Origin of the sequence: Sphingobium fontiphilum, from assembly GCF_014196635.1 — a bacterium.
Taxonomy (GTDB): domain Bacteria; phylum Pseudomonadota; class Alphaproteobacteria; order Sphingomonadales; family Sphingomonadaceae; genus Sphingobium; species Sphingobium fontiphilum.
Map to the genome: position 1 here is coordinate 400,869 of NZ_JACIEB010000001.1, position 112,454 is coordinate 513,322.

112 protein-coding genes and 2 tRNA genes (2 of these 114 cut by a window edge) are annotated in these 112,454 nt (G+C 64.8%); 72 read left to right on the forward strand and 42 right to left on the reverse strand.

What is annotated here, in order from left to right:
* The 3 genes from GGR44_RS01795 to GGR44_RS01805 all read left to right on the forward strand — a co-directional run.
* Positions 1-134: the end of a replication-associated recombination protein A gene (locus GGR44_RS01795; RefSeq protein ID WP_183954209.1), read on the forward strand. The gene continues 1,183 nt to the left of window position 1, outside the view; the window shows 134 of its 1,317 coding nt (coding positions 1,184-1,317); the start codon falls outside the window, past its left edge; its stop codon occupies positions 132-134.
* Positions 131-991, forward strand: coding sequence for a hypothetical protein (locus GGR44_RS01800; protein ID WP_183953714.1), 861 nt, complete (start codon positions 131-133; stop codon positions 989-991). The genes GGR44_RS01795 and GGR44_RS01800 overlap by 4 nt, the downstream gene beginning before the upstream one ends.
* Positions 992-1,021: 30 nt before the next feature.
* A tRNA-Thr gene (locus GGR44_RS01805) sits at positions 1,022-1,096 on the forward strand.
* Between the two features lie 17 nt (positions 1,097-1,113).
* On the opposite strand, the gene GGR44_RS01810 is transcribed toward GGR44_RS01805, so the two are convergent.
* Positions 1,114-2,418, reverse strand: coding sequence for a patatin-like phospholipase family protein (locus GGR44_RS01810; RefSeq protein WP_183953715.1), 1,305 nt, complete (start codon positions 2,416-2,418; stop codon positions 1,114-1,116).
* Between the two features lie 85 nt (positions 2,419-2,503).
* Entirely contained in the window at positions 2,504-3,436 is a 933-nt protein-coding gene (locus GGR44_RS01815; protein ID WP_183953716.1) for a glutaminase, read from the reverse strand.
* Positions 3,437-3,738: 302 nt separating this feature from the next.
* On the opposite strand from GGR44_RS01815, the gene GGR44_RS01820 reads away from it, so the two are divergent.
* Positions 3,739-4,071, forward strand: coding sequence for a YnfA family protein (locus GGR44_RS01820; RefSeq protein ID WP_183953717.1), 333 nt, complete (start codon positions 3,739-3,741; stop codon positions 4,069-4,071).
* A gap of 61 nt (positions 4,072-4,132) precedes the next feature.
* Entirely contained in the window at positions 4,133-4,927 is a 795-nt protein-coding gene (locus tag GGR44_RS01825; RefSeq protein WP_183953718.1) for a nucleotidyltransferase domain-containing protein, read from the forward strand.
* A gap of 16 nt (positions 4,928-4,943) precedes the next feature.
* Here the strand turns inward: GGR44_RS01825 and GGR44_RS01830 are convergent, their stop codons facing one another.
* From GGR44_RS01830 to GGR44_RS01840, 3 genes are all read right to left on the reverse strand, one after another.
* Positions 4,944-5,432, reverse strand: a complete 489-nt coding sequence (locus GGR44_RS01830; RefSeq protein ID WP_183953719.1) for a hypothetical protein — start codon at positions 5,430-5,432, stop codon at positions 4,944-4,946.
* A 47-nt stretch (positions 5,433-5,479) separates the two neighbouring features.
* Complete coding sequence (gene alaS / locus GGR44_RS01835; protein ID WP_183953720.1) at positions 5,480-8,137, reverse strand: alanine--tRNA ligase; 2,658 nt, start codon at positions 8,135-8,137, stop codon at positions 5,480-5,482.
* Positions 8,138-8,363: 226 nt separating this feature from the next.
* A complete protein-coding gene (locus GGR44_RS01840; protein WP_183953721.1) occupies positions 8,364-10,463 on the reverse strand; it encodes a malate synthase G in 2,100 nt (699 codons plus the stop codon).
* 98 nt (positions 10,464-10,561) lie between these two features.
* On the opposite strand from GGR44_RS01840, the gene GGR44_RS01845 reads away from it, so the two are divergent.
* From GGR44_RS01845 to GGR44_RS01860, 4 genes are all read left to right on the forward strand, one after another.
* Positions 10,562-11,482, forward strand: coding sequence for a LysR family transcriptional regulator (locus GGR44_RS01845; protein WP_183953722.1), 921 nt, complete (start codon positions 10,562-10,564; stop codon positions 11,480-11,482).
* A gap of 9 nt (positions 11,483-11,491) precedes the next feature.
* On the forward strand, positions 11,492-13,765 hold the full coding sequence (locus tag GGR44_RS01850) for an NADP-dependent malic enzyme (protein ID WP_183953723.1): 2,274 nt from the start codon (positions 11,492-11,494) through the stop codon (positions 13,763-13,765).
* 44 nt (positions 13,766-13,809) lie between these two features.
* On the forward strand, positions 13,810-14,487 hold the full coding sequence (locus GGR44_RS01855) for a L,D-transpeptidase family protein (RefSeq protein WP_183953724.1): 678 nt from the start codon (positions 13,810-13,812) through the stop codon (positions 14,485-14,487).
* A 113-nt stretch (positions 14,488-14,600) separates the two neighbouring features.
* Positions 14,601-15,227, forward strand: coding sequence for a YitT family protein (locus GGR44_RS01860; RefSeq protein WP_183953725.1), 627 nt, complete (start codon positions 14,601-14,603; stop codon positions 15,225-15,227).
* On the opposite strand, the gene GGR44_RS01865 is transcribed toward GGR44_RS01860, so the two are convergent.
* The 4 genes from GGR44_RS01865 to GGR44_RS01880 all read right to left on the reverse strand — a co-directional run bounded on the left by GGR44_RS01865 (position 15,221) and on the right by GGR44_RS01880 (position 18,646).
* A complete protein-coding gene (locus tag GGR44_RS01865) occupies positions 15,221-15,751 on the reverse strand; it encodes a hypothetical protein (protein WP_183953726.1) in 531 nt (176 codons plus the stop codon). The genes GGR44_RS01860 and GGR44_RS01865 overlap by 7 nt on opposite strands.
* The gene (gene hisI / locus GGR44_RS01870; RefSeq protein ID WP_183953727.1) at positions 15,738-16,109 is read right to left on the reverse strand and encodes a phosphoribosyl-AMP cyclohydrolase; all 372 of its coding nucleotides are present in this window, start codon (positions 16,107-16,109) and stop codon (positions 15,738-15,740) included. Before hisI ends, GGR44_RS01865 begins: the two co-directional genes overlap by 14 nt.
* Positions 16,110-16,156: 47 nt before the next feature.
* Positions 16,157-17,203, reverse strand: a complete 1,047-nt coding sequence (locus GGR44_RS01875; protein ID WP_183953728.1) for a Glu/Leu/Phe/Val family dehydrogenase — start codon at positions 17,201-17,203, stop codon at positions 16,157-16,159.
* A gap of 66 nt (positions 17,204-17,269) precedes the next feature.
* Positions 17,270-18,646 carry a cryptochrome/photolyase family protein gene (locus GGR44_RS01880; RefSeq protein WP_183953729.1) on the reverse strand — a complete coding sequence of 459 codons (1,377 nt, stop codon included), beginning with the start codon at positions 18,644-18,646 and terminating at the stop codon, positions 17,270-17,272.
* 171 nt (positions 18,647-18,817) lie between these two features.
* On the opposite strand from GGR44_RS01880, the gene GGR44_RS01885 reads away from it, so the two are divergent.
* The 8 genes from GGR44_RS01885 to GGR44_RS01920 all read left to right on the forward strand — a co-directional run bounded on the left by GGR44_RS01885 (position 18,818) and on the right by GGR44_RS01920 (position 26,273).
* On the forward strand, positions 18,818-19,294 hold the full coding sequence (locus tag GGR44_RS01885; protein ID WP_183953730.1) for an RNA pyrophosphohydrolase: 477 nt from the start codon (positions 18,818-18,820) through the stop codon (positions 19,292-19,294).
* Between the two features lie 64 nt (positions 19,295-19,358).
* Entirely contained in the window at positions 19,359-20,258 is a 900-nt protein-coding gene (locus GGR44_RS01890) for a DUF481 domain-containing protein (protein WP_183953731.1), read from the forward strand.
* A gap of 45 nt (positions 20,259-20,303) precedes the next feature.
* Positions 20,304-21,539 carry a hydrolase gene (locus tag GGR44_RS01895; protein ID WP_183953732.1) on the forward strand — a complete coding sequence of 412 codons (1,236 nt, stop codon included), beginning with the start codon at positions 20,304-20,306 and terminating at the stop codon, positions 21,537-21,539.
* Entirely contained in the window at positions 21,536-22,552 is a 1,017-nt protein-coding gene (locus GGR44_RS01900) for an arginine N-succinyltransferase (protein WP_183953733.1), read from the forward strand. The genes GGR44_RS01895 and GGR44_RS01900 overlap by 4 nt, the downstream gene beginning before the upstream one ends.
* Positions 22,549-23,808 (forward strand): N-succinylarginine dihydrolase, encoded by a 1,260-nt coding sequence (locus GGR44_RS01905; protein WP_183953734.1) that lies wholly within the window; start codon positions 22,549-22,551, stop codon positions 23,806-23,808. The genes GGR44_RS01900 and GGR44_RS01905 overlap by 4 nt, the downstream gene beginning before the upstream one ends.
* 41 nt (positions 23,809-23,849) lie before the next feature.
* The gene (locus GGR44_RS01910; protein WP_183953735.1) at positions 23,850-24,071 is read left to right on the forward strand and encodes a hypothetical protein; all 222 of its coding nucleotides are present in this window, start codon (positions 23,850-23,852) and stop codon (positions 24,069-24,071) included.
* Between the two features lie 120 nt (positions 24,072-24,191).
* Positions 24,192-24,635, forward strand: a complete 444-nt coding sequence (locus tag GGR44_RS01915; RefSeq protein ID WP_183953736.1) for a TadE/TadG family type IV pilus assembly protein — start codon at positions 24,192-24,194, stop codon at positions 24,633-24,635.
* 27 nt (positions 24,636-24,662) lie between these two features.
* Entirely contained in the window at positions 24,663-26,273 is a 1,611-nt protein-coding gene (locus GGR44_RS01920; protein ID WP_246344268.1) for a pilus assembly protein TadG-related protein, read from the forward strand.
* On the opposite strand, the gene GGR44_RS01925 is transcribed toward GGR44_RS01920, so the two are convergent.
* Together GGR44_RS01925 and GGR44_RS01930 are read right to left on the reverse strand one after the other, a co-directional pair.
* On the reverse strand, positions 26,256-26,720 hold the full coding sequence (locus GGR44_RS01925) for a DoxX family protein (RefSeq protein WP_183953738.1): 465 nt from the start codon (positions 26,718-26,720) through the stop codon (positions 26,256-26,258). The genes GGR44_RS01920 and GGR44_RS01925 overlap by 18 nt on opposite strands.
* 67 nt (positions 26,721-26,787) lie before the next feature.
* Positions 26,788-27,054: a BufA1 family periplasmic bufferin-type metallophore gene (locus GGR44_RS01930; protein ID WP_183953739.1), complete on the reverse strand. Its 267-nt coding sequence runs from the start codon at positions 27,052-27,054 to the stop codon at positions 26,788-26,790.
* Positions 27,055-27,225: 171 nt separating this feature from the next.
* On the opposite strand from GGR44_RS01930, the gene GGR44_RS01935 reads away from it, so the two are divergent.
* From GGR44_RS01935 to GGR44_RS01955, 5 genes are all read left to right on the forward strand, one after another.
* On the forward strand, positions 27,226-27,762 hold the full coding sequence (locus tag GGR44_RS01935; protein ID WP_183953740.1) for a sigma-70 family RNA polymerase sigma factor: 537 nt from the start codon (positions 27,226-27,228) through the stop codon (positions 27,760-27,762).
* A complete protein-coding gene (locus tag GGR44_RS01940; RefSeq protein WP_183953741.1) occupies positions 27,759-28,400 on the forward strand; it encodes a DUF1109 domain-containing protein in 642 nt (213 codons plus the stop codon). The genes GGR44_RS01935 and GGR44_RS01940 overlap by 4 nt, the downstream gene beginning before the upstream one ends.
* A gap of 76 nt (positions 28,401-28,476) precedes the next feature.
* On the forward strand, positions 28,477-28,746 hold the full coding sequence (bufA2, locus tag GGR44_RS01945) for a BufA2 family periplasmic bufferin-type metallophore (protein ID WP_183953742.1): 270 nt from the start codon (positions 28,477-28,479) through the stop codon (positions 28,744-28,746).
* Positions 28,747-28,808: 62 nt separating this feature from the next.
* Complete coding sequence (bufB, locus tag GGR44_RS01950; RefSeq protein ID WP_183953743.1) at positions 28,809-29,633, forward strand: MNIO family bufferin maturase; 825 nt, start codon at positions 28,809-28,811, stop codon at positions 29,631-29,633.
* Entirely contained in the window at positions 29,630-30,367 is a 738-nt protein-coding gene (locus GGR44_RS01955) for an HvfC/BufC N-terminal domain-containing protein (protein ID WP_183953744.1), read from the forward strand. The genes bufB and GGR44_RS01955 overlap by 4 nt, the downstream gene beginning before the upstream one ends.
* Before the next feature lie 75 nt (positions 30,368-30,442).
* Here GGR44_RS01955 and GGR44_RS01960 read toward each other — a convergent pair.
* From GGR44_RS01960 to moaA, 3 genes are all read right to left on the reverse strand, one after another.
* Positions 30,443-30,517, reverse strand: a tRNA-Asn gene (locus GGR44_RS01960).
* A gap of 80 nt (positions 30,518-30,597) precedes the next feature.
* Positions 30,598-31,374 carry an NAD kinase gene (locus GGR44_RS01965; RefSeq protein ID WP_183953745.1) on the reverse strand — a complete coding sequence of 259 codons (777 nt, stop codon included), beginning with the start codon at positions 31,372-31,374 and terminating at the stop codon, positions 30,598-30,600.
* The gene (gene moaA / locus GGR44_RS01970; protein ID WP_183953746.1) at positions 31,371-32,357 is read right to left on the reverse strand and encodes a GTP 3',8-cyclase MoaA; all 987 of its coding nucleotides are present in this window, start codon (positions 32,355-32,357) and stop codon (positions 31,371-31,373) included. Before moaA ends, GGR44_RS01965 begins: the two co-directional genes overlap by 4 nt.
* Positions 32,358-32,517: 160 nt before the next feature.
* Between moaA and GGR44_RS01975 the strand changes: the two genes are divergently transcribed.
* Both GGR44_RS01975 and GGR44_RS01980 read left to right on the forward strand, forming a co-directional pair.
* The gene (locus GGR44_RS01975; RefSeq protein ID WP_183953747.1) at positions 32,518-34,536 is read left to right on the forward strand and encodes an EAL domain-containing protein; all 2,019 of its coding nucleotides are present in this window, start codon (positions 32,518-32,520) and stop codon (positions 34,534-34,536) included.
* Positions 34,537-34,586: 50 nt separating this feature from the next.
* On the forward strand, positions 34,587-34,934 hold the full coding sequence (locus tag GGR44_RS01980) for a DUF952 domain-containing protein (RefSeq protein WP_183953748.1): 348 nt from the start codon (positions 34,587-34,589) through the stop codon (positions 34,932-34,934).
* Here the strand turns inward: GGR44_RS01980 and GGR44_RS01985 are convergent.
* Complete coding sequence (locus GGR44_RS01985; RefSeq protein ID WP_183954210.1) at positions 34,913-36,052, reverse strand: glycosyltransferase; 1,140 nt, start codon at positions 36,050-36,052, stop codon at positions 34,913-34,915. The genes GGR44_RS01980 and GGR44_RS01985 overlap by 22 nt on opposite strands.
* 65 nt (positions 36,053-36,117) lie before the next feature.
* On the opposite strand from GGR44_RS01985, the gene GGR44_RS01990 reads away from it, so the two are divergent.
* The 8 genes from GGR44_RS01990 to GGR44_RS02025 all read left to right on the forward strand — a co-directional run bounded on the left by GGR44_RS01990 (position 36,118) and on the right by GGR44_RS02025 (position 42,860).
* Complete coding sequence (locus tag GGR44_RS01990; RefSeq protein WP_183953749.1) at positions 36,118-36,969, forward strand: lysophospholipid acyltransferase family protein; 852 nt, start codon at positions 36,118-36,120, stop codon at positions 36,967-36,969.
* A 37-nt stretch (positions 36,970-37,006) separates the two neighbouring features.
* The gene (locus GGR44_RS01995) at positions 37,007-37,651 is read left to right on the forward strand and encodes a phosphoribosylanthranilate isomerase (RefSeq protein ID WP_183953750.1); all 645 of its coding nucleotides are present in this window, start codon (positions 37,007-37,009) and stop codon (positions 37,649-37,651) included.
* A 96-nt stretch (positions 37,652-37,747) separates the two neighbouring features.
* Positions 37,748-38,989, forward strand: a complete 1,242-nt coding sequence (gene trpB / locus GGR44_RS02000) for a tryptophan synthase subunit beta (protein ID WP_183953751.1) — start codon at positions 37,748-37,750, stop codon at positions 38,987-38,989.
* Positions 38,986-39,357, forward strand: coding sequence for a hypothetical protein (locus GGR44_RS02005; RefSeq protein WP_183953752.1), 372 nt, complete (start codon positions 38,986-38,988; stop codon positions 39,355-39,357). The genes trpB and GGR44_RS02005 overlap by 4 nt, the downstream gene beginning before the upstream one ends.
* A complete protein-coding gene (gene trpA / locus GGR44_RS02010; RefSeq protein WP_183953753.1) occupies positions 39,354-40,172 on the forward strand; it encodes a tryptophan synthase subunit alpha in 819 nt (272 codons plus the stop codon). The genes GGR44_RS02005 and trpA overlap by 4 nt, the downstream gene beginning before the upstream one ends.
* On the forward strand, positions 40,169-41,020 hold the full coding sequence (accD, locus tag GGR44_RS02015) for an acetyl-CoA carboxylase, carboxyltransferase subunit beta (RefSeq protein ID WP_183953754.1): 852 nt from the start codon (positions 40,169-40,171) through the stop codon (positions 41,018-41,020). The genes trpA and accD overlap by 4 nt, the downstream gene beginning before the upstream one ends.
* A 25-nt stretch (positions 41,021-41,045) precedes the next feature.
* Positions 41,046-42,368 (forward strand): bifunctional folylpolyglutamate synthase/dihydrofolate synthase, encoded by a 1,323-nt coding sequence (locus tag GGR44_RS02020; protein ID WP_183953755.1) that lies wholly within the window; start codon positions 41,046-41,048, stop codon positions 42,366-42,368.
* A gap of 75 nt (positions 42,369-42,443) precedes the next feature.
* The gene (locus GGR44_RS02025) at positions 42,444-42,860 is read left to right on the forward strand and encodes a DUF6628 family protein (protein ID WP_425511289.1); all 417 of its coding nucleotides are present in this window, start codon (positions 42,444-42,446) and stop codon (positions 42,858-42,860) included.
* A 42-nt stretch (positions 42,861-42,902) separates the two neighbouring features.
* Here the strand turns inward: GGR44_RS02025 and GGR44_RS02030 are convergent, their stop codons facing one another.
* The 3 genes from GGR44_RS02030 to GGR44_RS02040 all read right to left on the reverse strand — a co-directional run bounded on the left by GGR44_RS02030 (position 42,903) and on the right by GGR44_RS02040 (position 45,535).
* Positions 42,903-43,652 (reverse strand): hypothetical protein, encoded by a 750-nt coding sequence (locus GGR44_RS02030; protein WP_183953756.1) that lies wholly within the window; start codon positions 43,650-43,652, stop codon positions 42,903-42,905.
* Positions 43,649-44,974, reverse strand: coding sequence for an AmpG family muropeptide MFS transporter (locus GGR44_RS02035; protein WP_183953757.1), 1,326 nt, complete (start codon positions 44,972-44,974; stop codon positions 43,649-43,651). Before GGR44_RS02035 ends, GGR44_RS02030 begins: the two co-directional genes overlap by 4 nt.
* A gap of 102 nt (positions 44,975-45,076) precedes the next feature.
* Positions 45,077-45,535 carry a response regulator gene (locus tag GGR44_RS02040; protein ID WP_183953758.1) on the reverse strand — a complete coding sequence of 153 codons (459 nt, stop codon included), beginning with the start codon at positions 45,533-45,535 and terminating at the stop codon, positions 45,077-45,079.
* A gap of 173 nt (positions 45,536-45,708) precedes the next feature.
* On the opposite strand from GGR44_RS02040, the gene GGR44_RS02045 reads away from it, so the two are divergent.
* Both GGR44_RS02045 and rsmD read left to right on the forward strand, forming a co-directional pair.
* Entirely contained in the window at positions 45,709-46,632 is a 924-nt protein-coding gene (locus GGR44_RS02045; protein WP_183954212.1) for a pseudouridine synthase, read from the forward strand.
* Positions 46,629-47,168 carry a 16S rRNA (guanine(966)-N(2))-methyltransferase RsmD gene (rsmD, locus tag GGR44_RS02050; protein WP_183953759.1) on the forward strand — a complete coding sequence of 180 codons (540 nt, stop codon included), beginning with the start codon at positions 46,629-46,631 and terminating at the stop codon, positions 47,166-47,168. The genes GGR44_RS02045 and rsmD overlap by 4 nt, the downstream gene beginning before the upstream one ends.
* 69 nt (positions 47,169-47,237) lie before the next feature.
* On the opposite strand, the gene GGR44_RS02055 is transcribed toward rsmD, so the two are convergent.
* A complete protein-coding gene (locus tag GGR44_RS02055) occupies positions 47,238-47,681 on the reverse strand; it encodes a globin domain-containing protein (RefSeq protein WP_183953760.1) in 444 nt (147 codons plus the stop codon).
* Positions 47,682-47,788: 107 nt separating this feature from the next.
* Here GGR44_RS02055 and GGR44_RS02060 point away from each other — a divergent pair, with 107 nt between their 5' ends.
* On the forward strand, positions 47,789-48,247 hold the full coding sequence (locus GGR44_RS02060; RefSeq protein ID WP_183953761.1) for an RrF2 family transcriptional regulator: 459 nt from the start codon (positions 47,789-47,791) through the stop codon (positions 48,245-48,247).
* A gap of 125 nt (positions 48,248-48,372) precedes the next feature.
* On the opposite strand, the gene GGR44_RS02065 is transcribed toward GGR44_RS02060, so the two are convergent.
* Positions 48,373-48,768, reverse strand: a complete 396-nt coding sequence (locus tag GGR44_RS02065) for a GFA family protein (protein WP_183954213.1) — start codon at positions 48,766-48,768, stop codon at positions 48,373-48,375.
* Between the two features lie 103 nt (positions 48,769-48,871).
* Between GGR44_RS02065 and GGR44_RS02070 the strand changes: the two genes are divergently transcribed.
* Positions 48,872-51,148 (forward strand): ATP-dependent helicase, encoded by a 2,277-nt coding sequence (locus GGR44_RS02070; protein WP_183953762.1) that lies wholly within the window; start codon positions 48,872-48,874, stop codon positions 51,146-51,148.
* Positions 51,149-51,331: 183 nt separating this feature from the next.
* Here GGR44_RS02070 and ettA read toward each other — a convergent pair whose 3' ends face one another.
* On the reverse strand, positions 51,332-53,017 hold the full coding sequence (gene ettA / locus GGR44_RS02075; RefSeq protein ID WP_183953763.1) for an energy-dependent translational throttle protein EttA: 1,686 nt from the start codon (positions 53,015-53,017) through the stop codon (positions 51,332-51,334).
* A gap of 105 nt (positions 53,018-53,122) precedes the next feature.
* On the opposite strand from ettA, the gene GGR44_RS02080 reads away from it, so the two are divergent.
* Positions 53,123-54,496 (forward strand): M28 family peptidase, encoded by a 1,374-nt coding sequence (locus GGR44_RS02080; RefSeq protein WP_183953764.1) that lies wholly within the window; start codon positions 53,123-53,125, stop codon positions 54,494-54,496.
* Positions 54,497-54,654: 158 nt separating this feature from the next.
* Positions 54,655-54,855 carry a hypothetical protein gene (locus GGR44_RS02085; RefSeq protein WP_183953765.1) on the forward strand — a complete coding sequence of 67 codons (201 nt, stop codon included), beginning with the start codon at positions 54,655-54,657 and terminating at the stop codon, positions 54,853-54,855.
* Positions 54,856-55,019: 164 nt separating this feature from the next.
* Here the strand turns inward: GGR44_RS02085 and GGR44_RS02090 are convergent, their stop codons facing one another.
* Both GGR44_RS02090 and phaR read right to left on the reverse strand, forming a co-directional pair.
* The gene (locus GGR44_RS02090; RefSeq protein ID WP_183953766.1) at positions 55,020-56,546 is read right to left on the reverse strand and encodes an aminoacyl--tRNA ligase-related protein; all 1,527 of its coding nucleotides are present in this window, start codon (positions 56,544-56,546) and stop codon (positions 55,020-55,022) included.
* A gap of 99 nt (positions 56,547-56,645) precedes the next feature.
* Positions 56,646-57,218 carry a polyhydroxyalkanoate synthesis repressor PhaR gene (gene phaR, locus GGR44_RS02095; protein ID WP_183953767.1) on the reverse strand — a complete coding sequence of 191 codons (573 nt, stop codon included), beginning with the start codon at positions 57,216-57,218 and terminating at the stop codon, positions 56,646-56,648.
* On the opposite strand from phaR, the gene GGR44_RS02100 reads away from it, so the two are divergent.
* The gene (locus tag GGR44_RS02100; RefSeq protein WP_246344269.1) at positions 57,217-58,308 is read left to right on the forward strand and encodes an alpha/beta hydrolase; all 1,092 of its coding nucleotides are present in this window, start codon (positions 57,217-57,219) and stop codon (positions 58,306-58,308) included. The two genes, phaR and GGR44_RS02100, sit on opposite strands and share 2 nt — an antisense overlap.
* Positions 58,309-58,360: 52 nt before the next feature.
* On the forward strand, positions 58,361-59,533 hold the full coding sequence (locus GGR44_RS02105; protein WP_183953769.1) for an acetyl-CoA C-acetyltransferase: 1,173 nt from the start codon (positions 58,361-58,363) through the stop codon (positions 59,531-59,533).
* Between the two features lie 61 nt (positions 59,534-59,594).
* Here the strand turns inward: GGR44_RS02105 and alr are convergent, their stop codons facing one another.
* The 11 genes from alr to GGR44_RS02160 form a co-directional block, all read right to left on the reverse strand.
* Positions 59,595-60,641 (reverse strand): alanine racemase, encoded by a 1,047-nt coding sequence (alr, locus tag GGR44_RS02110; RefSeq protein ID WP_183953770.1) that lies wholly within the window; start codon positions 60,639-60,641, stop codon positions 59,595-59,597.
* Between the two features lie 25 nt (positions 60,642-60,666).
* A complete protein-coding gene (locus GGR44_RS02115; protein ID WP_183953771.1) occupies positions 60,667-62,259 on the reverse strand; it encodes an MFS transporter in 1,593 nt (530 codons plus the stop codon).
* 93 nt (positions 62,260-62,352) lie between these two features.
* Positions 62,353-63,069, reverse strand: a complete 717-nt coding sequence (gene aqpZ / locus GGR44_RS02120) for an aquaporin Z (protein WP_183953772.1) — start codon at positions 63,067-63,069, stop codon at positions 62,353-62,355.
* A 124-nt stretch (positions 63,070-63,193) separates the two neighbouring features.
* The gene (locus tag GGR44_RS02125; protein WP_183953773.1) at positions 63,194-63,565 is read right to left on the reverse strand and encodes a tRNA-binding protein; all 372 of its coding nucleotides are present in this window, start codon (positions 63,563-63,565) and stop codon (positions 63,194-63,196) included.
* A 48-nt stretch (positions 63,566-63,613) separates the two neighbouring features.
* Entirely contained in the window at positions 63,614-64,474 is an 861-nt protein-coding gene (locus GGR44_RS02130; RefSeq protein WP_183953774.1) for a class I SAM-dependent methyltransferase, read from the reverse strand.
* A 60-nt stretch (positions 64,475-64,534) separates the two neighbouring features.
* Positions 64,535-66,535 (reverse strand): acetyl-CoA carboxylase biotin carboxylase subunit, encoded by a 2,001-nt coding sequence (locus GGR44_RS02135; RefSeq protein WP_183953775.1) that lies wholly within the window; start codon positions 66,533-66,535, stop codon positions 64,535-64,537.
* A gap of 473 nt (positions 66,536-67,008) precedes the next feature.
* Positions 67,009-68,022 (reverse strand): biotin synthase BioB, encoded by a 1,014-nt coding sequence (gene bioB, locus GGR44_RS02140; protein WP_221214260.1) that lies wholly within the window; start codon positions 68,020-68,022, stop codon positions 67,009-67,011.
* 77 nt (positions 68,023-68,099) lie between these two features.
* Positions 68,100-70,268 (reverse strand): methylmalonyl-CoA mutase, encoded by a 2,169-nt coding sequence (scpA, locus tag GGR44_RS02145; protein WP_183953777.1) that lies wholly within the window; start codon positions 70,266-70,268, stop codon positions 68,100-68,102.
* 149 nt (positions 70,269-70,417) lie between these two features.
* A complete protein-coding gene (mce, locus tag GGR44_RS02150) occupies positions 70,418-70,861 on the reverse strand; it encodes a methylmalonyl-CoA epimerase (protein ID WP_183953778.1) in 444 nt (147 codons plus the stop codon).
* A complete protein-coding gene (bktB, locus tag GGR44_RS02155) occupies positions 70,858-72,039 on the reverse strand; it encodes a beta-ketothiolase BktB (protein WP_183953779.1) in 1,182 nt (393 codons plus the stop codon). The genes mce and bktB overlap by 4 nt, the downstream gene beginning before the upstream one ends.
* A gap of 38 nt (positions 72,040-72,077) precedes the next feature.
* The gene (locus tag GGR44_RS02160; protein ID WP_183953780.1) at positions 72,078-73,610 is read right to left on the reverse strand and encodes an acyl-CoA carboxylase subunit beta; all 1,533 of its coding nucleotides are present in this window, start codon (positions 73,608-73,610) and stop codon (positions 72,078-72,080) included.
* A gap of 125 nt (positions 73,611-73,735) precedes the next feature.
* Between GGR44_RS02160 and GGR44_RS02165 the strand changes: the two genes are divergently transcribed.
* Positions 73,736-75,151 carry a helix-turn-helix domain-containing protein gene (locus tag GGR44_RS02165; protein WP_183953781.1) on the forward strand — a complete coding sequence of 472 codons (1,416 nt, stop codon included), beginning with the start codon at positions 73,736-73,738 and terminating at the stop codon, positions 75,149-75,151.
* Positions 75,152-75,212: 61 nt separating this feature from the next.
* The gene (locus tag GGR44_RS02170; RefSeq protein WP_183953782.1) at positions 75,213-75,938 is read left to right on the forward strand and encodes a 2OG-Fe dioxygenase family protein; all 726 of its coding nucleotides are present in this window, start codon (positions 75,213-75,215) and stop codon (positions 75,936-75,938) included.
* A 4-nt stretch (positions 75,939-75,942) separates the two neighbouring features.
* On the opposite strand, the gene gor is transcribed toward GGR44_RS02170, so the two are convergent.
* Complete coding sequence (gene gor, locus GGR44_RS02175; protein ID WP_183953783.1) at positions 75,943-77,289, reverse strand: glutathione-disulfide reductase; 1,347 nt, start codon at positions 77,287-77,289, stop codon at positions 75,943-75,945.
* 85 nt (positions 77,290-77,374) lie between these two features.
* Entirely contained in the window at positions 77,375-78,880 is a 1,506-nt protein-coding gene (gene pgi, locus GGR44_RS02180; protein WP_183953784.1) for a glucose-6-phosphate isomerase, read from the reverse strand.
* 180 nt (positions 78,881-79,060) lie between these two features.
* Between pgi and lepB the strand changes: the two genes are divergently transcribed.
* The 3 genes from lepB (at position 79,061) to era (ending at position 81,611) form a co-directional block, all read left to right on the forward strand.
* Positions 79,061-79,885 (forward strand): signal peptidase I, encoded by an 825-nt coding sequence (lepB, locus tag GGR44_RS02185; RefSeq protein WP_183953785.1) that lies wholly within the window; start codon positions 79,061-79,063, stop codon positions 79,883-79,885.
* The gene (rnc, locus tag GGR44_RS02190; protein WP_183953786.1) at positions 79,834-80,553 is read left to right on the forward strand and encodes a ribonuclease III; all 720 of its coding nucleotides are present in this window, start codon (positions 79,834-79,836) and stop codon (positions 80,551-80,553) included. Before lepB ends, rnc begins: the two co-directional genes overlap by 52 nt.
* Positions 80,554-80,702: 149 nt before the next feature.
* Complete coding sequence (gene era / locus GGR44_RS02195) at positions 80,703-81,611, forward strand: GTPase Era (RefSeq protein WP_183953787.1); 909 nt, start codon at positions 80,703-80,705, stop codon at positions 81,609-81,611.
* A 4-nt stretch (positions 81,612-81,615) separates the two neighbouring features.
* On the opposite strand, the gene GGR44_RS02200 is transcribed toward era, so the two are convergent.
* Positions 81,616-82,434, reverse strand: a complete 819-nt coding sequence (locus tag GGR44_RS02200; RefSeq protein ID WP_183953788.1) for an ATP-binding protein — start codon at positions 82,432-82,434, stop codon at positions 81,616-81,618.
* A 117-nt stretch (positions 82,435-82,551) separates the two neighbouring features.
* Between GGR44_RS02200 and GGR44_RS02205 the strand changes: the two genes are divergently transcribed.
* From GGR44_RS02205 to GGR44_RS02225, 5 genes are all read left to right on the forward strand, one after another.
* Positions 82,552-83,508, forward strand: a complete 957-nt coding sequence (locus GGR44_RS02205; RefSeq protein ID WP_183953789.1) for an L-threonylcarbamoyladenylate synthase — start codon at positions 82,552-82,554, stop codon at positions 83,506-83,508.
* Positions 83,509-83,600: 92 nt separating this feature from the next.
* The gene (locus tag GGR44_RS02210; protein ID WP_183953790.1) at positions 83,601-83,948 is read left to right on the forward strand and encodes a hypothetical protein; all 348 of its coding nucleotides are present in this window, start codon (positions 83,601-83,603) and stop codon (positions 83,946-83,948) included.
* The gene (locus GGR44_RS02215) at positions 83,945-84,193 is read left to right on the forward strand and encodes a hypothetical protein (protein WP_246344270.1); all 249 of its coding nucleotides are present in this window, start codon (positions 83,945-83,947) and stop codon (positions 84,191-84,193) included. Before GGR44_RS02210 ends, GGR44_RS02215 begins: the two co-directional genes overlap by 4 nt.
* Positions 84,194-84,294: 101 nt before the next feature.
* Positions 84,295-85,224 (forward strand): DUF808 domain-containing protein, encoded by a 930-nt coding sequence (locus GGR44_RS02220; protein WP_183953791.1) that lies wholly within the window; start codon positions 84,295-84,297, stop codon positions 85,222-85,224.
* Positions 85,225-85,227: 3 nt separating this feature from the next.
* Entirely contained in the window at positions 85,228-86,598 is a 1,371-nt protein-coding gene (locus tag GGR44_RS02225) for an MATE family efflux transporter (RefSeq protein WP_183953792.1), read from the forward strand.
* A 9-nt stretch (positions 86,599-86,607) separates the two neighbouring features.
* Here the strand turns inward: GGR44_RS02225 and GGR44_RS02230 are convergent, their stop codons facing one another.
* The 3 genes from GGR44_RS02230 to gcvA all read right to left on the reverse strand — a co-directional run bounded on the left by GGR44_RS02230 (position 86,608) and on the right by gcvA (position 89,866).
* On the reverse strand, positions 86,608-86,985 hold the full coding sequence (locus GGR44_RS02230) for a MerC domain-containing protein (RefSeq protein ID WP_183953793.1): 378 nt from the start codon (positions 86,983-86,985) through the stop codon (positions 86,608-86,610).
* An 82-nt stretch (positions 86,986-87,067) separates the two neighbouring features.
* Complete coding sequence (locus GGR44_RS02235; RefSeq protein WP_183953794.1) at positions 87,068-88,843, reverse strand: sensor domain-containing diguanylate cyclase; 1,776 nt, start codon at positions 88,841-88,843, stop codon at positions 87,068-87,070.
* Positions 88,844-88,927: 84 nt separating this feature from the next.
* Positions 88,928-89,866: a transcriptional regulator GcvA gene (gene gcvA / locus GGR44_RS02240; protein WP_183953795.1), complete on the reverse strand. Its 939-nt coding sequence runs from the start codon at positions 89,864-89,866 to the stop codon at positions 88,928-88,930.
* A 363-nt stretch (positions 89,867-90,229) separates the two neighbouring features.
* Between gcvA and otsB the strand changes: the two genes are divergently transcribed.
* From otsB to purC, 5 genes are all read left to right on the forward strand, one after another.
* Positions 90,230-90,994, forward strand: coding sequence for a trehalose-phosphatase (otsB, locus tag GGR44_RS02245; protein ID WP_183953796.1), 765 nt, complete (start codon positions 90,230-90,232; stop codon positions 90,992-90,994).
* Positions 90,995-91,135: 141 nt separating this feature from the next.
* On the forward strand, positions 91,136-92,905 hold the full coding sequence (locus tag GGR44_RS02250) for a glycoside hydrolase family 15 protein (RefSeq protein WP_343052292.1): 1,770 nt from the start codon (positions 91,136-91,138) through the stop codon (positions 92,903-92,905).
* Positions 92,902-94,308 carry an alpha,alpha-trehalose-phosphate synthase (UDP-forming) gene (locus GGR44_RS02255; protein ID WP_183953798.1) on the forward strand — a complete coding sequence of 469 codons (1,407 nt, stop codon included), beginning with the start codon at positions 92,902-92,904 and terminating at the stop codon, positions 94,306-94,308. Before GGR44_RS02250 ends, GGR44_RS02255 begins: the two co-directional genes overlap by 4 nt.
* An 11-nt stretch (positions 94,309-94,319) precedes the next feature.
* The gene (locus GGR44_RS17040) at positions 94,320-94,451 is read left to right on the forward strand and encodes a hypothetical protein (protein WP_281374171.1); all 132 of its coding nucleotides are present in this window, start codon (positions 94,320-94,322) and stop codon (positions 94,449-94,451) included.
* Positions 94,452-94,680: 229 nt separating this feature from the next.
* A complete protein-coding gene (gene purC / locus GGR44_RS02260) occupies positions 94,681-95,463 on the forward strand; it encodes a phosphoribosylaminoimidazolesuccinocarboxamide synthase (RefSeq protein ID WP_183953799.1) in 783 nt (260 codons plus the stop codon).
* Positions 95,464-95,503: 40 nt separating this feature from the next.
* Here the strand turns inward: purC and GGR44_RS02265 are convergent, their stop codons facing one another.
* Positions 95,504-95,653 carry a hypothetical protein gene (locus GGR44_RS02265; RefSeq protein WP_183953800.1) on the reverse strand — a complete coding sequence of 50 codons (150 nt, stop codon included), beginning with the start codon at positions 95,651-95,653 and terminating at the stop codon, positions 95,504-95,506.
* A 128-nt stretch (positions 95,654-95,781) separates the two neighbouring features.
* Here GGR44_RS02265 and purS point away from each other — a divergent pair, with 128 nt between their 5' ends.
* The 4 genes from purS (at position 95,782) to GGR44_RS02285 (ending at position 100,256) form a co-directional block, all read left to right on the forward strand.
* Positions 95,782-96,015 (forward strand): phosphoribosylformylglycinamidine synthase subunit PurS, encoded by a 234-nt coding sequence (gene purS / locus GGR44_RS02270; protein WP_183953801.1) that lies wholly within the window; start codon positions 95,782-95,784, stop codon positions 96,013-96,015.
* A gap of 3 nt (positions 96,016-96,018) precedes the next feature.
* Complete coding sequence (purQ, locus tag GGR44_RS02275; RefSeq protein WP_183953802.1) at positions 96,019-96,693, forward strand: phosphoribosylformylglycinamidine synthase subunit PurQ; 675 nt, start codon at positions 96,019-96,021, stop codon at positions 96,691-96,693.
* A 41-nt stretch (positions 96,694-96,734) separates the two neighbouring features.
* On the forward strand, positions 96,735-97,328 hold the full coding sequence (locus GGR44_RS02280; RefSeq protein WP_183953803.1) for an anthranilate synthase component II: 594 nt from the start codon (positions 96,735-96,737) through the stop codon (positions 97,326-97,328).
* Between the two features lie 141 nt (positions 97,329-97,469).
* Complete coding sequence (locus tag GGR44_RS02285) at positions 97,470-100,256, forward strand: bifunctional diguanylate cyclase/phosphodiesterase (RefSeq protein WP_183953804.1); 2,787 nt, start codon at positions 97,470-97,472, stop codon at positions 100,254-100,256.
* A 76-nt stretch (positions 100,257-100,332) separates the two neighbouring features.
* On the opposite strand, the gene GGR44_RS17140 is transcribed toward GGR44_RS02285, so the two are convergent.
* Positions 100,333-100,797 (reverse strand): cytochrome d ubiquinol oxidase subunit II, encoded by a 465-nt coding sequence (locus GGR44_RS17140; RefSeq protein WP_183953805.1) that lies wholly within the window; start codon positions 100,795-100,797, stop codon positions 100,333-100,335.
* 75 nt (positions 100,798-100,872) lie between these two features.
* Between GGR44_RS17140 and trpD the strand changes: the two genes are divergently transcribed.
* The 13 genes from trpD to peaB all read left to right on the forward strand — a co-directional run.
* Positions 100,873-101,862, forward strand: a complete 990-nt coding sequence (gene trpD / locus GGR44_RS02295; protein ID WP_183953806.1) for an anthranilate phosphoribosyltransferase — start codon at positions 100,873-100,875, stop codon at positions 101,860-101,862.
* On the forward strand, positions 101,862-102,653 hold the full coding sequence (trpC, locus tag GGR44_RS02300; protein WP_183953807.1) for an indole-3-glycerol phosphate synthase TrpC: 792 nt from the start codon (positions 101,862-101,864) through the stop codon (positions 102,651-102,653). The genes trpD and trpC overlap by 1 nt, the downstream gene beginning before the upstream one ends.
* On the forward strand, positions 102,650-103,120 hold the full coding sequence (gene moaC / locus GGR44_RS02305; protein ID WP_183953808.1) for a cyclic pyranopterin monophosphate synthase MoaC: 471 nt from the start codon (positions 102,650-102,652) through the stop codon (positions 103,118-103,120). Before trpC ends, moaC begins: the two co-directional genes overlap by 4 nt.
* 7 nt (positions 103,121-103,127) lie before the next feature.
* Positions 103,128-104,312, forward strand: coding sequence for a molybdopterin molybdotransferase MoeA (locus tag GGR44_RS02310; protein WP_183953809.1), 1,185 nt, complete (start codon positions 103,128-103,130; stop codon positions 104,310-104,312).
* Between the two features lie 142 nt (positions 104,313-104,454).
* Positions 104,455-105,117, forward strand: coding sequence for a TetR/AcrR family transcriptional regulator (locus GGR44_RS02315; RefSeq protein ID WP_183953810.1), 663 nt, complete (start codon positions 104,455-104,457; stop codon positions 105,115-105,117).
* A gap of 69 nt (positions 105,118-105,186) precedes the next feature.
* Positions 105,187-106,377, forward strand: a complete 1,191-nt coding sequence (locus tag GGR44_RS02320) for an MFS transporter (protein ID WP_183953811.1) — start codon at positions 105,187-105,189, stop codon at positions 106,375-106,377.
* Between the two features lie 62 nt (positions 106,378-106,439).
* The gene (locus GGR44_RS02325; protein ID WP_246344271.1) at positions 106,440-107,612 is read left to right on the forward strand and encodes an amine dehydrogenase large subunit; all 1,173 of its coding nucleotides are present in this window, start codon (positions 106,440-106,442) and stop codon (positions 107,610-107,612) included.
* Positions 107,609-108,172 carry a MauE/DoxX family redox-associated membrane protein gene (locus tag GGR44_RS02330; protein ID WP_343052283.1) on the forward strand — a complete coding sequence of 188 codons (564 nt, stop codon included), beginning with the start codon at positions 107,609-107,611 and terminating at the stop codon, positions 108,170-108,172. Before GGR44_RS02325 ends, GGR44_RS02330 begins: the two co-directional genes overlap by 4 nt.
* A gap of 3 nt (positions 108,173-108,175) precedes the next feature.
* Positions 108,176-108,778 (forward strand): thioredoxin domain-containing protein, encoded by a 603-nt coding sequence (locus GGR44_RS02335; RefSeq protein ID WP_183953812.1) that lies wholly within the window; start codon positions 108,176-108,178, stop codon positions 108,776-108,778.
* A 24-nt stretch (positions 108,779-108,802) separates the two neighbouring features.
* The gene (locus tag GGR44_RS02340) at positions 108,803-109,348 is read left to right on the forward strand and encodes a methylamine dehydrogenase light chain (RefSeq protein ID WP_183953813.1); all 546 of its coding nucleotides are present in this window, start codon (positions 108,803-108,805) and stop codon (positions 109,346-109,348) included.
* Between the two features lie 40 nt (positions 109,349-109,388).
* Positions 109,389-109,880 carry a cytochrome C gene (locus GGR44_RS02345; protein ID WP_246344272.1) on the forward strand — a complete coding sequence of 164 codons (492 nt, stop codon included), beginning with the start codon at positions 109,389-109,391 and terminating at the stop codon, positions 109,878-109,880.
* 203 nt (positions 109,881-110,083) lie between these two features.
* The gene (gene peaA / locus GGR44_RS02350; protein ID WP_183953815.1) at positions 110,084-111,901 is read left to right on the forward strand and encodes a quinohemoprotein amine dehydrogenase subunit alpha; all 1,818 of its coding nucleotides are present in this window, start codon (positions 110,084-110,086) and stop codon (positions 111,899-111,901) included.
* A protein-coding gene (gene peaB / locus GGR44_RS02355; RefSeq protein WP_246344273.1) for a quinohemoprotein amine dehydrogenase maturation protein crosses the window boundary here: on the forward strand, positions 111,898-112,454 show its 5' end (the start). It continues 910 nt past the right edge of the window; the window shows 557 of its 1,467 coding nt (coding positions 1-557); the start codon lies at positions 111,898-111,900; its stop codon lies beyond the right edge, outside the window. The genes peaA and peaB overlap by 4 nt, the downstream gene beginning before the upstream one ends.

A 112,454-nucleotide genomic window follows, 5' to 3' on the forward strand; every position in this document is an offset into this window, starting at 1 on the left:
CGGGCGCCGATTACTGGCCGCGGGACATGACCCCGCAGACCTTCTACACGCCCGGCGAACGCGGGTTCGAGGCGCGAATTGCGGAGCGCATGGCGTGGTGGAGCAAATTGCGCGCCGAACGCGGCGGCGCATGACGCCGCGCTTCGAGCGATTCGTCGCCATCGACTGGTCGGGCGCAAAGGGCGATCGGCACAAGGGGATAGCGGTCGCCTCGTGCGAGCCGGGCAAGGCGGCGCCCGCGCTTGTCGCCTCTCCATCCGGCCGCCACTGGTCGCGCACCGAAGTCGCCGACTGGCTGGTGGCGACCGCAAGATCGAGACCGACGCTGTTCGGATTCGATTTCAGTTTCGCGCCGCCCTTGATCGAGAGGGGCGGCTATCTGCCCGGCGACGATGTGCCGGATGACGCCCCGGCCTTCTGGGCCTATGTCGACGCGCGCTGCGACGATGCGGATCTGGGCGCGGCCAGTTTTCTGGAAACTGCCCATCGCCGTCATTTCTATTTCGGCAAGGCGGATGGCGTGAAATCCGACTTCATGCACCTGCGGCGATGCGAAGCCCGATACAACGCGCAAGGCGGCGGCAAGCCGTCCACGGTCTACGACGCCATCGGCGCAGCGCAGGTGGCCAAGGCCAGCTTTGCCGGAATGCGCCTGCTCCATCGGGCGCGCGCCCATGTTCCGGTCTGGCCATTCGATCCAGCGCCCGAGGACGGATCGCTGATCGTCGAGATCTATACCAGCATCGCGGCGCGCGACGCCGGACGGCCAAAGGGACGCAGCAAGATGCGCGATGCGACAGCGCTCAACGATGCGCTGTCGTCCTTAGGAGCCATGCCCCATTTCGGCCCCATGCCCGACGACCACGGCGCCGACGCGATCCTGACCGCCGCATGGATGCGCCATCGGTCGGGGGAAGCGTCGCTCTGGTCGCCTGATGCGCTCAATCCGCTCATCGCCCGCACAGAGGGCTGGACGTTCGGCGTCATCTGACTATATGGGCTGCCTTCATCCCGATGGATGGCCGGCTTAGCACAGCGGTAGTGCAGCGGTTTTGTAAACCGAAGGTCGGGGGTTCGATCCCCTCAGCCGGCACCATTGTCCCCATCCGCCAATCAACCTGGCCCACCGTTGATCGGGCTGAGCGTGCGCCATGGTTCGGTGCGTTCCGCCTTCCGCTTCCCCCACGCCCGCAGACAGCCCATGAAGCCGGGGTCGAACATGATGTCCTCCGGCTTGGTGCATCCGCCACCTTCAGGCGCGGCCGCATCATGGCCGTCGGCCGTGACGAAATGGATCGGCCCGACGGGATGCTCCAGCCGCAACGCCGCGATGGAGCCGACTTCCAACTGGTTGACGACAATGGCCTCCGCCCGGATGGCGTTGGTCAGCGCGTCCGAATTGACGTCGGGCTTGGTAAGCGGATCGCCAGGCACGCGGCTTTTCGCGCGCGCCAGCGTCGTCGGCCCGTTCCGCACGATATAGATCGCCGGCTCGCGCGCAGCGTCATGCTTGGCATCGCCCGTCGATCTGTGGAAGGCGCGCTCCACGTCAGCGCTGATCCGGGCGGCAAAGACCGACTGGCGCACGCCGCCGTCATAATAGCTTTTATCGCCAACCCGCACCTGCTGGAAAAAGACCGGCATAGCGGCCGACGCCAGCGCCGCCCCCGCCAGGCATTGCTGGGCCGTGCGGGGATCGCGCCGGTAGCGCCGGGCGATTTCCACCGCGTCGACATAGAAGAAATCGCCGCTGTCCGCCTCGACGAAACCGATCAGCACGACCTTGTCCAGGTCGGCCAGCGCCGCGATCAGCGGGCAGCCCGCCTCGGCGCCATCGGGGCACAAAGCCGCCTCGATCTTGCGGCGCAGCGGTTTGAGCCCCGCCATCGACCCGCGAATGGCCGCCTGCCATTGCGGGTGCCGGTCAACGACATCGCTTTCGCGAGCCGGGCTGTAATTGCGCTCCATCGCCGCCATCGCCTCTGGCGTGCCCAGCGCTACGAACAGCGATTGCAACCCGCCGGTGCTGACGCCGGTCACGGCGTCGAAATCGGGCAGTTGGCCCTTGTCGGCCAGCGTCTTCAAATAGGTCGCGCCAAAAGCGCCCCATTGCCCGCCGCCCGACAACAGAAGGACCGACAGGCGGCGCTCGTCGCGACGATCCGGCGTCAGCTTGCGATTCAGCAGGGATTGCAGCGGCGTCGGCGGCGCGGTGATCTCGGCGGCTGCGGCGACCATGGCCGCGCTGTCGTCGCCATGGATCTCGGCCTCCAGCGGCGATGGCGGCAGGCGGTGGCGCAGCGCCGCGCCGGTGGCGCCGGCCTTGTCAAATTCCGCGCAGGCAATGCGGATCGGCCCGGATGTCGAACAGGCGGCCAGCATCATCAGCGCCAGCGCCGCAAAAACGCGCTTCGTCATTCCCGATTTCCTCCCTGTCGTTGCCGAACCTGATGACAGTGCAACGCCAGGTGAACTATGACCCCGGTCACAATGGTGGAAATGGTCAGGGGTCGGGGGGACTGAACACCGACCATCCTGTGCGCCGCGCCAGCTCCTCCAGCGCCAGCGTGCCAAGATAACTATTGCCATTGTCGTTCAGCCCCGGCGACCACACCGCGACGGCGGCGACGCCCGGCACGATCGCCAATATGCCCCCGCCCACCCCCGATTTGCCCGGAATGCCGACGCGAAAGGCGAAATCGCCCGAGGCGTCATAATGGCCGCAGGTCAGCATCAGCGCATTGATGCGCCGTGCGCGGCGGGGCGACACCACCCGCCCGCCATCAGGATGCCGCCCGTCGAGCATCAGATAGCGGCCCGCCAGGGCGAGCTGGCGGCAACTCATCTCGATGGCGCACTGATGGAAATAGCTGCCCAGCACCAGATCGACGGGATGCCGGACATTGCCAAAGGCGCGCATATAATGGGCCAGCGCCATGTTGCGATGGCCGGTCGCGGTTTCCGACGCGGCCACCGCTTCGTTGATCGCAATGGCGTCATCGCCCGCCAGATAGCGAACGAAACGCAGCATCTCGCCAATGGCGACGCGCGGCTGGTGCCCGCCCAGATTGACGTCGGCCACCACGATGGCCCCCGCGTTGATGAACGGATTGCGCGGAATGCCCTGTTCATGCTCGAGCTGGGTGATGGAGTTGAAGGCGTTGCCCGAAGGTTCCCGGCCGACCCGGTCCCACAACTGGTCGCCGACCTTGCCGAGCGCCAGCGTCAGCGCGAATACCTTGGAAATGGACTGGATCGAAAATGGCTCGTCCGCATCGCCCGCCGTTATCATCCTGCCGTCGACCGTGACGACTGCGATGCCGAACCGGGCGGGATCGACCTTGGCCAGTTCGGGAATATAGTTCGCCACCCTGCCCCGATGGTCGCGCGTGCCCATATGCGCGGCGATTTCGGCAATGATGGTGACAAGGTCCATGCGCCCGCTATTCTCCTGACGAAGCACGCTGCGTCAGTGCGCCGCCGCCCCGGTCTCGACGCCCGCCTTATCATGCAGGGCGATCACCGTGTCGAGGGCGCTGCCGGCGGAAATGTCGCGCAGACACTCCGCGATCAGGCCGATCCTCAAATGGACAGGGAAGATTCTGCCAACAAGGGCTGCCCGGTAGACGGAGTGGGGCTCCTGGTTGTCGCCATCAGCATGAACCCATGGCCTCATCACAGGTCGCCCGGTCCAGCCTGCGATTGCCGGCGCGAATTTCTCATGCGATAGCAGGGGGCATGAGCGCGTTTGCTTTCCTTGGCGCCGCATTCGCCGAAATCGCCGGATGCTTCGCCTTCTGGGCTTGGATTCGGCTGGGCAAGTCCCCCTGGTGGATCGCACCCGGCATCCTCTCGCTCTGCCTGTTCGCCTATCTTCTCACCCTGCCTGCATTGGATCAGGCCGGACGGTCATACGCTGCCTATGGCGGCGTCTATATCATGTCCGCCCTATGCTGGCTCTGGCTTGTCGAGGGAACGAAGCCGGATCGCTGGGATGTGCTGGGCGCTGCCGTCTGCCTCATTGGCGCGGCGATCATCTACCTCGGTCCGCGCGGTCAGACCGCCGGATAGACTTCTGCTTGCAACCGTCGCCAACTCAGCCTTATCCTGAACTGCTGCTCAGGAGAACAGCATGTCCGTCAGCATCCCGCCTGTCCACGCCGCCTTCATCGATACCATCTGCGCCGCCATAGCCGCCGATGATCGCTTCATCGCGCTCCTTGCTGGCGGCTCCTTCATCCATGGCGGCATGGATAGTCATTCCGATCTCGATCTGGTGCTGGTGGCCCGCGACGATGCGCTGGCCGACGTCATGGCGTCGCGCACAGCTTTTGCCCGATCATTGGGGCCGGTCATGAGCGCCTTTACCGGCGAGCATGTCGGTGAACCGCGCCTGCTCATCTGCCTTTATGGCCCGCCCCTGCTGCACGTGGACTTGAAATTCGTCGGTACGGATGACCTTGACCGGCGGATCGAGCGGCCCGCCATTCTGTTCGCGCGCGAGGAATCCCGCATTGCCGAGCGGCTGGACCGCGTGGCCATCGCCTGGCCCGACCATGATGCGCAATGGTTCGAGGACCGCATCTGGGTTTGGCTTCACTATGCCGCGACCAAGGTGGCGCGCGGCGAACTATATGAGGCGTTGGGGATGCTCGGCTGGCTGCGCGAGCATGTGATTGGCCCGATGCTCTATCGACGCGCGGGTCAGCCGCAGCGCGGCGTCCGGCGAATCGAACAGGCCGGCGTCGATCCGGATGGCCTGCTTGCCGCGACGCTGGCGGGCCATGACGCCGCCGAAATCCGCACAGCTTTATTGGCCGTTGTCGATATCTATCTGTCTTTGCGGGAGGACCACCTGCCCGCCATGCCGAGCACCAATATGCCGATGGTGCTGTTGGCATGGATGGAGAATATGGGACGCAGCTGAACCGTCCGGCCTCACATCATTTGCGTTGTTCGCGCGACAAAGTGAGACGCAAGCCGCCGTCTCCGTCCAGCACGGCTTCACCATCGGTGAGCACGAGTTGTTGCTGGATCGAAATTTGCCTTGTGCCGCGTGGACAGGCTTTGTCGTCGGCAGGCCTTGAGTAGCGCGCAGAGACGGACAGGCGGTCAACCTGGTATCGGCCGATCGTGATTTCGATACTGCGCGTCTCGCTGCCGGATGTTTCACCGTCACATGATGCCGGGTTGTCGGCCGCTTCCTGGATCGACACACGCGCGGATGCGCGGCCGACCAACAGATTACCCGACCACAAAATGTCCGGCCCCATGGAAAGCGTGACGCGAACCGGGATCGTCGCCACCATTATCGGCGATGTCATCGTGCGCGGCATGGCAACGACCTGCGGCGGAGGCGCTGGCTGGGCCAAGATCGGCGTCGGAAAAACCGCGATCATGCAGAATATCGCAATGCGGAACATAGTCGCCACGGATTTCCTCCTTCCTTCCGCCCCCGATGCCGATCAGGGGCGACAGATCATGCCGCGACCTTCGCCAGCGCGGCCCTGACCGCTTCGACCGCCGCCTGCGCCCTGTCGCCTTCGGGGCCGCCGCCCTGCGCCATGTCGGGACGGCCGCCGCCGCCCTTGCCGCCCAGCGCCTCTACGCCCGCGCGGACCAGGTCGACGGCGCTCACCGTGGCGGTCAGGTCGTCGGTCACGCCCACCGCGATGGTGGCGCGGCCATCGACGACCGCCAGCACGGCGGAAATACCGCTGCCCAGCGTCTTCTTGTTACCATCGACGATGCCGCGCAGTTCCTTCGGGTCGAGGCCGTCGATCACCTGCGCGAGGAAGCTGAAACCCGCCACCTGTTCCGGCCCGGCCGGGGCCGCGCCCCCCGCGCCGCCGCCCAGCGCCAGCGCTTTCTTCGCTTCGGCGAGTTCACGCTCCAGCTTGCGGCTCTGTTCCACCAGCGCGGCGATGCGCGCAGGCACGTCGTCGGGCGTGGTCTTGAGCGTCGCAGCCGTCTGGCGCAGCTTGTCGTCGCGCTCGGTCAGCCACAGGCGCGCGGCCTCTCCGGTCAGCGCCTCGATACGGCGCACGCCGCTGGAAACGGCGCTTTCCGACACGATCTTGAACAGGGCGATGTCCCCCGTCGCCCGGACATGGGTGCCGCCGCACAATTCGACCGAATAGCTCAGCCCGTCGCCCTTCCCCATGGAAAGCACGCGGACCTCGTCACCATATTTTTCGCCGAACAGCGCCATGGCGCCCGCACTGATCGCGTCGTCCGGGGTCATCAGGCGGGTCGTGACTTCCTCATTATGGCGGACCTGCGCGTTCACATCCGCCTCGATCGCGGCGATCTGCTGGCTCGTCAGCGCCTCAGGATGCGAGAAGTCGAAGCGCAGGCGATCGGGCGCGACAAGGCTGCCCTTCTGCGTCACATGCGCGCCCAACTGGTTGCGCAGCGCGGCGTGAAGCAGATGGGTGGCGCTGTGGTTGGCGCGGATGCGGTCGCGCCGGTCGGTGTCGACCGCCAGATGGACGGTGTCGCCCACCTTGACGCCGCCTGCTGCGATCCGCGCCTTGTGCGCGTGCAGGCGGCCTAGCGGCTTGGACGTATCCTCGACCACGGCTTTCAACCCGGCCTGCGTGGAAATCACGCCGGCGTCGCCCATCTGGCCGCCGCTTTCGCCATAGAAGGGCGTCTGGTTGGTGATGACGACCACTTCATCGCCAGCCGCCGCGCTGTCAACGCGCGCGCCGTCCTTCACCAGCGCCAGCACCTCGCCTTCGCCCTGCGTGGCCGTGTAGCCGACAAATTCGGTGCTGCCGGTGGTTTCGGCAATGTCGAACCAGATGTCGTCCGACGCCTTTTCGCCCGACCCCTTCCACGCGGCGCGGGCGGCGGCCTTCTGTTCGGCCATGGCGGCGTCGAAGCCGGCGCGGTCGACGGTCAGGCCGCGCGAGCGCAGCGCGTCCTCGGTCAGGTCATAGGGGAAGCCATAGGTGTCATAGAGCTTGAACGCCGTCTCACCCGGCAATGTGCCGCCTTCGGCCATATCCCCGGTCGCTTCGTCCAGCAGGCGCAGGCCGTTTTCCAACGTCTTGCGAAAGCGGGTTTCCTCGCGCAGCAAGGTTTCCTCGATCAGCGACTGGGCGCGGACCAGTTCGGGATAGGCGCCGCCCATTTCCGACACGAGGCTGGAGACGAGGCGATACATCAGCGGCTCCTTCGCGCCGATGATGTGGGCATGGCGCATGGCCCGGCGCATGATCCGGCGCAGGACATAGCCCCGGCCTTCGTTCGCGGGCAGCACGCCGTCGGCGATCAGGAAGCTGGTCGAGCGCAGATGGTCGGCGATGACGCGATGGCTGGCCTTATGCTCGCCATCCGTCGCGGTTTTCGACAGCGCCCCGCTCTCGGCGATCAGCGCCTTGAACGTGTCGGTATCATAATTGTCATGCACGCCCTGAAGCACGGCGGCGATGCGCTCCAGCCCCATGCCGGTGTCGATGCTGGGCCTGGGCAGTTCGCTGACGATCTCGTTGGCTTCCTGCTCATATTGCATGAAGACGAGGTTCCAGATTTCGACGAAGCGGTCGCCATCCTCTTCCGGGCTACCCGGAGGGCCGCCCCAGATATGGTCGCCATGGTCGTAGAAGATTTCCGAACAGGGTCCGCAGGGGCCGCTATCGCCCATCGCCCAGAAATTATCCTTGGTCGGAATGCGGATGATGCGCTCTTCGGGAAGGCCCGCAATCTTCTTCCACAGGTCGAACGCCTCGTCGTCCGTGTGGTAGACGGTTGCGGTCAGCTTCTCGGCGGGAAGGCCCCATTCCCTGGTCAGCAGCGTCCAGGCATGAGTGATCGCCTGTTCCTTGAAATAATCGCCGAAGCTGAAATTGCCCAGCATTTCAAAGAAAGTATGGTGCCGCGCCGTGTAACCGACATTGTCGAGGTCGTTATGCTTGCCGCCCGCGCGGACCGACTTCTGGCTCGACGTCGCGGTCTTGTAGGGGCGGGTTTCCAGGCCCGTAAAGACATTCTTGAACGGCACCATCCCTGCGTTGACGAACATCAGCGTCGGGTCGTTGTGCGGCACCAGCGGGGCCGAGGGAACGATGGTGTGGCCGTTGGCCCCGAAATAATCGAGGAAAGAGCGGCGAATGTCGTTGGTCGAGGTCATGGGGGCGATTTAGTGGGAAGCGCCTCGCCGCACAAGCGGGGGATTTGGTCGTAATGCAGCATCCGTCCAGCCAGCGAAGGCTGGCAGCGACCGTCATCCCGGCCTTGAGCCGGGACCCAGCTTCTTCCAATCTACCCATAGAAGCTGGACCCCGGCTCAAGGCCGGGATGACGGGTAGGAGTCTACCAATCGGCCCCGGTCGCAACCGACGGCGGCCCTCTCCCCGTCAGGCGGCGGCTTTCGCCTCCAGGCGGAATTTGTGCAGCAGCGGTTCGGTATAGCCGCTGGGCTGCTCCACGCCTTCGAACACCAGCGCCCGCGCCGCCTTCCACGCAAAGCTGCTCTCTTCGTTGCCCGACATCGGCCGGTAGAGCGGATCGGCCGCATTTTGCGCGTCGACCTTCCTAGCCATGCGGGCGAAGGCGGCGTCGACCTGATCCGCCGTGCACACGCCGTGCAGCAGCCAGTTGGCCATATGCTGGGAGGAAATGCGCAGCGTCGCGCGGTCTTCCATCAGGCCGACGTCATGGATGTCGGGCACCTTCGAACAACCAATGCCCTGATCGATCCAGCGGACGACATAGCCAAGGATGCCCTGGGCGTTGTTGTCCAGTTCCTCGGCGACTTCCTCGGCCGACCAGTTATGCCCGGCGGGCGCGACCGGAATGGTCAGCAGCCGGTCGAGCGGGGCGATCCCTTCCGCCTTGCGCTCTTCCTGCCGCGCGAACACGTCGATACGGTGATAATGGGTCGCGTGCAGCGTCGCCGCCGTGGGCGAAGGCACCCAGGCGGTGTTCGCGCCGCTCTTCGGGTGGCCGACCTTCTGGTCCAGCATGTCGGCCATCTTGTCCGGCGCCGCCCACATGCCCTTGCCGATCTGCGCCCGGCCCGACAGGCCGCAGGCAAGGCCGATCTGGACGTTGCGATCCTCATAGGCGGCGATCCAGTCGCTGCTCTTCATCGCGCCCTTGCGGATCATCGGCCCGGCCTGCATCGACGTGTGCATCTCGTCGCCGGTGCGGTCGAGGAAGCCGGTGTTGATGAAGACGATGCGGTCCTTCACCGCGTGGATGCAGGCGGCAAGGTTGGCGGAGGTGCGGCGTTCCTCATCCATCACGCCGACCTTCAGCGTATAACGGGCAAGACCCAGCACATCCTCGATCGCGTCGAACAATGCGTTGGTGAACGCCGCTTCCTCCGGCCCGTGCATCTTGGGCTTGACGATATAGACGCTGCCCGCGCGGCTGTTGCCACCTTCCCGCTTCAGGTCATGAAGCGCGATCAGGCTGGTGACGATGCCGTCCAATATGCCTTCGGGCGCTTCATTGCCATTGGCCAAGCGAATAGCAGGCGTGGTCATCAGATGCCCGACATTGCGGACGAACAACAGGCTGCGGCCCGGCAGGGTGAAGGCGCTACCGTCGGGCGCGGTATAGGCGCGGTCGGGGTTGAGCGCGCGGGTCATCATCGCCCCGCCCTTTTCGAACGTGTCGGTCAGGTCGCCCTGCATCAGGCCCAGCCAGTTGGCATAGGCGGCAACCTTGTCCTGCGCATCGACGGCCGCGACCGAATCTTCCAGATCGCAGATGGTGGTCAGCGCGGATTCCAGGATGACGTCGGCTATGCCCGCCGGATCGTCCTTGCCGATGGGATGGTCCTTGTCGAAGACGACTTCGATATGCAGGCCATTATGGCGGAAAAGCTTGCCCTTGGCGCTGGCGCCGACGAGCTGCGTCGGGTCGGCCAGCACGATGTCTTCGCTCGTCAGGTCGGCCCAGCTTCCCGACGCAAGCGGGATGGCGTCGTCCAGAAACGCCCTGGCCCAGGCGATGACCTGCGCGCCGCGCGCGGCGTCAAAGCCCTTGCCCTCTGGCGTGCCGGGAATGGCGTCGGTGCCATAGAGCGCGTCATAGAGGCTGCCCCAGCGGGCGTTGGCGGCGTTCAGCAGGAAACGGGCGTTGAGGATGGGGACGACCAGTTGCGGCCCGGCCATGCACGCGACTTCGTCATCGACGTTTTCGCTGCCGATGGCGAAGGGCGCGGGTTCCGGGACGAGATAGCCGATTTCCCGCAGGAATCCCTGATATTCGGCCTGATCGATAGGTTGGCCGAACCGCGCCTTGTGCCAGGCGTCGATCTTCGCCTGAAGATCGTCCCGCTTGGCGAGCAGCGCGGCGTTGCGGGGCGCGAGGGTGGCAAAAATCCCGGCCGCACCGGTCCAGAATGCGGCAGTATCGACGCCCGTGCCAGGCAATGCGCGATTTTCGATGAAATCGACCAACTCGGACGCGACCTGCAGGCCGGCGCGATCAACAAACAATCCCATGGTTCAGGCTCCCATATTTCCGGGCCTGAATAGACCTTCACGATTATATGCGATAGACGCCATTATATGAATTAAGAATTTCACCTAAGGAAATAATCATGGACCCCGATTATGCCCTGTTCGCGACCATCGTTGCGGAAGGCGGCATGGCTGCGGCGGGAAGACGCCTGCATATCTCCCCGGCCATGGTGTCGAAGCGGCTGATGCGGCTGGAGCAGCGGCTGTCCGCGCGCCTGATCCAGCGCACGACCCGACGGTTGGCGCTGACCCCCGCGGGCGCACGGCTCCATGCCGACCTGTTGCCGATCATGGCGGCGCTGGATGCGGCGGAGCGCCGCGTGGCGGGGTTGAGCGAGGCCGTATCCGGCCCCCTGTGCATCAGCGCCCCCACATCCTTCGGACGAATGCACGTCGCCCCCCATCTGGGCCGGTTCCTGATGCTGCACCCGCATGTGGACCTGCGCCTTGATCTGTCAGACGATTATGTCGATCTGCTCGGCGCCCGGACGGACATGGCCATCCGCATCACCGCCGATCCCGGATCGGGCATGGCCGCACGGCGACTGGCCACCAACCGCCGTCTCCTGTGCGCCACGCCCGCCTATCTCGACGCCTTTGGCGCGCCGGAGCGGATCGGCGACCTCAAACATCATCGCCTGCTCGCCGCCGACGGGCAATTGCCCTGGCGGCTGATCGGCCCGCGCGGCGCGGCCACGGTCGACGGGCAGAGCCATGTCCGCACCAACAGCAGCGAGGTCGTGCGCGAGTTGATGCTGGGCGGCGTGGGCATAGCATTGCGTTCGCTGTGGGATGTCAGCGACGCGCTGGCCGATGGCCGTGTGCGCCAGATTTTGTCGGGCCATGAGGGTTCTTCCGATGTCGGCCTGTTCGCCGTCTATCCCCATCAACCGCATCCCCCGCTGGCGTTGTCGGCCTTCATCGACTTTCTGGCCGAAATCTATGCGCCGACGCCGCCCTGGAGCCATCGTGGCATTGCCCCCGCCCTGCCAGCGGCCTAAGGCGTCGGCATGGACGAAAACACCCGCCGCGCCGCCCTCGATTATCATCGCTATCCCCAGCCCGGTAAGCTCCGCATAGAGCCGACCAAGCGGATGGTGAACCAGCGCGATCTGGCGCTGGCCTATTCTCCCGGCGTGGCGGCCCCCTGTGTCGAGATCGCCGCCGATCCCGACAAGGCGCTGGATTACACCGCGCGCGGCAATCTGGTCGCGGTCATTTCCAACGGCACCGCCGTCCTTGGCCTGGGGGCCATCGGCGCGCTCGCGTCCAAGCCGGTGATGGAGGGCAAGGCCGTCCTGTTCAAGAAGTTCGCCGACATCGACGTGTTCGACATCGAAGTCGACACCACCGACCCCGACAAGTTCGTCGAAGCCGTGGCGCTGCTGGAGCCGACATTCGGCGGCATCAATCTGGAAGACATCAAGGCGCCCGAATGTTTCGCCATAGAGGCGCGCCTGAAGGAACGGATGAACATTCCGGTCTTTCACGACGATCAGCATGGCACAGCCATCGTCGTCGCGGCGGCGGTGACCAATGCGCTGGTGCTTCAGGGCAAGACTCTGGCCGACGCGCGGTTGGTGACGTCGGGCGCGGGCGCGGCGGCGCTGGCCTGCGTCGACCTGCTGGTCGCCATGGGCCTGCCCGTCGACCATGTGACGCTGACCGACAAGGACGGCGTCATCCATTCGGGCCGCGAGGGCATGTTGCCCAATATGGCGCGTTATGCCCGCGACACCAATGCCCGCACCCTGCCCGAAGTGCTGCCGGGGGCCAATGTCTTCCTGGGCCTGTCGGCGCCGGGCGTGCTGAAACCCGAATGGCTGCCGCTGCTGGCCGACAAGCCGCTGATCTTCGCGCTCGCCAATCCGGAGCCGGAAATCCTGCCCGAAGTCGCGCGCGCCGCGCGGCCCGACGCCATCGTCGCGACTGGCCGGTCGGATTATCCCAATCAGGTCAACAATGTCCTGTGCTTCCCCTATATCTTCCGGGGCGCGCTGGACGCTGGCGCAACGGAAATCAACGAAGCGATGAAGATGGCGGCGGCCGAGGCGATTGCCGGGCTGGCGCGCCGTCCCGCGCATGACAGCGTGGCGCAGGCCTATGGCGGCCGCAAGCTGACCTTCGGCCCCGATTATATCATCCCCACCCCGTTCGACCCGCGCCTGATCCTGGAGATCGCGCCCGCCGTCGCCCGCGCGGCCATGGCGTCCGGGGTCGCGCGTCGCCCGCTCGACATCCATCATTACCGGCGGAAATTGTCGGGGCAGAACACCCGGTCGACCCAGTTGATGCTGCCCGTTTTCGATGCCGCGCGTGGCAGCGGCAAGCGGGTCGCCTTTGGCGAGGGCGAGGATGAGCGCGTGCTCCGCGCCGTCCATGATGCTCTGGAGGAAGGGCTGATGCGGCCGGTTCTCGTCGGCCGCCGCCGCATATTGGAAAAGCGACTCGCGGAACTGGAACTGCGCCTCGACCTCGACCGGGACGTCGAGATTGTCGATCCCGAAACCGACTACGAACTGATGGCGAAGCTGGTCGAAGGCTATCGCACGGTCGCCGCCCGGCGCGGCATACCCGCTGCGGAAATTCAGCGCCATGTCTATCGCCGCCCGGCGGTCACCGCCGCCATGCTGCTGCGCATGGGCCATGCCGATGCTGCGCTGGTCGGCGGCAATTCGGAATATTGGGGACAGGTGGAACATGTGCTGCGGATCATCGACCGGCTGCCGGGCAATGAGCGCGTCTACGCCCTGTCGGGCCTCATCCTCGATGCGGGCGCCTTGTTCCTGACCGACACCCATATGGTGCCGGACCCCAGCCCTGAACAGGTGGCGGAACTGACCCAGTTGGCCGCCACCGAACTGCGCCATTTCGGCCTCAAGCCCAAGGTTGCGCTGCTGTCCCACTCCAATTTCGGCTCTTCGCACAGCCCCAGCGCGCGCAAGATGCGCAGCGCGCTTACATTGCTGCGCAAGGCAGCGCCCGAGCTGACCGTCGATGGCGAAATGCACGCCGACGCGGCGCTCAGTCAGGCGCTGCGGGACAAGCTCATCCCCGATTCGCGCTTCGCTGGCCCGGCCAATCTGCTGGTCATGCCCAATCTGGATTCGGCCAACATCGCTCTTACGGCGCTGGCCGCCTCATCCAGTTCGCCGACCATCGGCCCCATGTTGCTGGGCCTGTCCCAGCCCATCCATGTGCTGACGCCGGGCGTATCGTCGCGCGGCATTTTGAACATGATCGCCATCGCTGTCGCCGAAGCGGGGCGCGAAGGCAGCGATTAACCTTTTTGCCCTAACATGGCCTCGACAAGGAGGTGGCGCGCGCCATGGTAAAATCGTTGATCCGTTCGGTCGCTCCCAAATTGCTGCTTGGCGGCGGCGTTCTGGCGCTGGCGGCGGTGGTCACTGGCCTTGCCGAGCGTGCGCCCGGCGAAACGCCGCCCGCGCCGCAACCGACGCCACAGCCCAAGCCGGCACAGATCGCCTCCGCCCAGCCCATCGAACGCTCGCGCAATCAGCCGGTCGAGGTTGAAAAGGGCGCCCTTGTGGTTCGCCGCGTTCTCCCCATTCAGCCTCCCTTCCGCCATGGCGATTATATGTGGGACGAAAATGGCGCCCCCGCCGATGGCCGCATCATCGTGACCATCGACCTCAAGGCCCAGACCTTGTCGGTGTTCCGCGATGGCTATGAAATCGGCGCCGCCGTCATCATCTATGGCGCGGACAACAAGCCCAGCCCGCTGGGCGCGTTCCCGATCACGGAGAAGGACGCCGACCATGTGTCGAACCTGTATGACGCGCCCATGCCCTATATGCTGCGCCTGACCAATGACGGCGTCGCCATCCACGGCAGCGACGTTCAATGGGGCAACGCCACCCATGGCTGTATCGGCGTGCCGACGCCCTTTGCCGAAAAGCTGTTCAAGGTGGCGAAGCTGGGCGATCTGGTCATCATCACCAATGGCCGGATGCTCGACACCAGCAAGGCGCAGCGCGGCGCCTGAAGGCGACGCGTTGGGAACCGGCGCTTTTCAATCTCTGCCGCGAACGCTATCAAAGCGGAAAAATATGCCGGGAGGATGACCGGGGCTTGCTCCCATGTTTACGGAACGCCCTGATGCCCTCCGCCGTCGACAGCCCCTCCCCGTCAGCGCGCCCGCACAGCCTGGGTGAAGACGCCTATGCCGTGGCCATTGGCTGCGCCTTCATCGCCATGGGGGTGATGATGCTGAAACAGGCGGGGCTGGTGACTGGCGGCATGGCGGGGATCGCGCTGCTGCTGTCCTATCTGCTGCATTACCCGGCGACGACCCTGTTCCTGATCGTCAACATCCCCTTCTTCCTCTTTGCCGGGCGCAGCATGGGGGTCGCCTTCGGTCTCAAGACGCTGTTCGCCAATGTCGCCATCATGGCGATGGGCTGGATGCTGCCAGGCGCGATCAGCATCGCCCGGATCAGCCCCTTCTTTGCCGCGCTGTTCGGCGGATCGATCATCGGTTTCGGCATTCTCGCCATTGCGCGCCATGGCGCGGGGGTCGGCGGGCTGGGCGTTGTCGCCCTTAGCCTGCAAAAGAGCCGGGGATGGAATGCCGGACGCACGCAGATGATTGGCGACGCGCTGATCCTGCTGGCGTCATGGCCGCTGCTCGACTGGCATCGCTTTGGCCTGTCCTTGCTGTCGGCGGTCGCGATCAATCTCGTTCTGGCGGTCAATCATCGTCCGGGCCGCTATATCGGTTACTGACAGAGCATATCGCCGTCACGATCGCGCGCCGCCAACGCCGCCTTCTCGTCATAGGCAAGGCGCGGAAAAGCCACCCCCTCCATCGACGCGCGGTTCTGGCACAGGTCGGCGCAGTGAACATCGACCACGCCGGGCAAAGCCACGCGATCGCCCTCATAGGTCGCAACGATGGTGCATTGGGCGCGCGGAAAGCGCAGGATCAGCTTGTCGCCCGCGCGCCGGGCCGTTCCCCGGCCCTTGCAGGTCTGCCCCTCGCCAAATTCCACTTCCGCGCCCATGCGAAATTTGTTCGGTCCATCAGCGACAACACAGAGCAGGTCGCGCCCGGCCTCATGCCGCCTCTGGTAGAGGCCGACCGGCGAAATCCTGCCCGCGTCGACGATGACGCCGCTTTCGATGGCGGCCCGCTCCAGTCCTGACGGCGCCTGCCCGTTCTGGACGGGGGCGGCCACGTCCTGCTGCGACGCCTGCTGACAGGCGCACAGCAGGATCGGAAGGATCAGCGTGGCCCTATGCCTCGGCATCGACGGGGGTCAGCCCCTCCGCTGTGACGCGACGGAAAAAGCAGCTCCGCGCGCCCGTGTGGCACGTGGGCCCGGCGGGGACCGCCTTGACCCAGACGGCATCCTGATCGCAATCGATGCGAATATCGCGCACGGCCAGCATATGGCCGGAACTTTCGCCCTTTTTCCAAAGCGACTGGCGGCTGCGCGACCAGAAATGAGCAAAACCGGTTTCCACCGTCAGCGCCAGCGCCTGCGCATTCATATGCGCGACCATCAGCACATCGCCGCTGTCGACGTCGGTCACCACGGCCGTGATCAGGCCGTCGCGGTCATATTTGGGATCAAGGGTCAGCCCCGTGTCGCGCGCATCACTCATGCCCCCGCCTATAGGGGCGCTGACGATGGATGCGAAGCCCCCCTTTTTCAGCCCCGACCGATCAGTTTCTGCGCCATGACGTCAGCGACAAGGGCGGCAGGCAGGCCGCTGGCGGCGCTTTCGGCCCAGATGGCGTGCAGTCGGCCGGGGATCAGCGCGACCCGCGCGTCCACTTCCGCGCGGTCGCCCTGCCCCAGATATTCGAGGCCCACATTGATGATGCCGCCTGCGTTGATGACATAATCGGGGGCATAGAGAATGCCCCGCTCATGCATGCGCTGCGCATCCGCCGGGGTGGCAAGCTGATTATTGGCGCCGCCCGCCACGACGCCGGCGCGAATCAGCGGAATGCTGCGTTCGTTCAGGATCGCGCCCAGCGCATTGGGGCTGACGATGTCCGCATCCAGCGTCAGTATCTCGTCGGCGCCGCACACCGCCGCACCCAGTTCCTGCGCCAGCGCCTGAGCGCGCGCTTCGTCCCGGTCGGCCAGCGTCAGCCGCGCGCCATCGGCCGCCAGTTTGCGGGCAAGGCCGCCGCCAACGCTGCCCACGCCCTGAATGGCGACATGCACGCCCGCCATGACGTCACGCCCCAGGGCTTGCTTCGCCGCCGCACAGACGCCCAGATAGACGCCATGCGCCGTCACCGGCCCAGGATTGCCGCCCGCCGCGCCCGCGCCCACCGGCAGGCCGGATACGAAGCGCGTCTGCGTGGCGATGGCGCTCATGTCGGCCACGCTGATGCCGACATCCTCCGCCGTCACATAACGGCCGCCGAGCGAATCGACGGCGCGACCAAAGGCGTGGAGCAGGGCCTCGCTCTTGCCGCCGTCGGCATCGGCCAGGATCACGCCCTTGCCGCCACCCAGCGGCAGGCCCGCCATCGCGTTCTTGTAGCTCATGCCCCGCGACAGGCGCAGCGCGTCGGTGATCGCTTCGGCGCGATTGGCGTAATGCCAGAACCGGACGCCTCCGGCCGCCGGACCAAGCGCGGTCGAATGGACAGCGACGACAGCCGTCAGGCCGCTCGCCCGATCACGGAACAGATGCACCGCTTCATGGTCGTCAAAATCCGGCAAGTCCCAGGCAGCCATCGCGTCCTCGTAATAAAAATACCGATGATGCTAATAATATAACCAGCACTGGAAATCCAGTGCCCGTCAGCCCTTCATCGCGGCAAAGGCGGCCAGCGCCCTTTGCCTGCCGGCGCGATGGTCGATGATCTTGGCCGGATAGCCCGCCGGACGCCTGCCGAACGCGTCAGGGTCATGGATCGCATTGTCGCCCAGATGGGCCAGTTCGGGCACCCACTGGCGGATATAGTCGGCGGCGTCGAATTTGGGCGACTGGGTCAGCGGCGCCATGATCCGCGGGAACATGTTGGCATCGACACCGCTGCCGGTCACCCATTGCCAGTTGACGCTGTTGTTGGCGTAACTGGCATCCACCAGCGTATCCCAGAACCAGCGTGCGCCATGGCGCCAATCGATCAGCAGATGCTTGACCAGAAAGCTGGCGGCGATCATCCGCACGCGGTTGTGCATCCATCCGCTGGCCCATAATTGGCGCATGCCAGCGTCGACGATGGGATAACCGGTCTGGCCTTTCGTCCAGGCGGCAAAGTCGTCGGCCGCCTCATCCATGTCGCGCCAAGGCATGGCGTCGAACGGTTCGCGCGCAGGCTCGGAGCCATAAGCGGGGAACTGGACGATCTGGTTATGGGCATAATCGCGCCAGATAAGTTCGCGGCGAAAGGATGCGCTGCCCTGATCCCTGCCCTTTATCGCATACCACAGGGTGGCGATGGAAATTTCCCCGAAATGCAGATGGGGGGATAGCCGGGATGTCCCCTCCTGCGACGGCAGGTTGCGGGTCGAGTCATAATCGCCGACATTGTCCAGGAAATCAGACAGCCGCGCCCGCGCGCCATCCTCGCCGGGCGTCCATTCGGCCCGCATTCCACCGGCCCAGTCCGGGCGCGTCGGCAACAGTTTCCAGTCGTCCAGTTGGTCGCTGTCGGGCCACTGGTCCGGCGCGGACAGCCGATCAGGCGCGGGCGGCGGCGCGGACGGCGGCAGGATCTGTTCCAGCGCGCGGGCGAAGGGCGTGTAGATTTTATAGGGTCCGCCATCGCCCGTCCGCACGGCGCCGGGCGGCGCCAGCAATATGCCCTCGCGCAGGCAAAGATCGAGCGCCGCCCCGACCGACTTCTGCGCGTTGCGCCACCATGGCTCATAATGGCGCAGGGCGTAGACACGCCGCGCGCCCACCTGATGGGCCACGGCGGCAAGCTGTTCGACGCAATCGCCCCGACGAAGGATGAGGCGCGAACCCAGCGCCCGAAGGCTCCGGTCCATGCTGACAAGGCTGTGGTGCAGCCACCACCGACTGGCGCCGCCCATCGCCCATTGCCGTGCGACAGCGTCGTCCAGCACATAAACCGGCACGACCGGACCGTCGGCCGCGGCTGCTGCGATCGCGGCCTGATCGGCAAGGCGCAAGTCCTGACGAAGCCACACGAGAGAAGGAGCAGTCATGGTAGCGCCATGCAACGGCGCCATGGGCTTTCCAACATGGTCGATGGGCCATGCCTCCATCGCGACGATGGACGCGCGGCCCGCTCCGCCCTATGCTTTACCCGAGCCTGGGAGGGACAACGCTCAAGAAGTTCATTTTTTCTTGGAATTTTGGGGACTAACAGTCTGAATATGACTGAACATTCATCGCTGCCCTACCGCCCGTGCGTAGGCATCATGCTGGTCAACATGGACGGAAAGGTCTTCGTCGGCCAGCGAATCGATAACAAGGTCGAAGCCTGGCAAATGCCGCAGGGAGGCATTGACGATGGCGAGGAGCCCCGCGCGGCCGCCATTCGCGAACTGGGCGAGGAAACCGGTATCGTTGCCGCCCATGTCAACATCATCAAGCAGACCCGCGAAGAGCATTTCTACGATCTGCCCGACGATCTGATCGGCAAAATCTGGGGCGGGCGCTTTCGCGGCCAGCGGCAAATCTGGTTTTTGGCCCGATTTACAGGCGCTGACAGCGACATCAACATTCGCACCCGCCATGCGGAATTTCGCGAATGGAAATGGACGCCGCCCGAAACGCTGCCTGACCTGATCGTGCCGTTCAAGCGCAAGCTTTATCGCGACATCTTGCAGGAATTCCGTGATCTGATCTGATCGGGCTGGCGGTTGGTCGCGCCGGGGGTTATCAAATTGCGTTCAGGCGCATAGGGCGATGGTCATGCGCTTTCCCCTGACCGCCGCCGCTGCGCTCTTCCCTGTTCCAGCTCTCGCCGAGGCTCCGGCGCTGATGCCGCCGCCTGTGCGCGAAATGCTGGAGGCCGCGATCGCCAACGGCAATGAGGCGGAAATTGCCACGGTCGCAAAAATCGCCAAACAGACCAATCCCGACAGCGCCGACGACATCGCCCGAATGGTCGATTCGTGGAAGGACCGGACCCGCCAGACGAGGGAAACAGCGATCCGCGAGGCCGCCATTACCGACCTGTGGACCGGAAAGCTGGAGGCCGGCGGATTCCGTTCCACCGGATCGACCAGCGAACTGGGCATCAGCGTCGTCGCCAACGCCAAACGCACCGGCATCCAGTGGACCCACGAGCTTTCCGCCGCCCTCGATTATCGCCGCGCTAACGGAGTCGTCTCGCGTGAACGCTATGTGCTGGGCTATCAGCCGCGCTACGCCTTTGACCCGCGCGGTTTCGCCTATGGCCTCGTGCAGTTCGAGCGCGATCCTTCCATCGGCTATGAGCAGCGATATACCGCCTCGGCGGGCATCGGTTACAAGCTGGTGGTCAGCAAGCCGCTGGACCTGTCGGTCGACATCGGACCTTCGCTGCGCCACGCCGCCTATACGCAGGGCCTGAGCGAAACAAAGCTGGGCGCGCGCGGTTCGATGGACCTCGCGCTGCGCCTGTCCCCCACGCTGACCTTCCGTCAGACCGCATCGGGTTATGCCGAGCAGGATGTGTTCAGCCTGAACAGCCTTTCGTCCATCGAAACCAAAGTTTCGACCCGCTGGGCGGCCAGGCTGTCCTACAATGTCCAGTATGAATCGGAAACGCCGCTGTCGGCCCGCGATCTCGACACGCTCAGCCGGGTGACGCTGACCTACGCTTTCTGAAGAGCGGGGGTGGAGCGCGCCGCCGGGCTTTGATAGACCCTCTGCATGACAATGTTATCGCCTGCCGAAATGGCGGTGTTGGACCATGCGGCGCAAGCGCCGATCCTGTCCCGGGTGCTGGCCTGGGCATCGGTGAACAGCGGGTCGCGCAATCTGGACGGGCTTTCGGCGATGGCGGGAATGCTGGCCGACGCCTTTGCCTGCCTGCCCGGCGGGATCAGCCTGATCGACCCGGCGCCAGTTGAACAGGTCGGCGCGGACGGCCGGGTCGCCGCCGCCGCCCATGGCCGCCATCTGTTGGTCAGCGTTCGCCCCGACGCCCCCCGGCGCATCCTGCTGACCGGCCATATGGATACGGTTTTCGGGGTCGACCACGGCTTTCAGTCCTGCCGGTGGATTGACGACGCCACTCTGAACGGTCCGGGGGTCGCCGACATGAAAGGCGGCATCGCGCTGATGCTCGCGGCCCTTGCCGCGTTCGAGCGCTGGGATGGCGCGCCCGCGCTGGGCTATGACGTCATCATCAACAGCGACGAGGAAGTGGGCAGCCCCTCCTCGGCGGCGTTGATGCGCGATCGGGCGGCCGGCAAGATCGCGGCGCTGACCTATGAACCCGCCCTGCCCGATGGCACTTTGGCGGGCGCGCGTTCGGGCAGCGGCAATTTTTCGATCATCGTCAGCGGGCGGAGCACCCATGCCGGGCGCAACCCGCACGACGGTCGCAACGCCGTGCTGGCGGCGGCCGACCTTGCCCTGCGCCTGAAGGCTGGGGAACGGGATGGCCTCAGTTGCAATCCCGCGCGGATCGATGGCGGCGGCCCCAATAATGTCGTGCCCGATCACGCCATATTGCGCGTCAATTTCCGGCCCCGCACGCCTGCCGACGAACAATATGCGCAGATGCTGATAGACGCCAGCATCGCCGCCGTAGCGCGCGACCATGAGGTGGCCGTCCATATCCATGGAGGTTTCGGTCGTCCGCCAAAGCCGATGGACCCGGCCTCGCAGCGCCTGTTCCACCTGGTGCGCGAATGCGGGGAGGCGCTCGGCCTGCCCATTGGCTGGCGCGATACCGGGGGCGTTTGCGACGGCAATAATATCGCGGCCTGCGGCGTGCCCGTCGTCGACACCATGGGCGCGCGCGGCGGCAATATCCACAGCGCCGACGAATATCTCATCGTTGAAAGCCTGGCCGAAAGGGCGCGGCTTTCCGCGCTCATCTTGATGCGGATCGCGCAGGGCCGGTTCGACCCCGCGCACAACGACAGGAGCGTTATTTGACCTTCCTCATGCGAACCGCCCGGCCGGACGATCTTCAGACGCTGTATGAAATGGCGAAGCTGACCGGCGGCGGTTTCACCAACCTGCCGCCCGACCGCACATCGCTGGCGGCCAAGCTGGAGCGCACCGCACAGGCGCTGTCGCGGGATGGGGATGGGATAGAGGACGAACTGATCGTCATGGTGCTCGAAAACAGCCAGACGGGTCAGGTTCGCGGCACATGCCAGATTTTCAGCACGGTGGGCCTGCGCTGGCCCTTTTATTCCTATCGCCTTGGCGTGCTGACCCAGCATAGCCGTGAACTGGGCCGCACATTCCGCGCCCAGATGCTGTCTCTCACCACCGATCTGGAAGGATCGGTCGAGGTCGGCGGCCTGTTCCTCCACCCGCGCGAGCGCGCCGAAGGGCTGGGCCTGCTGCTGGCGCGCAGCCGCTATCTCTATATCCGCAATCATCGCGCGAAGTTTGGCGACCGGATAATCGCCGAATTGCGCGGAGTGATCGACGAGGCGGGCGGATCGCCCTTCTGGGACGGGCTGGCCGGACGCTTCTTTGGCATGAGCTTTCAGGAGGCGGACGAGTTCAACGCTGTCAACGGCAACCAGTTCATCGCCGACCTGATGCCCAAGACCCCGATCTATACGGCGATGCTGACCGACAGCGCCCGCGCCGTCATTGGCCTGCCCCATCCCAATGGCCGCGCCGCGATGCGGATGCTGGAAACGGAGGGTTTTGTGAATGCGGGCTATGTCGATATTTTTGACGGCGGTCCGACCATGGTGGGCGAAATCGACCGGCTGCGCACAATCGCCGACGCCCGCGACGTCACCCTCGCCGCCACGCATGACGGTGGCGGCCAGAAAGTGCTGGTGGCGGCCGGGCGCCTCGCCGATTACCGTTGCACCTATGGCTTCGTGCGCGAAGACGCCGATGGCGTGACCATCGACGCCGCCAGCGCGGCGCTGCTGCACATCAAAGCGGGGGACGTCTTCACCATGGTCAGTCGGGCATGAGCGTTTGCGAGATCAATTTCGACGGCATCGTCGGGCCCAGCCATAATTATGCGGGGCTGAGCCTTGGCAATCTGGCTTCCGCCAGCAATGCCGGGGCGCCGTCCCATCCGCGCGCGGCCGCGCTCCAGGGCATCGACAAGATGCGCGCCAATATCCGGCTGGGTCTGCATCAGGGCATATTCATCCCCCATTGGCGGCCCGATGCGGCCTGGCTGGCCGCATTGGGCACAAGCGTTTCCGAGGCCGAACCGCATATCCGCGCGGCCGCGATGTCCGCTTCGCCGATGTGGGCGGCCAATGCGGCGACCGTATCGCCGGCGGCGGACACCGCCGACGGGCGATGCCATCTGACGGTCGCCAACCTCGTCACCATGCCCCATCGCAGCCATGAATGGCCGCAGACGCTGGCGCAACTGCGCCTCGCCTTTTCAGACGCCGACCATTTCGCCGTCCATCGCCCGGTGCCGCCGCCCTTTGGCGACGAAGGCGCGGCCAACCATATGCGGTTGACGCAGCGGCACGATCTGCCGGGGATCGAAATATTCGTCTATGGCGTCACTGCTGGCCCCTTCCCCGCCCGCCAGCATGTGGAGGCCAGCAAGGCGGTGGCCCGCATCCACCGCCTGTCGCCCGACCGCACCCTGTTCGTGCGGCAAAGCGACGCGGCGATCGCGGCGGGCGCTTTCCACAATGATGTGGTCGCCGTCGCCAATGAGCATGTCCTCTTCACCCATGAACAGGCCTTTGCCGACCGCGACCAGTTTTACGCGCAGTTGCGCACGCTGCTCCCCTCGGTCGAGATTATCGAAGTGCCCGCCGCAGCCGTTTCGCTCGCCGACGCGATCCGCAGCTATTTGTTCAACGCCCAGTTGGTGACCCTGCCCGAAGGCGGCATGGCGCTGGTCCTTCCCGCCGAAGCGCAAGGCGTCGGGCGCGTCTGGCAATGGCTGGAGGATATGGTGGCGGGCAACGGGCCGATCCGGCGACTGGCGCCCGTCGACGTTCGCCAGTCGATGGCCAATGGCGGCGGCCCTGCCTGCCTGCGCCTGCGAGTCGTGGCCGATCCGGCCGATGTGGATCCCCGCTTTCTGGTCGATGAAGCGCGACTGGACGGCATCACCGCGATTGTCGCCGACCTTTGGCCAGAGACCATCGCGCCGCAAGACCTGCACGACAGCCGTTTGATCGCCCGAATCGAACAATCATGGTTAACGCTTGTTGACCATCTGGGCCTTTCGCGCGACTTAGGTCCCTAGACGCTGCGTGGCGGCCTGGGGGCTGCGGACTTTGGAAAGCGATGGACCGGATCAAACGCCTTTTCACGATCAAGACGAAGTTCGAGGCGTTTCTGATCATCTATGCCCTGGCGCTCGGGGCCACAGAACGCGGAATCGTTTACATGCACCAATATCCCGGTTTCGGCGGTCAGTTGCTCGCGCTGTGCTGCACCGGGGCGGTGTTCATGGCGGGCGGCAAGATCATCGATGCGCTGGAAATGCAGCGCGCGCTGAAAAACTGAGTCCAGATCGGACCGGCGGAAACGCGATTGCCCGGCCTCATTCATGCTGCGCCCGCTAAAAACCGCCATTTTGGATTGATCGGATAGAATTCGACAACAGTCCACCCGCATGATGCCCTCATGCGGAAACCCCTTTCTTTCCCGGCCCACAGGCCCGCACGGCTCGCCCTGATCGGCGACCGACGCGGGTCTGTGCTTGTGGAGGCGGCCTTTGTCATGCCGCTGCTGATCGCGCTGCTGCTCGGCATCATGATCTATGGCAACTGGTTCTTCACCGCCCACAATATCCAGCAGGCGGCGAACGACGCCGCCCGCGCGGCCCTGGCCGGCCTCGATGCGACCGAAAGGCGGGCGCTGGTCGACCAGAGCGTGGCCGCCAGTCTTTCCTCTTCCAACATCATCGCGCCCGGGTCCGTCCAGATTTCAACCAGTCAGGCGAACGGCTATTATACTGTGTCCCTGTCGGTCGACGGCAGCGGATCGCCCCTGTTCCAGTCCTCGCTCTTCCCCATCCCGGACACGCACATCCGCCGCGATGCGGTGGTCCAGTTGCCAGGCGTCTGAACGATGCCCCGCCGCACAGTGCGAAAGATGGTACGGGATGTGCGGGGCAGTGCGGCCTTGATGGCGGCGGGGTCATTGTTCATGCTGGCGGGAGCGGCCACGGTGAGCGTCGACCTGGGCTCGATCTATCTGGCGCGCAGGGAATTGCAGGGCATTGCCGATGCGGCCGCCATCGCCGCGCAGGCCGGTGGCGGCCGCACGGCCGCACAGGCGTTGATCGACACAAGCGGCGTAACGGGCATCGGCATCAACGACATCGCGGTGGGAGAATATCGGCGTGACCGGACGCTGGCCGTTGCCGATCGTTTCGTTGTCGATCCCATGGCTGCGGGCGCCACCCGCATTGTTCTGGAACGCCCGGTCCCACTGTTTTTCGGTCGCCTGCTGGTCGGGCGATCAAGCGTCACGGTGCAGGCGACGGCGACCGCCGCGCGGCAGGATGTGGCCGCATTCTCGATCGGAACCGGACTGGCCGAGATGAGCGGCGGGATTCCCAATGCGCTGCTGTCGGCGCTGGCGGGCACGGAAGTCAATCTGTCGGTGATGGATTATGAAGGTCTGGCAAGCGCGCAGGTCGACCTTCTGGGCTTTGCCGACGCGCTGGCGGTGCGGCTCGGCCATGAGGGCGAAAGCCATGCGGCGCTGTTCGGACGCGATATTCCCCTGGCTGATCTGATCGCGGTTCTGGCGGACCGCGTCAGCGATGGCGCGACAGCGGCGCGGCTGCGCGAACTGGCCAACCGGGTTGCCGGGCGCAGCCTTGCGCTGGAGGATTTGATCGACCTTGGCCCGTTCGGCGCCAGCGATCTCGGCAGGGACGGCGACGGCCCTGTGGTCGATGCCCTCACCCTTCTCAGGATGCTCCTGACGCCGCAGGACGGACAGCCCACCCGCATCGACATGACATTGGCCGTTCCGGGCCTGCTTGGCGCGCGGCTTGTGCTGGCGACGGGCGGTGGCGAAGCGCACTCGCCACAGGTGGCCGTGACCGACGACCATGATGTCGTGGTGCGGACGGCCCAGACAAGGCTCTATCTGGAGAGCGACATCGCCTCGTCGCTTTCAGGCATTGTCAGCGTGCGCGTCCCGCTCTTCGTCGAACTGGCCGCAGCGGAGGCCCGGCTTTCCTCCATCGAATGTCGGGCGGGCGACCCCCATGAAGGCGTGACCCTGAATGTCACGCCCTCCGTCGGGTCCGCGGCGCTGGGCGACATCGACGTCAATCAACTCACCAGTTTCGGCACGCCAATCGTGCCGCGCCGCGCGACGCTGGCCGCGATTCCAACGACCAGGATCACCGCCTACAGCCAATTGGCGCTGGGCGGCGCCTCCCCGCAACCCGTCCATTTCTCCCGCGCCGACATTTCTTCGGCCCGGACCCGGACGGTCGCGACCGACGACCTGACACAGGGCTTGGCGACATCCCTGATGACCAACGCCAATGTTCAAGCCACGATATTGGGGATAAACCTGAACACCGGTCCGGTGGTGTCGTTGACCGGCGCCCTTCTCGCGACAGCCGCTCCGACGATCGACGGGCTGCTGGCCACGGTCGGTTCGGTGATGGGTCTGAAGCTGGGCAAGGCCGATGTGCGCGTGCATCAGATGCGCTGTGGCCAATCAGCGCTGGTGGCCTGACCGCCGGGGCGTGGGGAACAAAATCCGGTCCAGCGACCAATCGCCCCCGCCTCGTCCGATCAGCGGCAGAAGCAGCCCGACCCAGACAAGATGGGTCGGCCATGCGTCGGGGTAAACGAATATCTGGATGACCATCGTCATACCGAGCAGCGCGGCCGCCGACAATCGTGTGGCGAGACCCAACGCCAGCAGCGCGGGGAAAAGATGCTCGGCCCCCGCCGCCATATAGGCCGCCAGTGCCGGAGGCAGCAACGGCAACGCATATTCGGTTCGAAACAGTTCGAACGTGCCTTCGGTCAGGGTGAACCAGCCGTCGACCTTGCTTCGACCCGACAGGAAGAAGGTGGCGGCGATCCCCAGCCGCGCGATCAGCAGCAACAAGGCATCGGGAAGCAGGCGGGCGGCGAGCGCACCGATGCGCTCGCGACCCAGGGACAAGGCTGGCATGGTCGATCCTTTCCTTCAACGGGGGCGCCGGGAAGGCAGGTGGGGCCTGGCCTCCCCGGCACGGGCGTCAGCTCCTGGGGGTCAGGGAACCAAAGCCCTTGGGGGTCTTGATCTTCGTGCAGGCGCCAGCCTTGACCAGCTTCCAGGCGTCGCCCTGATAATCGACGCGCGATGTGCCCGCGCAACTGGTGCCGGCGCCCGCCTTGCAATCATTCTTGCCGGCGAGCGAGACGCCATAGCATTTTTCCATCTTCGGGGCGTCAGCGGCGTGAGCGCCGCCAGCGGCAAGGTTGAGGGCGATGGCGGCGGCAAGCGCGGCGGCGGTGCTGTTCATAGGTCTGGCTCCAAAAATTAATGGCTATGCCCTGCCGGCCAGTCCGACCGGCGGGTCATCGGTCAATTCGGGGACGCAAGCCCGCCGGTTACAGGAAATATTTTTCGCGCGCCCGGCAAACGGGTGTAACCAAGGCGTCGCCTTGCCCGAAATGCTGGCGCAGGAGTGCCGATGCGGGTGAGCGAACAACAATTGCGAAACTGGATGGCGGGCGGCCTTGCGGGCGACGCATCGGCGCACGCCCGGCTGCTTCACGCGCTCGTGCCGCTGCTGCGCGCCTTTTACCGCCGCCGCGTGCAGGATGGCGACGGGATAGAGGATCTGGTTCAGGAAGTGCTGATCGCGGTGCATGTCCGTCGCGCCACTTATGACAGCGACCGTCCCTTCACCGCATGGCTGTTCGCCATCGCGCGATACAAGATGATCGACCATTTCCGCCGCGTGGGCCGGCACGATCCGGTCGAAGATCTGTCGGATATTCTGGTGACGGAAGGTTTTGAGGACGCGTCGGGCGCACGGCTGGACGTGTCGCGGCTGCTCGACACGCTGCCGCCCAAACAGGCCGCCGCCATCCGCGCCACCCGCCTGGACGGGCTGTCGGTGGCGGAAGCGGCCGACCGCGAAAATATCGGGGAATCAGACATCAAGATATCGGTGCACAGGGGGCTGAAGGCGCTGGCGAAGAGAATCAAGGGCGACGTGAAATGACTACCGAAGAACTGATCGCCGACATGAGCCGGACCGTGCGGCCCGTGCGTCGCCATGCCGTCGCCATCCGCATCGCCGCCGGCATGGCCTTGGGCGGGGTGGGCACGGTCCTGCTGATCCTGGCCTGGCTCGGGATCAATCCCGATCTTGGCCTCGCCATGCGCGGCTATGCCTTCTGGATGAAGTGGATCTATACCATTTCCCTGGCCCTGTGCGCGGTTGCCGCCACCATCCATCTGGCCCGACCCGACAGCCGCCGCGTAGGGTGGCTGTGGATCATGGCTGTTCCCGCCCTTTTGCTCGCCGTCATCGGCCTGATTGAAATGGCGCAGGCGCCATCGACGCAATGGCTGCCAATGTGGCTGGGCGTGAGCTGGAAATCCTGTTCCGCCAACGTGTTTCTGCTGTCCATCCCGATCTTTGCAGGCTTGCTCTGGTCATTTCGGGAACTGGCGCCCACACGGTTGCGTCTGGCCGGAGCGACGGCCGGATTGGCCGCAGGGGCATGGGCGGCGACGCTCTATTGCCTCCATTGCCCGGAAGTGTCGGCGATCTTCGTGCTGACATGGTATTCGCTGGGCATTGGCCTGACGGCTTTGCTCGGTTCCGTCATTGGCCCGCGCCTGCTTCGCTGGTAATTTGCGGCCTGTGTAACCGGACGGCCGGGGCGGGCGAAATACCCATGCCAATCCGGCCATAGTTTCAGGAGAATTTATGAACACGCTCGCTTCCGGCATCAGCCTCGCCACCACCGCCGCCATTGTTGCCGTCGCCGCGGCCCAGACGGCCCCGGTCTTCGCCAAGAGCCAGGAAGATGGCAAGCAGATCCATTGTTACGGCATCAACAGCTGCAAGGGCACATCCGACTGCAAGACGGCGAAGAATGAGTGCAAGGGCCTCAATGACTGCAAGGGCCAGGGCTTCAAGACCCTGACGTCGAAAGCCTGCGCGGCCGCCGGCGGTTCGACCAGCGAACCGCAATAATCGGTTATTTGCCGCCGCCCCGCCATGGGGCGGCGGCCTCCTTTCATCATGGACCCGGCGGCATGACGGCATCATCATCCCTTTTTGGCCTCGGCATGCGGACACCGCATTACGCCCATTTCCTGGATGAAGATGTGCCGGTCGATTTCGTCGAGGTGATCTCCGAAAATTTCATGGTTGCCGGAGGGAAGCTCCGCGACATCCTGCGCCGGGTGCGCGAGCGCCTCCCCGTCGCCCTCCATGGCGTGTCGATGTCGGTCGGATCGGCCACGGGGCTTGACCCCAGCTACCTTGATCGATTGCGCGCTCTGGTTGACGAGGTCGATCCGCTGTTCGTGTCGGACCATCTGTGCTGGACCCGCGTTGCCGGCTTCAGTTCGCATGACCTGCTGCCCATACCCTACACGGCCGAGGCCCTCGATATCGTGAGCGCCCATGTCCGCCAGGCGCAGGACGCGCTGGGCCGCGCCATGCTGATCGAAAATCCGTCCAGCTATGTCGGCTTTGCCCAGTCCGAAATGAGCGAATGGGAATTTCTGGCGGCGCTGGTGGAACGAACCGGCTGCGGTTTGCTGCTCGACGTCAACAATATTTATGTCAGCGCCCATAATCATGGCTTCGACCCGCTCGCCTATGTCGCTGGCCTGCCGATCGAGCATGTCCGCCAGATCCACCTTGCCGGGCATAGCCAGGGCGAACATCTGTTGATCGACACCCATGACCAGCCCGTGCCCGATCCCGTCTGGGCGCTCTATCGCCATGTCATGCGGCGCGTTGGTCGGGTGGCGGTGATGATCGAGCGGGACGACAATATTCCGCCATTGCCGGATCTGCTCGCTGAACTCGATGTCGCGCGCGCACTGGCCGGGGAAAGGCTGGCGGCATGACGCTGGCCGCGATCCAGAACGATTTCCGACTGTGGCTGAGCAAGGCCGACGATGCGGCGGCCGCGCGGATCGGCGATGGCCCCGGCCTTGCCGTCTATCAGAACAATTATCGCGTCCAGTTGATGGACTGCCTCGAAAGCGCCTATCCTCAAAGCCTCGCCTGGCTGGGCGATGCCGCCTTCCGGGCGGTGGCGGCGCATCATGTCGACCGCTTCGCGCCCGACAGTTGGACGATTGACGATTATCCAGCGGATTTCGCCACGACATTGGCGACATTTTACCCGGACGACCCGGAAGTGGGTGAACTGGCCATATTGGAGCTGGCTTTGGCCAATGCCTTTGTCGCCCTTGACTCGCCTGTGTTGACCACCAGCGATTTGCCCGCGACCGATTGGGACAGGGCGTCGCTGCGCCTTGCGCCCTCGGCAAAATTGTTGACCATGACGACGAACGCGGCGGCGATCTGGTCTGCGCTTGCCCAGGATGAAGAACCGCCTGCCGCGGCGCTGCTCCATGCCCCGGTCACGCTGATGACCTGGCGGCATGACCATATCTCCTGCTACAGAACGCTGGACGGGGATGAGGCAGCGATATTTCGCTCGCTGGGCGACGGGCTCGGGTTTGCGGATATTTGTGCGGCCCTTGCGGATCGGGCGGGCGATGATGCGCCGGGCGGCCGCGCGGGCCTGCTGCTGGCGCGATGGGCCACCGAACAATGTCTGGCCTTCGCCTGACAGGCATAGGGCCTCTATTACCGGCAAAATTTTAGGAAGATGTTCACCCGCTCCTTGGCGGCAGCGGTGAAAATCTGGCTCCCCGAGTAGGATTCGAACCTACGGCCATTCGATTAACAGTCGAATGCTCTACCGCTGAGCTATCGGGGAGCAGCCCCGCTTCCGCCGGGCAGGCCGCGCCTATAGCAGCGGGATTCGCGAAATGGCAAGCGGTAAAAGGGAAAGAATTTTCACGCGATGAACTGTTCCGCCGCGATGCGATCGTCCAGCGTATGTTCGGGGTCGAACAACAGGGTCAGCGGGGTTGCGCGGTCGATACGCACGTCCACCACCGCCACATCGCGCACTTCGCGCTGATCGGCCACCGCGCTGACCGGCCGTTTGACCGCGTTGAGCACGGTGAAGCGGATATGGGTGCTTTGCGGCAAAATCGCGCCGCGCCAGCGCCGGGGGCGAAAGGGACTGATCGGCGTCAACGCCACAAGGCCGCTGCCCAGCGGCAGGATGGGGCCATGGGCGGACAGATTATAGGCGGTCGATCCCGCCGGCGTCGCCACCAGCACGCCGTCGCACACCAGTTCGGGCAGGACGACGCGATCATTGACCTGCACCTCCAGCTTCGCGGTCTGGCGCGTCTCGCGCAGCAGCGACACTTCGTTGATCGCGGGGATGGAAAACCGCTCGCCATCGACGGTATCGACGGTCATGCGCAGCGGATTGACCTTGAAACTCTTGGCTTCGTGCATGCGCTGCTCCAGCCGGTCCAGCCGCCATTCGTTCATCAGAAAGCCGACCGTGCCCAGGTTGATGCCGAACACCGGCAATATGCGCCGCGTTTCCAGCATCGCGTGCAACGTCTGCAACATGAAGCCATCGCCACCCAGCGCCACCACCATTTCGGCCTGCCCCAGCGGCACGAAATCATAAGCCGCGCGCAGCCTCTCCTCGGCCGCCTTCGCCGCCGACGTCGGCGAAGCCACCAGCGCGCATCTCACTTCGCTGTTCATCCGCCGGTGACGCTCATATGGCGCACGGTCGCGCCCTGTGTGCCGTCGCCATGGATCTCAAAATGATGCCGTGGCGCCTTGGCGCGCAGGGCCCGGTCAATTTCCCGGTCGAGCGCCGCCATCCCGCCAGTGCGGAATGCGCCCTTGAGGTCGACATGGTCCTCATGGCCCAGGCACATGTAGATGCGCCCCTCGCAGGTCAGCCGCATACGGTTGCAATCGTCGCAAAAATTGGCGGTGAGCGGCGTGATGAGGCCCAGACGCGCCTTCATCCCCTCAACCGAAAAATAGCGCGCCGGTCCGCCCGTCCGCGATGGCAGGGGGGTGATCGCATGGGCCGAACGCAGCGGCGCAATGGCTTCGTGCATGGGCAGGTAATGGTCGCTGCGGTCCTCGCCCGTATCACCCAGCGGCATGGTTTCGATCAGGGTCAGATCATGCCCCTGCGCATCGCACCAGCGCAGCATGGGCAGGATCATGTCCTCATTGATGCCGCGCAGCGCCACCATGTTGATCTTGATTCGAATATCCGCAGCCCGCGCGGCAGCGATCCCGCGCATCACCGAGGCGATATCCCCGCCGCGCGTCAGATGGGCGAATGCGGCCGGGTCCAGCGTATCCAGGCTCACATTGATCCGCCGCACGCCGGCATCCGCCAGCGCGTCGGCATGATCGGCCAGGCGGGTGCCGTTGGTGGTCAACGTCACCTCGTCCAGCCCGCCGTCCGCCAGATGTCGGCCGATACGACGGACCAGATCCGGCAGATCCCGCCGCATCAGCGGCTCGCCCCCCGTCAAGCGGATGCGCCGCACGCCCCTTTCGATGAAGCGGTCGGCGATCAGCGCGATTTCTTCCAGCGACAAAAGTTGGTTACGAGGCAGAAAGCGCATCTTTTCCGCCATGCAATAGCGGCAGCGCAAATCGCAGCGGTCCGTCACCGAAATCCGCAAATAGCTGATATGGCGGCCATGACTATCGGTCATATCGGCGGAAGAGGATTGGGACCGGATCACAGGCCAATAGTTAGGCGAAGCGGTTGGCCTGCGCAAGAAGGCCGCCAGCATCGGTTGCGAGCCGGTGAAGAGGACGGTAACCCGGCCATGATAGGACCGCACGGCTCGCGGCGACGGAGACAGGAACAAGGTGAAGCACAGGAGCGGCCCGGACGACAGCCATCAAAGTCTGTTCATTCTGTCCACGGGCGATCGTGACGGCATTGCCGACCTGGTGCGCGATCAGGGGTGGCAGGCCATCGCCGTGCGCAGGCGCGCCGGCGCGGTGCAGCGCTATCTGGCGGGCGACGCGCTGATCGCGCTGGTCGACATCCGCAACGTCAAGGATCCCCTGCCGCTCATCGGGCCGCTGGCGCCCGCGGTGGAGGCAAGCGGCGGCGGACTGATCGCGCTGATGGATGCGAATCGCCTCGATCAGGTTCCCGAACTGACGGCCATCGGGGTCACTCATGTCCTTTCCGACCCGGTTACGCCCGACGCCCTGCGCGCGGCGCTGGCCTGCGCGCAGGCGATGACCGACCGGCTGGGCGGCGGCGTCGCTCAGGCGCGACGGGCCCGGCGCATCCGGCGCGGCGATTCGCTGTTCTGGCATTTTGATCCCAGAACCCGGCGCGTCCGCCTCAGCGAAGCGCTGGCTCGCACATTGTCGCTGCCGACCGAGGCCATGAATCCCGCCGCCCTGCTGCGCCGGGTGCCGCGGGCAGACCGGGCGATGGTGGCCATGGCCCTGCGCGGCATGATCCGCACCGGCCGCCTCGCCAGTTTCGTCCATGGCGCGCCGGGCGGCGGCGCCGACCGGATGGTCCACCATCCGCGCATCAGCGACGGGGTCGTCGTCGGCGACGTCGAATGGCTGGCGGAAGGCCATCATCGCGACATGGGCGCGCGCGACTATCTCACCGGGTTGCGGACCCGTCAGGATGCGATGAACTGGATCGAGACGCATTTGGTCAAGGACATGACCCTGCTGTCCCTGTCGATCAGCCAGTTTGACCGCATGAACGCCGCCTATGGCCAGGTGGCGGGCGACGCCCTGCTCGGCCGGATCGCCCGGCGCGTCGAACGCATGGTCGACGAAGTGACCGGCCCCGGCCCCATCGTCGCGCGCGTCGCCGGCACGGAATATCTCGTGGCGTTGACCGGCGATCATGCGGCGCCCGAACGGGCCATTTTCCTGGCGCGCCGGATATTGTCGGCGATAAGCCGCCCCTTCAACGCAGGCGACCATCTGATCCGGCTGACGGCGCGATGCGGCATCGCCCAATCACGGCCAGGCGACGACGCGCTGCACCTGATGCGCCGCGCGGGCATGGCGCTGGCGGACGCCAAGCAGGCGGGCGGCGAGGGCATTCGCATCCTCACCGCCGATCATCGCAGCCGCCAGGTCGACACCGATCAGCTTGAGACCGACCTGCGCCTTGCGCTCAATCGCGGCGAAATCGGCATCGTGTTCCAGCCGCAATATCCCGTCGACCAGCAACGCATCGTCGGCGTGGAGGCTCTCGCCCGCTGGAATCATCCCAAATACGGCCCCTTGGGCGCGGGCATATTGTTCGCGACGGCCGAACGGTCGGACTATATGCTGCCGCTTTCCGCCCATATCCAGGAACAGGCCTTGCGGCAGGCGGCGAACTGGCCCGCCGCCCTGTCGTCGCTGCGCCTGTCCATCAATGTCACGGCGGCCGACATCGCCCAACCCGATTTCATGGCGAACCTGCTTGGCATGGTCGACCGCTGCGGCTTTCCGCGCGCGCGGCTGACGGTGGAGATTACCGAAAGCGGGTTGATCGAGGATATCGATGCAGCGACAACCCTGCTCGCCGCCATGCGGGCCGAAGGGCTGGCGGTGGCCATTGACGATTTCGGCACCGGCTATTCCAGCCTCGCCTATCTTAAGAGCCTGCCGCTCGACTATCTGAAGATCGACAGCGGCCTCGCGCAGGATATCGCCGGCTCCGCCCGCGACCGCATCATCGTGCGCGGCGTCATCCACATGGCGAAATCGCTGGGCTTGAAAGTGATCGCGGAAGGGGTCGAAACCGAGCAGCAACTCGACCTGCTGGCAAACGAAGGGTGCGACATGTATCAGGGTTTCCTGCGATCGCCGGGCGTCTCGTCGACAGAACTGGTCGCGCTGGTTTCGGGCTGATCCCCGGTCGCCATTGCCCTGCCCCGGCAAATGACGTTAACAACAGCGGCATGAATGAACTTTTCGCCTTCAAGATCCTCACCCGTCCGCAATATGACCAGTTCCGCGCCGATGGCTTATTTGGCGGCGCGCCCGTCGACATCGCCGATGGCTATATCCACATGTCCACCCGCGATCAGGCGGCCGAAACAGCGGCGAAGCATTTTGCCGGGCAGGATGATCTGGTGATGCTGATGATCGACCTTGCCGCCTATGGCGACGCCATCAAATGGGAAGAATCGCGCGGCGGCGCCCTGTTCCCGCATCTTTATGGCGATCTGACGATGGCTTCAGTCGCGGGCAAGGTGGTGTTGCGCATCGGCGACGATGGCCTGCATCAGTTTCCGGCCGGATTCTGACCTGTGTGCCCGACACGCGCCATGCGCACGACCCGTCCGCGCCGCACCCGATAATCCCACCCGCCCCAGCGGATGCGCGATGAACAGGCGGCGGCGATCTGCACCGCCAGATGGGTCCAGGTGACGGCGAATGGCGCGACCATGTCCCACCACAGCGACCGGCGCACCGCGACGGCCTGATCCGGCTCCACCACCGCCGCGATGATCGACCGGCGCACCAGCGCCCGGCCCCAAGCCGCGCCATAGCCGACCGCAACAGCCATCCAGCCGCCCCAGACCAGCGCCCACAGCCAGCCCAGCGCCTGCGTCGCGACAACCATAGTCGCCAATTGCCACATGCCCATGCTATTGGTGACGATATGGCGATATTGGCGCACGGCAAAACCGATCGCCGATGCGCCCTCGCCGTCCAGCGGGCTCGCCACCAGCAGATCGCGCACCGGCCGCAGCCGCAGCTTCGCGCGCCATCCCGCCAGCCCCATCGCCATGTCGTCCGACAGCCGCCCCGCCATCGCCGCGTCCAGATCCAGCCGGTCGGCCACATCCCGCGCCATCGCCATCGCGCCGCCCCAGGGCATGGTCGCGCTGGCGAAGCGCGGCAGGGTGGCAAGCTGCATCTCCACCGCGCCCACCAGCGCCAATACCGCCCCCGGCGCGGGCATCAGCAGCCGGTATCCGGTCGCAATCTCCGCCTTGCCGCGCACCAGCGGGAACAACAGCCGCCCCACAAGCCGGGCGGGCGGTTCGATGTCGGCGTCGATGAAAACCAGCCAGCGATCATCAGGCCGCAACGCCCGGATCGCGGCCCGCAGCTTGTGGACCTTCTGCCCTTCGTCATCGGCGACACCGGCGTGGACCACCTGAACCCAGTCCGGCTCGCGCGCCGCCAGTGCGTCAGCTTCAGGACAGTGGCCCGATGTCGCCAGCATCAGGCGAAATGACGCATCCTGCCCCTTCAACCGCGCGATCAGATCAGCGCCGCCATCCCAGTCGTCGCGCAGGGACAGGATGACGACCACGCCGTCGGGCGCTTCCTGCTTGCGATCGCTGGGCAGGTTGCGGCGATAGTTGATGACGCCAACCAGCGTCAGCGCCTGCATTGCGATCCATAGCCCCATCGCCAGCGTCAATCGTCCGTCCCCGCCCTTGTCCGCTTCACCGCCTGCTGTATGAGCAAAACATCATGCTCTCCAACCCCTTTCTCTTCTGGCTGTGCCGCCTGCTCCCCGCCCCCGTCGCTTCCTGGCTGGGCGGCTGGCTTTCGCTCCGGCTGGCCCGCCCGCGGATGAAGCTGCGCGACGGGCGCGCCCGCGCCAATCTGGCCCTGCTGCGACCGGACCTGTCGACCGATGAGCGGGAGGCGATCCTCACCCGCCGCTGGGTGAATGTCGGCCGCACGCTGGCGGAACTCGCCAATGTCGACCGGCTGGTCAACGACGCCCATGTCGAGGTGGAGGATCGCGCCGGTTATCAGGCGGTTCTGGACGATGACCGGCCGCTGCTTGCCCTGTCGCTGCATATCGGCAACTGGGACTTGCTCGCCGCCCATATCAAGGCGTCGACGGACCGGCCTGGGCTGGGCGTCTATGCGCCCCCGGCGGATGAAAAGACCGCCGCCCAGCTCAAGAAGGCCCGCCAAAGCTACATGGGCGAAGCGATCACCGGCGACGGCGCGGCGCGCGGCATATTGAAGCATCTGACCAGCGACCCGCGCGCCACCCTCTATATTTTGCTGGATGAGCGGCGCGATTATCAGGTCTGGTTCCCCCGTTTCGGCCGCGACCTGCCGCCATCGGGCAATCTCTCCGTCGCGCTGCGGCTGGCGCGCAAGGTGAACGCGCGCTTCCTGCCATTCTATCTGTCCCGCACTGGCGGCCCGCATTTCCGTCTGCACTGGCGCCCGCCGCTCGACCCGCATGAAATGACCGACGACGCCATCGTCGCCGCCGTCGACGCCTATCTGGGACAGGCCGCCATCGCCCATGCAGACGAGTGGCTGGCGCTGCACGACATGGACCTGAACGCGCCCTCCTGATGTGACTTCGCCGCCCTTCCCGGCTACAGCGCCAGCCATGCCCCGAATCGCCATCAAGATCTGCGGCCTTTCGACGCCCGACGCCGTCGGCGCGGCCGTGCGCGCGGGCGCCAGCCATGTCGGCTTCGTGTCCTTTCCCAAAAGCCCGCGCCATGTCGAGCCGGACCAGATGCGCGCTCTGGCCGCCGTCGTCCCCGCCCATGTCGAACGGGTGGGCGTGGTGGTCGATGCCGATGACGAACTGCTCGCCGGGCTGACGGCGACAGGCGCGCTCACCGCCCTGCAACTTCATGGCAAGGAAAGCCCGCAGCGCGCCGCCGCCATCCGCGACCGCTTCGGCCTGCCGGTTTGGAAGGCGATTGCGGTCAAGACCCGCGCCGACATCGACGCCGCCAACGCCTATGCGGGCGCGGTCGACCGGCTGTTGTTCGACGCCAAGACGCCCGATGGCGCGGCCCTGCCCGGCGGCATGGGCCTGCGTTTCGACTGGACGTTGCTGCGCGGCCTTGCCCTGCCCGCGCCATGGGGGCTGTCTGGCGGGCTTTCGGCCGACAATGTGGGCGAGGCGATCCGGATCACCGACGCGCCGCTGATCGATATTTCGTCAGGTGTCGAAAGTGCACCCGGCATCAAGAGTGTGGACAAGATCATGGCCTTCTGCAAAGCGGTTTCGTCATGTTGACCGAGTTCACCCAGCCCGTCGGGACACGATGGCGTTGATCGCTTCCCCCATTGCCGAAGCGAACGCCTTGCCACATCCCGAAAGATTGAAACGACCATGACCGATAGCATCACCCTGCCCAACAGCCTGCGATCCCAGCCCGACGCCAATGGCCATTTCGGCGCCTTTGGCGGCCGCTATGTCGCCGAAACGCTGATGCCGCTGATCCTCGAACTGGAGCGCGTCTATCGCGCGGCAAAGGCCGACCCGGCGTTCGAGGCCGAATATGCCGAATTGCTGCGCAGCTATGTCGGCCGCCCGAACCCGCTTTATTATGCCGACCGGCTGACCCAGGCGATCCGGGCCAAGGCCCCGGCGGGCAAGGGCGCGAAGATTTACCTCAAGCGCGAGGAACTCAACCACACCGGCGCGCACAAGATCAACAATTGCATCGGCCAGGCGCTGCTCGCCCGCCGCATGGGCAAGAAGAAGGTGATCGCCGAAACCGGCGCTGGCCAGCATGGCGTCGCCACCGCGACCGTCGCCGCCCTGTTCGGCATGGAATGCAAGATTTTCATGGGCGCCAAGGACGTCGAACGGCAAAAGCCCAACGTCTTCCGCATGAAGCTGCTCGGCGCCGAAGTCGTGCCCGTCCATTCCGGCTCGGCGACGCTCAAGGACTCCATGAACGACGCCCTGCGCCACTGGGTGTCGAATGTGCACGACACATTCTACATCATCGGCACCGCCGCCGGGCCGCATCCCTATCCCGAACTGGTGCGCGATTTCCAGTCGATCATCGGCAAGGAAACCCGCGCCCAGATGCTGGAGGCCGAAGGCCGCCTGCCCGACATGCTGATCGCCCCGGTCGGCGGCGGCTCCAACGCCATCGGCATGTTCCACCCCTTCCTCGACGATCCCGAGGTCGCGATGGTCGGCGTCGAGGCGGCGGGCGAAGGGCTGGAGGGCAAGCACGCTGCAAGCCTGGCGGGCGGCAAATCCGGCATCCTCCATGGCAATCGCACCTATCTGCTTCAGGACGAGGACGGCCAGATTACCGAGGCGCACAGCATTTCGGCGGGCCTCGATTATCCCGGCATCGGCCCTGAACATAGCTGGCTGCACGAAATCGGCCGGGTCAAATATCTGCCCGTGACCGATGACGAGGCGCTGGAGAGCTTCCAGACGCTTTCGCGCCTCGAAGGGATCATCCCCGCGCTGGAATCGGCCCATGCGGTCGCGGCGGCGGAAAAAATCGCGCCGACGCTGGACGCCGACAAGCTGCTGGTCGTCAACCTGTCGGGCCGGGGGGACAAGGACATATTCACCGTCGCCGACGCGTTGGGAGCGGAGATGTGAGGCGGATCGGCTGGGCGATACTAGTACTAGCAGTCGTCCTCGCCGCATCGGCCTTCTATTTACATCATATAGGCCAAGATGATTCGGCACAGCTTGCGAATTTGGGCATAGCTATTTTATTTTTGTTGGGCTGCGTGGCACTGACCATTTCAGCTGGATTTCGTTTAATCAAAGGCGAAGTAAAATTACGTCCACGGGATGCCTTCAAATCTGCGCTGATCGTTTTTACAATCATGATTGCTTTGAGAGCTCTATTCTGGGGCATATACCCCGATGGCGAGCGCGATTATGCTAGTGCGCTACTGCAAAGTGCCGCCTTCTCCATCGCCTACGGACTCTACACTACAGCTTATCGCAGGACGACATGACTGACCGCCTCTCCACACGCTTTTCCGCCTGCAAGGCGCAGGGGCGCGCCGCGCTCATCACCTTTGTGACGGCGGGCGATCCCGATGTCGCCTCAACCGGCGCGATTCTCGACGCACTGGTCGCGGGCGGGGCCGACATCATCGAACTGGGGATGCCGTTTACGGATCCGATGGCCGATGGCCCGGCGATTGAACTCGCCAATTTGCGGTCGCTGGGGTCGGGCACCAAGACGAAGGACATCTTGGCCATCGCCGCCGATTTCCGCACGCGGCACCCGGAAACGCCGCTGGTGCTGATGGGCTATGCCAACACCATGCTGGCGCGCGGGTCCGACTGGTTTGCCGATCAATGCAGGACGGCGGGCGTCGATGGCGTGATCTGCGTCGACATTCCGCCGGAGGAAGACGCAGAAATTGGCCCCGCCCTGCGCGCGGCCGGCGTTCACCTCGTCCGGCTCGCCACGCCGACCACCGATGCCGCCCGCCTGCCCGCCGTGCTGAACGGGGCCAGCGGCTTCCTCTACCATGTCTCGGTCGCCGGGATCACCGGCAAGCAGCAGGCGGCGCAGGTCGCCGTCGAACAGGCCGTTGCGAAGCTGAAGGCCGCGACCGACCTGCCCGTCGCCGTCGGCTTCGGCGTCCGCACGCCGGATCAGGCCGCCGCCATCGGTCGCGTCGCTGATGGCGTCGTCGTCGGCTCCGCCATTGTCGACATCATAGGGTCGCACGGCGCCCATGCCGCCCCCTTTGTCGAGGAATTTGTCGGCTCCTTAAGCGCCGCCCTTCTCACCCCCCATCGGGAGACCGCCGCATGAGCTGGCTCAACCGCGTCCGCAACGCCATTCCCTTCATCGCCAAGAAGGAAGGCCCAGCCGAAACGCTGTGGCACAAATGCCCCAATTGCGCGGAAATGGTGTTCATCAGGGAATGGCAGGATAACCTGTCCGTCTGCCCGCGCTGCGACCATCATGGCCGCATTGGCCCGGCGGAGCGCTTCGAACAGATATTGGACGCCGGTTTCATCCTGTTGCCGACGCCGCATGTGACGGAAGACCCGCTCAAGTTTCGCGATTCCAAACGCTATCCCGACCGGATGAAGGCCGCGCGGCAGGCGACCGGGGATCAGGATGCGCTCATCAACGCGCGTGGCGCGATCGACGATGTGCCGCTGGTCATGGGCGTGCAGAACTTCGCCTTCATGGGCGGCTCCATGGGCATGGGCGTGGGCGCGGCTTTCATCCAGGGCGTCAATGACGCCATCGCCCATAAATGCCCCTATGTCATCTTCACCGCCGCCGGTGGCGCGCGGATGCAGGAAGGCATATTGTCGCTGATGCAGATGCCGCGTTCGACTGTGGCCATTCAAAAACTGCACGCCGCGGGCCTGCCCTATATCGTGGTGCTGACCGATCCCACGACCGGCGGCGTCACCGCCAGCTACGCCATGCTCGGCGACATCCAGATTGCGGAACCCGGCGCGCTGATCGGCTTTGCGGGCCAGCGCGTCATCGAAAGCACGATCCGCGAAAAACTGCCCGAAGGCTTCCAGCGCGCCGAATATCTGCTCGATCACGGAATGCTCGACATGGTCGTCCACCGCGCCGACCTGCGCGACACGCTGGCGCGGGTGATCGGTTATCTGACCCCCGGCCTCGCGGCCTGACGCCCAGCGACAGGGGAAGCCGCCCTTGCCCGACCATGCGGTGTCCGATGATCCGGCGGTGCAGGAACAACTGGACCGTTTATGGTCTCTCTCCCCCGGCGCCGACATATTGGGGCTGGAGCGCGTAACCCGCTTGCTGGAGCGGCTGGGCGATCCGCATCGCGCCCTGCCGCCCGTCTTCCATGTCGCGGGCACCAATGGCAAGGGATCGACCTGCGCTTTCCTGCGCGCCGCGCTGGAGGCCGACGGCCGCAGCGTCCATGCCTTCACCTCGCCCCATCTGGTGCGGTTCAACGAACGTATCCGTATCGGCGGAACGCTGATTGCTGACGATGCGCTGGCCGTCCTGCTCTCGCGCGTGCTCGACCGGGCGGAGGATATCGGCGCCAGCTTCTTCGAGGTCACTACCGCCGCCGCGTTCCTGGCGTTTGCCGAACAGCCCGCCGACGCCTGCATCATCGAAGTCGGCCTGGGCGGGCGGCTGGACGCGACCAACGTCGTTCCCGCGCCCGCCGTCTGCGGCATCGCGCAACTGGGCATCGACCATCAGGCGTTTCTGGGCGACCGGATCGAACAGATTGCGGCGGAAAAGGCGGGCATAGCCAAGCCAGGGGCGCCGCTCGTCACCCTGCGCTATGCCGATGCGCTGATGGCGGTGATCGGGAGTGCAGCCGCAAGCGCCGGGGCGCTGTGGCGCCCCATGGGCAGCGATTGGGACGCGGTCGTCTATCGCGAAAGACTGCATTATCGGGATGAGGCAGGCCGCATGGATATGCCGCTGCCGCGCCTGCCGGGCGCGCATCAGGCGATGAACGCGGCGCTCGCGCTCGCCATGTTGAGGCGCCAGCAGGCGCTGACCATCGCTGAACCGGCGCTGAAGGCCGCGCCGATCTGGGCGCACTGGCCCGCCCGCCTGCAACGGCTGGACCGTGGACCGCTGGTCGACCTGCTGCCGCAACAGGCGACCGTTTGGCTGGACGGCGGACATAACGCCAATGCCGGGGAAGCCATCGCCGCCTTCTTCACGCCCGACCGGCTGGAAGGCGGGCGGATGCCGCTCATCATCGGGATGCTGGCGAACAAGGATATTGAAAGCTTCCTTGCCCCCTTCGCCGGCAAGATCAGCCACATCCATGCGCTGCCGGTGCCCGGTCACGATCATCACCCGCCGGAACGGTTTGCGGCGGTGGCCGCGCGCTGGGGCATTGGCTGCACCGCGCATCAGGACGCCCGCGCCGCCATCCAGGCCATTGCTGATCAGGACCGGAATCCGCCTCAAATCCTTATCGCAGGCTCCCTCTATCTGGCGGGCGAGGTGTTGCGGGCGAACGATCAAATGCCCGATTAAGCCCATTTTCTACTTGCGAATGATTATCAATAGCGCAATTATACTGTTCCAACGGCAACAGCAAAGGCGCGCTCAATGGCTTCCGCACCCCTCCCCCGCACCGACATGCCCCGTCACGATCCCCTGCCCTGCGCCATGCCCGACGGCTATGGCGCGCGCCTCTTCCTGTTCGCCGTCCGCCGCATGGCGAGCGCGGGCGTCGACGACGCTCACGCCGCCAATGCGCTGCTCGGCGCTTTTGGGCGGAGCTACCGCCGCCCACTGGTCTTGATGCGGGCCATGATGCTGGAACTGTCGCGCGCGTCCAACCGCAGGATTAAGGTCGCACCCTGTTGCTGCGGCCGGATGACGGCCGACGAAGCGATGCTGATCGCCGCCGCCAGCGAAGCGCTGGACGATGGCCCCGCCGCCTATCGCCGCGCCGCCGCGCTGCTCGGCACCGATCGCGCACTGGGCGCCCTCACCTGCATCCAGGCGGTGGCGCAAAGCTAAGCCGACCTCGGCCACCCGCTGCGTCTGTTCGGGGCGGGGTGATCAGGTCCGGCGCATGTCGGCAAGAGCATTTGCCGCCCATTGATACATGTCGGCCTGCGCCGCGCGCTGAGTCCGGTCCAGCCGACGGGCGCGCTGCTCGACCTCTTCCAATATCTGGCGCGCGCGCATCTGGTCGCCCCGGTCGAGCAGGAAAGCCGCATAGTGGCACCGCGCCTCCTCGCCCGCGATCCGGGTCACCACATCCTCGAACAAGCCCCGCGCTTCCGCATCCTTACCGATATCCGCCAATATCCTTGCACGCAGTAACATCCGGCGGTCACGTTCGCCGCCTGCCGGAACGTCTGGCACGTTTGCCAGCACGTCCAGCGCTTCGCCACTGCGATGATTCTCGAACAGGGCAGCGGCAAGTTTCACCTGCGTGCGCCAATCCTGTCCCGGCCCCAGCGCCAGCCCCTGTTGATAGGCGGCGACCGCGTCGGCGTGACGGCCCAATGCCGCCAACGCATCGCCAAGCGCGATATGATTGGCCGACGTATTGGCCAGTTCCAACGCCTTGCGCGCGGCGCGCAACTCGCGTTCCGGGTCGATACTGCTCACTGCCTGCGTCCGGATGGTTCGGACGTGGCGATTGCCCCAATATTCCGGCAAAATCTCCAGCACGAGATAGGCAAAGCAACCCATCAATGAAAAGAGAAAGATGAACAGCATCCAGATCTGGTTGCGCCCGGTGCGGATGACATGCACGGCGCACAGAATTTGGACTGCGACCGAGGCAAGGAGGAAGATCAAGGCGCCTCAGACTCCTCCACCGTGCCCGCACTGCCGACGCTTGCGTCGATCAGGCCGGCGCGCATCATCAGCCAGAACAGCAATATGCCCGGCAGCGCGAACGCCGTGGTCAGCAGGTAGAAATCGACATAGCCGAATACTTCGATCAGCGCGCCCGCCGTCGTGCCGGTCAGGAAGCGGCCGACAATGGCGGCGGCCGCCGACAGCAGCGCAAACTGGGTGGCGGTGAAGGACAGATTGCACAGCGCCGATAGATAAGCGACGACAGTCACGCCGCCGATGCCGCTGGCGAAATTTTCAAAGCCGATGGTGAAGGCCAGCATCGGCATGGAATGGCCCATGGCGGCCAGTCCGGCAAAACTGAGGTTGGAAACCGCCATCAGCACCAGGCTGACCAGCACCGACCGCTTCATGCCCAGCCGGGCGTAGAGTATGCCGCCGACGAATATTCCGGCGAGCAACGCAAAGAAGCCGACCCACACGTCGCCGGTCAAAATTTCCTGCTTGGTAAAGCCCAGGCCGACGAGAAGGTCGCGGATCATCAGGTTCGCCATCGTGTCGCCAATCTTGTGGACCAGCACGAACAGCAATACGATCAACGCGCCGCGCCGCCGGAAGAAATCGGCGAGCGGCCCGGTGAAGGCCGCAAGCGCTTCGCCGGCTGATCGCAAGGGCTTCGGCTCTGCGTGCCGGGCAGGTTCCCCCGCGAAGATCGATGCCACAGGGCCGGCAAAGGCGAGCGGAATGCATGCGATATAGCCCAGCGACCAGTTCGAAACACTCGCCACGGCGAGCGCGATGCTCGCCGCGAAGAACGCGCCCAGACGCCAGCCATATTGCGACATGCCCGATCCGACGCCCAACTGGTCAGGCCGCAGCAATTCGATGCGATAGGCGTCGATGACGATGTCGAACGTCGCCCCCGCAAAGCCGAGCAGCAGAGCGCCGACGATGACCGCCTGCAATCCCGCGCGAGGATCGGCCACGCCCAGCACGAACACCGCCACCGCCGCGAAACAGGCGCACAACCATAGCCAGGACCGGCGATGCCCGATCATGTCGGCGAGTATCGGCAGCCGCATCCGGTCAATCAGCGGCGCCCACAGCCATTTGAAACTGTAGACCAGCAGGGCGAGCGCAAAGGCGGAAACCGACTTTTTCTCAATCCCGGCCTCTGCCAGACGATTGGTCAATGTCGCAGCCAGCAGGGCAAAGGGAAAACCCGATGACATGCCCAGGAACAATGCCGTCAACGGCGCCTTTTCCAGATAGGGGCGCACGCCGCCCCAAAAACCGCCCGTGCCCCGCGCCGCATCGTCCATGAAGGATCATTTCCCCAAATCAAGCGAACCGGCGGCCACCATAAGGCCGATCGTGGCGCAGGCAAGCGGCGCTTGTCCCGATGCGGCGCAAAGCCGCGCCGGTCATCCCGACGTCGGGAAAATCTGCATTCCGGGCGGAATGGCGGCAGGTGCGCCATTGGCCAGCAATGCCTCGACAGTCTCGATCGCCGCGATCAGGTCGCGCTGGGAAAAGGGCTTGGCGAGGCAACCGACCGCCCATTGCCGGGCGTCGAGAGGGCAGGCGGCGGTCGCAAACAGCACTGGCACGCCAAGGTCGCTGGCGACGCGCGCGACTTCGATGCCGCCTCGTGCGCCCTGCAAGCCGACATCGGCGATGATGAGGTCGACGCCTCCGCCGTTCAGCACGGCGATGGCCCCATCGCGGGAATCGACAGTGCCTGCCACCCGGTAGCCCGCCTGCGCCAGATGATGCTCATGGTCGAACGCCACCAGCGGTTCGTCCTCGACGATCAATATGGAACGGATCGCGCCCTTGCGCGCCGCCGTTTCAATCCGCCATCGCCCCTTGCCGAAAAACATTGCCGTTCCGCCCCGTTTGCGCCATGCACCCATCCCTAAACGCCGGGACTGGCGGCGGGTTTCGCCACGCCCGCCCCGGCGCCACTCGCTTTGGCGGGATGGATGCATCATTCGCCCTATTTGCGTCTGCGCCCGATATGGGAAGGGCCGGTCGCATCGAAAAGGAACGCCCGGTGGAACCACCGAAAAAATCTCGCCCGGCCCGTCCCCGTCCACCGGCCAAAGGCGGCGGAAGACCGCAACAGGGCGGCAAGGAAAGCGGGGCGTCGTCCCGCCCACCCCGCCCTCCACGCGGCGGCGCGGCCAAGGCTCCTGCGAAGTCCGTTAACCCCCATCCCGCCCGCGCCGCCGCGACGGCCGATGGCAAGGGGGAACCGCAACGCATCGCCAAATTGCTGGCGCGCGCGGGCGTCGCTTCCCGCCGCGAAATCGAACGGATGATAGAGGAAGGCCGCATCGCCCTCGATGGCGTTGCAGTGGAAACACCCGCCACCCTGCTGACTTCGCTGCATGGCGTGACGGTGGATGGCGTTGCCGTCGCCGCCCCCGCGCCCGCGCGCCTGTTCCTGTTTCACAAGCCGACCGGATGCCTGACCACCGAGCGCGATCCGCAGGGCCGCCCGACCATCTATGACCGGCTGCCCGCCGGGCTGCCGCGCCTGATGCCCATCGGGCGGCTCGACATGACGACCGAGGGGCTGTTGCTGCTCACCACCGACGGCGAGTTCAAGCGCGAGATGGAACTGCCCGCCACCGGCGTGCCCCGCACCTATCGCGCCCGCGCCTTTGGCGACATCAGCCAGGCGCAACTGGAGGATCTGTTCGACGGGATCGAGATCGAAGGCGTTCGCTATGGCCCGATAGAGGCCAATCTGGAACGGCGCACCGGCCGCAACCAGTGGATCGAAATGACCCTTGCCGAAGGCAAGAACCGCGAAGTTCGCCGCGTGCTGGAGCATCTGGGGCTGAAGGTCAGCCGCCTCATCCGCACCGCCTATGGCCCGTTCAAGCTCGCCGACATGCCCGTTTGCCATGTCGAGGAAGTGCGGCAACATGACCTGATCGTCTTTCGCAAGGGCCTGAAGGGTAAGGCATGAGGATCATTTCGGGCCAATGGCGCGGCCGTCCGCTGGTCGCGCCCAAGGGGGACGCCACCCGCCCCACCGCCGACCGCACGCGCGAGACGCTGTTTTCCATGCTGACCAGCCGGTTGGGATCGTTCGAGGGACTGGCCGTCGCGGATTTCTTCGCCGGGTCGGGGGCCATGGGGTTCGAGGCGCTGTCGCGCGGCGCGGCCTCCTGCCTGTTCGTTGAGCAGGACCGCGCCGCCGTCGACGCCATTCGCGCCAATGGCGACAAACTGGGCGTCCGCCCCGACATTCGCCAGACCAGCGTGATGGCGCTCGGGCCCACCGCAACGCCGCTGGACCTCATCCTGATGGACCCGCCCTATAATAGCGGAGCGGGACAGGTCGCTCTGGACAAGCTGGCGCGGCTTGGCTGGGCCGGCCCCGCCACATGGATCAGCATTGAAACCGACCGGCGCGAGGATGTGACGGTCAAAGGGTTCGAGGTCGACGCCGTGCGCGACATCGGCAAGGCGCGGCTGACCTTGCTGCGCTCCCAGGGCTGAACCGCGCGCCGGTTTGTCTGCCGGGGTGCGGCGCTGCCTGCTGAACGCGCAAGCGCCCCCCCCCCCCGATCACTTGTCGGCATAGGCCTCCGCTTCCTTGGCGATCAATATGTCCGCCAGCATCCAATATGCCTCGCCCCATGCCGCCAGCACGGCGTCGGTGGCGACCGCATCGCCCAGCACTTCACGCATCGCGGGGAGCAGCGCGTTGGCGACCTTGGGATAGTCGCTGGCCTTGACACCGGTTTCGACATGGCGTTGCACCATCCGCGCGACGGCGCCCGACAGGGCGTCGAGCTTGTCGATATTTTCGGCATAGCCCAGAATGGCGGCGGCCAGGCGGCGCGGCTGTTCGCCGCTTTCCTGTGCCGCCTGGTCGAACATCGCCTTGACCGATTCATCCTGAAAAAGGCGCTTGTACATGGCGGTGGTGATGGCGACGCCATGCTGGCGAATGGCGGGCGCGGTCGATTTGACGATGGCGATGGTTTGGGCGGACAGGGGCTTGGACATCCGGAGATCCTCTTTTTGCTCTATAAGAGGTATATTTAATACATGTTATAAAGATTGAGGGGAAATAGGTATTTATACGCAGGCGCACTTGCGCTTTAAGCAACCGAATGAGATTGACCCAGCATACCGACTACGCCCTTCGCGTGTTGATTCATCTGGCTATGTCGCCATCGGTGCACGCCACTATCCCTCAGATCGCCGCCGCCCATCAACTCTCGGAAAATCACCTGCGAAAGGTGGTTCTGCATCTTGCCAAAGGAGGCTTTTTGGCGACACGCAGGGGGCGCGGCGGCGGCTTCGCTTTGGCGCAACCGGCAGAGTCGATCTCTCTGCGCGCCGTCGTCCTCCACACCGAAACTGACATGCGCATGGTCGATTGCACAGGTTGCAAGCTGCGCCCAGTTTGCGGCCTGCCCAGAATCCTTAATGAAGCCGCGTCCGCGTTCCTGGGCGCTCTTGATTCCTATACCCTGGCGGACGTGGTTCAGGATCGCCTAGGCTTGGTGGCGACCCTGGACGCCATGTCGAACGGGCCGGAAACCCCAGGCGCAATTTCCGATCCTTGACTGCTTTTCCTGGCCCCGGCCCCTTTCCGCACGGCAAAAGGACAAACCGGCAAGGAAATTGTCCAGTCTCAGGCCACAGCCAAAGCGGTCATGGAGAGCCGCACGGCCAACGGTCGCTGCTGTCATTAAAGCCCGGGATAGCGCTCAAACTTCGGCAACTCGTGCGCACCTTCCATCCACGGCGCCGCCTCGGCATATTGGACATGGATGCCGGGCGGAAAAGCGGCCTGATCGTCGAAGGTCGCGGTCTGGATGTCGATCTGGCCCGGAAAGATGCTTTCGTTGCGGTAGAACAGCCCCGTTCCGCACCGGGCGCAAAATTGTCGCGTCGCCTGTTCGGACGAGGCATAGGATGCAACCTCGCCCGTTATCATCACCTTGTCCTTCGGGAAAAGCGCCCATCCCACCATCGGCGCGCCCGCCGACTTGCGGCAATCGGAACAATGGCACAGCGCGCTGTAAACCGGATCGCCCGCCGCTTCATAGCGGACCGCGCCGCAATGGCATCCACCTGTCACCATCATGTCCTCCTGCATTGATTCTCTTTTTGTTCTCATATAATCCGGGTGTTCGCAACCCATCGACTTGCCCCCGCCGCGCCCCGCGCCTACCTGCCGGATAGCCATGACCATCCCCGCCCCCTCACCCAATGATCCGCCCTATCTGCGCGGCCTGAACGATCCCCAGCGCGAAGCCGTGCTGACCGCTGAAGGACCGGTGCTGGTGCTGGCGGGCGCAGGCACGGGCAAGACCGCCGCGCTCACCGCCCGCCTTGCGCATCTGGTCGCCACGCGCCGGGCATGGCCCTCGGAAATCCTGGCCGTCACCTTCACCAACAAGGCGGCGCGGGAAATGCGCGAGCGCGTCGGCCGCATGATCGGCGAGGCGGTGGAGGGGATGCCCTGGCTCGGCACTTTCCACGCCATCGCCGCGAAGATGCTGCGCCGCCATGCCGAACTGGTCGGCCTGCAATCCAATTTCACCATCCTCGACACCGACGACCAGTTGCGGCTCTTGAAGCAACTGATCCAGGCGGAGGGGATCGACGAGAAACGCTGGCCCGCGCGGCAACTGGGCGGCCTGATCGACCAGTGGAAGAACAAGGGGCTAACCCCGGAGGATGTCGGCGCCGGCGAGAGCGAAGGCTATGCCAACGGCAAGGGGCAGAAGCTCTATGCCGCCTATCAGGCGCGATTGCGGCAAGTGAACGCCTGCGACTTTGGCGACCTGCTGCTGCATGTGCTGACCATATTGAAACGCCATCGCGACGTGCTGGAAAGCTATCAGCAGCGGTTCAAATATATCATGGTCGACGAATATCAGGACACCAACAGCAGCCAGTATCTCTGGCTGCGCCTGCTCGCCCAGACGCGCAAGAATATCTGCTGCGTGGGCGATGACGACCAGTCCATCTATAGCTGGCGCGGGGCGGAGGTCGCCAACATCCTGCGCTTTGAAAAGGACTTCCCCGGCGCGAAGATCATCCGGTTGGAACAAAATTATCGGTCGACGCCGCATATCCTGGGCGCCGCATCAGGCGTGATCGCCGAAAATGGCAACCGCCTCGGCAAGACTTTGTGGACCGAAGTGGACGTCGGCGAAAAGGTCCGCGTCGTGGGCGTATGGGACGGGCCGGAGGAGGCTCGCCGCGTCGGTGAGGAGATTGAGGCGATCGAACGCGCGGGCGGATCGCTCGACGGCGTCGCCATCCTCGTCCGCGCCCAGCACCAGACCCGCGAATTTGAAGACCGCTTCATCCAGATCGGCCTGCCCTACCGCATCGTCGGCGGTTTCCGCTTCTACGAGCGCGCCGAAATCCGCGACGCGCTCGCCTATCTGCGGCTCGTCAACCAGCCTTCCGACGACCTCGCCTTCGAACGGATCGTCAACGTGCCCAAGCGGGGTCTTGGCGACAAGGCGCTGGAAAAGCTGCACCGGCTGGCGCGGGCGGAGGGCATTCCGCTCGCGCTGGCGGCCGCCCGCATCCTCGACACGGACGAGATGACGCCGCAGGCGCGCCGCTCCCTTGGCGCCTTCGTCGGCGATCTCGCCCGCTGGCGCGACCGCGCCGCGCAGTTGCCTCATGCCGAGCTTGCCCGCCAGATCCTCGACGAAAGCGGCTATACCGCCATGTTGCAGGCGGAACGCACCGCCGAAAGCGCCGGGCGGCTGGAGAACCTGAGCGAACTTGCCCGCGCCATGGAGGAATATGAGACGCTGGGCGCGTTCCTGGAGCATGTCTCCCTCGTCATGGACAACGAAGCCCAGGCGCAGGCGCGCAAGGTCACCATCATGACTATTCATGCGGCGAAGGGGCTGGAATTCGACACGGTGTTTCTCGCCGGTTGGGAGGAAGGGCTGTTCCCCTCCCAGCGCGCGCTTGACGAAGGGGGCCTCAACAGCCTGGAGGAGGAACGCCGCCTCGCTTACGTCGCCATCACCCGCGCCCGACGGCGCTGCACCATATTGCACGCCGCCAACCGGCGCATCTATGGCCAGTGGACCAGTTCCATCCCCTCCCGCTTCGTCGGCGAATTGCCGCCGGAGCATGTGGAGGAGGAAAGCAGCATGGGCGGCGGCGCATCGCTGTGGCGCGCCAACTGGTCCGAACGCGCCGACCCCTTTGCCAATGTCGGTCGCGGCGCCGGCCGCGGCCCCGGATGGCAGCGGGCGCAATCCAGCGGCCAGTTCAATCGCGAACCCGTGCGGATCGTCGAGGCGCGCGCGTCGGCCGTCTCGCTCGGCAACAAGGGCCGCGACGACATGGCCGTGGGCCTGCGCGTGTTTCACCAGAAATTCGGCTATGGCGTGGTGGCGGAAATCGAGGGCAACAAGCTGGAAATCGATTTCGAAACGTCCGGGCGTAAACGGGTGATGGACAGTTTCGTCTCGCTGGCTTGAGCGAGCGCCATGAGACAAAAAAAGGCCGATCCAAAGAGGACCGGCCCGGAGAGTTTTAGGAGAGGATGCCTGAAAGGCCCTTTCCATGTGCCGGCAGCGGGGTGATTCCGCAATTGCGAAGGCTGGTTTCACGATTGCGTTTGTTGCAATCCGGTTACCAGCCCGTGCCGACCACCCGCCAGCTCACCGAGTCAGCTTCTTGTAGGCAAGGCGCGTGGGACGATCGGCGGCGTCGCCCAGGCGACGGCGCTTGTCCTCCTCATAGGCCTCGAAATTGCCTTCGAACCACTCGACATGGCTGTCGCCCTCGAAAGCCAGAATGTGCGTGGCCAGTCGGTCGAGGAAGAAGCGGTCATGGCTGATGACCACCGCGCAACCGGCGAAATTCTCGATCGCCTCTTCCAGCGCCGCCAGCGTTTCGACGTCAAGATCGTTGGTCGGTTCGTCGAGCAGCAGGACGTTGCCGCCCCGCTTCAGCATCTTGGCGATATGGACCCGATTGCGCTCACCGCCCGACAGCTTGCCGACATTCTTCTGCTGGTCCTGGCCCTTGAAGTTGAAGGCGCCGACATAGGCGCGGGTCGACATGTCGTGACCGTTGACCTTCACATAATCGAGCCCGTCGGACACTTCTTCCCAGACATTCTTGGTGGGGTCGAGATGATCGCGGCTCTGATCGACATAGCCCAGCCGCACCGTCGACCCGATGTCGATTTCGCCCGAATCGGGCGTTTCCTGCCCGGTGATGAGGCGAAACAGGGTGGACTTGCCCGCGCCGTTCGGGCCAATGACGCCGACGATGCCGCCGGGCGGCAGCATGAAGGACAGGTCTTCGAACAGCAGCTTGTCGCCATAGGCCTTGGACACGCCCTTCAATTCGATCACCTTGCCGCCCAGACGTTCGGGCACCTGGATGACGATCTGCGCCTTGCCGGGCGCGCGATTTTCCTGGGATGCGACCAGTTGCTCGAACTTGGCGATACGCGCCTTGGACTTGGTCTGGCGGCCCTTCGGACCCTGACGGATCCATTCCAGCTCGTCGTTGATCGCCTTCTGGCGGCCGGTCGCCTCGCGGTCTTCCTGTTCCAGTCGCTTGGCCTTTTTCTCCAGATAGGTGGAGTAATTGCCTTCATAGGGGAAATATTTGCCGCGATCGAGTTCCAGGATCCAGCCGACGACATTGTCTAGGAAGTAGCGGTCGTGGGTGATCATCAGCACCGCACCGGCATATTCCTTCAGGTGATTTTCCAGCCAGGTGACGCTTTCCGCGTCAAGATGGTTGGTCGGTTCGTCGAGCAGCAGGATGTCCGGCTTCTGGATCAGCAGGCGGGTGAGCGCTATGCGGCGCTTTTCACCGCCCGAAAGGCTCTCCACCGACCAGTCCGACGGCGGGCAGCGCAGCGCCTCCATGGCGATTTCGAGCTGGTTGTCGAGCGTCCAGCCATCGGCCGCGTCGATCGCCTCCTGCAACGTGCCCATCTCCTCCATCAGCGCGTCGAAATCGACGTCCTCCGGCGGATCGGCCATGATCATGCTGATCTCGTTGAAGCGATCCAGCTTGTCCGCCATGTCGCGGGCGCCGTCCTTCACATTTTCCAGCACGGTCTTGTTCGGGTCGAGTTGCGGCTCCTGCGGCAGATAGCCGACAGTGATGTTCTCGCCCGGCCAGGCTTCGCCCGAAAAATCGGTGTCGATGCCGGCCATGATCTTCATCAGGGTCGACTTGCCCGCGCCGTTGGGGCCGACGATGCCGATTTTCGCCCCGCGATAAAATTGCAGGTTGATCTGGTTCAGCACCGGCTTGGGCGCGCCGGGGAAAGTCTTGGTCATGCTCTTCATCACGAAGGCATATTGCGAGGAGGCGGACATGGGTGCGGCTGCTCCGGATAGGGTCGATAACAGGGAATTTCGGGGCGGGGTTAGCGAAGCGAAGGCGCATTGGCAAATGGCGGATGCCCCGCTAAGCCTTCATTCATGCAGAAAATCCGATCGGGCACGCTCGCCGCCCTCCTGCTTGGCGGCATCCTCACCCCCTCCCTCGCCGTTGCGGCCCCCGCCGACAGCAAGGCGATTCGCGACGCAGCGCTCAAGGATGAGGTCGCGTGGGCCTTTACCGAAGGGCTGACGACCGAGGTCGGGCCGCGTCCGGCGGGCACCCCGCAGGAGGCGCGCGGCCGCGAATGGGCGGTGGCGAAGCTCAAGGCTCTGGGCCTCAGCAACGTGCGCGCCGAACCCTATACCATGGCCGTATGGGCGCGCGGCCATGAAGCAGCGCGCATCGTCGCGCCCTTCCCCCAGAATCTGGCGCTCGTCGGCCTCGGCAATAGCGGATCGACCGGCGAAGCGGGGATAGAGGGCGAGGTCGCCTTCTTCCCGACCATCGCCGATCTCGTCGCCGCGCCCGACAATGCGGTTCGGGGCAAGATCGCCTTTGTCGGGCACGACATGCACCCCACGCAGGACGGATCATCCTATGGCCAATTCGGCGCGGCCCGCCGTCAGGGGCCGAGCATCGCGTCGAAAAAGGGCGCCATCGCCATCCTCATCAAATCCATCGGCACCGACCATCATCGCGCGCCCCACACCGGCGTCCAGATGTGGGCGGAAGGCGCAACGCCCATCCCCGCCGCCGCGCTGAGCGTGCCGGACGCTGAACAGCTCGCCCGCGTGGTCGCGCGCGGCAAACCGGTGCGCGTCCACCTGACGCTGGTCTCGCAAAATCTGACCGACCAACCGTCGGGCAATGTCATTGCCGAAGTGCCCGGCTCCGACCCGAAAGCCGGCATCGTGGTCGCCGCCTGCCACCTTGACAGCTGGGATCAGGGCACCGGGGCCATAGACGACGCCACCGGCTGCGGCATCGTCACCGCCGCCGCGCTTCAGGTGAAGAAGGCTGGCACACCCCGCCGCACCATCCGCATCCTGATGGCGGGCGCTGAGGAGGTCGGGGGCGACGGCGCGACAGCCTATTTCAAGGCGCATGGGGCGGAGCCTCACGCTCTGGTGATGGAATCGGACTTCGGCGCGGATCGCGTCTGGCGGGTCGATTTCAAACTGCCCACGGGCCATGAGGACCTGACCAACCGCATCGCGGCCGGCCTGGCCCCGTTGGGCATCGGCGCAGGCGGACAGGAAGCGGGCGGCGGCGCCGACATCGCGCCGCTGGTGAAGGCCGGCGCGCCCGTCATCGACCTGCAACAGGATGGCACGCGCTATTTCGACCTGCACCACACGCCCGACGACACGCTGGACAAGGTCGATCCGGCGCAATTGCAGCAGAATGTCGCGGCCTGGTCAGTCGTTCTAAATGAAGTTTCGAATGCGTCAGAATCATTGGGCATTAAGTGAACTTTTATTGTAGACAACGACCCGTCGCGTGATTCGGTCAACTGGGCGAGCGCGCACAAAAGCATTGATTTGTGCAACGCACACGTTAATGCGGGTCGCTCGCGTAGGCCCACGTCAGAACGGGGCATGCGCGGCATATGCTATGGGAGCCGTACACAATGAAGAAGATCGCTGTTGTTTTCGCTTCGGCCAGCCTGATGGCGCTCGCCGCTTGCGGTGAAAAGCCGGCTAACGAAACCGCGAACGCTTCGAACGAAGTCGAAAACGTCGTCGACAACGCCGTCAACGCTGCTGAAAACGCCGCCAACGCTGCCGACAACGCCGCGAACGCGACGAACAACGCCGCGAACGCGATGTAATTTTTGCCTTTGGCGAATTTTGGAAAAGGCGGTCCGTTCATTCGGGCCGCCTTTTTTCATGCCTGCCCCGCGCTATCAGCGCAAACATAGCGCATGGAAAAGGCCACCGCCAAAGGGGGCGATGGCCTTCTTCTGCAACTGGCCGGGTCCGATGGCGGCACGCCTCAATAAGCGCGGCCGACCAGCACCCGTTCAACCGCCGGCTCGCCTGTGAAGACGCAGGCGCCTTCCGCTGCGGGCGCGTCCAGCGGCACATTGCGCAGCGTCAGCTTCTCCCCCTTCAGCCACTCAATGACCTTGTCGAGCGCCGCGCCGGTCGGCTTCGCCCAGTTCACCAGCGCCCAGCCGGGACGCGCGCTGGCGTCGAAATGGGCTTTGAGGGCGGCAAGGTCGGCAACGTCGCGATTGATGTTCGCCTGCAACCGCTCGCTGGCCTGCGCGAACAGGCCCTGTTGAATCGCTTCCAGCATTTCAGGCGCTGCCGCGACGAAATCATCCTTCGCCAGGATCGCGCTGTCGAGCTTGCCATCCTCGCGATACAGCCGGTCGCGGCGCAGCACGGACACATTGCCCCCGGCCAGATCGCGCCCGCCAACCTCGATGATGATCGGCGCGCCCTTCTTGACCCAGCCCCACCGCTTGCCGGCCGCCTTTGCCGGGCGACGATCGAGCAGCGCGCGGACAGGCTCGCGGAACACGTCCAGGGCGTTCAATTGCGCGACCAGGCCAGCGCAATAGTCGATGATCGCAGCATCCTCGTCATTATCGCGCAGCATCGGCACCACGACGATCTGATAGGGCGCCAGACGCGGCGGCACGCGCAACCCGTCATCGTCGCCATGGACCATGATGAGGCCGCCGATCATCCGGGTCGACACGCCCCAGCTTGTCGTCTGCGCCAGTTCCTGCTGCCCTTCGGCGTTCTGGAAACGGATATTCTGGGCGGAGGAGAAAGTCGTGCCCAGGAAATGCGACGTGCCTGCCTGCAACGCCTTGCCGTCCTGCATCATTGCTTCGATGGAATAGGTGGAAACGGCGCCGGGGAAGCGTTCATTCTCCGGCTTCTCCCCCGCCACCACGGGCATGGCGACGCATTCCTCCGCAAAGCGCCGGTACACCTCCAGCATCTTCATTGTTTCCTCGACCGCTTCCTGCGTCGTGGCATGGGCGGTATGCCCTTCCTGCCACAGAAATTCAGCGGTGCGCAGGAACATGCGCGTGCGCATTTCCCAGCGGACGACATTGGCCCACTGGTTGATGAGGACGGGCAGGTCGCGCCAGCTCTGCACCCAGCGGCTGAACGCTGCGCCGATCACCGTTTCCGATGTCGGCCGCACCACCAGCGGCTCTTCCAGCTTTGCCGCAGGATCGGGCACCAGCCGCCCATCCTGCTGGATCAGGCGATGGTGGGTGACAACCGCCATTTCCTTGGCGAAACCGTCCACATGCTCGGCTTCCTTCTCGAAATAGGAAAGCGGGATGAACAGCGGGAAATAGCAATTCTCATGGCCCGTCGCCTTGATGTCGGCGTCGAGCAGCTTCTGCATCCGCTCCCATATGCCATAGCCCCATGGACGGATGACCATGCATCCACGCACCCCGCTGTCCTCGGCCATGTCGGCTTCGGCGATGACGGCCTGATACCAGGCGGCGAAATCCTGTTCGCGGGTAACGGAAAGGGCGTGTTTCACGGGGTCGACTGGCCTTGCCAAAGTGAATGGAAAGCCGCGCCATAGGGCATGAAACGCGGCCCTGTCGACCCCGGAGAGGCGCGACCGCCCGGCAGGCGGTCAGTTCAGCTTGTCGATCTTGGCATTGAGCGCCGCAAGCTGCGCCTTGAGGTCGGCGATCTCGTCGTCCTTGGCGGCTTCCTTCGCGCCTTCGACCGACGCCATGAAGGGATTGGCGCCCGCCGATCCCTTGAACGCGCTGGTCGCGGCTTCGAACATCTGCATGTTGCGCTTGGCGATCTCTGCCAGCGGCCCGCCGCCAAAGGCGCCCTGCATCGCTTCCTGAAACTGCAACTGGTTCTTGCGGAAAGCGTCCATCGACGCTTCCAGATATTGCGGCACCATGGACTGCATGGAATCGCCATACATGGAGATGAGCTGGCGCAGGAAGTTGACCGGCAGCATATTCTTGCCGCGCTGCTCCTCCTCCATGATGATCTGGGTCAGCACATTATGGGTGATGTCCTCACCGCTCTTGGCGTCGACCACGACAAACTCGCGCCCTTCGCGCGTCATCTGGGACAGCAGATCCAGAGTGATGTAGCTTGACGTTTCGGTGTTGTAGAGGCGGCGATTGGCGTATTTCTTGATGACAACAGGTTCCGACTCACCCGGCTTTTTCGACTTCGTCATGGACAAACCTCCTACTCCCCAGAATGCTGCGTTAGCACGGCCGGTTGTGGCGTCGCAACATGGCCCCCGCCCCTTGCCGCTTTTTCTTGATCTATTATGGCGGGAATCCCGCGATGATACGGAATTGCGCCGCTCCGCGCTCAGGGGGCTGCGCAAATATCAGGAGGCGGCGCGGCCGGCGCCGCCCCCAATGCCGCCCATCTTTGCTGCGGCCGGGAACAGTCGATTGCTGCGCTTCAACAGTGCAGCATCGAACCGCGCACCGGTTGTGTTCGTCCCCTCTCTGATCAATCCGCCGCGCGTGCTCGACCTGTCGCCGGAACGATCGCTTGTCCGCGCCATGGCCGCGGCAGGGCATGACGCCTATCTGGTCGACTGGGGCACGCCGCTCGACGATGACAAGGGCATGGATCTGACCGCCCATGTCGCTGACCGACTGGCGCCGATGATCGCCGCCCTGCCGCAACCGCCGATATTGGTCGGCTATTGCCTGGGCGGGACTCTGGTCGCCGGGGCTGCGGCCCTCTCCCCCCCGCGCGCGCTTGCAACCATCGCGACGCCCTGGCATTTCGATGGCTTTCCCGAACAGGAACGCGCCGACATTGTCGCCCTGTGGACCCGTTCGCAGGGCACATGCGTGCAAATGGGCTATGTCCCCATGGAGGTGCTGCAATCGGGCTTCTGGAGCCTCGACCCCGCCCGCACCATCCGAAAATATGCCGCCTTCCTCGACATGCCGCCCGGATCGGACAAGGAACTCGCCTTTCTGGCGGTGGAGGATTGGGCGAATGAAGGCCCGCCCCTGACGCTGGCTGCCGGCCAGCAATTGTTCGAGCAATTCTATGGCGCGAACCAGACGGGCGAGAAGCGTTGGCGCATTGATGGACGGGTCGTTGACCCCGAAGCCCTTGCATGTCCCACATTGTCCATCGCTTCGCTGACCGACAAAATTGTGCCAGCCGCTGCCTCTCCTCGGCTTGCCGAACATCGCGAACTGGCGCTGGGCCATGTCGGCATGATTGTCGGCAGTCAGGCGCCCCATGATGTCTGGATGATACTATCGGACTGGCTATCGACTCACGGGGGGTGATGCTATGGCCGCCGTCGATACGCCCATGTCCACCATCTGAAGGAGCAGGACCATGACCGACATCGTCATCGCCGCCGCCAAACGCACCCCTGTCGGCAGCTTTCTGGGTTCATTCTCCTCGACGCCAGCCCACGAACTGGGCCGCACCGCCATTGTCGCCGCGCTCGCGCAGGCGGGCGTTGCGCCCGAAGAGGTGGACGAAGTCATCCTGGGCCATGTGTTGACCGCCGGCCTCGGCCAGAACCCCGCCCGACAGGCCGCCGTTCATGCCGGCATCCCGGTCGATCGCACCGCCTTCTGCATCAACCAGGTATGCGGATCGGGCCTGCGCGCCGTGGCTCTGGCGGCGCAGGCGATCGCCAATGGCGATGCCTCGATCATGGTTGCGGGCGGGCAGGAGAGCATGTCGCTTTCCCCCCATGCCCAGTATATGCGCGGCGGCGCCAAGATGGGCGACATCCGCCTGGTCGATACGATGATCGTCGACGGCCTGACGGATGCCTTCAACGCCTATCATATGGGCATTACCGCCGAAAATCTGGCGGAAAAATATCAGATCAGCCGCGAGGAACAGGATGCCTTCGCCGTCGCCAGCCAGAACAAGGCGTCGGCCGCGCGCGCATCGGGCCGCTTCGCCGATGAAATCGCGGCGGTGACGGTCAAGGGACGCAAGGGCGACACCATCGTCGATACCGACGAATATATTCGCGACGGCGCGACGATCGAAGCCATGCAGGGCCTCAAACCCGCGTTCAAGAAGGACGGCACGGTCACGGCCGGCAATGCCAGCGGCCTGAACGACGGCGCCGCCGCTCTGGTGCTGATGACCGCCGATGAAGCGGCCAAGCGCGGCGTCGACGTGCTCGCCCGCATCGCCTCCTTCGCAACCTGCGGCGTCGATCCGTCGATCATGGGCATCGGCCCCGCCCCGGCCTCGACCAGGGCGCTGGCCAAGGCTGGCTGGTCGATTGGCGACCTCGACCTGATCGAAGCCAATGAAGCCTTTGCCGCGCAGGCGCTGGCCGTCGGCAAGGAACTGGGCTTCGACCCCGCGAAGCTGAACGTCAACGGCGGCGCCATCGCCATCGGCCACCCCATCGGCGCATCGGGCGCGCGCGTGCTCACCACCTTGCTTTACGAAATGGGCAAGCGCGACGCGAAGAAGGGTCTCGCCACCCTGTGCATCGGCGGCGGCATGGGCGTCGCCATGTGCGTCGAACGCTGATCCGATAGCATCAATTACAAAAGCAGGCCGCCGTTTCCAGGCGGAAGCGGCGGCCTTGCCTTTACGCCCAGACCCGGTCGAACCGCGCGCCCAGCCCGGTCAGCAATTCATATTGTGACAGGCCCGAAGCCTCAGCAGCGCCCGGCAGGGCATAATCCATCGTCAGCCAGTCGCCCGCCGCGACATCAGGCCGCATCGAAACATCGATAGCGATCAGGTCCATCGAAACCCGCCCGACCAGCGGCAACCGCACGCCATCGACAATCACGCCGCCGCGATTGGAAAATCCGCGCAGATAGCCATCGGCATAGCCCAGATTGAGGATCGCCACCTCCATGTCAGCGGGCGCGGTGAAGGTCGCGTTATAGCCGATGCTGTCGCCCGCAATCACCCGGCGGCGCTGCAACACCTGCGCCTGCGGAAACACGACCTGCGCGATATGGCCGACCGCGTTCTTGCGCGGAACCCCGCCATAAAGCGCCAGCCCCGGGCGGGTCAGGTCAAAGCCATAGTCGCTGCCCAGGCAGATCCCCGCGCTGTTGGCCAGACTGTAGCGCCGCGCCGCGACCTGCATCGTCATTGCCGTGAAGCGCGCCCGTTGCCGTTCGCTCAACGACCCGTCCTCATCGGCCGAAACCAGATGGCTGACCAGCGTGTCGATGGCCAGTCCATCGGTCATTGCGTCAACGTCGCCGCGCCAGTCCAGCCCCAGCCGGTTCATGCCGGTGTCGATCATCACATCGCACGGCCCGCCACCCGCGTCGCGCCACAGGGCGATCTGTTCAGGCGAACAGAGCACCGGCCGCGCGCGCGAAGACAGGGCGATGTTCATGTCCTCCGCCCGCACCCCGTGCAGCACCGACAGCGAGACGCCTTCATCCAGCAACGGCTCCAGCGCCAGCGCCTCGCCCCAGTTCGAAACGAAAAAATCCCGGCATCCCGCCGTCATCAGGCGGCGCATGACTTCGGGCGCACCCAGCCCATAGCCGTCCGCCTTGATCGCCGCGCCACAGTCTGGCGCGCCGCCCTGCTTCGCCAGCCAGCGCCAGTTCGAAACCAGGGCATCGCCATCCAGGCGCAGGCGAAGCGGAGCGATATAGGCTTGCATCCCCTGCCCGATAACGGGTCGGCGGTCAGGCGTCGAGGGGGCGTCCGCGCGTTTCGGGCAGGGCGAAAAGACATGTCGCCAGCGCCAGCGCGACGATCCCCATCGTATACCACAGCCCGGCATAGGGATCGCCCGTTCGCGCGACGATATATTGGCTGACCAATGGCAGGAAACCGCCAAAATAGCCGGTGCCGACATGATAGGGAATGGACAGCGAGCTATAGCGGATACGCGCCGGGAAATATTCGGACAGCAGCGCCGCCACCGGGCCATAAGTCGCCCCCGACAATGTCCAGAGCAACAACATGGCCGCAAACAGCATCAGCGCGCGCGGCCAGTCCGGCGTCACTGTCGCCGCAACATAACCATGGGTCGCCAGCGCCGCGTCCAGTCCCGCGGCGCTCATATCCTCCACCGCCTCGCCGCCGATCGCCACGGCGGGCGCATCGCCCGGCCGCGCATCATAGGGGATGCCGCGTTTGGAAAAATGATCGAGCAACTTGCCGCAATCGGTCGGCTGCGTCTTGGCAAAGGGATTGAAGGTGCAATCAGGCCCGCTGACCACGACTGGCGCGGTGCGGGCGGCATCGGTCAGCGCAGGATTTCCCACTTGCCCCATGAAGTGATAGAGCGGAAACAACAGCGCCAGCACCAGCGCATAGCCGACGATGATCGGCTTCTTGCGGCCGATCCTGTCCGACAGCCAGCCGAAAAAGACGAACGCCGCCATCCCGACAAAGGCGCTGCCGCCGACCAGCAGTTGCGCAACGCCCGACGCGATGTGCAGGCCATTTTGCAGGAAATAGAGCGACTGGAACATGACCGTGTAGGCGATGACGGTGAAACCGGCCGCGATCCCGATCATCGCGACCAGCATCCTTTTGGCGTTGCCCGGCGCGACAAAGGCTTCCTTCAAGGGGTTTTTCGCCTGTTCGCCGGCCGCCTTCATCGCCGTGAACACCGGGCTTTCGCGCAGCATCAGCCGCATCCACAACGAAATGGCGAGCAGCGCCAGCGAGAAGATGAAGGGCAAACGCCAGCCCCATGCCTCCCACGCCGCCTTGCCGACGATGGTCTGAATGCCCACCACCACGATCAGCGACAGGATGAAACCGCCGATCACCCCGGCCTGAATGAAACTGGTGTAGAAGCCCCGCTTGCCCGGCGGGGCATGTTCGGCCACATAAATCGCCGCGCCGCCATATTCGCCGCCCAGCGCCAACCCCTGCGCGATCCGCAGCAGGATGAGGATGGCGGGCGCGGCCACGCCGATGGTCGCGGCCGATGGGGTCAGGCCGACGCCCGCCGTCGCCACGCCCATCAGGATGATGGTGGCAAGGAACGTATATTTCCGCCCCAGCCGGTCGCCCAGATAGCCGAACAGCGCGGCGCCCATAGGGCGGAAGGCGAAACCGATGGCGAAACCGGCCAGCGTATAGAGAAGCTCTACGGTCGGATTGTCCGTCGGGAAAAATGTGCGCCCGATGATCGGCGCAAGCACGCCGTAAATATAGAAATCATACCATTCGAACACGGTGCCCAGCGCCGAAGCGGTGATGACCAGCCGGTCCCGCTTCGCATCCATGACATAGTCGTCGCTCACCGCACCGCTGCTCATTCCGCCCCCTGGCCCATTCGTTCAGGCGGAATGGCGTGGCTGGCCTCCCCCCTCTTGCCGCCCCTGAATGGGGCAGAGGGGGAAGGCAGTCAATCAATCTCCCGATATGTCGACCGCCACCGGCCGCGCGGGGCTGAGCCAGCGATAGGCGACGCCGCCCAGCGCCCCGCCGATCAGCGGCGCGATCCAGAAAAGCCAGAGTTGCTGCACCGCCCAGCCGCCAACGAACAGGGCCGGCCCGGTGCTGCGCGCCGGATTGACCGATGTATTGGTGACGGGGATGCTGATAAGATGAATCAGCGTCAGCGCGAGGCCGATGGCCAATGGCGCAAAGCCTGCGGGGGCCGAACCATGGGTCGCCCCCATGATGACGAACAAAAAGGCGAAGGTCAGGACGACTTCGCACAGGAAGGCCGCCGCCATTGTATAACCGCCGGGAGAATGTTCCGCAAAACCGTTGCTGGCAAAGCCGCCGGCCAGACTGAAATCGCCATTGCCGCTGGCGATCAGGTAGAGCACGCCCGCCCCTGCAATCGCGCCCAGAGTTTGCGCTATGACATAGGGCGGCAGTTCGCCGCCGCTAAAGCGCCCACCCGCCCACAGGCCGACGGACACCGCCGGATTGAGGTGACATCCCGACACATGGCCGATGGCATAGGCCATCGTCACCACCGTGAGACCAAAGGCCAGTGACACGCCGACAAAGCCGATGCCCAATTCGGGGAATCCAGCGGCCAGCACGGCCGACCCGCATCCGCCCAGCACCAGCCACCCCGTCCCGATGAATTCCGCCGCAAGCTTCTTCAACATCGTCCGCCTCCTGTTTGATCGGCGCCCATGTCCCCGGGCCTTGCGCAAAGGCTATACCCCCGGCCCATCGCCGACAACGCCAATCTTACGATAGCGTAACGGGTGGACGGGATTGTGACGGCGTTCAGAAAAGGCGCGATCCGTTGGGCACTGGCCTGTCGGGCGCGAACAGCATCACCGCGCCGCCTTCATCGGCAAAGCCCAGGGTCAGCACTTCCGACATGAACTTGCCGATCTGGCGCGGGGGGAAGTTGACGACGGCCGCCACCTGCCGCCCCGCCAAATCCTCCAGCGCGTAATTTTCCGTAATCTGCGCGCTCGACCTGCGGGCGCCAATGGCGGGGCCGAAGTCGATCAGCAGCTTGTAGGCGGGCTTTCGGGCTTCCGGAAAAGGATCGGCCGAAATGATCGTGCCGACGCGAATGTCGACCTTCAGAAAATCGTCGAAGCCGATGTCGGGGGCGGCGGGCGCGTCGATGGCGTGATGGAGGTGCATGGCCCGATCCTATCCTGCCCCGTGGCCGCGCGCCATCCTCCGGCGCGATCAATCCGGGTTGCGCGCCGTCCATATCCACGCCGCCGCCGGAAAGTCGACGGCGCTGTCCACGCGGTGCGCCTCGCATATTGTGCGAAGCGCGTGGAGGATCGCCGGCCGCCGCTCGGCCGGGCTGTCCTTCAATATCCGCGCGGCCGGACCGATCCGGCCAAAATAATCGACCGCGTCGGCAACCGCATCGTCGCCCTCCCCCGCGCGGTAGGCGAAGTCGACGGCCGTTTCCTCAGCGTCGATCCAGCCCGCCTGGTCCAGCAACGAACGGGTGAACGCCGCGTCGGCAAAGGCGAAGGGGCCGGGTTCATAGCCCGCCGGCGCAGGCGATGGCTCTCCGATAATGGCCGTGGCGATTTCCGACGCCCAGCCATTCAACGCAGCGGCGCGGAAGCAGGAAAAGACCATATGTCCGCCCGGCCGCGTCGCCGCGCGAATGGCGGCCAGCCCGGCGACGGGATCGTCGAAAAACATCACCCCATGGCGGGAGACGACCAGATCGAAGGGGGCATAAGCGCCGATGGTCCGTTCAACCGGGCCAGCGACGAAGCGGCAATTCGGCATCGCCGCCGCCCTCTCCCCGGCGATGGCGATCAGCGATTCCGACAGGTCGAACCCGGTCACCTCGACATGGTTGCCAAGGCTGGCCGTGGCGATGGCGGTGCCGCCCGCGCCGCAGCCTATGTCCGCAACCCTTGCGCCGCCTTCGGGCGCCGCCTGCGCGATGGCGTGGTTCAGATGGGACGAAAGGCCCGCAAAGCTGCGATCCGTCCGCCGCCATTCCAGCGCCCAGACATCGCCCACGGGGCCGACCCATGCGGCGGCATCGGTCTTGGCCTTGTTCGGCCGCTCAGCCATGGACGCCGTCTTTCCTTTAGGACGCCCCCCTCCTGACGGAGGAGGGCCGTCAGGACAAGGTCATTCCATTTCCAGGATGATCGCGTCGACCGGCAGGCTTTCGCCCTGCGCCGCCGTCACGCTCTTCACCGTGCCGGACTTCTGCGCGCGCAGAATGTTTTCCATCTTCATGGCTTCGATCACGGCGAGCGGCTGGCCCGCCTCGACCTTGTCGCCTTCCTTGACGTGCAGCGCGACCAGTAGGCCGGGCATCGGGCAGATCAGGAAGCGCGAGAGATCCGGCGGGATCTTTTCGATCATATGCTGCGCATAGGGCGCAACATGGGCGGGCAGGACGCGCAGCTTGTGGCTGGCGCCATGACAGGTCAGCACAAAGCCCGAACGCACCGGCGCGATCTTCACCGCCAGTTGATCGTCGCCGAACTCCGCTTCGATCAGGCGGTCGCCCGGCGTATATTCCAGGCTCATGTCCATCGCCGCGCCGTCGACGGTCACATCGTCGCCCTTGATGACAACGTCGTGCACGGCGTCGCCGATCTTCACCTGCCAGGCGGTCGGGGCCTTCAGCTTCTTGCCAAGCTGGCCGTCGATGCGGCGGGCGCGGTCGGCCTGCGCCATGGCGGCGAAAGCGCCGATGGCCGACAGGCGCTGGAGCAATTCCGCCGAAGCGGGCGCGCCGGTGAAGCCTTCGGGATATTCCTCGGCGATGAAGCCGGTGGTGATGTTGCCCGAACGGAAGCGTTCATGCTGCATCAGCGCGGACACGAAATCGATATTGTGGCCCGGCCCCTCGATCTCGAACTTGTCGAGCGCCTCGATCTGCTTGTCGATGGCCTCCAGACGGGTCGGCGCCCAGGTGATGAGCTTGGCGATCATCGGGTCGTAGAACATGGAGACCTCGCCGCCTTCGACCACGCCGTCATCGACGCGGATCAGCGCGCCGCTGGCGTCCGCGCCTTCCTCGGGCGGATTGTAGCGGATCAGACGCCCCGTCGAGGGCAGGAAGCCGCGATAGGGGTCTTCGGCATAAATACGGTTCTCGACCGCCCAGCCGTTGAGCTTCACCTCATCCTGCGTGAAGGCGAGCTTTTCGCCATTGGCGACCCGGATCATCTGCTCGACCAGGTCGACGCCGGTGATCTCCTCGGTGACGCAGTGCTCGACCTGAAGCCGGGTGTTCATTTCCAGGAAATAGAAGCTGTCCCCGGTCTTGTCCGCGCCCGACACGATCAGTTCGACCGTGCCGGCGCTGAAATAGCCGACCGCGCGGGCGAGAGCGACGCACTGCTCGCCCATTTTCTTGCGCATTTCAGGGGACACGAAGGGCGACGGCGCTTCCTCAACCACCTTCTGGTGGCGGCGCTGGATCGAACATTCGCGTTCGTTGAGATAGACGATATTGCCATGCTGATCGCCCAGCACCTGGATTTCGATATGGCGCGGGCTTTCGATGAACTTCTCGATGAACACACGGTCGTCGCCGAAGCTGGCAAGACCTTCGCGCTTGGTCGCCTCGAAGCCTTCGCGGACGTCCTGCTCGCTGTAGGCCAGCCGCATCCCCTTGCCGCCGCCGCCGGCCGATGCCTTCATCATCACCGGATAGCCGATCTCGTTGGAGATGCGGACGGCATGTTCAGTGTCGTCAATCTCGCCGACGAAGCCGGGGACGACGTTGACGCCCGCTTCCATGGCCAGCTTCTTGGACTCGATCTTGTCGCCCATGGCGGCGATGGCGTTGGCGGGGGGGCCGATGAAGATGATGCCCTCCGCGTCGAGCGCCTTGCGGAAGCTCTCGCGTTCCGACAGGAAACCATAGCCCGGATGGACCGCGTCCGCGCCGGTCTGCTTGCAGGCCGCGATGATCTTGTCAGCGATCAGATAGGACTGGGCGGCGGGCGACGGACCGATATGGACGGCTTCATCGGCCATCAGCACATGCGGCGCGCGCGCATCGGCATCGGAATAGACCGCGACGGTCTTGATGCCCATCTTCTTGGCCGTGCGCATGACACGGCACGCAATTTCGCCACGGTTCGCGATCAGGATCTTGGTGATTGCCATTTCAGTTTCGTTTCCCCGATTTGCAGATTGCCCAAAGCGCGATCAAAACCCCGACCGAAGCCAAGCCGCAGAGCACCCAGTAAAATTGCCCATAGTCAGAGCAGAAATCTTTGACATCCCATTTGCAGGTTTCGCGAGACACCGCAGATGAACCCGCTAACCCCGAGACAATGCCGACTAGTCCGCAGGCCAACGCCATCAGGCTCCAGAGCGATAACTTCAGCCATCTCACACTCCGTCACCCTGAACTTGTTTCAGGGTCCATTCCTCCCCACAGACCATCGCGCGCGTCGGCACGATGGATGCTGAAACAAGTTCAGCATGACGCAGTGTGGAAACGCGGATCATGCGACAGCAACCCCACCCATATCCGTCATGCCGGACTTGATCCGGCATCCCGCTTTCTTCCCGCGCGAGGGCGAACAAGAAGCGGGACCCCGGATCAAGTCCGGGGTGACGGCGGTGGGCGTAGTTCACTCCGCCGCCTCCAGATGCCCGTGCGGCTGGGCCATCATCGGCGTCAGGCCGAGCTTGCCGAGCAGCAGCGCGTCCTTGTCGTCGCCCGCATTCGCCGCCGTCAGCAGCTTGTCGCCAGTGAAGATGCTGTTTGCACCGGCCATGAAGCACAGGGCCTGGCAGGCTTCGCTCATGCTCTCGCGGCCCGCGCTCAAGCGCACCATCGACTGCGGCATGACGATCCGCGCGACGGCGACGGTGCGGACGAATTCCACCTCGTCGATCTTGGCGAGCGGCGTGTCCTTCAGCATGTCGCCCAGCACCGTGCCCTCGACCGGGACGAGCGCGTTGATCGGCACGCTTTCGGGGTGCGGCATGGTGGCCAGCGCGTGGAGGAAGCCGATGCGGTCTTGCCGCGTCTCGCCCATGCCGACGATGCCGCCGCAGCACACGTTGATGCCCGCGTTGCGGACATTTTCCAGCGTCTCGATCCGGTCCTCAAACGTCCGCGTCGTAATGACGTTGGCGTAATTTTCCGGCGAGGTGTCGATATTGTGGTTGTAGTAATCCAGCCCCGCGTCTGCGAGCTGCCTGGCCTGCCCCTCGTCCAGCATGCCCAAGGTCATGCAGGTTTCCATGCCCATCGCGCGCACGCCCTGCACCATCGCGACCAGCTTGGGCATGTCTCTAGCCTTGGGGTTGCGCCAGGCCGCGCCCATGCAGAAGCGGCCCGATCCGTTGTCCTTGGCCTGCGCCGCCGCTTGCAGCACGGCCTGCACATCCATCAGCTTGGTGGCCTTGAGGCCGCTGTCCGCCTCGGTCGATTGCGAGCAATAGCCGCAATCCTCCGGGCAGGCGCCGGTCTTGATCGACAGCAGCGTGGAGAGCTGCACCTCATTACGCGGATGGTTCGCCCGGTGGATCGACTGCGCCTCGAACATCAGGTCGTTGAAGGGCATGTCGAACAGCGCGGCGATTTCCTCGCGGGTCCAGTCGCACCGCGCGTCAGCGGTGTTCCCCTGCGAAAGCAGGGGTCCAGGATGCCGGGCACTGCGTTTTGGGCCCTGGGCCCCTGCTTCCGCAGGAGCACCGATTATATTCAGCTCGGTCAAGCAGCTTCCTCCAGCCCGGCGGGGGGCATGTTGTGGCCGAGGAGGCGCAGCACATCGGCGGCGCATTCCACGACATTGGAGCCGGGACCATAAATCCCCTGGACGCCCGCGTCACGCAGGTAGTCATAATCCTGCGGCGGGATGACGCCGCCGGCGATGACCTTGATGTCGCTGCGACCAGCCGCTCGCAGCTTCTGGATCAGTTCCGGGATCAGCGTCTTGTGCCCGGCGGCGAGCGACGATGCGCCGACCACATCGACGCCGTTGTCCAGCGCCAGCACGACGGTTTCCTCCGGCGTCTGGAACAGCGGCCCCGACACCACGTCGAAACCCATATCCCCAAAGGCGGAGGCGATGACGTTGGCGCCCCGGTCGTGCCCGTCCTGCCCCATCTTGGCGACGAGCAGTTTGGGCTTGCGACCGAGGCGCCGTTCGACGGCCTGCACGCCGTCGAGAACCTGTTGCCAGCGGCTGTCGCCTTCATAGGGCGCGGCATAGACGCCCTTCACCGGTGTCGGCTGCGTGCCGTAGCGGTCAAAGCTCTCCTCCATCGCGGCGGAGATTTCGCCCAGCGTCGCGCGGGCGCGCGCAGCCTCCACCGCATGGGCAAGAAGGTTGGATTCGATCGACTGCGGCGCGGCGGCGGCATCGCGCAGCGCCTGCAACGCCCGCTGGCACGCGTCTTCGTCGCGCTCGGCCTTCACCTTGTTGATGCGGGCGATCTGCGCCTCGCGCACCTTGGCGTTGTCGACCTCCAGCGTTTCCAGCAGGTCTTCGTTCGCCAGGCGATATTTGTTGACGCCGACAATCACGTCGTCGCCCCGGTCGACGCGCGCCTGACGCGCGGCGGCGGCGGTTTCGATCATCGCCTTGGGCCAGCCGGCCGCCACGGCTTTCGCCATGCCGCCTTCGGCTTCCACCCGGTCGATGATCTCCTGCGCGGCGTCGACCAGTTGCTGGGTCAGCGCCTCGACATAATAGGAGCCGCCAAGGGGATCGACCACCTTGGTCATGCCGGTTTCTTCCTGGATCACGATCTGCGTGTTGCGCGCGATCCGGGCGGAAAAATCGGTGGGCAGCGCGATGGCTTCATCGAGCGCGTTGGTGTGCAGCGACTGGGTGCCGCCCAGCATCGCCGCCATCGCCTCGATCGTGGTGCGCATGACGTTGTTGTAAGGATCCTGCTCCGTCAGCGAGACGCCCGACGTCTGGCAGTGGGTGCGCAACATCTTCGACCGTTCGTCCTTCGCGCCCAGCTTCGTCATGGCGCGGTGCCAAAGAACGCGGGCGGCGCGCAGCTTGGCGATTTCCATGAAGAAATTCATGCCGATAGCGAAGAAGAAGGACAGGCGACCGGCGAATTTGTCGATGTCGAGGCCGCTGGCCACGCCGTACTTCACATATTCAATGCCGTCCGCGATGGTGAAGGCCAGTTCCTGCACCTGCGTCGCGCCGGCTTCCTGCATATGATAGCCGGAAATGGAGATGCTGTTGAACTTGGGCATCTCGCGGCTGGTATAGCCGAAAATGTCGGAAATGATCCGCATCGAGGGTTCGGGCGGGTAGATATAGGTGTTGCGGACCATGAACTCCTTCAGAATGTCGTTCTGGATGGTCCCGTCGAGCAATTTGCGCTCAACCCCCTGCTCCTCGCCCGCGACGATGAAGAAAGCGAGGATCGGGATCACCGCGCCGTTCATCGTCATGGAAACCGACATCTGGTCGAGCGGGATGCCGTCGAACAGGATCTTCATGTCGTCGATCGTGTCGATGGCCACGCCCGCCTTGCCGACGTCGCCGGTGACGCGCGGATGGTCGCTGTCATAGCCGCGATGGGTGGCGAGATCGAAGGCCACGGAGAGCCCCTTCTGCCCCGCCGCCAGATTGCGGCGATAGAAAGCGTTGGATTCCTCGGCCGTCGAAAAGCCCGCATATTGGCGGATGGTCCAGGGACGCCCGGCATACATCGAGGCGCGCACGCCGCGCGTAAACGGCGCGAAGCCGGGCAGGCCAGGATCGACCGTCACGTCCTGCGCGGTGTAGAGCGGCTTGACCGTGATCCCCTCGGGGGTCTCCCAGTTCAGATCCTTGCCCTTCACTTCCTTGGCGGCGGCGGCGGCCCATGCGTCCAGCGTTGGTCCGGCCTTGTTCGCGTCGTCGGTCATCGTCTTGCTCTACCTACCCTAAATCCAAATCCGTTCGCCCTGAGTAGAGGCTGAGCTTGTCGAAGCCTCGTATCGAAGGGTCTGCGCGCCACTGTCCTTCGATACGCCACTTCGACAAGCTCAGTGGCTACTCAGGACGAACGGTGATTTTAATGCCCCGCACCACTCTTCGGCGTTTCCATGATCTCCGTCAGCACCCCGTTCATGTCCTTGGGGTGGACGAAGAAGATCAGCGTGCCGTGCGCGCCGATGCGCGGTTCGCCCAGCACCTTCTTGCCCAGACCCTCGAACCAGGCCTTGGCTTCGTGAATGTCGGGCACTTCATAGCACATATGGTGCTGGCCGCCCGCCGGGTTTTTGGCGATGAAGCCATGGATCGGGCTGTTTTCACCCAGCGGCTCGATCAGTTCGATCTGCGTGCCATTGGTGCCGTTCTCGCCCGGCGTGTCGACGAAGCACACCCTCACCCCTTGGGCGGGCAGGTCGAACGGCTCGCAAATCTTCGTCGCGCCCATGACATCGCGATAATAGGCGATGCTGGCCTCCATCGAGGGAGTCGCGACGCCGATGTGGTTGAGGCGCCCCAGCTTCATGCGACGTTCTCGATAACCATGGCGATGCCCTGCCCGCCGCCGATGCACATGGTGATGAGGGCATATTTGCCGCCCGTGCGCTTGAGCTCATAGGCGGCCTTGATCGTCAATATGCCCCCGGTCGCGCCGATGGGGTGGCCCAGCGAAATGCCCGAACCATTGGGGTTGGTCCTGGCCGGATCGAACCCCAGTTCCTTCGCAACGCCACAAGCCTGCGCGGCAAAGGCTTCATTGGCCTCGATCACGTCCATCTGGTCGAGGGTCAGCCCGGCGCGCTCCAGCGCGATGGGAACCGCCTTCACCGGCCCCAGCCCCATAACCGACGGTTCGACCCCGGCATGGCCCCAGGCCAGGATTTTCGCCATCGGCTTCAATCCCTTGTCCGCCACCGCCTTGGCGCTGGCCAGGACGACGACGCTCGCGCCATCGTTGATGCCCGAAGCGTTGCCGGCCGTCACCGTGCCGTCCTTCTTGAACACGGGGCGAAGCGACGCCATCGATTCCAGCGAGGCGTCGGCGCGGACATGCTCGTCGGTATCGAAAATGGTCACGCCCTTGCGGGTCTTGACCTCGACCGGAACGATCTGCTCCTTGAAATAGCCGGCCGCGATGGCGGCGGCGGCGCGGCGATGGCTTTCCACCGCCGCCGCATCCTGATCTTCACGGCTGATCGCGCACAGCGCGGCCACATTTTCGGCCGTGACGCCCATGTGATAATTTTCAAACGGATCCTGCAACGCGCCCAGCATCGCGTCCATCATCACGATGTCGCCCATCTTCTGGCCGTTGCGCGCGCTCAACACCATGTGCGGGGCATTGGACATGGACTCCGCGCCACCGGCGACAGCGATGTCGTTTTCGCCCAAGGCAATGGCCTGCGCCGCCGAAATGATCGCCTGAAGGCCAGAACCGCACAGCCGGTTGACGTTCATCGCCGGCGTCGCGATCGGCACGCCCGCGTTCACCGCGGCCACGCGGCTGACATAGGCGTCCTTCGGCTGGGTCGGCACGACGGTGCCGATCACCACATTCTGCACATCGTCAGGCGCAATGCCGGCGCGGGCGATCGCTTCCTTGATGACGATCGCGCCCAGCTCCGCCGGGCGAAAAGACGCCAGCGAACCGCCGAAAGAGCCGATGGCGGTGCGCGCGCCGCTCACAATGAAAATATCGTTCATATCCGTCATTCCTGATAACCCTGGAAAAAGCCGATCCGTCAGAGCGGAATATTATCGTGCTTCTTCCAGGGATTTTCCAACTGCTTGTTCCGCAGCTTGCGCAGGCCCAGCGCAATCCGCTTGCGAGTCGAATGGGGCTGGATCACCTCGTCGATGAAGCCCTTGCTCGCCGCAACGAACGGGTTGGCGAAACGGTCTTCATATTCCTTGGTCTTTTCGGCGATTTCCTCGGGCGTCTTGCCACGGAAGATGATCTCCACCGCACCCTTCGCGCCCATCACCGCGATTTCGGCGGTCGGCCAGGCATAGTTGAGGTCGCCGCGCAGATGCTTGGAGGACATGACGTCATAGGCGCCGCCATAGGCCTTGCGCGTGATGACGGTGATCTTGGGAACGGTCGCCTCGGCATAGGCGAAGAGCAGCTTGGCCCCGTGCTTGATGATGCCGTTCAGTTCCTGCGCGGTGCCGGGCAGGAAGCCCGGCACGTCGACAAAAGTGACGATCGGAATTTCGAAAGCGTCGCAGAAGCGGACGAAACGCCCGGCCTTCTTGGACGAATTGATGTCCAGAACACCGGCCAGCACCATCGGCTGATTGGCGATGATGCCCACCGTCTTGCCTTCGACACGGCCGAAACCGCAAATGATGTTGCCGGCATGGGCGGGCTGAACTTCAAAGAAATCGCCTTCGTCGACAACCTTGCGGATCAGCTCGTGCATGTCATAGGGCTGGTTCGCGTTGGCCGGGATCAGCGTGTCGAGGCTCTCATCCATACGATCCCAAGGATCGGCGCTGGGACGCTCGGGCACCGGCTCGCGATTATTGGCAGGCAGGAAGTCGACAAAATCGCGGGTCGCGAGCAACGCTTCGAGGTCGTTTTCGAACGCTACATCGGCGACGCCCGACTTGCTGGTGTGGGTCACCGCGCCGCCCAACTCTTCCTGCGTCACGACCTCGTTGGTGACGGTCTTCACCACGTCCGGACCGGTCACGAACATGAAGCTCGAATCCTTCACCATGAAGATGAAGTCGGTCATCGCGGGCGAATAGACAGCGCCGCCCGCGCACGGCCCCATGATCAGGCTGATCTGCGGCACCACGCCGCTGGCCAGCACGTTGCGCTGGAAGATTTCGGCATAACCGCCCAGCGACGCCACGCCTTCCTGAATGCGCGCGCCGCCCGAGTCATTGAGGCCGATCACGGGCGCGCCAACCTTCAGCGCCATGTCCATGATCTTGCAGATCTTCATGGCGTGCCGCTCCGACACCGCGCCGCCATAAACGGTAAAGTCCTGGCTGAAGACAAACACCAGGCGACCATTGATGGTGCCCGAACCGGTAACGACGCCATCGCCCGGGATATGCTGCTCATCCATGCCAAAGTCGATGCAGTTATGCTCGACATACATGTCGATTTCTTCGAAGCTGCCTTCATCCAGCAGAACGTCCAGACGCTCGCGCGCGGTCAGCTTGCCCTTGCCGTGCTGGGCGTCGATGCGCCGCTGGCCGCCGCCCAGACGCGCGGCGTTGCGCTTTGCTTCGAGCTTTTCGATGATGGCGAGCTTGGACATAAGCAGCATCTCTCCGGGTATGCACACAGGAAATTTTGGATGATGCCCCTTTCCAATCTTTCGCTGTTTGCGCAAATGCAAATTTGCAAATTTGCAAATCACGATTTCGCAACTATGGTGCCGCCATGGCGCGTGGCAACCGAATATTCGCCGGCCCCCGGCTCCGTCAACTTCGCCTCGATCACCGCATGGATCAGGCGACGATGGCGCTGGCTCTGGGCATTTCCGTATCCTATCTGTCGCAATTGGAGAATGACGACCGGCCGCTCACCGCGAAGGTGAAGGCCGCCCTCGCCAACGCCTTTCCGGTGGATTGGGCGAGTTTCGACAGCCGCGAGGATGAGCAGCTTCTGGGCGCCTTCGCCTTCGCCCTGTCGCACCCCGAACTGCCTGGCGCCGCGCTGGAGCCGGAACGGATCGAGAAGCTCCACCTTCAATTTCCCGAATTCGCGGCGCGCTATGTCGATCTTTATAACGCCCATATGCGCGCCAACGAGCGGATCGCGATGATCGAGGAAGCCATCGCCAACGACCATGAGGTGCAGGCCCGCCTGCCTTGGGAAGCGGCCCGCGACTGGTTTCATGAGGCGGGCAATTATGTCCACGCCATCGACTGCCTGGCCGAAGACATGGCGGCCAGCTTCACCGCCGGGCAGGTTCTGGATGAAGGTATGCTGGTCGAGGCGCTGGCGCGCCGCCATGGCATCACCACCCTGATCGAAGATACGCCGGACTCTTCGCTGCGTTCCTATGCCAGCGGCGACCGGACATTGTTCATCAACGCGGCGCTGCCGACGGAAAGCCGCAAGTTCATGCTGGCCCACCAGTTGATGATGCTCGAAGGACAGGCGGTCATCGCCGATGTGGTGCGGCGGGCCGCCATGCCGGTGCCGGGGGCGGATCGCCTGCTCACCGTCGGCCTGGGCAATTACGCCGCGGGGGCGCTGTTGATGCCCTACGCCCCGTTTCGCGAATCTGCGCGGGAGGTAAGGCACGACATCGACCGGCTGGCCCGGCGATTCGGCGTCAGCTTCGAACAGGCCTGTCACCGCCTGTCCACGCTCCAGCGCCCCGGCCTGCGCGGTATCCCCTTCTTCTTCTGCCGGGTCGACATGGCGGGCAACATCACCAAGCGGCATAGCGCCACCCGTCTGCAATTCGCCCGTTTCGGCGGCGCCTGCCCGCTGTGGAACGTCCATGAAGCGGTGGCCGTTCCCGACCGGATCAACGTGCAACTGGGCGAAACGCCGGACGGCGTCCGCTATGTCTCGATGGCCAAGGGACTGGTGAAGCCGTCGGGCAGCTATTCGCGCACCCCCCGCCGTTTCGCCGTTGTGCTGGGCTGCGAAGTCGCCCATGCGGCGAACTTCGTCTATGCCGACGGGCTGCGGCTGGAGGATGAGGGGGCAGCGACGCCGATCGGCATCACCTGCCGCCTCTGTTCGCGCCAGAGTTGCGACCAGCGCGCCTTCCCGCCCGCCGACCGGCCTATTCACGTTGACCCCGACAATCGCCAGATCGTGCCCTACTGGATCGGCTGAGCGGCCCACCCTGCGGGAAATGGCCCTGCCGCTCGTTGGTGCCGGGCGTATGATGTCAGCCATGGTTCAGGACACACGCCCATCGTCTGCTGCCGAGGCGCTCCACCATGCGATGATGGACCGGGGCTTTGCGCGGCTGCCGGGCGCGAACACCCTGATGTTGCTGGAAGGTGCGGCGAGCCAATGGGCCGATTTCGCGCAAAGCTGGGACCGGCTTGGTCCCGACCTCTACATGGCCGATGGCGGTCGCTATCGGCGGCGGCGCCACGCCGCTTTCACCTGTGAGCAGGGGCGTTTCATCCGCAAGCCGCATCAGCCCCATTATCAGAGCCGCGACTACAATCCCCTGAATGGCGATGTGCAACGCTGGTTCGATCCGGTCGAACAATCGACGGTGGAAAATGGCGTGATGCCCGCCTTGATGAAACTGTGCGCGCGTGTTTTCGATCCCGACCGCTCCAGCCGCTGGCATGTCGAGGCGCACCAGTTCCGGATCGAGGCGCAGGCCGGCGCCGCAGGCCGCCCCACGCCGGAGGGTATGCACCGCGACGGCGTCGACCATGTGTTCGTCATGCTGGTCGAGCGCCGCAATGTCCGCGAAGGCGTCACCCGCATCGGGGCGCCGGACGGCGCGCCGATGGGCGAATTCACCCTCACGCAACCGGGCGACGCCATGTTCATCGACGACCATCGCATCATGCACGGCGTCACCGAAATCCACCCCATTGATCAGGCCCGCCCCGCATGGCGGGACGCGCTGGTCATCACCTTCGCGGCGGAACGCTGAACGCCTATTTCAGCAGCACCAGCTCTTCAGCCATGCTGGGATGCAAGGCCACCGTATCGTCGAACTGCTGCTTGGTCAGGCCCGCTTTCACTGCGATGGCCGCGGCCTGCAATATTTCCGGCGCATCCGGGCCGATCATATGCAGGCCCACGACGCGGTCGGTCGTCGCGTTGACCACCATCTTGTAAAGCGCCCGCTCCTCGCGGCCCGCCAGCACATTCTTCATCGGCCGGAAATCGGACGTATAGATCTTCACCGTCCCCAGTTTGTTGCGCGCCTGCGCCTCGGTCATCCCGACCGCCGCCAGCGGCGGATGGCTGAACACGGCCGAAGGAATGCAATCATAGTCGACGGTGCGCGGATTGCCGCCAAAGACGGTATCCGCAAAGGCATGGCCTTCGCGGATGGCGACGGGGGTCAATTGCACACGGTCGGTCACATCGCCCACCGCATAGATGCTCTCGCAACTGGTGCGATTATGCGCGTCGACCCTGATTGCGCCCTTGTCATCCAGCGCCACGCCCGCCGATTCCAGTCCCAGCCCGGCGACATTGGGCTTGCGTCCCGTGGCGAAGAGTACGATGTCGCAGCCAATCGGGTCGCCATGGGCGAAATGCATCGTCAACGATCCGTCTTCCTGCTTCTCGATCCGCTCCATCGCCGCGTTGAAACGAAACTGGATGCCCTTGGTCATCGAAATCTGGAGCAGCCGGTCGCGTATCTGTTCGTCATAACCGCGCAGCAACGCAGCCGACCGGTTGACGATCGTCACATGACTGCCGAACTGGTGAAAAATGCCGGCAAACTCATTGGCGATGTAGCCGCCGCCAACGATGACGATGCGTTTGGGGCATTGATCCAGGTGGAACACCTCGTTGGAGGTAATGCCATGTTCGGCGCCCTCCATCTCCGGGACCATTGGCCAGGCGCCGGTGGCGATCAGGATCACTTTGGCGGTGATCTCCCGTCCGCTGGCCAGCTTCACGCCATGCGGTCCGGTAACGGTGGCGCGCTCGGCGAACAGCGTCACCTTGTGACTGTCGAGCGTGTTCCTGTAGAGTCCCTCCAGCCGGTCGACATCGGCCAGCACATTGTCGCGCAACGCCGGCCAGTCGAAATCGCAATCGGGCACGCGCCAGCCGAAACGCCGGGCGTCCTTCAGGTCTTCGGCGAAATGGGCGCCGTAGATAAGCAGCTTCTTGGGCACGCAGCCGCGGATGACGCATGTGCCGCCGACCCGATATTCCTCCGCCACCGCAACCCGCGCGCCATGCGCCGCCGCGACGCGCGCGGCGCGCACCCCGCCCGATCCCGCGCCGATGACGAAAAGGTCGAAATCATAATCGCTCATGCCAATCTCCGCTTTGTCGAGGCGGATATGGCGGCGCGGGAGGCCGGTTACAAACGCTAAACTGTTTCAGGCGGCAAAGCCTGCGCTACATGCCGCCAAAGGCGCGTTCGATCAGCGCCATGGTGGAGGGATCGAACCCCTTTGGTCCCTCCTCGGCAATGGATCGGGCGATCTCCTTGCCCAGTTCCACGCCGAACTGGTCGAACGGATTGACCTCCATCAGCACTGCGTTGACGAAAGTGCGGTGCTCGTAAAAGGCGATCAACGCACCCAGCGATTCTGGCGTCACATCGTCGAGCAGGATCGTCGTCGACGGCCGGTTTCCAGGATAGGCGCGGGCCGGATCGTCGGCATTGTCGCGCCCGCGCAACAGGGCTGCGCCCTGCGCGAAGCAACTCGTCAGCAGCGCGCGATGATGGGCGGGGTCAAGCGCGTGCCCCGGCTCCACCGATGCGATGAATTCGACCGGCGACAGGATCGTGCCCTGATGCAGCAACTGGAACACCGCATGTTGCGCATCCGTGCCCACCCCGCCCCAGGTGATCGGCGCTGTCGGCCCCTCGACCGGAACGCCGTCCCGCGTCACGCCCTTGCCGTTGCTTTCCATCTCCAGTTGCTGGAGATAGGCGGGCAGCAGGCGCAGCCGCTCGTCATAGGCAAAGACAGCGCGGGTCTGGCATTGCCGCACCCGCGCATAATATTGGTCGACAAAGGCCGCGATCATCGGCGCATTGGCGCGCGGCGGGGCCAGCCGGAAATGGCGGTCCATCGCCGCCGCCCCTTCCAGCATCGTTTCGAAATCGTCCCAGCCCAGCGCCAGCGCGGCGGCAAACCCCACTGACGACCAGAGCGAATAGCGGCCGCCGACACTTTCCGAAAAAGGCAGGATGCGGGTTTCGTCGACGCCCCATTCCATGGCTCGGTCAGGATCGGCGGTCAGCGCCACGATCCGGCCAAAGGGGTCGTCCACCCCGCCCTCCACCAGCCAGTTAACGGCGCTGGCCGCGTTCAGCAGGGTTTCGGTGGTGGTGAAGGTTTTCGATGCGACGACGATGATGGTGGCGCCCGGATCAAAGCGATCCATCGCCCTTTCCAGCGCAACGCCATCGACATTGGAAACGACGGCGACGTCGTAAAGCGCGCCCGAGCCGCCCAGCGCGTCAATGAGCAGATCGGGGCCAAGCGCCGACCCGCCGATGCCGATATGCAGGATGTGGCGCACCGGCCCCAGCGCCTCCGCCTCGATCGCGTCGACCAGGGCCCGCATGCGGCCGTGCAGCATCCGCGCCCGCGCGACGCTGTCGGCTGCGCCCTCGCCGCGTTCAGCGCCATGCTCGGCCGCCCGTCCCTCGCTCACGTTGACGGCGTCGCCCGCGAACATCGCGTCCCGCCATCCCGCGACATTGCGTTCCTCGGCCAGGTCGACGAAGCCATCCATCACCGTTTCGGACAGATGCGTCTTCGACCAGTCGAAGCGGATGGGCCCCTGGGTCAGCACATAACGGGACAGGCGATCAGGGTCGGTCGTGAACACCGACCGCAAATCTATCTGCTTCACCTCTCTCAATTCATCCAACGCAGTCTTCGTCATTGTGCGACCATCCTTTTGCGACCCTGATCGATATCGAAGCTGCACTCGTCGATTCTCCTTCACATTAGACGGAAAGACCTTGCATTGCACCGGCCATGCGCTTGACGCAGACCCATGAACGCCCCAAAAGCCGCGACGCTCCCTGTCGCGGGAGAAAACGCAAGGAAAAGACGGCCAGGCATGAGCGCAAAATCGGAAACGCGGGATTTCCTCTGGTTCCTCGTCAAGTTGGGGCTGTTCGTCTTCATCCTGCGCAGCTTCATCGTCTCGCCCTTCAACATCCCGTCGGAATCCATGCAGCCGCGCCTGCTGATCGGCGATTATCTGCTGGTCGCCAAATGGCCCTATGGCTATTCGCGCTATTCGCTGCCTTTCGGCCTCCCGCTTATCCCCGGCCGCATCTTTTCGAGCCTGCCTCAGCGCGGCGACGTGGCCGTGTTCAAGGCGCCGCCGAACCAGAAGAACGACTATATCAAGCGGGTGATCGGCCTGCCGGGCGACATGATCTCGGTGAAGGGCGGCACGGTCTACCTCAACGGACAGGCCATTCCCAAGCAGAAGGTGGCTGATCTCGTCATCCCGGTAACGCCCAACATGGTCGATGCGGCGGCGCACGAAAATGCGCCTTCCCCCTGCTATCGCGAACGCTTCGAGGAAGCGGCGCCCGGCGGCGGCAGGCAGTGCCGCTACCCGCAGTTCCGCGAGACGCTGCCCGGCGGCAAAAGCTACAATGTGCTCGACCTTGAACCGGCCGGCCCGGCGGACGATTTCGATACGGTGCTGGTGCCGCAGGGCCATTTGTTCATGATGGGCGATAATCGCGATCGCAGCGCCGACAGCCGCTTCCCCGCGGTCGATGGCGGCGGCATTGGCATGGTGCCGCAGGAAAATCTGGTCGGCAAGGCGCTCGTGTCCGTCTTCTCCACGGATGGCGGCGCCAACTGGCTGCTGCCATGGACCTGGTTCACCGCCGCCCGCTGGGGCCGTATCGGGGAAGGCTTTTGAACCGACCCGAAACCGCCGCATGGGTGCAGGAGCTGATCGGGCGCGCCCCCCGCCAGCCCGACCGCTTCACCCAGGCGCTCACCCATGGCAGCGCCAAGGCCGATCATTATGAACGGCTGGAATTTCTGGGCGACCGGGTGCTCGGCCTTGTGGTCGCGGAATGGCTTTACGAGCGTTTTCCCGAAGAGCCGGAGGGCAATCTCTCCCGCCGCTTCAACGCTCTGGTATCGGGCGAAACCTGCGCCGACATCGCCCGCAGCGCAGGCGTGCCCCAGCATATTCGCCTGGGCAAGCAGGCGCGCGACGATGGCGCCGTCGACAGCGTCAACGTGCTTGGCGACGTCATGGAGGCGCTGATCGGCGCGCTCTTTCTGGAGGGCGGTCTGGACGAGGCGAAGGCGCTGGTCCGTCGCCTGTGGGCCGACCGCGTCGACACCCAGCGCGCCGCGCCCAAACATCCCAAATCCGCGCTGCAGGAATGGGCCGCCGCCAACCGGCGCAAGCCGCCCGAATATGTGATGACCGACCGGTCCGGCCCTCATCACGCCCTGCGCTTCACCGTCACCGTCGCAATCAAGGGCGCGGGCGAAGCGAGCGCAACGGGCGGGTCGAAGCAGGAGGCCGAAACCGCGGCGGCGCTGGCCCTGCTGGAGAAGCTGGCGGGATAGGCGCAGCTTCCCCTCCAGACAGAAAAGACATAGAATATCCTCGTCATCCCGGGCTTGACCCGGGATCCCGCTTTCTTTCTGCCAAGTCAGCGAGAAGCAGCGGACTTCCTCCGGGATGACGGGATGGCCTCGGGCGAACGGAGTTATTTTTGAAATCTGATACTTCAAACCAGAGCTGCGGCGTCATCGCCATCGTCGGCGCGCCCAATGCGGGCAAATCGACGCTGGTCAACGCGCTGGTGGGGCAAAAGGTGGCGATCACCAGCCCCAAGGCGCAGACCACCCGCACCCGCGTGATGGGCGTCGCGATCGAGGGCGACGCGCAGATGGTGCTGGTCGACACGCCCGGCATTTTCGCGCCGAAAAGGCGGCTGGACCGCGCCATGGTGCAAGCGGCCTGGGGCGGCGCGCAGGGCGCCGACCTGATCGCCGTGATCGTCGATGGCAAGGCGGGGCTCGGCCCCAAGCTCGAACCGATCATGGAATCGCTAGCGGGCCGTTCCGAACGCAAATGGCTGGTCCTGAACAAGGTGGACATCGCCGCCAAGGACAAGCTGCTCACCCACACCCAGCGGCTGAACGACAAACTGGTCTTTGACGAGACGTTGTTTGTGTCGGCCGCGACCGGCGACGGGCTGCCTGAACTGAAAAGCGCCTTTGCCGCCGCCATGCCCAAGGGGCCGTGGCATTTCCCCGAAGATCAGGTGTCGGACGCGACCGACCGGATGCTGGCGGCGGAAATCACCCGGGAGCAGCTATACCACCAGTTGCACGCCGAACTCCCCTATGCCGCCGCCGTTCACACCGAAAAATATAGCGAGCGCGACGACGGATCGGTCGAAATCCACCAGCAGATATTGATCGGCCGCCCGACGCAGCGCGCCATCGTGCTGGGCAAGGGCGGCCAGCGCCTGAAGGAAATCGGGTCGAAGGCCCGCGCCGAACTCGCTGCGCTGCTCGGCGTCAAGGTCCACCTCTATCTTCATGTGAAGGTGAAGGAGGATTGGGAGGAAGATCGCGGCATCTACCGCGACATCGGCCTCGACTGGGTGGACTGATCGGCTACAGCGTCAGGCCGTTTCGTCCGGCAAGCTCCACCACATATTGCCAGGCGACACGGCCCGACCGGCTGCCCCGGCGGGTCGCCCACTGGATCGCATCCAGCGGATCGAAAGCAAGGCCCAGCGCCTCCGCATAGCCCGCGACGATGGCGACATAGGCGTCCTGATCGATCGCGTGGAAGCCCAGCGACAGGCCGAAACGATCGGACAAAGCCATCTTGTCGTCGACCACGTCGCGCGGGTTGACCGGATCGTCCTGTTCCGACAGATGGCGGGGCACGATGTGCCGGCGGTTGGAAGTGACATAGAGCCGGACATTGGCCGGCCGTGCCGATGTGCCCCCTTGCAACAGCGAACGCAGCGTGCGCGCCGCCCCGGCCCCACCCTCTTCAAAGCCCAGATCGTCGAGGAACAGGATGAAGGGGCGGCTCGTCGCGCGCAGCAGGGAAAACAGGCGCGGCAGGCTGGCCAGATCGTCGATGGCGCATTGCAGCAGGGCGATATTCGCGCCCTCCCCTTGCAATTGCCCCACCACCGCGCCCACGACCGCCGACTTGCCCGTGCCGCGCGCGCCCCACAGCAAGACGTCATGGGCCGCATGACCGGCGGCATGGCGGCGGCTGTTTTCCAGCACCGCGCCCTTTTGTGCATCGATGCCCGAAAGCAGGCCGAAATCGACCGGCGCGAAACCTTCGGCCGGGGCGATGGCGCCGCCGTCCCAGACATAGGCCGGGTGCGCGTTCAGATCGGCCTGGGCGGACGCGGGCGGCGCAATCCGTTCCAGCGCCTCGGCGATACGGGTGAGCAGGACATCGTTCATGGCAGCGCCTTACGCGCGACGCGACGGCCGCTCAAGCCTCGTGCGGCCCGGACGAATCCGTCATTGAACTGACGCAATGCCCTTTTACGGCAAATTTTCAGGGGCTATAGCGGGGTTGTGACCATTTCGACCGCCAACTTCACGACCAGGGTAAGCCGTTATGGCGCAGAGTCCCTGCGCGAAGCGGCCTTGCTGATCCGTGCCGGTGAACCTGTCGCCGTGCCGACCGAAACCGTCTATGGTCTGGCCGCCGACGCCACCGATCCGCAAGCGGTCGCCGCCATCTTCGCCGCCAAGGGGCGGCCCGGCTTCAATCCGCTGATTGTGCATGTCGCCGACCGGGCGATGGCGGAGCGGCTGGTCCATCTTCCGCCGTCGGCCGCGACGCTGGCCGACGCCTTCTGGCCCGGCCCGTTGACGCTGGTCCTGCCTGTGCGCGCCGATAGCGGCCTTGCCCCGGCCGTCATGGCGGGCTTGCCGACCGTCGCCATCCGCCTGCCCGCCCATCCGGCCATGCGCGCGCTGATCCGCGAAAGCGGCCGACCGCTGGCGGCCCCTTCCGCCAACCGCAGCGGATCGATCAGTCCCACCCGCGCCGAACATGTCCTCGGCAGCCTGAACGGCAGGGTCAGGCTGGTGCTGGATGAAGGCCCGACCAGCGAGGGGCTGGAATCCACCATCGTCGCCCCTGAAGACACGCATATTCGGCTCTTGCGCCCCGGCCCCGTGACGAGCGCGATGCTCGAAAAGGCGAGCGGCCTGCCCGTCATCAACGGGCTCACGCCCGGCAAGGTCGAGGCCCCAGGTCAACTCGCCAGCCATTACGCCCCGTCAAAACCTGTGCGACTGAACGCCGAGCGCGCGGAGCCGGACGAATATCTGATCGGTTTCGGCCTGATGCCCTGCCACGCCAATCTGAGCGTGGAAGCGGACCTGAAGGAAGCCGCCGCCCATCTCTTCGCCCTGTTGCATCAGGCCGACGCCAGCACGGCGGCAAGGATCGCCATTGCGCCCATACCCGATGAGGGGCTGGGCATCGCGATCAACGACAGGCTGCGCCGCGCCGCCGCCTGATCTCGACGGATAGGCGGCGAAGCGTTCGTGGCATAGTCCGAACCGCCGGACGGATGGGGGAACCGAAACCCGCCGCCCGCCGTTCTTTCCTTATGATCGATACCGGGCCCAAACTTATGCCGACGACGCTGATCGAGCGACTGGCGCGCCATCTGGCCGCCGGGGCAGGCGTGGACTGGAGCCAGCGGATCGACAGGGCGGTCGGGATCATTGCGCTGATGAAAACGCCCGATCAGAAAATGAGCCGCGCCGGGGACGAGACGCACTGGCGCGCGATGATCGACGCCGCCCTGCGCCAGCGGGCGGCGCTGCCCGGCACAAAGGATGAACCGCCGATGGGCGCCGGCACAGATGAAGAGGGCGAAGCCGCCCTGCCCGATGACCCCTCGCCCAGCGACGATGGTGGCGGCTGGGTGCAATTTCAGCAGGAGAAGCAATGATGATGCAATGGCTTAAACTGGCCGCGATCGGCGGCGTCGCCGCCTGGGCTTGGAAACATGGCCGCGACAGTGGCCTGCAATCCCATGCTTCGGTTTCCCGCAGCGACGCGCCAAACCCGGTGCGCGACGCCGGCCCGGATGAACAGGAGGGCATTTCGGCCCAGGACTGGGATTTGATCGATCAGCAGGCCGACGAATCCTTTCCCGCCAGCGACCCGCCAGCCAATTATCGCGGCGTCCACTGATCGAGGCCCCTGCCGGGCGCGCCTGATACAACAGCCCCGTTGCCCCCGGCCGTCCGCCCCGATAAGAGGGCGCTGACTTTTCAGAAACGGGGAATATAACCATGCCTTCGGGGCTGTTCGCGTTGCTCGACGATGTGGCGGGTATCGCCAAGATCGCTGCGGCATCCATCGACGATGTCGCCGCCGCCGCGGGCAAGGCGGGGACGAAGGCCGCCGGTGTCGTGATTGACGACGCCGCCGTGACTCCCCGTTATGTCGTAGGCCTAACCCCCGACCGCGAATTGCCGATCATTGCGCGCATCGCAATCGGCTCACTTCGCAACAAGATGCTGTTTCTGTTGCCCGCCGCGCTGGCGCTCAGCGCCTTCGCGCCCTGGCTGTTGCCGCCGCTGCTGATGATAGGCGGCGCATTCCTCTGCTTTGAAGCCGCCGAAAAGCTGATCGACGCCATCAGGGGCGGCCATGATGTTGCGCAAGACGCCATTGCGACGCTGACCTCCAAGGAGATTGAGGAACAGAAGGTCGGCGGCGCCATCCGCACCGATTTCATCCTGTCCGGCGAAATCATGGCCATCGCGCTCGGCACGGTCGCCAATGTGCCCTTGTGGGAACAGGCGATCGTGCTGGCGGTCGTCGCCGTCCTGATTACCGTCGGCGTCTATGGCGTCGTCGGCTTCATCGTGAAGATGGACGATATAGGGCTGCATCTGGCCAATGGCGCAAACGCGGCCATGAAGCCGCTCGGCCGCGGGCTGGTCCATGCCATGCCGCATTTGCTGAGCCTGCTGAGCACGGTGGGGACTGCCGCCATGCTATGGGTGGGCGGCGGTCTGATCGTTCATGGCCTGCATGAATTTCATCTGAATCTGGTGCCGGACGCCATCCATGGGGCCGCCCATGCTGTCGCTTCGCTCGCCCCCGCCATGGGCGGCTTCCTCGACTGGCTCGTCAACGCCACGCTGTCGGGGCTGTTCGGCCTCGCCATCGGCGGCGTGATAGCCGCCGTCGCGCAGTTGTTCCACAAGCATTAGGCCATGACCAATCCCTGGCGCATAGAGGCGCGGGCGCTCATCCTGCTCGCCGTCCCCATCATCGCGGGCAATGTCGCCTGGTCCGGCATCGCCGCGACCGACCTTTGGCTGCTGGGACGGCTGGGGTCGGACGCGGTGGCGGCGGGCGCGCTGGCGCTCAACCTGTTCCATGCCTGCCTCATATTCGGCATGGGCCTGGTGACGGCCGCCGCGCCCCTGATCGCGTCAGAGCGTGGGCGAAAGCTGCACAGCGTGCGCGACATCCGTCGCACCGTGCGCCAGACATTGTGGGCGGCGGTGATCTATGTGCTCCCCGCATGGGCGCTGTTGTGGCGCGCCGAGCCGATATTGATCGCCATGGGGCAGGATCATGCGCTGTCGGCGCAAGCCGGGCAGTTGATGCATGGCCTGCAATGGGCGCTTTTGCCGTTCCTCGGCTTTTCCACCCTGCGCAACTATATCGCCGCTATCGAACGCCCCCTCTGGGGCCTGGTGATGATGGTCGTGGCGATCCCGTTCAACCTGCTGGTCGGCTGGGCGCTGATCTTCGGGAAATTCGGCCTCCCGCCGCTTGGCCTGTTCGGCGCGGGCCTGGCCAGCACCCTCTCGTCCACTTTCCTGTTCCTCGGCCTCGCGGCGGTAGTGGTGATCGACCGGGGTTTCCGGCGATATCATCTGTTCGGCCGGTTCTGGGCGCCCGACTGGCACAGGTTGCGCGCGGTGGGCGCGATCGGCCTGCCCATCGCCATCATGCTGGGTTTCGAAACCACCGTGTTCAATGCATCGGCCATGCTGATGGGCCTGATCGACAAGGAATCGCTGGCCGCCCATGCCGTCGCCATCCAGATCGCGGCGCTGATGTTCATGGTGCCCATGGGCATCGGCCAGGCTGCGACCGTGCGCGTCGGCCTGCATTATGGCGCTGGCGATGTCCGGGGGGTCGGCCGGGCCGGCTGGCTGGCGTTGATATTGGGCACCGGCTTTGCCGTCGCCACCGCCCTGCTGCTGCTCGCCATCCCCTATCAGATGGCGTCGGCCTTCCTCGACATGAAGGATCCGGCCAATGCGCGCACCGCCCAACTGGCGGTCAGCTTCCTGTCGATCGCGGCCCTGTTTCAGCTCGTCGACGCGGCGCAAGCGATCGGCGCGGGCGTGCTGCGCGGGCTTCAGGATACGCGCGTGCCGATGTTCATCGCGCTGGCGGGCTACTGGCTGGTTGGCATCGGCACCGGCAGCTTCCTTGCCTTTCCCCTCAAGATGGAAGGGTTTGGCATCTGGCTTGGCCTTGCCAGCGGCCTTGGCACGGTGGCGCTGTTGCTGGTGATCCGATGGATCAGGCGGGAAAGGCTGGGTCTGCTGAAGCTGAAGCTCTGATCCGGCGGTTCAGCGACCGGCGCGATGATTGAGATCGTGGCCGAGCGCCAATATGCCGACGCCCATCAGGGTATAGAGGCTTTCCTGCGCGCCATGATCCATGGTCAGGGCGCCCGCCATCACGCCAAGGCCAAGCGATCCGATGGCCGCAGGCATCATATAGCCATGCCGGATCGCCCCATGGCCGAGCGCAATGGCGCCCAGCAATATGGCGATACCCAACCCGGCTTCATGGAACAGGGGATCGCCCAGGAACCCGCCGGCCGAGGCCAGAAGCGCGAGCAACACCGCCGTCGCAAAGCAATGCGCCACGCACAGGCCCGACACCATGATGGCGATGCGGTCGATGCGGCCGGACAGCAGCGATTGGTAAAGGCGGGTCGTCATGGTCGCTGTTACATAGTCTCCTCCGGCACAGGTGACAACATAACATCACGAATATATTTGCGCCCTGCGTTCCGATCCCGGGTCAGGCAGCCAGTCGCAGGCAATTTCGGCCGCTGCGCTTGGCGTTATAAAGCGCCTTGTCCGCAGCATCGATCACCGAAGCAGCATCGTCGGAGCCTTCCGTTTCCACCAGACCGGCGCTGAAGGTGATGTGAATCGATCGGCCATTGTCGATGGCAATTGCCATATCCTCCACCGCCGCACGCAACCGTTCGCAGATAAGGCCCGCCTGCGACAGGTCGGTCTGGGGCAGCAGGATGGCGAACTCCTCGCCGCCCAGACGGCCGATCATGTCGATCTGGCGCAGCCCCTTGCGCATGCAGGCGACCAGAGCGCGCAACGCCTGATCGCCCGCGCCATGGCCATGTTGATCGTTCACCGATTTGAAATGGTCCACGTCGATCAGCGCGACGCAGGCCTTGCCCCCTGCGGCCAGATCCTGGATTTCCGCCTCCAACCTTTGCAGAAAGGCCCTGCGCGTGGCTGCCCCGGTCAGGCCGTCGACATTGGCGGCGATCTGCAACTCCTGCTGCACCGCCTTGTGGCGCGACATATCGCGAATGGTGCAGACAACGCCAATGGCCGTTGCATGTTCGTTCAATATGGCGCGCACCGCCATTTCCCACCAACTGACGCCGTTGACGACATGCAGCGGTCTGAATTCGACCATCTGCACGCTGCCCGGATGCTTTATCGCCCGTCGCAGCGCATTGGCGACCACCGCCCTGTCCGCAGACAGGACGATCTCCTCCAGCGGCATGTCCACCAGTCCGTCGGGACCGATGTTCATGAATTCTTTTGCCGACGGCGAGGCATATTGAATGATGCCCCCGGCCGAAATGTTGAACACCATGTCGCCGCTATTGTCGGCCAGGATTCGGAATCGCGCCTCGCTGTCGCTCAACATCTGGAACAGGCGCTTGCGCCCGCTCAGGTCCGCGGCGACCGGCATCGACAGGAGAAAGCTGATAGCCAGGTAGAATTGGAAGAACTGGACATGGGTGCCGTGCGACACGTCGATCCGGGCGATCGGACCAAAGCCCATGGCCGTCGCGGTTCCGCCTATCAACGCCAACAGCACAATGGCGATCGCAGCGCCCATATGGCCGGCGCGAAAGGATATCACCACCAGCGGCAACATGGGCAGGAACAGCAGAGGATAACGGGCGATGAAAAATACCTGCGCGGTGATGAACGCAAAGAGCGCCAACAGGCCAATGACTTCGAACTTGGCCAGATTCGGCGTCGATTTCAGCCATTGCCGCCATTCCCCGCGCAACAACTGCACCAATATGGGCGTGAAGGTCATCGCGCCCAGGACATGGCCTGAATACCATTGGAGCCAGGAGTGCCAGAACGGCACCGTCGTCACGCTGGATGCGACGAATGCGGCGGCAAGCCCGGCGATGGGATTGGCGATGACGGTCAGGGCGAGAATGAAGATGAACAAGGGGCGCAACGAACCAACGAAAGTCTGCTCCCTGCTTTGGCTGCGACAGATGGCCACGACCATCATCGATTCAGCCAGATTGACCAGCACCATGGGCAGCGCCGCCGTCGGACCAAGACCGAAAAGGCCGGTCGCCATTGCACTGGCGATGGAACAGGCAAGGATCGCTTTCCACCAATAGCGGGTCGGCGTGGTCAGAAGTTCCGCCATCAGAAAGGCGTTGGATATCCAGATGAACGCCAGGCCGCCGCCAAAACGCGACGTCATCACCGCAAATGCCGCCGTGATGAAATAGACAAGCCCGGTGACGAACGGCTGCCAGGAAGAAGGTGTGCGGAGCGTTGGCATGATGCAGCCAAGGGCCATAGCCAAAGGTAGTTAAAAAATGTTTCAGCGCATGAACCGCGAAGCCCCAGCGGCTTCGATACAATGCTACGCGCCGCCGCGACCAGCGCGCGGAAGAAATCGCCCGTTCGGGTCGGCGGCAATCGCCTCGCCGAACGACGCCGAAATCCAGTCCCTGAAGGCTTTGACCTTGGCCCGGTTGCGGGTGTGCGAAGGATAGACGATCCAGTAACTCGCCTTTTCCCGCACATAGGATGGCACCGCCTCGACCAGCAGGCCGGCATCGACCTCGGCCCGCCACAGGAACATGTTGACGATGGCGACCCCTTGCCCAGCCATCGCCGCGCGCCCCTCCATGACCTGCGAATCCAGCGCAATACCGGACGGACGGCCGCTCCCGCGCGGCTCCACGCCCATCGCGGCGAACCATTCGTCCCACCACATGTCCTGCGGCGAAAGGCGCGGCGCCGCCAGCAACGCCTGCGCGTCCGCGATCGGGCCGTGCCGCTCCAGCCACAGCGGGCTGCACAACGGCGCCAGACGATTGTGCGTCAGCAATGTCGCTTCCAGCCCCGGCCAATGCCCGCCGCCGCCGCGAATGGCGACATCCACCCCTTCGCGGCCAAGATCGACCATGTGGTCGGCTGCCTGTATGCGCACCGCCAGTCCGGGGTGACGCATCTGGAAATCGCCGATATGCGGGGCCAGCCAAAGATGGGCAAAGCTGTTGGTGCAACTGATGGTCAGGACGCTGTTGTCATCATCGGCAAGGCGGGCGAAACCCTGCCGCATCTGATCGAAGGCCTGGATCACGACCGGGGCGATCTCGCGCGCCCTGTCGGTCAACGTCACGCGGCGACCCGTGCGCTGGAACAGGCTGATGCCCAGCCTCTCCTCCAACAACTTCACCTGATAACTGACGGCCGCCTGGGTCATCGCCAGTTCCTGCGCGGCGGCCGTGAAATTCTGATGGCGCGCGGCAGCCTCGAAGACGCGAACGGCGGAGAGGGGCGGCAGGTTCGACATCCTTTAATAATAAGCCTGCCTTATGTTTGAAGTCCATGCTTTTGTTGGCGGCCACCGACCATTGGCAGCATAGCGGACGGCGATGGCGCGCCATCGACCACAGCATCCACCTCAGCCCATGGAGACAAGCCATGCACGACCGAAAAGCAGCGCGTTCGCACGATGAACGCAATAGGTTTCAAAGGAGGCCCCAAGATCTGATCGCCTCGATCATGCACGCCTTCTGCGTGTTCAATCGCGTCCGATGGTCGGCGCCCTGGCAGCCCGCGCCATGCGCCTGCCATGACGACCGATAACGGGCGGCGGGGGCCGGAGCGGCGCATGGGGGTTGCCAAATGAGCGAAAAGCCCCAGTTTAGGACAGGTGCTTGATTCATCCCTCCGCTCCGCTCCGGCCCTTTTTGCCCCTGCCCCCGCCCTGCTGACCGGCGCGGCGCTATTTCTGGACTTTGACGGCACGTTGGTGCCGATCGCCGACCGCCCCGACGCCGTGTGCGTGGATGACGAACTCCTCGGTCTGCTGAATCGACTCGCCCACGCTCTGGATGGGCGGCTTGCGATCGTCAGCGGCCGATCGGTCGCGACCCTGACCGACCTTGGCCTTGCCGATTTCATTCTGGCGGGCACGCACGGGCTGGAAATCGCCATGCCCGGCCAGGCGGTCGAAACCCCCGCCCCCCTCGCCGCCATCGCCAGGGCCCGCGCCCGGTTCGACGCCTTCGCCGGCCAGCGCCCCGGCCTGCTGGTCGAAGAAAAGCGGTTGAGCGTCGGGCTCCATTTCCGCCAGGCGCCCCAATGGGCCGATGATTGCGAGCGGCTGGCGACCCGGCTGGCGGAGGAGCTCGGGCTGTTCCTGCAACGCGGCAAGATGCTGTTCGAACTGCGCCCCGGCGGCGCCGACAAGGGCAGCGCCATCGCCGCGCTGATGCGGCGCGCGCCCATGGCGGGCGCCATCCCGCTGTTTTTCGGCGACGATGCGACTGACGAGGAGGGCTTCGTCATGGCCGCGCATCTGGGCGGGCACGGCGTCCTGGTCGGCGAGGCCCGTCCCACGGCCGCCCGCTATCGGCTGGAACAAGTCGAGGCGGTGAGACGTTATCTCGCCGCCAGTGTTCCAGAGCCGGAATGATGTTCCGGACATAGGGGGAAAACAGGCGCTGTCCGCAAACAGCGAAAAAAAGGGGCCGAAACCATCATCGCGCAACAGCCATCGACCGTCATCTCGCCAGCCCTCGATGCCCATGATGTCCGCACTGTCGATCTTTGGCCGATCGGCAATTGCCAGGCCTCCGCCCTGATCGACCGCCATGGCAGGATGATCTGGGCCTGTGTGCCGAGGGTCGATGGCGATCCGGTCTTCTCGGCGCTTCTCGACCATGCCGCGTTTGACGATCCCAAGGCGCGCGGTTTCTGGGCCATCGAACTGGAAGACTGCGCGTCCATCAGCCAGCACTATATTCGCAACACCCCCATATTGGTCACCCGCCTGTCCGACAATCGGGGCAACGCCTGCGACATTATCGACTTCTGCCCGCGGCACCGGGCGAAGGGCCGCATGTATCGCCCCGTCGCGTTCGCCCGTATCGTCCGCCCCGTTTCGGGCAGCACGCGCATCCGCGTGCGCCTGCGCCCGACGACAGCCTGGAATGCGGAGGCGGTGCCGATCACCTATGGCTCCAACCATATCCGCATGGTGCTGTCCTACATGGCGATGCGGGTGACGACCGACGCGCCCATCGGCCTTATCAGTCAGGAAAGCTGGTTCCGGCTGGAAAGCGACCTGCATTTCTTCATGGGGCCGGACGAGAGCTTTTCCGACGCCTTGCGCCCGGCGGTTGAAAGGATGCTGAACGACACGATCCTCGAATGGCAACTCTGGGTGCGCGGCCTCGCCATCCCGCCCGAATGGCAGGAAGCGGTGATCCGCTCGGCCATAACCTTAAAACTCTGCCAGCATGAGGAAACCGGCGCCATTGTCGCCGCGCTGACCACCTCCATCCCCGAACATGCCGACAGCGGGCGCAACTGGGATTATCGTTATTGCTGGGTGCGCGACGCCTATTACACGGTGGAGGCGCTCAACCGGCTGGGCGCGCTCGATGTCCTGGAATCCTACCTCGCCTATCTGCGCAACATCGTCGACGGCGCCAAGGGCGGCCATATCCAGCCGCTCTATGACGTTCGCGGCAACGCGACGCTGACCGAATGGGAAGCGACCAGCCTGCCCGGCTATCGCGGCATGGGGCCGGTGCGCGTCGGCAACGCCGCCTATGAACAGGTTCAGCACGACGCCTATGGCCAGATCGTGCTGTCGTCGGTTCAGGCGTTCATCGACCAGCGGTTGCTGCGCATGGCGGGCAACGCCGATTTCGAGGCGCTGGAGGCCGTGGGCGAACGCGCGTGGAGCGTGTATGACCAGCCCGACGCCGGCCTGTGGGAATTGCGCACCCGCGCCCATGTCCACAGTTACAGCGCGGTGATGTGCTGGGCGGCCTGCGACCGGCTGTCTCATGCCGCCGAGGCACTGGGCCGCCCGGATCGCGCGGCCCATTGGGCGCAGCGCGCCGCCGCGATGAAGGAGCGCATCCTCGCCAGCGCCTGGCGAGCGGAAAGCAACGCCATTTCCGCCAATTTCGAGGATGACGCCCGCGACGCGTCGCTGCTTCAACTCATCGATCTGCGCTTTCTCGCCGCCGACGACCCTCGTTTTCTGGGCACGCTCGCGGCGCTGGAGGCGGATTTGCGCCGGGGCAACGACATGCTGCGCTACAGCGCCCCCGACGATTTCGGCGAGCCGGTGACAGCCTTCAACGTCTGCACATTCTGGCTGATCGAGGCATTGCACCGCACCGGCCGCACGCAGGAGGCCCGCGCCCTTTTTGAAGAGATGTTGTCCCGCCGCACCGCCGCCGGGCTGCTTTCCGAAGACATCGACCCGGCGTCCGGGGAATTATGGGGCAATTATCCCCAAACCTACTCATTGGTCGGCATCATCAACTGCGCCGTGCTGCTGAGCAAGCCATGGAGCGTCGCGCGATGAGCCGCCTGATCGTCATTTCCAACCGGGTCAGTCGGCCCGGCCCATCCGGCAATCAGGGCGGCCTTGCCGTCGCGCTGGCAGAAGCCCTGCGGGAAAGCCGGGGCCTGTGGGTGGGCTGGTCTGGCGATGTCACCGACAATTTCACCGGCCAGATCGGATTCCACGAAGATGACGGCGTTCGCACCGCCACCATCGATCTGGAAGAACAGGATGTCGACGAATATTATAACGGCTATGCGAACCGGACGCTGTGGCCGCTCTTCCACTTCCGGATCGACCTGGCCGAATATGCCCGCGATTTCGAGGGCGGATACAACCGCGTCAACCGCCGCTTTGCCGAGTGCATCAGCCCGCTGATCGAAAGCGACGATGTCGTGTGGATTCATGATTATCACATGATCCCGTTGGGCCAGATGCTGCGCGACCGCGGCTTTGGCGGGCGCATGGGCTATTTTCTCCACATTCCCTGGCCGCCCACCCGCCTGCTCGTGTCCCTGCCCCACCATGCCAATCTGGTGCGCACCCTGTTCGCTTATGACGTTATCGGCTTTCAGACGGAGGAATGGCTTGAATCCTTCCGCCATTATGTCGAACGCGAACTGGGCGGAACGGTTGATGGCGACAGGGTCACGCTGGGCGACCGGACGATCGAGGCGATCGCATGCCCCATCGGCGTCAACGCGCGCCATTTTGCCGACGCCGCAACCAGCGATGACGCGCGCGCCATGTATGGCCAGATGCGCGCCTCGCTTCAGGACCGGGCGCTGATCGTCGGGGTCGACCGGCTGGATTATTCCAAGGGGCTGGAGGAGCGATTCAACGGCTATGCCCGTTTCCTGAAGGACCATCCCGAGCATCACCGCCATGTCGTGCTGACGCAGGTGGCGCCGCCCTCGCGGGAGGATGTGGGCAGCTACCAGCAGATCCGCGCCACGCTCGACGCGCTGGCGGGGCGAATCAACGGCGAATATAGCGATGTCGACTGGACTCCCATCCGCTATGTGAACCATGGTTATCCGCGCGACCGGCTGGCCGGCATCTATCGCGCCGCCCGCGTCGGCCTTGTCACGCCCCTGCGCGACGGCATGAATCTGGTCGCAAAGGAATATGTCGCCGCGCAAGACCCGGAAGACCCCGGCGTCCTTATCCTGTCGCGCTTCGCGGGCGCCGCCATGCAACTCACCGACGCGCTGCTCATCAATCCCTATAGTCCAGAAGAAATGTCAGACGCCATCCACCGTGCGCTGGCCATGCCGCTGGACGAACGTCAGCGCCGCTGGCGGGCGATGATGGACAGCGTGGAGCAACAGGATATAGGCTGGTGGCGCCGCCGCTTCACCAGTCGCCTGAATGGCGAGGATGCGCCGGTCGGCAAGGATGAATTCTCCGCCACTGAAACCTGACCAAGGGCCGCATGACCGAACCGCACGACCCTCCCGCCACTTTCGTCGACAAATTGCGTGAGCGTGCGGGCGTGATCGTGGCCGTCATCGGCCTGATCGCCTGGATGGCGATGTTGTGGTTCATGTTCGGGGACGTTCTGTAACCCATCGCGGCTCGCGGCTTCCCCCATTCCTCAAGCGGGGCGGATAGTGATCGCTTCCGCGCCCCGTCAGACCAGGTTCCGAAGAGGAAGCGCTCGCCTGACGGCTTGATTGCACCCCCGCCGATATTGCTCTATGGGCCGATCTCAGCAGCCCCGGCACCCGCTGATCCTTTTCGATTCGCGTTTGCCGGGGCGCATTGTTTTTTGTTGAGAAAAGACAGGAACGCGCATGGCCCGTCGCCGCCAGATTTACGAAGGCAAGGCAAAGATCCTTTACGAAGGTCCGGAGCCCGGCACCATAATCCAATATTTCAAGGATGACGCGACCGCCTTCAACGCGCAGAAAAAGGGCACGATTTCCGGCAAGGGCGTGCTCAACAACCGTATTTCCGAGCATATCTTCACCCTGCTGGGCCAGATCGGCGTGCCCACCCATTTCATCCGCCGCCTGAACATGCGCGAACAACTGGTCCGCCAGGTCGAAATCGTGCCGATCGAGGTGGTGGTGCGCAATGTCGCCGCCGGTTCGCTCAGCAAGAAGCTGGGGATCGAGGAAGGCACGCAACTGCCGCGCACGCTGATCGAATATTGCTACAAGGACGATGCGCTGGGCGACCCGCTGATCTCGGAAGAGCATATCGCCTGTTTCGGCTGGGCCAGTCAGGAAGAGATGCATGACATCGCCGACATGGCGATCCGCATCAATGATTTCATGTGCGGGCTGTTCGCCGGCATCGGCATCCGCCTCATTGATTTCAAGCTGGAATTCGGCCGCCTGTGGGACGGTGATTACAGCCGCATCATCCTGGCGGACGAAATCAGCCCCGATGGTTGCCGCCTGTGGGACATGGCGACCGGCGAAAAGCTGGACAAAGACCGGTTCCGCCGCGATCTGGGCGGCGAAGTCGAAGCCTATCAGGAAGTAGCCCGTCGCCTGGGCCTCATCCCCGAAGGACTGGACACCACGGTTCTCGACCTCGACACCCACCGCAAGAAGCGCGGCAAGGATTGATTTTGAGGCGGCGGGGCCGAAGGGCGCCGCCGCTCGACCTTCAGCCGTGGGCGCGATAACCGATCAGCAGGCCAAAGCTGAACGTCGCCAGCAGCGCGAGCTGCACCCGGCCATGCGGGTCGTCATAGCCGACAATCTGCTGTCCCCAGGCGAACAGCCCGACAAACATCGCCAGCGCCAGTCCGGTCATCGCATAGCCCCCGTCATCCGATATGCTAACGCTAGGTCAACAATTCCTAACAAAGGCATAATGACTTGCCTGCGCGCCCGACCCCGCCTAGGGGGTGGCGCATTACGATCCCAAGGGAGTCTCCAGCGATGAAAGCCCGTGTCTTCGTCACCCTCAAGGGCGGTGTTCTCGATCCGCAGGGCCGGGCCATCCACCACGCGCTGGAGGGGTTGGGCTTCGCCGGCGTCAATGATGTGCGCGCGGGCAAGCTCATTGAACTGGATCTTGCCGACGGCACCAGCGACGAAGATCTGGACGCCATGTGCCGCAAGCTGCTGGCCAACACGGTCATCGAAAATTACCGCATCGAAAAGGTCGCCTGAGCCATGAAATGCGCCGTCATCGTCTTTCCGGGCAGCAATTGCGACCGCGATCTGGCGGTGGCGTTCGAAGCGGCGACCGGCGTCAAGCCGGTGATGGTGTGGCACCGCGACACGCAACTGCCCGATGGGGTGGACCTGATCGGCGTGCCCGGCGGCTTTTCCTATGGCGACTATCTGCGTTCCGGCGCGATGGCGGCCCGATCGCCGGTGATGCAGGCGGTGGCGGAGGCCGCTTCGCGCGGCACCAATGTTCTGGGCATCTGCAACGGCTTTCAGGTGCTGACCGAAACCGGCCTGCTGCCCGGCGCGCTGCTGCGCAATGCGGGCGGTCATTTCGTCTGCCGCGACGTGGCGCTGACCGTTGAAAACGCCCAGAGCGCCTTCACCAGCCGCTATGCAGCCGGCGAAGCGATCACCATCCCCGTCGCCCACCATGACGGCAATTATTTCGCCGACACTCAAACGCTCGACCGGCTGGAGGGCGAAGGCCGCGTCGCGTTCCGCTATGGCGAGCGCGTCAACGGGTCGATGCGCAATATTGCGGGCATTCTCAACGAAAGCGGCAATGTGCTGGGCATGATGCCGCACCCCGAACGGGTGATCGAACCGGCCCATGGCAATACCGACGGCCGCCGCCTGTTCGAAGGGCTGGTGGAAGGGCTGCTCGCCCGCGCCTGATTTCCATTGGCCCCCGTTGCGCCGCGCGATATAGGGACGCCATGATCCTCGTCATCGACAATTATGACAGCTTCACCTGGAACCTCGTCCATTATCTGATGGAACTGGGGGCGCAGGTGGACGTGGTCCGCAACGACGCTATGTCGGCGGGGCAGGCGATCTCCAGCGGGGCGGACGCCTTTCTGCTGTCGCCCGGCCCCTGCACGCCCAATGAAGCGGGCATCAGCCTGGATCTGGTGGGCGCCTGCGCCGATGCGGGCAAGCCGTTGCTGGGCGTGTGCCTGGGCCATCAGTCGATCGGGCAATATTTCGGCGGCAAGGTGGTGCGCGGCGGCCTGATGCACGGCAAGACGTCGCCCGTCAGCCATGACGGCACGGGCCTGTTCGCGGGCATCCCCTCCCCCTTCATCGCCACCCGCTACCATTCGCTGATCGTCGAGGATATTCCCGACTGCCTGAAGGTCAACGCCACCAGCGACGACGGATCGGTCATGGGTTTCCGCCACGAAAGCCTGCCCATCCACTCGGTGCAGTTCCACCCGGAAAGCATCGCCACCGAACATGGCCACGCCATGCTCGCCAATTTCATGGCGATTGCGGGCCTGCCGGTGAAGGACCGCAAGGCGGCGGCCTGATCGAAGGTCGAAGCGAAGCGCCCCGGCGATCCGGGCATGACGCGCGAATTTGTGCAGTGCACAATTTGATAACTTCACTTCGGATCAAATTTTAACGAAATTCCGCAATATCAACGGGCTCGTGCGTCAGGAGTTTGACCGTTGCTCGACATTTTATGGTGTATCCGCGATGATCATGACATCCGGCTTGTCCTGCTGGCGGCGGCCGTGTGCCTCCTGTCGACGATGACCGCGGTGCTGATGCTTCGCCAGGCCAATAGGGCGACGGGGCAAGCCGCGCGCAACTGGGCGGTGACAGGCGCGCTGGCCACGGGCTTTGGCATCTGGTCGACGCATTTTATCGCGATGCTGGGCTATGATCCGGGCATTATCGCTGGCTATCATCTGGGTCTGACTGTCAGTTCGCTGGCGATTGTCCTGATTGCGACGATCATGGCGTTCCTCATCGCCACGCGCGACAGCGGCCGTTTCGCGCTGGGCAGCGGCGCCGTGATCGCCGCGCTCGGTTTTTCCGCCATGCATTATGTCGGGATGTCAGCCCTCGCCATGCCCGCGGCGATCCAATGGCGGCCTGCCTATGTCATCCTTTCGCTGCTCCTCGCGGTCATGCCCTTTTATCCCGCCATGCGCATCGCCCTGCGCCGGCGTTCGACGCTGTCGGGCGTCATGGCCGGATTGATGATGACCGCCGCCATCGTGGGCCTGCATTTTTCGGGCATGACAGCCATTCGCCTGCTGCCCGCCCGGATGGAGGATGGCGCAGCCATGCTGTCGCCGCACAGCATGTCCGTCCTGATCGGCGCGACCTCCTTCGTCGTGCTCGCGTTGTGCCTCATCGGCTGGGCGATCGCGCGCCGCACCCGCGCCGCGATCGCCGCCAGCGAACGCGAACTGAGCATCCTGGTAAAGGGCGTGTCGGATTGCGCCATCTACATGCTTGATAGCAATGGGCGCATCGCCAACTGGAATGCGGGCGCACAGCGGCTGAAAGGCTACAGGATCGAGGAAGTGGTCGGCCAGCCGCTGGCCAACTTCTATACGCCGGAAGATCGGGAAGCAGGCACGCCCGCCCGCGCCTTGCGGATCGCCCATGACAGCGGCAAGTTCACTGGTGAAGGCTGGCGCGTGCGCAAGGATGGTTCGCGCTTCTGGGCGCATGTGACCATTGAACGCATCCATGACGAGGCCGGCGCGCATCTTGGCTATGCCAAGATCACCCGCGACATGACCCGGTTCAAGGAAGATCAGGACCGGTTGGAAGAGGCGCGGCGTCACCTCGACGCGGCGCTGGAGCATATGCACCAGGGCCTGTGCCTGTTCGGCGCGGACGAGCGCCTGGTGCTGCGCAATCATCGCTTCGTCGAACTGTGGGGCTTGCCCGATGACAGTTGCCTTCCGGGCGCAACGCTGATGGACATTGCGCGCGCGGCGCTTGAACAGCGCGCCGGCACGGCGGTGCCGCAGGAGCGGCTCGACAATATGCGCGCCCTGCTGCGCCAGTCGCTCGACGACCCCGATATGCCGCCGGTCGTTTCGGAGTTCGGCGACAGTTTCGTCATATCCATTTCAAGCCGCCCGCTACCCGATGGCGGCTGGGTGACGACGTTCGAGGACATCACCGAACGGCGCCGGTCGGAGGCGAAGATCGCCCACATGGCCCTGCACGATGACCTGACCGGCCTGCCCAACCGCACCAGCTTCAACCGCTGGCTCGACAAGGAAATCGACCATGCCGTCACGCGCGGCGAGCATGTCGCGATGATCGCCATCGACCTCGACCGGTTCAAGGAAGTCAACGACGCGCAGGGCCATGCCGCCGGCGATCTGGTGCTGCAACGTGTCGCTGATGCGCTGTCCGGCATGACGGAGGATGGCGAATGTGTCGCACGAATTGGCGGGGACGAATTCGCAGCTGCCAAACATTTCGCTGAACCCGCCGATCTTCAGGACTTTGTGGCGCGGGTCGACGCCTGTTTCGCGGCGCAACTGGGCGCCCAGGACGGCATCGCCGTCGGTGCGAGCCTGGGCATCGCGCTTTTCCCCGAGGACGCGAGCGGGCGCGAGATGCTGCTCAACAATGCCGACCTGGCCATGTACCGGGCCAAGGGCAGCCTGAGCGAGCATATCTGCTATTATGAGCCGGGCATGGACGAAAGCGCCCGGATGCGCCGCCAATTGGCCAATGATCTGCGTCAGGCCGTCGCCCGCGGCGAAATGACGATGCTCTATCAGCCGCAGCGCTCGCTCAAGACCAACGATGTCAGCGGCTATGAAGCGCTGATCCGCTGGCGCCACCCGCGCCTGGGCGTGGTTTCGCCTGCCGACTTCATCCCCATCGCGGAGGAAAATGGCGAAATCATGCGGCTGGGTGAATGGGTTCTGCGAACCGCCTGTCAGGAAGCGGCGCGATGGCCCCGGCCCGATCGGATCGCCGTCAACCTGTCGGCTGTGCAACTGCTGCAACCCGAACTGCCCGACATCGTCATGCGCATCCTGCTGGAAACCGGCCTGTCGCCCAGTCGACTGGAGCTGGAGATCACCGAAACGGCGATCATTTCGGACAAGGTGCGCGCTCTGCACAGCCTGCGCCGTATCAAGGCGCTGGGCGTGCTTGTCGCCATGGACGATTTCGGCACCGGCTATTCCTCGCTCGACACGCTCCATTCCTTCCCGTTCGACAAGATCAAGATCGACAAATCCTTCCTGCTGGAATCCGACCGCAGCGAACAGGCGCGCGCCATCATCCGCGCGGTGCTGGCGCTGGGCCGCAGCCTCGCCATCCCGGTGCTGGCCGAAGGCGTGGAAACGCAAACGCAACTGGACCTGCTGGTCAGGGAAGGCTGTGACGAAGCGCAGGGCTATTATTTCGGTCGCCCGGCTCAGGCGCCCAGCGCCATCGCGCCGCCGTCGACATCGGCTGCGGCCTGATCCGCCATTCAAGAAAAAGGGCGTCGCCGCTTGACCCGCGCCGACGCCCATTCCGTCATGGATGAAGTTGCACCGACTATTCGTCAGCCTCTGAATGAAATTCATGCCAGATGCCGTTCAGAATGCCGAAACCGACGGCCAGGCCAGGACCCACTAGCGGGGCGATCAGCGTCCGGCCATGGGCGTCATAATGATCAAGCCATGCGCCGGGCGCCGCGACCGTGCCGGTCATCGCCGCCATCGCGCCGCCGGCGGCGAAGAGCAGGATGGCGGCGATGGCCGCGACCTCACCGAAGGCGCGGGCGCGATCATGCGCCGGCCCCCGTTCAATCTTGATCGACAACCAGCCTGCGCCATGCAGCACCAGCATCGCCGCCGACAGCCGTCGCGTCAGCAACGGAAAGGGATGGAACAGGCCGTCGCCTCGCGTCTCGCCATCCGTTCCATACCGACGCTGATCCTGTTTCGGGACGGGCGCGAGGTCGCGCGTCAGGCAGGCGCAATGGACGAACGGTCCGTCCGCCAATGGACGACGCAGCATATCGGCGGTTGAACGGGGACGAACCCCGCAATCTCATTCTGGCGCGCTCCGCCATTTGCGCCTAAAGGCTGCGCCATGCCCCGCCTGCCCGACCCATCGCTGCCCCTCGACGTCGATGCCGCCGCCCGCGCGTTCGACCTGCTGTTCGATGCCGATCTCCCCGAAACGGACATCGCCGCCTTTCTGATCGCGATGAGCGAGCGGGGCGAGACAGCCACCGAAATCGCCGCTGCCGCCCGCGCCATGCGCGCCCGCATGATCCCGATACAGGCGCCCGCCAACGCCATCGACGTATGCGGCACGGGGGGCGACGGCCACCATACGCTGAACGTATCGACCGCCGTCGCGCTGGTCGTCGCCGCCTGCGGCGTGCCGGTCGCCAAACATGGCAACCGCGCCGCATCGTCGCGGGCGGGGGCCGCCGATACGCTGGAGGCGCTGGGCCTCGACCTCGATCGGGCGGCGCAGCGCGCAGAAGCCTCGCTCGCGGAAATCGGCATCTGCTTTCTCTTCGCGCAGGCCCATCACCCCGCGCTCAGGCGGCTTGGCCCGATCCGCAAGGCGATCGGGCGGCGCACGATTTTCAACCTCATGGGACCGCTCGCCAATCCCGCAGGCGTGCGGCGGCAACTGGTCGGCATCGCCCGCCCCGCTTATGTCCCCATCTACGCGCAGGCGCTCGCCGAACTGGGCGTCGACCATGCCATGGTGGTTTCGGGCGACGAGGGGCTGGACGAATTGTCGCTGGCCGGGGGCAATGACGTGGCCGAAGTGACGGCGGGCGGCCTGATCGCCATGCGGCGCTTTTCCGCCGCCGACGCCGGATTGCCGCGCCATGGCGTCGACGCGATTCGCGGCGGCGATCCGGCCCACAACGCCGCCGCCCTGCGCGCGCTGCTCCAGGGCGAAAAGGGCGCCTATCGCGACGCCGTGCTGTTCAACGCCGCCGCCGCGCTGATGGTGGCGGGCGCCGTCGCCAGCCTGCCCGAAGGGGTGGAGGATGCCGCCGAAACACTCGACAACGGGCTTGCCAACGCCCTGCTCAATTGCTGGATACACTTCTGATGGCCAACAAGCTCACTGAAATCTGCGACTTCAAGCGTGAAGACGTCGCCCGACGCAAGGCCGCGACCAGCGTCGCCGCGCTCCATGGCCGCGCCGCCGAACAGACGCCGCCGCGCGGTTTCCGCCGCGCGCTCGACGCCGCCGCGCGCAGCGGCTTTGGCCTGATCGCGGAGGTCAAGAAGGCCAGCCCGTCCAAGGGGCTGATCCGCGCCGATTTCGATCCGCCCGCCCATGCCGCCGCCTATGCCGCCGCGGGCGCGGCCTGCCTGTCCGTCCTGACCGACGAACCCTATTTTCAGGGCCATGACGATTATCTGATGGCCGCCCGCTCCGCCTGCGCGCTGCCGGTGCTGCGCAAGGATTTCATCGTCGATCCCTGGCAGGTTCTGGAAAGCCGGTCGCTGGGGGCCGACGCCATCCTCATCATCGTCGCGGCGCTGGACGACGGACAGATGGCGGAGATTGAGGATGCGGCGCTGGGGCTGGGCATGGACGCGCTCGTCGAAGTGCATGACGAGGCCGAACTGGAGCGCGCGCTCAAGCTTCGCTCGCGGCTGATCGGCGTCAACAATCGCGACCTGCGCGATTTCACTGTCGATTTCGCCCGCACCCATGAACTGGTGGGCAAGGCGCCCGAAGGCTGCACCTTCGTCGCGGAAAGCGGCCTCAACAGCCATGCCGATCTGACCGCGATGGCCGACCATGGCGTGCGCTGCTTCCTGGTGGGCGAAGCATTGATGCGTCAGGCCGATGTGGAGGCGGCGACCCGGGCGCTGTTGACCGGCGCATGAGCGGCCTCACCCATATCGACGAACAGGGCAACGCCCATATGGTCGACGTGTCGGCCAAGCCCACCACCGCGCGGCAGGCCATCGCCACCGGCCGCATCTCCATGAGCCGGGAGGCGGCCGCCGCCATCGCCCATGGCCATGTGAAGAAGGGCGACGTGCTGTCGGTGGCGCGCATCGCCGGGATCATGGCGGCCAAGCGCACGGCCGACCTCATCCCGCTGTGCCACCCGCTGCCGCTGGCCGCCGTGACCATCGAATTCGATATGGATGCCGACAGCGTCACCGTCACCGCCAAGGCCCGCACGGCGGCGCAGACCGGGGTGGAAATGGAGGCGATGACCGCCGCTTCCGTCACGCTGCTGACCATTTACGACATGGCCAAGGCGCTGGACAAGGGCATGATCATTGACGGCGTCCGCCTTCTCGCCAAGAGCGGCGGCAAATCGGGCGAATGGCGCGCGCCATGATGGCGGCATGGCGCTGATCCCCGTTTCCGAAGCGCAGCAAAGGCTGCTGGCGCTCGCGCGCCCGCGCGCAACCGAAATGGCGCCCATCGGCGCGTGCGCCGGACGCTGGCTCGCCGCGCCCGTTCAGGCGCTGCGCGATCAGCCCTGGGCCGATCTGTCGGCGATGGACGGCTATGCCGTGCGTGCGGCCGAATGGCCTGGCCCCTGGACGTGCGTGGACGAAAGCCGCGCGGGGACAGCAACGCCCCATGCGCTGGCGCCCGGCCAGTGCAGCCGCATCTTCACCGGCGCGCCGATGCCGCCCGGCGCCGACGCTGTGCTGATTCAGGAAAACGCGCTGCGCGATGGCGACCGGATCACGGCGTCGGCCGATCCCCTGCCACCCGGTCGCCATGTGCGCCCGCGCGGTCAGGATTTCGCCCGCGGCGCGGCGTTGCTCAATCCCGGTTCGCGCATCGGCCCGGCCCAGATCGCGCTGGCGGTGCTGGCGGGGCACGGCGCGCTGCCGGTCCGCCCCCGCTTGCGTGTCGCCCTTCTCTCGACCGGCGACGAACTGGTGCCGCCCGGCGCGCCTGTGCCGCCCGGCGCGCTGCCCGCTTCCAATGCCGCGATGCTGGCCGCGATGCTGGCCCCCTTCCCCGGCGATGTGATCGACACCGGCCTTGTCCCCGACGACATGGACGCGACGGTCGCCGCGCTGAGGCGTGCGGCCGGCGCCGACATCATCGTGTCGACCGGTGGCGCATCGGTGGGCGACCATGATCTGGTGCGCCCCGCCTTCGAAGCCGTCGGCGGAACGCTGGATTTCTGGAAGATCAGGATGCGCCCCGGCAAGCCGCTGATCGCCGGGACATGGGGCGACTCGGTATTTCTGGGCCTGCCGGGCAACCCGGTCTCCGCCTTTGTGACGGCGCATCTGTTCCTTTTGCCGCTGGTCCGGCATTTGTTCGGCGATCCCGCCCCCCTGCCCCGCCCGATATTCCTGCCCACGACCACCGCCCTGAGCGCCAGTGGCGAGCGTGAGGAATATCTGCGGGCCGTGCGCAGCGACGATGGCGTAACGCTCCTTGCTTCCCAGGACAGCGCATCGTCAGCGGCGCTGGCCAGCGCCGACTGCCTGATCGTCCGTCCACCCAACGCACCGGATGTCTTGGCGGGCGCGATTGTGCCGACATTGCCGATCAGGGACTGATCGCCTGCCGCTGCGGCGCTCGCCAGACGGACGGCAGCAATTGGGCGGCGGCAATCGGGTGGCCGGCGAATTGGGACCGAATATGTCGTATTGGACCGTTTGAGGGGTGGTTCCCATGGCCAGGAAGGCCTAAGGGACGGGAATGACTGACGTTGATCTCGCCCCGGTTCGCCCCGGCATCTACTCGCGCGGCGCTGAAACGGTCGACGCCATTTTGAAAGCGGCCCTGACGGTCCTGATCGACGAAGGCGCGACCGCCTTCACCATCCGCCGCGTCGCTGCGGCCTGCGGTCTGCGGGTCGGCAATGTCAGCTATCATTTCCCCAAAAAGGAAATGCTGGTCCAGGTTCTGCTGGACGAGATCATGGACAAATATGAAAACAAGCTGGAACTGAACGTCCGTCAGGCTGATATGTCGGATGAAGAAAGGCTGGGGCTGGTCATCATATTCTGTCTGGACGACATCAGCTCACCGCGCACCACGCGCCTTTTCACCGAGCTTTGGGCGCTTGCCAATCATAATGACTTCATCGCCGAACGGGTTCGCAGTTTCTATGCGAAGGTCCACGACCTGATCGGTGAATATATCCGGCGCATCAATCCTGCTCTCAGTGACGATGAAGTGCAGGTGCTGGCCCTTTTCATCAGCGCGTCGATGGAGGGCACCACGCCCTTTTGCGGTTTTGAAAAGCCCTGGGCGCACCGGATGAAGACCATTACGGCCCTGTCGATCAAATGGTTCGTCGATCTTGTCAAATCCGTGCAGCCGGGCGAGATTGCGGAATTGACACAAAAATATCGCTGACCGAATCGGAGTGGGTGGCCCTGCCAAGGCGAACGGCGCGTCGTGCGCCTGTGTCGTGTGGAGTGGGCTGTGTCGCAATCTTCTGCTGAAAGGCTTGTCTTTCCCGCGATTGCACTGGCCAGCCTTGGCGTCCTGCAACCGGGGATCGACCCGGTATTCCTGACGCTGCTGTCCTCCGCTCACGACATTCCCACGCCCCAACATGGCTGGATCGTCACCGCCACGCAGTCTGGCATGGCTTTCGGTTCCGTGGCGACCTGGCGATGGGGTTCCCATTTCCCCCGCGTCGCCCCCATGCTCGCCGCATCGGCGGCGGCGCTGGCGGCGCTGGCGACGGCCCATTGGGGGGCGCTGCCGATACTGCTGGCGCTGCGATGCATCTATGGCATGGCGATGGGCGTCATCTACACCCAGGGAATGAGCGATGCGGCCCGAAGCCGTCCGCATGGCTCCTATGGCGCCGTATTCCTCCTCCAGTTGTTGCTTGCGACCGCCATCGCCCTGGCTCTGCCGCTGATCGCCGATGGCTTCGGCGCCCGGGCCGCGCTCGCCATGCTGATATTCGCGCCGATATCCGCTTTGCTTATCCTGCTGATGTCGAAGCAAACCCAGCCGCCGGCGCTCTGCGTCACGCGAAATGTCGACCGCCTGCCCCATGCCGCAACCGGCGCACGGGCATGGTGCGCCGCCATCGCCACCCTGCTTTTCATCTGCGCGACGATGATGGTGTGGACCTTTTCGGGCGGTCTGGCGGTCGCGGCCGGGCTGAGCGAGGATGTGGTCGGCCGCGCCGTCGCCGCCGGATCGCTGGCCGGGGCGATCACCGCCCTGCTGGTCATGCGCGAACAGCCCGTCGTGCCGCCGCCGCTCACTGGCCTGCTCAGCGGGCTGGGCCTGCTCAGCCCGATCGTCGCGGCACAGGGCGGCACGCTCCCTTTCATCGCCTCGATCGTCCTGCTCAACATCAGTTCCACCGCCGTCATCGTGCGCAGCTCCGGCATGGCCAGCGCCGCCAGCAGGGACGGAATTTTTCGTCGTTTCGTGGCCTGCGCCCATGCGCTGGGCATGATTCTGGGGCCGCTTGCCGGTTCGCTCGCCATGCTGATGGCTGGCGCCGGCGGGATGATCGGGGCCGCGGTTCTGGCGGTGCTGGGCGCCTGTATTTTGCTGGTCCTGGCGCACGCGCCATGGTCGGAAATCGGATCATTTCGCAGGCGCGAAGAATCGCTTGACGAATATTTGACGATCGTCCAGCCTTAGTCGGACAGCCGCCCTTGTGACGGGGAAGATCAGGGCTGGCCATCATTTTGGGGGAAGCGGGAATGAAGTCTTTCTCGATTTGGCAGCGTGGCATGGTCGCGGCTCTTGCCGTTGGCGTTGCAGCCATCGGCTTTCCCGCTCAGGCGACCGACCCGCACGGGCTGGAACCCGAAGAATCGGACATTGTCACGATTGAAACGCCCAAGCCCGACTGGTTCTATGTCAGGGCGGGATGGGGCATCGACGGCACCGCCATTTACGACGGCCGCAGCGGCAAAATGATCGGCATCGTCAATTCCAGCCAGCTTTCCGACATGGCGATCGACCCCGCCGGACGCTTCTATTATGTGTCCGAGAGCATCTGGTCGAAGGGCAATCGCGGCGCCCGTCAGGACATGGTGACCGTGTATGACAGCAAGACGCTCAAGCTGCTTACCGAAATCACGATCCCCGACCGCATATTGGTCGATGAACGCAAGCAGAATTTCATCCTGAGCGACGATGGCAAATGGGGCTATGTCTACAGTTTCAGCCCGGCTTCGGCGGTCAATGTCGTCGACCTGACCAAGCGTAAATTCGTGCAGGCGATCGAACTGCCCGGTTGCGCGGCGCTTATCCCCAATCCGGGCGTCGGTTTTTCGGCCCTGTGCTCCGACGGCACGATGGCGACCGTCGCCGCGCCCACGGGCAAGGCGGAAATCACCCACAGCGCCCCGTTCTTCGCGGCTTCGGACGATCCGATATTTGAAAATTTCGCCTATGATCCGGCGAAGAACATGGCGGTTTTCCTGACCTATACCGGCCTTGTCTACACCGCGAAAATGGGCGCTGCGCCCACCATTTCCCAGCCTTATTCCCTTCAGGAAGCCGCTGGCTATGCGCCCGCGACCACAAAACCGCTCAGCGTCGGCTGGTATCCGGGCTCGCGCCAGCCCACGGCCTATCATGCCGCATCGGGCGAACTTTTCATCCTGATGCACATGGGCGAATATTGGTCGCACAAGGCCTTTGGCGATGAAATCTGGGTGCTGGATGTCGCCAGCCGCAAGGTGGTTCGCCGCATCGCGCTGAAGGAGCCGGCCGCCCATATCGAAGTGTCCCAGGGCGCTGATCCGCTCATCTTCCTCAATGATGAAAAGAGCGCCGGCCTCATCCTCGACGCCAAGACGGGCGAGGAAAAGCACCGGATCGAGATGGCCGGCGCAGGCGTCATTTCGGCGGCGCCGGGTCTGTGAGCGCCGTGCTGGACCTGATCGGGGCGGTAACCGCCCAGGGGGCGATGATCGGGTGCGGCCTGATCTTCATCACGGCGGGCGTTCAGAAACTTCGCCATCGCCATATCCTGGCCGGCGTCGTCGCCAATTATCGCATCCTGCCCGCTGGGCTGGTGGCCCCGGTTTCGACCGCGCTGCCGCCCGCCGAAATTCTGATCGGCGCGCTGTTGCTGGTTGGACCCGTCCCGCTGGCGACCATCGCCGCCGTCGCATTATTGCTGACGTTCGCGACGGCGATGGCGGTCAATCTGGGGCGCGGACGGCATCAGATCCATTGCGGCTGCGGCCGTCTCGACCTGCAACAGAGGCTGGGTTGGGGCAAGGTTTTCTTCAACCTGCTGCTCGCCGCGTTGATGATGATCCCGACGGACTTTGCCCAGCCCTTTGACGCGATGGCCCATGCCAGCGCCCTGTTCGCGGGCGGCGCGCTGTGGATCCTGCATCTCCTTTTTGAATCGATCGGCGCGGTCAAAGCCTTCGCGACGCCTCTCCCTTCCCACGCCCCAAATCGGAGCCGCTGACCCATGATCGTCTCGCTCGTCATCGCCCAGATTGTCAGTTGGATCGTGATATTGGGCCTCGGCGTGGCGCTGGTCGCGCTGGCGCGGCAGGTGGGGATATTGCACATGCGCGTCGCCCCGGCGGGTGCGCTGGCGACGGCGGGCGGCGCCGCCGTTGGCGACGATACCGACGGGCTGATGGGCCAGTCGGTGGACGGCAGGATGCTCACGCTCGGCGGGCCTCGGCCGGGCGTTCCGCTGCGCCTGCTGATGTTCGTGTCGGCCCAGTGCCCGCTCTGCAAGGGCCTGATCCCGGTGGCGCGCTCCTTTGCGCAGGATGAGCGGGTGGCGCTGACCTTCGTGGGCGATGATGACCCGGCGGCGCAACGCGCGATGATCGCGCACCATGGTCTGCAAGGCTATGATTTCGTCAACGACGAAGCCGTGGGCCGGACGCTGGGCGTCAGCAAATTGCCCTTCGCCGTGCTGATCGACGAGGATGGCAAGCTATTGTCCAAGGGGCTGGTGAACAGCCGGGAACATCTGGAAAGCCTGCTGATCGCGCATGAAATGGGCGTTCGGACGGTGCAGGACTATATTTCGGGCCTGCGCAATGCGGCGGCGTAAGCGGGGTTTAGCGGGGGACGCGCAATGAAGATTTTCGATACCGACGCTATCGGGGAAAAATGGCTCCGCAAGCTGGCCGGGCATACATCGCGCCGCAGCATGGTGTCCCGCCTGGGTCTGGCGCTGGTGGCGGCGCCCGCCTTTCCGTTGTTGCCGGTCAGCCGCGCCGAGGCCGCAAAGCCCGACCGGTCGCCCGAGGCGAAAACGGCGTTCGCCCGCAACGCCCAGTCCAGCGACGACACCGAATGCAATTACTGGCGCTATTGCGCGATCGACGGGGCGCTTTGTTCCTGCTGCGGCGGCGGCATCCACAGTTGCCCGGCCGGGTCGGAACCGTCCCCGGTCTCCTGGGTCGGCACCTGCATCAACCCGGATAATGGCAAGGCCTATCTGATCGCCTATCGCGACTGTTGCGGCAAACCCACCTGCAACCAGTGTTTCTGCGACAATACCGATCGCCAGACCCAGATTTACACGCCGCAGCTCAACAACGACATCATCTGGTGCTTCGGCACGCAAAGCATGCAATATCATTGCTCCACCGCGGTTCTGGTCGGCGGCGCCGAATAGCGGCATCGCAATGATCGCCCGTCGCTGGATCATAGGCTCGATGGCGACCGCGCTGCTGACGGCGGCCGGCTATGCAGGCGGCACGACGCCACTGGCGCATCCTGCATTTGGTATGCGCGATCCGGCCCTGGCGCGATCCGACTATATCGAAAATTGCGGCGGTTGCCACGGCGTGACCGGCAGCACCGCCCCCGCCCTGGTCCCCGAGCTTCGGGGCCGCGTCGGCTGGTTCCTGTGCACGCCCGAAACCCGCGATTATCTGCTGCGCCTGCCCAATGTCGCCCACAGTCGCGTGCGCGACGACGCGCAACTGGCCGAGTTGATGAACTATGTCGTCTACGTCATCGGCCAGCCCAATATCCCGGTCAAGGCGCAACCTTTCACGGCTGAAGATGTCGCCCGCGCACGGCCCCGCGCGCTCAGTTCCGTCAATCTCACTCGCGAGCGCGCCCGCAATGTGGCCATCGCCATGAAACGGTGCGGAGCCCCCGCGTCGCTGCGTGATTTCTATGACGGCCAGACCGCTCGCTAACGCCGGAACAACGCCTGAGGGGTCTCGGCGACGGCTCCTTCCACAATATATTCGCACATGCACAAAATTGCACTTGACCAATTTTTGACACTCGTCCTATCTTTCATTGTCCGACCGGGAATCCACGGTATTTCTGATCTTTTGGGGGCATTTCGATTATGACCGTCACGCAGCAGGATCATGGACTTTCCGATCGTGAGGGCATGACGGCGCCAGGCCGGAGCGTTGCCGCTTTCTGGCAAAGCGTGGCCGATCGCTGGCGCAACCTTGGCAAGCGCCGGTTGCTGGTCCTGCCCTTGTTGAGCGGCACCATATTGTCGGCCTCCATCGTCACGGCTCAGGTCGATCCCAACGCGTCGGAAGCGGGCAAAGACCCCACCGACTGGGCCGAAAAGGAAACCGGCATCCCGGTGACCGACGCCCTGACCACGGAAAAATGCGGATCGTGCCATGCGCCTGACGCCAAGGGCAATTTGTCGCGCATTTCCTGGATCCGCGCCACGCCCGAAGGCTGGGCGCAGACGATCAAGCGCATGGTCAAGCTGAACGGCCTGTCGATCACCGCCGAAGAGGCGAAATCGGTCATCAAATATCTCGGCACCTGGCATGGTCTGGCCCCCGAAGAGGCAAAGCCGGTCATGTATCTGGCCGAACGGCGGATTCAGGATGAAACCATCATCCCCAACGAACCGATGCGCGAAGCCTGCGCGACCTGCCACGCCTTTGCCCAGCCGCTGTCGTCGCGTCGCAGCCACCGCGAATGGGCGCTGCTCCAGAACATGCATGTCGCGCTCTATTCGCAGGCGGAGGCGGAGTTCAACCGCCCGGTCGACGATCCTTCGGCCCCGCCGCCGCCCCGCGGCGATCAACCGGTCAAGAAGCCGACCCACGCCAAATTCGCGCTCGACTGGCTGAGCAAGGAAGTCCCGCTCAACAGCGCCGCCTGGACCGCATGGCGTCCGCGCATCGGCGCGCCGCGTCTGTCGGGCAAATGGATCGTCACCGCCAGCCAGCGCGGCCATGGCCGCATGATCGGAACCATGACGATCACGCCCGCTGGCGACGATTTCACCACCTCCACCACGCTGCGCTCGCTCGACAGCGGCGCGACGCTGACGCGATCGGGCAAGGGGCTGGTCTATGCGGGCTATAGCTGGCGCGGCACATCGACGCCCGCCGGGCCCGTCGCCCGCCCTGACGACATGGCCAGCGGCCTGCGCGAAACCATGTATTTCGCGCCCGGCCAGAACAGCGCCGAAGGTCGCTGGTATTGGGGCGAATATCATGAATTCGGCCTCGACGTGAAAATGGTCCGCGCGACCGGAGCACCGGTGATCGCCGCCGTGTCACCCGAAGCCCTGCCGACTGGCGCAAAGGGCGTGGAAGTGCGCATTTATGGCGACGCGCTGCCCGCCAGCCTTACCCCCGCCGAAGTCGACTTTGGCAGCGGCGTCACGGTCCGCAAGCTGACGGCGGTATCTTCGGCCGAGCTGGTCGCGACGGTCGACGTCGCCGCCAATGCCATCGCGGGCCGGCACGATGTCGCGGTTGGCGGCGTGGTGCTGGAAAAGGCGCTGCCGGTCTATGCCTCCATCGACTATCTGAAGGTGACGCCCGAAACCGCGCTCACCCATCTGGGCGGCATCAAATATGGCAAGGGCTATGAACAGTTCGAAGCCATCGCCTGGTCCAGCGGCCCCGATGGCAAGCCGCGCACCGACGACGATTTCCCGGTAATGACGGCCCCGTCGACCTGGGCGATGAAGGAATTTGCGACCGTCACCTATGATGACGACATCAGATATGTCGGCACGCTGGACGTCTCCGGTTTCTTTACCCCTAATGTCGAAGGCCCCAATCCCGAACGCAAGTTCAGCCGCAACAATTATGGCGAAGTCTGGGTCGTCGCCACCGCCAGGGCGCTGAAGGACAAGCAGGGCAAGCCGCTCACCGCACAGGCCTATCTCGTCACCACCGTCCCCGCCTATAAACGCTGGGACCAGCCGGAGGTCGGCCAATGACAAGCATGACAGCCCTGACATCGGGCCACTATCGCCGTGGCGAGATGCACGAATTTCAGGCGGCGGATCAGCCCTTCGTCTATCTGGTGTCGGCCGGCGCGATTTTCGCCCTGGATGAAGGCGCGCATGCGGTGCTTCGTCGGCTGGAACATGAGCAACTCTCTCATGCCGACCTTGTGCAGGCGCTGCTCGATACAGGTTATGACCGGACGGACGCTGAAGACCTGATCCGCGAATTGCTGTTCGTCAACGGCATCGTGTCCGACGCGGTGCGCCCGGCCATCGCGCTGGCGCCGCAGACGCCGCCCGCCGATTTTCCTTTGCAGGCGCTGGTGCTCAACATCACCAACCAGTGCAACCTCGCCTGCACCTATTGCTACGAGTTCGGCGACGACAAGATCGCCACGCCACGGGGCAAACCCAAATATATGTCCCTGGAAACCGCCAGGGCCTCGGTCGATTTCCTGCTGGAGAAATCGGCCGGCGCGAATGGCGCGCACATCACCTTCTTCGGCGGTGAAACGCTGATGAATTTCAAACTGTTGCGCGATGT

What these genes read in the sequence shown, in the direction of transcription:
- GGR44_RS01800 (WP_183953714.1), top strand. Translation starts at nt 131, where the DNA reads ATGACGCCGCGCTTCGAGCGATTCGTCGCCATCGACTGGTCGGGCGCA.
- GGR44_RS01810 (WP_183953715.1), bottom strand. Translation starts at nt 2,418, where the DNA reads ATGACGAAGCGCGTTTTTGCGGCGCTGGCGCTGATGATGCTGGCCGCC.
- GGR44_RS01815 (WP_183953716.1), bottom strand. Translation starts at nt 3,436, where the DNA reads ATGGACCTTGTCACCATCATTGCCGAAATCGCCGCGCATATGGGCACG.
- GGR44_RS01820 (WP_183953717.1), top strand. Translation starts at nt 3,739, where the DNA reads ATGAGCGCGTTTGCTTTCCTTGGCGCCGCATTCGCCGAAATCGCCGGA.
- GGR44_RS01825 (WP_183953718.1), top strand. Translation starts at nt 4,133, where the DNA reads ATGTCCGTCAGCATCCCGCCTGTCCACGCCGCCTTCATCGATACCATC.
- alaS (WP_183953720.1), bottom strand. Translation starts at nt 8,137, where the DNA reads ATGACCTCGACCAACGACATTCGCCGCTCTTTCCTCGATTATTTCGGG.
- GGR44_RS01840 (WP_183953721.1), bottom strand. Translation starts at nt 10,463, where the DNA reads ATGGGATTGTTTGTTGATCGCGCCGGCCTGCAGGTCGCGTCCGAGTTG.
- GGR44_RS01845 (WP_183953722.1), top strand. Translation starts at nt 10,562, where the DNA reads ATGGACCCCGATTATGCCCTGTTCGCGACCATCGTTGCGGAAGGCGGC.
- GGR44_RS01850 (WP_183953723.1), top strand. Translation starts at nt 11,492, where the DNA reads ATGGACGAAAACACCCGCCGCGCCGCCCTCGATTATCATCGCTATCCC.
- GGR44_RS01855 (WP_183953724.1), top strand. Translation starts at nt 13,810, where the DNA reads ATGGTAAAATCGTTGATCCGTTCGGTCGCTCCCAAATTGCTGCTTGGC.
- GGR44_RS01860 (WP_183953725.1), top strand. Translation starts at nt 14,601, where the DNA reads ATGCCCTCCGCCGTCGACAGCCCCTCCCCGTCAGCGCGCCCGCACAGC.
- GGR44_RS01865 (WP_183953726.1), bottom strand. Translation starts at nt 15,751, where the DNA reads ATGCCGAGGCATAGGGCCACGCTGATCCTTCCGATCCTGCTGTGCGCC.
- hisI (WP_183953727.1), bottom strand. Translation starts at nt 16,109, where the DNA reads ATGAGTGATGCGCGCGACACGGGGCTGACCCTTGATCCCAAATATGAC.
- GGR44_RS01875 (WP_183953728.1), bottom strand. Translation starts at nt 17,203, where the DNA reads ATGGCTGCCTGGGACTTGCCGGATTTTGACGACCATGAAGCGGTGCAT.
- GGR44_RS01880 (WP_183953729.1), bottom strand. Translation starts at nt 18,646, where the DNA reads ATGACTGCTCCTTCTCTCGTGTGGCTTCGTCAGGACTTGCGCCTTGCC.
- GGR44_RS01885 (WP_183953730.1), top strand. Translation starts at nt 18,818, where the DNA reads ATGACTGAACATTCATCGCTGCCCTACCGCCCGTGCGTAGGCATCATG.
- GGR44_RS01890 (WP_183953731.1), top strand. Translation starts at nt 19,359, where the DNA reads ATGCGCTTTCCCCTGACCGCCGCCGCTGCGCTCTTCCCTGTTCCAGCT.
- GGR44_RS01895 (WP_183953732.1), top strand. Translation starts at nt 20,304, where the DNA reads ATGACAATGTTATCGCCTGCCGAAATGGCGGTGTTGGACCATGCGGCG.
- GGR44_RS01905 (WP_183953734.1), top strand. Translation starts at nt 22,549, where the DNA reads ATGAGCGTTTGCGAGATCAATTTCGACGGCATCGTCGGGCCCAGCCAT.
- GGR44_RS01910 (WP_183953735.1), top strand. Translation starts at nt 23,850, where the DNA reads ATGGACCGGATCAAACGCCTTTTCACGATCAAGACGAAGTTCGAGGCG.
- GGR44_RS01915 (WP_183953736.1), top strand. Translation starts at nt 24,192, where the DNA reads ATGCGGAAACCCCTTTCTTTCCCGGCCCACAGGCCCGCACGGCTCGCC.
- GGR44_RS01920 (WP_246344268.1), top strand. Translation starts at nt 24,663, where the DNA reads ATGGTACGGGATGTGCGGGGCAGTGCGGCCTTGATGGCGGCGGGGTCA.
- GGR44_RS01925 (WP_183953738.1), bottom strand. Translation starts at nt 26,720, where the DNA reads ATGCCAGCCTTGTCCCTGGGTCGCGAGCGCATCGGTGCGCTCGCCGCC.
- GGR44_RS01930 (WP_183953739.1), bottom strand. Translation starts at nt 27,054, where the DNA reads ATGAACAGCACCGCCGCCGCGCTTGCCGCCGCCATCGCCCTCAACCTT.
- GGR44_RS01935 (WP_183953740.1), top strand. Translation starts at nt 27,226, where the DNA reads ATGCGGGTGAGCGAACAACAATTGCGAAACTGGATGGCGGGCGGCCTT.
- GGR44_RS01940 (WP_183953741.1), top strand. Translation starts at nt 27,759, where the DNA reads ATGACTACCGAAGAACTGATCGCCGACATGAGCCGGACCGTGCGGCCC.
- bufA2 (WP_183953742.1), top strand. Translation starts at nt 28,477, where the DNA reads ATGAACACGCTCGCTTCCGGCATCAGCCTCGCCACCACCGCCGCCATT.
- bufB (WP_183953743.1), top strand. Translation starts at nt 28,809, where the DNA reads ATGACGGCATCATCATCCCTTTTTGGCCTCGGCATGCGGACACCGCAT.
- GGR44_RS01955 (WP_183953744.1), top strand. Translation starts at nt 29,630, where the DNA reads ATGACGCTGGCCGCGATCCAGAACGATTTCCGACTGTGGCTGAGCAAG.
- GGR44_RS01965 (WP_183953745.1), bottom strand. Translation starts at nt 31,374, where the DNA reads ATGAACAGCGAAGTGAGATGCGCGCTGGTGGCTTCGCCGACGTCGGCG.
- moaA (WP_183953746.1), bottom strand. Translation starts at nt 32,357, where the DNA reads ATGACCGATAGTCATGGCCGCCATATCAGCTATTTGCGGATTTCGGTG.
- GGR44_RS01980 (WP_183953748.1), top strand. Translation starts at nt 34,587, where the DNA reads ATGAATGAACTTTTCGCCTTCAAGATCCTCACCCGTCCGCAATATGAC.
- GGR44_RS01985 (WP_183954210.1), bottom strand. Translation starts at nt 36,052, where the DNA reads ATGGGGCTATGGATCGCAATGCAGGCGCTGACGCTGGTTGGCGTCATC.
- GGR44_RS01990 (WP_183953749.1), top strand. Translation starts at nt 36,118, where the DNA reads ATGCTCTCCAACCCCTTTCTCTTCTGGCTGTGCCGCCTGCTCCCCGCC.
- GGR44_RS01995 (WP_183953750.1), top strand. Translation starts at nt 37,007, where the DNA reads ATGCCCCGAATCGCCATCAAGATCTGCGGCCTTTCGACGCCCGACGCC.
- trpB (WP_183953751.1), top strand. Translation starts at nt 37,748, where the DNA reads ATGACCGATAGCATCACCCTGCCCAACAGCCTGCGATCCCAGCCCGAC.
- trpA (WP_183953753.1), top strand. Translation starts at nt 39,354, where the DNA reads ATGACTGACCGCCTCTCCACACGCTTTTCCGCCTGCAAGGCGCAGGGG.
- accD (WP_183953754.1), top strand. Translation starts at nt 40,169, where the DNA reads ATGAGCTGGCTCAACCGCGTCCGCAACGCCATTCCCTTCATCGCCAAG.
- GGR44_RS02025 (WP_425511289.1), top strand. Translation starts at nt 42,444, where the DNA reads ATGGCTTCCGCACCCCTCCCCCGCACCGACATGCCCCGTCACGATCCC.
- GGR44_RS02035 (WP_183953757.1), bottom strand. Translation starts at nt 44,974, where the DNA reads ATGGACGATGCGGCGCGGGGCACGGGCGGTTTTTGGGGCGGCGTGCGC.
- GGR44_RS02040 (WP_183953758.1), bottom strand. Translation starts at nt 45,535, where the DNA reads ATGTTTTTCGGCAAGGGGCGATGGCGGATTGAAACGGCGGCGCGCAAG.
- rsmD (WP_183953759.1), top strand. Translation starts at nt 46,629, where the DNA reads ATGAGGATCATTTCGGGCCAATGGCGCGGCCGTCCGCTGGTCGCGCCC.
- GGR44_RS02055 (WP_183953760.1), bottom strand. Translation starts at nt 47,681, where the DNA reads ATGTCCAAGCCCCTGTCCGCCCAAACCATCGCCATCGTCAAATCGACC.
- GGR44_RS02060 (WP_183953761.1), top strand. Translation starts at nt 47,789, where the DNA reads ATGAGATTGACCCAGCATACCGACTACGCCCTTCGCGTGTTGATTCAT.
- GGR44_RS02065 (WP_183954213.1), bottom strand. Translation starts at nt 48,768, where the DNA reads ATGGTGACAGGTGGATGCCATTGCGGCGCGGTCCGCTATGAAGCGGCG.
- GGR44_RS02070 (WP_183953762.1), top strand. Translation starts at nt 48,872, where the DNA reads ATGACCATCCCCGCCCCCTCACCCAATGATCCGCCCTATCTGCGCGGC.
- ettA (WP_183953763.1), bottom strand. Translation starts at nt 53,017, where the DNA reads ATGTCCGCCTCCTCGCAATATGCCTTCGTGATGAAGAGCATGACCAAG.
- GGR44_RS02080 (WP_183953764.1), top strand. Translation starts at nt 53,123, where the DNA reads ATGCAGAAAATCCGATCGGGCACGCTCGCCGCCCTCCTGCTTGGCGGC.
- GGR44_RS02085 (WP_183953765.1), top strand. Translation starts at nt 54,655, where the DNA reads ATGAAGAAGATCGCTGTTGTTTTCGCTTCGGCCAGCCTGATGGCGCTC.
- GGR44_RS02100 (WP_246344269.1), top strand. Translation starts at nt 57,217, where the DNA reads ATGGACAAACCTCCTACTCCCCAGAATGCTGCGTTAGCACGGCCGGTT.
- phaR (WP_183953767.1), bottom strand. Translation starts at nt 57,218, where the DNA reads ATGACGAAGTCGAAAAAGCCGGGTGAGTCGGAACCTGTTGTCATCAAG.
- GGR44_RS02105 (WP_183953769.1), top strand. Translation starts at nt 58,361, where the DNA reads ATGACCGACATCGTCATCGCCGCCGCCAAACGCACCCCTGTCGGCAGC.
- alr (WP_183953770.1), bottom strand. Translation starts at nt 60,641, where the DNA reads ATGCAAGCCTATATCGCTCCGCTTCGCCTGCGCCTGGATGGCGATGCC.
- GGR44_RS02115 (WP_183953771.1), bottom strand. Translation starts at nt 62,259, where the DNA reads ATGAGCAGCGGTGCGGTGAGCGACGACTATGTCATGGATGCGAAGCGG.
- aqpZ (WP_183953772.1), bottom strand. Translation starts at nt 63,069, where the DNA reads ATGTTGAAGAAGCTTGCGGCGGAATTCATCGGGACGGGGTGGCTGGTG.
- GGR44_RS02125 (WP_183953773.1), bottom strand. Translation starts at nt 63,565, where the DNA reads ATGCACCTCCATCACGCCATCGACGCGCCCGCCGCCCCCGACATCGGC.
- GGR44_RS02130 (WP_183953774.1), bottom strand. Translation starts at nt 64,474, where the DNA reads ATGGCTGAGCGGCCGAACAAGGCCAAGACCGATGCCGCCGCATGGGTC.
- GGR44_RS02135 (WP_183953775.1), bottom strand. Translation starts at nt 66,535, where the DNA reads ATGGCAATCACCAAGATCCTGATCGCGAACCGTGGCGAAATTGCGTGC.
- scpA (WP_183953777.1), bottom strand. Translation starts at nt 70,268, where the DNA reads ATGACCGACGACGCGAACAAGGCCGGACCAACGCTGGACGCATGGGCC.
- mce (WP_183953778.1), bottom strand. Translation starts at nt 70,861, where the DNA reads ATGAAGCTGGGGCGCCTCAACCACATCGGCGTCGCGACTCCCTCGATG.
- bktB (WP_183953779.1), bottom strand. Translation starts at nt 72,039, where the DNA reads ATGAACGATATTTTCATTGTGAGCGGCGCGCGCACCGCCATCGGCTCT.
- GGR44_RS02160 (WP_183953780.1), bottom strand. Translation starts at nt 73,610, where the DNA reads ATGTCCAAGCTCGCCATCATCGAAAAGCTCGAAGCAAAGCGCAACGCC.
- GGR44_RS02165 (WP_183953781.1), top strand. Translation starts at nt 73,736, where the DNA reads ATGGCGCGTGGCAACCGAATATTCGCCGGCCCCCGGCTCCGTCAACTT.
- GGR44_RS02170 (WP_183953782.1), top strand. Translation starts at nt 75,213, where the DNA reads ATGGTTCAGGACACACGCCCATCGTCTGCTGCCGAGGCGCTCCACCAT.
- gor (WP_183953783.1), bottom strand. Translation starts at nt 77,289, where the DNA reads ATGAGCGATTATGATTTCGACCTTTTCGTCATCGGCGCGGGATCGGGC.
- pgi (WP_183953784.1), bottom strand. Translation starts at nt 78,880, where the DNA reads ATGACGAAGACTGCGTTGGATGAATTGAGAGAGGTGAAGCAGATAGAT.
- lepB (WP_183953785.1), top strand. Translation starts at nt 79,061, where the DNA reads ATGAGCGCAAAATCGGAAACGCGGGATTTCCTCTGGTTCCTCGTCAAG.
- rnc (WP_183953786.1), top strand. Translation starts at nt 79,834, where the DNA reads ATGGACCTGGTTCACCGCCGCCCGCTGGGGCCGTATCGGGGAAGGCTT.
- GGR44_RS02200 (WP_183953788.1), bottom strand. Translation starts at nt 82,434, where the DNA reads ATGAACGATGTCCTGCTCACCCGTATCGCCGAGGCGCTGGAACGGATT.
- GGR44_RS02210 (WP_183953790.1), top strand. Translation starts at nt 83,601, where the DNA reads ATGATCGATACCGGGCCCAAACTTATGCCGACGACGCTGATCGAGCGA.
- GGR44_RS02215 (WP_246344270.1), top strand. Translation starts at nt 83,945, where the DNA reads ATGATGATGCAATGGCTTAAACTGGCCGCGATCGGCGGCGTCGCCGCC.
- GGR44_RS02220 (WP_183953791.1), top strand. Translation starts at nt 84,295, where the DNA reads ATGCCTTCGGGGCTGTTCGCGTTGCTCGACGATGTGGCGGGTATCGCC.
- GGR44_RS02225 (WP_183953792.1), top strand. Translation starts at nt 85,228, where the DNA reads ATGACCAATCCCTGGCGCATAGAGGCGCGGGCGCTCATCCTGCTCGCC.
- GGR44_RS02230 (WP_183953793.1), bottom strand. Translation starts at nt 86,985, where the DNA reads ATGACGACCCGCCTTTACCAATCGCTGCTGTCCGGCCGCATCGACCGC.
- GGR44_RS02235 (WP_183953794.1), bottom strand. Translation starts at nt 88,843, where the DNA reads ATGCCAACGCTCCGCACACCTTCTTCCTGGCAGCCGTTCGTCACCGGG.
- gcvA (WP_183953795.1), bottom strand. Translation starts at nt 89,866, where the DNA reads ATGTCGAACCTGCCGCCCCTCTCCGCCGTTCGCGTCTTCGAGGCTGCC.
- GGR44_RS02255 (WP_183953798.1), top strand. Translation starts at nt 92,902, where the DNA reads ATGAGCCGCCTGATCGTCATTTCCAACCGGGTCAGTCGGCCCGGCCCA.
- GGR44_RS17040 (WP_281374171.1), top strand. Translation starts at nt 94,320, where the DNA reads ATGACCGAACCGCACGACCCTCCCGCCACTTTCGTCGACAAATTGCGT.
- purC (WP_183953799.1), top strand. Translation starts at nt 94,681, where the DNA reads ATGGCCCGTCGCCGCCAGATTTACGAAGGCAAGGCAAAGATCCTTTAC.
- GGR44_RS02265 (WP_183953800.1), bottom strand. Translation starts at nt 95,653, where the DNA reads ATGACCGGACTGGCGCTGGCGATGTTTGTCGGGCTGTTCGCCTGGGGA.
- purS (WP_183953801.1), top strand. Translation starts at nt 95,782, where the DNA reads ATGAAAGCCCGTGTCTTCGTCACCCTCAAGGGCGGTGTTCTCGATCCG.
- purQ (WP_183953802.1), top strand. Translation starts at nt 96,019, where the DNA reads ATGAAATGCGCCGTCATCGTCTTTCCGGGCAGCAATTGCGACCGCGAT.
- GGR44_RS02280 (WP_183953803.1), top strand. Translation starts at nt 96,735, where the DNA reads ATGATCCTCGTCATCGACAATTATGACAGCTTCACCTGGAACCTCGTC.
- GGR44_RS17140 (WP_183953805.1), bottom strand. Translation starts at nt 100,797, where the DNA reads ATGCTGCGTCGTCCATTGGCGGACGGACCGTTCGTCCATTGCGCCTGC.
- trpD (WP_183953806.1), top strand. Translation starts at nt 100,873, where the DNA reads ATGCCCCGCCTGCCCGACCCATCGCTGCCCCTCGACGTCGATGCCGCC.
- trpC (WP_183953807.1), top strand. Translation starts at nt 101,862, where the DNA reads ATGGCCAACAAGCTCACTGAAATCTGCGACTTCAAGCGTGAAGACGTC.
- moaC (WP_183953808.1), top strand. Translation starts at nt 102,650, where the DNA reads ATGAGCGGCCTCACCCATATCGACGAACAGGGCAACGCCCATATGGTC.
- GGR44_RS02310 (WP_183953809.1), top strand. Translation starts at nt 103,128, where the DNA reads ATGGCGCTGATCCCCGTTTCCGAAGCGCAGCAAAGGCTGCTGGCGCTC.
- GGR44_RS02315 (WP_183953810.1), top strand. Translation starts at nt 104,455, where the DNA reads ATGACTGACGTTGATCTCGCCCCGGTTCGCCCCGGCATCTACTCGCGC.
- GGR44_RS02325 (WP_246344271.1), top strand. Translation starts at nt 106,440, where the DNA reads ATGAAGTCTTTCTCGATTTGGCAGCGTGGCATGGTCGCGGCTCTTGCC.
- GGR44_RS02335 (WP_183953812.1), top strand. Translation starts at nt 108,176, where the DNA reads ATGATCGTCTCGCTCGTCATCGCCCAGATTGTCAGTTGGATCGTGATA.
- GGR44_RS02340 (WP_183953813.1), top strand. Translation starts at nt 108,803, where the DNA reads ATGAAGATTTTCGATACCGACGCTATCGGGGAAAAATGGCTCCGCAAG.
- GGR44_RS02345 (WP_246344272.1), top strand. Translation starts at nt 109,389, where the DNA reads ATGGCGACCGCGCTGCTGACGGCGGCCGGCTATGCAGGCGGCACGACG.
- peaA (WP_183953815.1), top strand. Translation starts at nt 110,084, where the DNA reads ATGACGGCGCCAGGCCGGAGCGTTGCCGCTTTCTGGCAAAGCGTGGCC.